The organism is Mycoplasmatota bacterium (assembly GCA_018394295.1).
GTDB lineage: Bacteria > Bacillota_I > Bacilli_A > Haloplasmatales > Haloplasmataceae > JAENYC01.
On sequence record CP074573.1, the window covers coordinates 922741 to 1038083 of the forward strand.

General features: G+C 29.3%; 105 protein-coding genes, 2 tRNA genes, 1 rRNA gene, 3 pseudogenes and 1 riboswitch (2 of these 112 only partly in view). Of the genes and pseudogenes, 86 read left to right on the top strand and 25 right to left on the bottom strand.

What is annotated here, in order from left to right:
- Positions 1-91, top strand: the final stretch of a protein-coding gene (locus tag KHQ81_04095; GenBank protein QVK18900.1) for an EAL domain-containing protein. The gene continues 1616 nt to the left of window position 1, outside the view; only the last 91 of its 1707 coding nucleotides appear in the window; its start codon lies off the left edge, out of view; its stop codon occupies positions 89-91.
- A 150-nt stretch (positions 92-241) separates the two neighbouring features.
- Here the strand turns inward: KHQ81_04095 and KHQ81_04100 are convergent, their stop codons facing one another.
- The gene (locus KHQ81_04100; GenBank protein QVK18901.1) at positions 242-952 is read right to left on the bottom strand and encodes a glycerophosphodiester phosphodiesterase; all 711 of its coding nucleotides are present in this window, start codon (positions 950-952) and stop codon (positions 242-244) included.
- A 29-nt stretch (positions 953-981) separates the two neighbouring features.
- A complete protein-coding gene (locus KHQ81_04105) occupies positions 982-1764 on the bottom strand; it encodes an MgtC/SapB family protein (protein ID QVK19548.1) in 783 nt (260 codons plus the stop codon).
- A 495-nt stretch (positions 1765-2259) separates the two neighbouring features.
- Here KHQ81_04105 and KHQ81_04110 point away from each other — a divergent pair, with 495 nt between their 5' ends.
- From KHQ81_04110 to KHQ81_04120, 3 genes are all read left to right on the top strand, one after another.
- Positions 2260-3858, top strand: coding sequence for a hypothetical protein (locus KHQ81_04110; GenBank protein ID QVK18902.1), 1599 nt, complete (start codon positions 2260-2262; stop codon positions 3856-3858).
- Between the two features lie 380 nt (positions 3859-4238).
- Positions 4239-5144 (top strand): tetratricopeptide repeat protein, encoded by a 906-nt coding sequence (locus KHQ81_04115; GenBank protein ID QVK18903.1) that lies wholly within the window; start codon positions 4239-4241, stop codon positions 5142-5144.
- 75 nt (positions 5145-5219) lie between these two features.
- On the top strand, positions 5220-5567 hold the full coding sequence (locus tag KHQ81_04120; GenBank protein ID QVK18904.1) for a LysM peptidoglycan-binding domain-containing protein: 348 nt from the start codon (positions 5220-5222) through the stop codon (positions 5565-5567).
- A 232-nt stretch (positions 5568-5799) separates the two neighbouring features.
- Here the strand turns inward: KHQ81_04120 and KHQ81_04125 are convergent, their stop codons facing one another.
- The 3 genes from KHQ81_04125 to KHQ81_04135 form a co-directional block, all read right to left on the bottom strand.
- Positions 5800-7401 carry a BCCT family transporter gene (locus tag KHQ81_04125; protein ID QVK18905.1) on the bottom strand — a complete coding sequence of 534 codons (1602 nt, stop codon included), beginning with the start codon at positions 7399-7401 and terminating at the stop codon, positions 5800-5802.
- Positions 7402-7949: 548 nt separating this feature from the next.
- Positions 7950-8171 (bottom strand): DUF2922 domain-containing protein, encoded by a 222-nt coding sequence (locus KHQ81_04130; protein ID QVK18906.1) that lies wholly within the window; start codon positions 8169-8171, stop codon positions 7950-7952.
- 36 nt (positions 8172-8207) lie between these two features.
- The gene (locus tag KHQ81_04135; protein QVK18907.1) at positions 8208-8429 is read right to left on the bottom strand and encodes a DUF1659 domain-containing protein; all 222 of its coding nucleotides are present in this window, start codon (positions 8427-8429) and stop codon (positions 8208-8210) included.
- 197 nt (positions 8430-8626) lie between these two features.
- On the opposite strand from KHQ81_04135, the gene trmFO reads away from it, so the two are divergent.
- From trmFO to frr, 7 genes are all read left to right on the top strand, one after another.
- Positions 8627-9934: a methylenetetrahydrofolate--tRNA-(uracil(54)-C(5))-methyltransferase (FADH(2)-oxidizing) TrmFO gene (gene trmFO / locus KHQ81_04140; protein QVK18908.1), complete on the top strand. Its 1308-nt coding sequence runs from the start codon at positions 8627-8629 to the stop codon at positions 9932-9934.
- A 14-nt stretch (positions 9935-9948) separates the two neighbouring features.
- Positions 9949-10848: a tyrosine recombinase XerC gene (gene xerC, locus KHQ81_04145; GenBank protein ID QVK18909.1), complete on the top strand. Its 900-nt coding sequence runs from the start codon at positions 9949-9951 to the stop codon at positions 10846-10848.
- Positions 10849-10854: 6 nt separating this feature from the next.
- Positions 10855-11304: a dUTP diphosphatase gene (locus KHQ81_04150; GenBank protein ID QVK18910.1), complete on the top strand. Its 450-nt coding sequence runs from the start codon at positions 10855-10857 to the stop codon at positions 11302-11304.
- A gap of 182 nt (positions 11305-11486) precedes the next feature.
- Positions 11487-12290, top strand: a complete 804-nt coding sequence (rpsB, locus tag KHQ81_04155; protein QVK18911.1) for a 30S ribosomal protein S2 — start codon at positions 11487-11489, stop codon at positions 12288-12290.
- 73 nt (positions 12291-12363) lie between these two features.
- Positions 12364-13269 (top strand): elongation factor Ts, encoded by a 906-nt coding sequence (locus KHQ81_04160; GenBank protein QVK18912.1) that lies wholly within the window; start codon positions 12364-12366, stop codon positions 13267-13269.
- Positions 13270-13321: 52 nt separating this feature from the next.
- Positions 13322-14044 carry a UMP kinase gene (gene pyrH, locus KHQ81_04165; GenBank protein QVK18913.1) on the top strand — a complete coding sequence of 241 codons (723 nt, stop codon included), beginning with the start codon at positions 13322-13324 and terminating at the stop codon, positions 14042-14044.
- A gap of 4 nt (positions 14045-14048) precedes the next feature.
- Complete coding sequence (gene frr, locus KHQ81_04170) at positions 14049-14606, top strand: ribosome recycling factor (GenBank protein QVK18914.1); 558 nt, start codon at positions 14049-14051, stop codon at positions 14604-14606.
- A 73-nt stretch (positions 14607-14679) separates the two neighbouring features.
- On the opposite strand, the pseudogene KHQ81_04175 reads toward frr, so the two are convergent.
- From KHQ81_04175 to KHQ81_04185, 3 genes and pseudogenes are all read right to left on the bottom strand, one after another.
- Positions 14680-15977 (bottom strand): annotated as a pseudogene (locus tag KHQ81_04175) (ISL3 family transposase).
- 174 nt (positions 15978-16151) lie between these two features.
- Entirely contained in the window at positions 16152-16997 is an 846-nt protein-coding gene (locus tag KHQ81_04180; GenBank protein QVK18915.1) for a hypothetical protein, read from the bottom strand.
- A gap of 94 nt (positions 16998-17091) precedes the next feature.
- The gene (locus KHQ81_04185; protein ID QVK18916.1) at positions 17092-17376 is read right to left on the bottom strand and encodes a hypothetical protein; all 285 of its coding nucleotides are present in this window, start codon (positions 17374-17376) and stop codon (positions 17092-17094) included.
- Between the two features lie 439 nt (positions 17377-17815).
- On the opposite strand from KHQ81_04185, the gene KHQ81_04190 reads away from it, so the two are divergent.
- From KHQ81_04190 to ltrA, 6 genes and pseudogenes are all read left to right on the top strand, one after another.
- Positions 17816-18571: an isoprenyl transferase gene (locus KHQ81_04190; protein QVK18917.1), complete on the top strand. Its 756-nt coding sequence runs from the start codon at positions 17816-17818 to the stop codon at positions 18569-18571.
- Positions 18572-18573: 2 nt separating this feature from the next.
- Positions 18574-19416, top strand: coding sequence for a phosphatidate cytidylyltransferase (locus tag KHQ81_04195; GenBank protein ID QVK18918.1), 843 nt, complete (start codon positions 18574-18576; stop codon positions 19414-19416).
- 9 nt (positions 19417-19425) lie between these two features.
- Complete coding sequence (dxr, locus tag KHQ81_04200; protein QVK18919.1) at positions 19426-20592, top strand: 1-deoxy-D-xylulose-5-phosphate reductoisomerase; 1167 nt, start codon at positions 19426-19428, stop codon at positions 20590-20592.
- A 3-nt stretch (positions 20593-20595) separates the two neighbouring features.
- Positions 20596-22212, top strand: coding sequence for an RIP metalloprotease RseP (rseP, locus tag KHQ81_04205; GenBank protein QVK18920.1), 1617 nt, complete (start codon positions 20596-20598; stop codon positions 22210-22212).
- Positions 22213-22221: 9 nt separating this feature from the next.
- Positions 22222-23475, top strand: a complete 1254-nt coding sequence (gene proS, locus KHQ81_04210) for a proline--tRNA ligase (GenBank protein QVK18921.1) — start codon at positions 22222-22224, stop codon at positions 23473-23475.
- A gap of 565 nt (positions 23476-24040) precedes the next feature.
- Positions 24041-25312: pseudogene (ltrA, locus tag KHQ81_04215) on the top strand (group II intron reverse transcriptase/maturase).
- A gap of 93 nt (positions 25313-25405) precedes the next feature.
- Here ltrA and KHQ81_04220 read toward each other — a convergent pair.
- On the bottom strand, positions 25406-28285 hold the full coding sequence (locus KHQ81_04220) for an ABC transporter permease (protein ID QVK18922.1): 2880 nt from the start codon (positions 28283-28285) through the stop codon (positions 25406-25408).
- 174 nt (positions 28286-28459) lie between these two features.
- Between KHQ81_04220 and KHQ81_04225 the strand changes: the two genes are divergently transcribed.
- The 4 genes from KHQ81_04225 (at position 28460) to metK (ending at position 34079) form a co-directional block, all read left to right on the top strand.
- Positions 28460-30127, top strand: a complete 1668-nt coding sequence (locus KHQ81_04225; protein QVK18923.1) for a hypothetical protein — start codon at positions 28460-28462, stop codon at positions 30125-30127.
- A gap of 105 nt (positions 30128-30232) precedes the next feature.
- Positions 30233-31465, top strand: a complete 1233-nt coding sequence (locus KHQ81_04230; GenBank protein ID QVK18924.1) for a hypothetical protein — start codon at positions 30233-30235, stop codon at positions 31463-31465.
- The gene (locus KHQ81_04235) at positions 31446-32633 is read left to right on the top strand and encodes a beta-lactamase family protein (GenBank protein ID QVK18925.1); all 1188 of its coding nucleotides are present in this window, start codon (positions 31446-31448) and stop codon (positions 32631-32633) included. Before KHQ81_04230 ends, KHQ81_04235 begins: the two co-directional genes overlap by 20 nt.
- Positions 32634-32678: 45 nt before the next feature.
- Positions 32679-32779, top strand: a riboswitch (SAM riboswitch).
- 106 nt (positions 32780-32885) lie between these two features.
- Positions 32886-34079, top strand: a complete 1194-nt coding sequence (metK, locus tag KHQ81_04240) for a methionine adenosyltransferase (GenBank protein ID QVK18926.1) — start codon at positions 32886-32888, stop codon at positions 34077-34079.
- Between the two features lie 92 nt (positions 34080-34171).
- On the opposite strand, the gene KHQ81_04245 is transcribed toward metK, so the two are convergent.
- Positions 34172-35863: a ribonuclease J gene (locus KHQ81_04245; protein QVK18927.1), complete on the bottom strand. Its 1692-nt coding sequence runs from the start codon at positions 35861-35863 to the stop codon at positions 34172-34174.
- A gap of 147 nt (positions 35864-36010) precedes the next feature.
- Between KHQ81_04245 and KHQ81_04250 the strand changes: the two genes are divergently transcribed.
- Genes KHQ81_04250 through KHQ81_04260 form a run of 3 tightly spaced genes read left to right on the top strand, consistent with a single transcriptional unit; the run spans position 36011 to position 38798 of the window.
- Positions 36011-36790 carry a Cof-type HAD-IIB family hydrolase gene (locus KHQ81_04250; protein ID QVK18928.1) on the top strand — a complete coding sequence of 260 codons (780 nt, stop codon included), beginning with the start codon at positions 36011-36013 and terminating at the stop codon, positions 36788-36790.
- A gap of 15 nt (positions 36791-36805) precedes the next feature.
- The gene (locus tag KHQ81_04255; GenBank protein ID QVK18929.1) at positions 36806-38170 is read left to right on the top strand and encodes a tetratricopeptide repeat protein; all 1365 of its coding nucleotides are present in this window, start codon (positions 36806-36808) and stop codon (positions 38168-38170) included.
- A 22-nt stretch (positions 38171-38192) separates the two neighbouring features.
- Positions 38193-38798 (top strand): histidine phosphatase family protein, encoded by a 606-nt coding sequence (locus KHQ81_04260; GenBank protein ID QVK18930.1) that lies wholly within the window; start codon positions 38193-38195, stop codon positions 38796-38798.
- 59 nt (positions 38799-38857) lie between these two features.
- On the opposite strand, the gene def is transcribed toward KHQ81_04260, so the two are convergent.
- From def to KHQ81_04285, 5 genes are all read right to left on the bottom strand, one after another.
- Positions 38858-39424, bottom strand: coding sequence for a peptide deformylase (def, locus tag KHQ81_04265; protein QVK18931.1), 567 nt, complete (start codon positions 39422-39424; stop codon positions 38858-38860).
- Positions 39425-39536: 112 nt separating this feature from the next.
- On the bottom strand, positions 39537-39677 hold the full coding sequence (locus KHQ81_04270; GenBank protein ID QVK18932.1) for a YjcZ family sporulation protein: 141 nt from the start codon (positions 39675-39677) through the stop codon (positions 39537-39539).
- Between the two features lie 115 nt (positions 39678-39792).
- Positions 39793-39930 (bottom strand): YjcZ family sporulation protein, encoded by a 138-nt coding sequence (locus tag KHQ81_04275; protein QVK18933.1) that lies wholly within the window; start codon positions 39928-39930, stop codon positions 39793-39795.
- 123 nt (positions 39931-40053) lie between these two features.
- Positions 40054-40218, bottom strand: coding sequence for a YjcZ family sporulation protein (locus KHQ81_04280; protein QVK18934.1), 165 nt, complete (start codon positions 40216-40218; stop codon positions 40054-40056).
- A gap of 91 nt (positions 40219-40309) precedes the next feature.
- Positions 40310-40435, bottom strand: a complete 126-nt coding sequence (locus tag KHQ81_04285; protein QVK18935.1) for a YjcZ family sporulation protein — start codon at positions 40433-40435, stop codon at positions 40310-40312.
- Positions 40436-40666: 231 nt separating this feature from the next.
- On the opposite strand from KHQ81_04285, the gene KHQ81_04290 reads away from it, so the two are divergent.
- Positions 40667-42136 (top strand): IS1182 family transposase, encoded by a 1470-nt coding sequence (locus KHQ81_04290; protein QVK18936.1) that lies wholly within the window; start codon positions 40667-40669, stop codon positions 42134-42136.
- Between the two features lie 349 nt (positions 42137-42485).
- On the opposite strand, the gene KHQ81_04295 is transcribed toward KHQ81_04290, so the two are convergent.
- Entirely contained in the window at positions 42486-43265 is a 780-nt protein-coding gene (locus tag KHQ81_04295) for a class I SAM-dependent methyltransferase (GenBank protein QVK18937.1), read from the bottom strand.
- Between the two features lie 300 nt (positions 43266-43565).
- Positions 43566-44198: a hypothetical protein gene (locus KHQ81_04300; protein QVK18938.1), complete on the bottom strand. Its 633-nt coding sequence runs from the start codon at positions 44196-44198 to the stop codon at positions 43566-43568.
- Positions 44199-44347: 149 nt separating this feature from the next.
- Between KHQ81_04300 and KHQ81_04305 the strand changes: the two genes are divergently transcribed.
- The 6 genes from KHQ81_04305 to KHQ81_04330 all read left to right on the top strand — a co-directional run bounded on the left by KHQ81_04305 (position 44348) and on the right by KHQ81_04330 (position 46278).
- Positions 44348-44731, top strand: a complete 384-nt coding sequence (locus KHQ81_04305) for a hypothetical protein (GenBank protein ID QVK18939.1) — start codon at positions 44348-44350, stop codon at positions 44729-44731.
- Positions 44724-44948 (top strand): hypothetical protein, encoded by a 225-nt coding sequence (locus KHQ81_04310; protein ID QVK18940.1) that lies wholly within the window; start codon positions 44724-44726, stop codon positions 44946-44948. The genes KHQ81_04305 and KHQ81_04310 overlap by 8 nt, the downstream gene beginning before the upstream one ends.
- A gap of 79 nt (positions 44949-45027) precedes the next feature.
- Entirely contained in the window at positions 45028-45417 is a 390-nt protein-coding gene (locus KHQ81_04315) for a YlbF family regulator (protein QVK18941.1), read from the top strand.
- A 3-nt stretch (positions 45418-45420) separates the two neighbouring features.
- Positions 45421-45651 (top strand): DUF2129 domain-containing protein, encoded by a 231-nt coding sequence (locus KHQ81_04320; GenBank protein QVK18942.1) that lies wholly within the window; start codon positions 45421-45423, stop codon positions 45649-45651.
- 109 nt (positions 45652-45760) lie between these two features.
- Entirely contained in the window at positions 45761-46030 is a 270-nt protein-coding gene (gene rpsP / locus KHQ81_04325) for a 30S ribosomal protein S16 (protein QVK18943.1), read from the top strand.
- Between the two features lie 2 nt (positions 46031-46032).
- A complete protein-coding gene (locus KHQ81_04330) occupies positions 46033-46278 on the top strand; it encodes a KH domain-containing protein (protein QVK18944.1) in 246 nt (81 codons plus the stop codon).
- Positions 46279-46302: 24 nt separating this feature from the next.
- Here the strand turns inward: KHQ81_04330 and KHQ81_04335 are convergent, their stop codons facing one another.
- Positions 46303-47406: an AI-2E family transporter gene (locus tag KHQ81_04335; GenBank protein ID QVK18945.1), complete on the bottom strand. Its 1104-nt coding sequence runs from the start codon at positions 47404-47406 to the stop codon at positions 46303-46305.
- A 117-nt stretch (positions 47407-47523) separates the two neighbouring features.
- Between KHQ81_04335 and rimM the strand changes: the two genes are divergently transcribed.
- The 5 genes from rimM to ylqF all read left to right on the top strand — a co-directional run bounded on the left by rimM (position 47524) and on the right by ylqF (position 51002).
- The gene (rimM, locus tag KHQ81_04340; GenBank protein ID QVK18946.1) at positions 47524-48042 is read left to right on the top strand and encodes a ribosome maturation factor RimM; all 519 of its coding nucleotides are present in this window, start codon (positions 47524-47526) and stop codon (positions 48040-48042) included.
- Entirely contained in the window at positions 48032-48775 is a 744-nt protein-coding gene (gene trmD, locus KHQ81_04345; protein QVK18947.1) for a tRNA (guanosine(37)-N1)-methyltransferase TrmD, read from the top strand. The genes rimM and trmD overlap by 11 nt, the downstream gene beginning before the upstream one ends.
- Positions 48776-48905: 130 nt before the next feature.
- A complete protein-coding gene (gene rplS / locus KHQ81_04350; protein QVK18948.1) occupies positions 48906-49253 on the top strand; it encodes a 50S ribosomal protein L19 in 348 nt (115 codons plus the stop codon).
- Between the two features lie 186 nt (positions 49254-49439).
- Positions 49440-50138, top strand: coding sequence for a signal peptidase I (lepB, locus tag KHQ81_04355; protein QVK18949.1), 699 nt, complete (start codon positions 49440-49442; stop codon positions 50136-50138).
- A 9-nt stretch (positions 50139-50147) separates the two neighbouring features.
- Positions 50148-51002 carry a ribosome biogenesis GTPase YlqF gene (gene ylqF / locus KHQ81_04360; protein QVK18950.1) on the top strand — a complete coding sequence of 285 codons (855 nt, stop codon included), beginning with the start codon at positions 50148-50150 and terminating at the stop codon, positions 51000-51002.
- Positions 51003-51047: 45 nt separating this feature from the next.
- On the opposite strand, the gene KHQ81_04365 is transcribed toward ylqF, so the two are convergent.
- Positions 51048-51542: a DUF1700 domain-containing protein gene (locus KHQ81_04365; GenBank protein ID QVK18951.1), complete on the bottom strand. Its 495-nt coding sequence runs from the start codon at positions 51540-51542 to the stop codon at positions 51048-51050.
- Entirely contained in the window at positions 51535-51858 is a 324-nt protein-coding gene (locus tag KHQ81_04370) for a helix-turn-helix transcriptional regulator (protein QVK18952.1), read from the bottom strand. The genes KHQ81_04365 and KHQ81_04370 overlap by 8 nt, the downstream gene beginning before the upstream one ends.
- Positions 51859-51982: 124 nt before the next feature.
- Here KHQ81_04370 and KHQ81_04375 point away from each other — a divergent pair, with 124 nt between their 5' ends.
- The 10 genes from KHQ81_04375 (at position 51983) to KHQ81_04420 (ending at position 66083) form a co-directional block, all read left to right on the top strand.
- Positions 51983-52714, top strand: a complete 732-nt coding sequence (locus KHQ81_04375; GenBank protein ID QVK18953.1) for a ribonuclease HII — start codon at positions 51983-51985, stop codon at positions 52712-52714.
- Positions 52715-52748: 34 nt separating this feature from the next.
- Positions 52749-53585, top strand: coding sequence for a DNA-processing protein DprA (gene dprA, locus KHQ81_04380; protein QVK18954.1), 837 nt, complete (start codon positions 52749-52751; stop codon positions 53583-53585).
- A 76-nt stretch (positions 53586-53661) separates the two neighbouring features.
- Complete coding sequence (gene topA, locus KHQ81_04385) at positions 53662-55746, top strand: type I DNA topoisomerase (GenBank protein ID QVK18955.1); 2085 nt, start codon at positions 53662-53664, stop codon at positions 55744-55746.
- A gap of 85 nt (positions 55747-55831) precedes the next feature.
- On the top strand, positions 55832-55981 hold the full coding sequence (locus KHQ81_04390; GenBank protein ID QVK18956.1) for a hypothetical protein: 150 nt from the start codon (positions 55832-55834) through the stop codon (positions 55979-55981).
- A gap of 4 nt (positions 55982-55985) precedes the next feature.
- Positions 55986-56336 carry a hypothetical protein gene (locus KHQ81_04395; protein QVK18957.1) on the top strand — a complete coding sequence of 117 codons (351 nt, stop codon included), beginning with the start codon at positions 55986-55988 and terminating at the stop codon, positions 56334-56336.
- Positions 56337-56448: 112 nt separating this feature from the next.
- The gene (locus tag KHQ81_04400) at positions 56449-58752 is read left to right on the top strand and encodes a DEAD/DEAH box helicase (protein QVK18958.1); all 2304 of its coding nucleotides are present in this window, start codon (positions 56449-56451) and stop codon (positions 58750-58752) included.
- Between the two features lie 90 nt (positions 58753-58842).
- Entirely contained in the window at positions 58843-63009 is a 4167-nt protein-coding gene (locus KHQ81_04405) for a DUF445 family protein (GenBank protein QVK18959.1), read from the top strand.
- 18 nt (positions 63010-63027) lie between these two features.
- Complete coding sequence (locus KHQ81_04410; protein ID QVK18960.1) at positions 63028-63726, top strand: hypothetical protein; 699 nt, start codon at positions 63028-63030, stop codon at positions 63724-63726.
- 116 nt (positions 63727-63842) lie between these two features.
- On the top strand, positions 63843-64928 hold the full coding sequence (locus KHQ81_04415) for a M42 family metallopeptidase (GenBank protein QVK18961.1): 1086 nt from the start codon (positions 63843-63845) through the stop codon (positions 64926-64928).
- Positions 64929-65045: 117 nt separating this feature from the next.
- A complete protein-coding gene (locus KHQ81_04420) occupies positions 65046-66083 on the top strand; it encodes a hypothetical protein (protein ID QVK18962.1) in 1038 nt (345 codons plus the stop codon).
- Between the two features lie 37 nt (positions 66084-66120).
- Here the strand turns inward: KHQ81_04420 and sspI are convergent, their stop codons facing one another.
- Positions 66121-66327 (bottom strand): small acid-soluble spore protein SspI, encoded by a 207-nt coding sequence (gene sspI / locus KHQ81_04425; protein QVK18963.1) that lies wholly within the window; start codon positions 66325-66327, stop codon positions 66121-66123.
- A gap of 63 nt (positions 66328-66390) precedes the next feature.
- Between sspI and KHQ81_04430 the strand changes: the two genes are divergently transcribed.
- The 15 genes from KHQ81_04430 (at position 66391) to KHQ81_04500 (ending at position 80352) form a co-directional block, all read left to right on the top strand.
- On the top strand, positions 66391-67059 hold the full coding sequence (locus KHQ81_04430; protein QVK18964.1) for a M48 family metallopeptidase: 669 nt from the start codon (positions 66391-66393) through the stop codon (positions 67057-67059).
- An 81-nt stretch (positions 67060-67140) separates the two neighbouring features.
- Positions 67141-67356 carry a spore coat protein CotH gene (locus KHQ81_04435; protein QVK18965.1) on the top strand — a complete coding sequence of 72 codons (216 nt, stop codon included), beginning with the start codon at positions 67141-67143 and terminating at the stop codon, positions 67354-67356.
- Between the two features lie 287 nt (positions 67357-67643).
- Complete coding sequence (pheS, locus tag KHQ81_04440) at positions 67644-68678, top strand: phenylalanine--tRNA ligase subunit alpha (protein QVK18966.1); 1035 nt, start codon at positions 67644-67646, stop codon at positions 68676-68678.
- A 13-nt stretch (positions 68679-68691) separates the two neighbouring features.
- Positions 68692-71094, top strand: a complete 2403-nt coding sequence (pheT, locus tag KHQ81_04445) for a phenylalanine--tRNA ligase subunit beta (protein ID QVK18967.1) — start codon at positions 68692-68694, stop codon at positions 71092-71094.
- Between the two features lie 196 nt (positions 71095-71290).
- Complete coding sequence (locus KHQ81_04450; protein ID QVK18968.1) at positions 71291-72586, top strand: helix-turn-helix transcriptional regulator; 1296 nt, start codon at positions 71291-71293, stop codon at positions 72584-72586.
- Positions 72587-72821: 235 nt separating this feature from the next.
- Positions 72822-73031, top strand: a complete 210-nt coding sequence (locus KHQ81_04455; protein ID QVK18969.1) for a hypothetical protein — start codon at positions 72822-72824, stop codon at positions 73029-73031.
- A gap of 146 nt (positions 73032-73177) precedes the next feature.
- A complete protein-coding gene (locus tag KHQ81_04460) occupies positions 73178-73435 on the top strand; it encodes a GNAT family N-acetyltransferase (protein QVK18970.1) in 258 nt (85 codons plus the stop codon).
- Between the two features lie 13 nt (positions 73436-73448).
- The gene (locus tag KHQ81_04465) at positions 73449-74183 is read left to right on the top strand and encodes an RNA methyltransferase (protein ID QVK18971.1); all 735 of its coding nucleotides are present in this window, start codon (positions 73449-73451) and stop codon (positions 74181-74183) included.
- 113 nt (positions 74184-74296) lie between these two features.
- The gene (gene rimP, locus KHQ81_04470; GenBank protein QVK18972.1) at positions 74297-74764 is read left to right on the top strand and encodes a ribosome maturation factor RimP; all 468 of its coding nucleotides are present in this window, start codon (positions 74297-74299) and stop codon (positions 74762-74764) included.
- Between the two features lie 19 nt (positions 74765-74783).
- Positions 74784-75842, top strand: a complete 1059-nt coding sequence (nusA, locus tag KHQ81_04475) for a transcription termination/antitermination protein NusA (GenBank protein QVK19549.1) — start codon at positions 74784-74786, stop codon at positions 75840-75842.
- 35 nt (positions 75843-75877) lie between these two features.
- The gene (locus KHQ81_04480) at positions 75878-76147 is read left to right on the top strand and encodes a YlxR family protein (protein QVK18973.1); all 270 of its coding nucleotides are present in this window, start codon (positions 75878-75880) and stop codon (positions 76145-76147) included.
- Between the two features lie 2 nt (positions 76148-76149).
- Positions 76150-76449, top strand: a complete 300-nt coding sequence (locus KHQ81_04485) for a ribosomal L7Ae/L30e/S12e/Gadd45 family protein (GenBank protein QVK18974.1) — start codon at positions 76150-76152, stop codon at positions 76447-76449.
- Between the two features lie 2 nt (positions 76450-76451).
- Positions 76452-78524 carry a translation initiation factor IF-2 gene (gene infB / locus KHQ81_04490; GenBank protein ID QVK18975.1) on the top strand — a complete coding sequence of 691 codons (2073 nt, stop codon included), beginning with the start codon at positions 76452-76454 and terminating at the stop codon, positions 78522-78524.
- A 19-nt stretch (positions 78525-78543) separates the two neighbouring features.
- Positions 78544-78888 (top strand): 30S ribosome-binding factor RbfA, encoded by a 345-nt coding sequence (rbfA, locus tag KHQ81_04495; protein QVK18976.1) that lies wholly within the window; start codon positions 78544-78546, stop codon positions 78886-78888.
- Positions 78889-79041: 153 nt separating this feature from the next.
- Complete coding sequence (locus tag KHQ81_04500; GenBank protein ID QVK18977.1) at positions 79042-80352, top strand: hypothetical protein; 1311 nt, start codon at positions 79042-79044, stop codon at positions 80350-80352.
- 165 nt (positions 80353-80517) lie between these two features.
- On the opposite strand, the gene KHQ81_04505 is transcribed toward KHQ81_04500, so the two are convergent.
- Positions 80518-81114: a DUF4375 domain-containing protein gene (locus KHQ81_04505; protein QVK18978.1), complete on the bottom strand. Its 597-nt coding sequence runs from the start codon at positions 81112-81114 to the stop codon at positions 80518-80520.
- A gap of 374 nt (positions 81115-81488) precedes the next feature.
- On the opposite strand from KHQ81_04505, the gene uvrC reads away from it, so the two are divergent.
- The 11 genes from uvrC to KHQ81_04560 all read left to right on the top strand — a co-directional run bounded on the left by uvrC (position 81489) and on the right by KHQ81_04560 (position 88605).
- Entirely contained in the window at positions 81489-83249 is a 1761-nt protein-coding gene (gene uvrC, locus KHQ81_04510; GenBank protein ID QVK18979.1) for an excinuclease ABC subunit UvrC, read from the top strand.
- Positions 83250-83337: 88 nt separating this feature from the next.
- Entirely contained in the window at positions 83338-83553 is a 216-nt protein-coding gene (locus tag KHQ81_04515) for a response regulator transcription factor (protein ID QVK18980.1), read from the top strand.
- Positions 83554-83648: 95 nt separating this feature from the next.
- Positions 83649-84539 carry a hypothetical protein gene (locus KHQ81_04520; protein ID QVK18981.1) on the top strand — a complete coding sequence of 297 codons (891 nt, stop codon included), beginning with the start codon at positions 83649-83651 and terminating at the stop codon, positions 84537-84539.
- Positions 84540-84560: 21 nt separating this feature from the next.
- Positions 84561-85322: an aspartate/glutamate racemase family protein gene (locus KHQ81_04525; GenBank protein ID QVK18982.1), complete on the top strand. Its 762-nt coding sequence runs from the start codon at positions 84561-84563 to the stop codon at positions 85320-85322.
- Between the two features lie 52 nt (positions 85323-85374).
- Positions 85375-86301: a GerMN domain-containing protein gene (locus KHQ81_04530; GenBank protein ID QVK18983.1), complete on the top strand. Its 927-nt coding sequence runs from the start codon at positions 85375-85377 to the stop codon at positions 86299-86301.
- A 58-nt stretch (positions 86302-86359) separates the two neighbouring features.
- Positions 86360-87076, top strand: coding sequence for a ribonuclease PH (gene rph / locus KHQ81_04535; GenBank protein ID QVK18984.1), 717 nt, complete (start codon positions 86360-86362; stop codon positions 87074-87076).
- 1 nt (position 87077) lies between these two features.
- The gene (locus tag KHQ81_04540; GenBank protein ID QVK18985.1) at positions 87078-87668 is read left to right on the top strand and encodes an XTP/dITP diphosphatase; all 591 of its coding nucleotides are present in this window, start codon (positions 87078-87080) and stop codon (positions 87666-87668) included.
- Positions 87661-88158, top strand: a complete 498-nt coding sequence (locus KHQ81_04545) for a metallophosphoesterase (GenBank protein QVK18986.1) — start codon at positions 87661-87663, stop codon at positions 88156-88158. Before KHQ81_04540 ends, KHQ81_04545 begins: the two co-directional genes overlap by 8 nt.
- Positions 88159-88276: 118 nt before the next feature.
- Positions 88277-88381, top strand: a 5S ribosomal RNA gene (gene rrf / locus KHQ81_04550).
- A 13-nt stretch (positions 88382-88394) separates the two neighbouring features.
- Positions 88395-88468: transfer RNA gene (locus tag KHQ81_04555), tRNA-Gly, on the top strand.
- Positions 88469-88514: 46 nt separating this feature from the next.
- A tRNA-Ser gene (locus tag KHQ81_04560) sits at positions 88515-88605 on the top strand.
- 158 nt (positions 88606-88763) lie between these two features.
- On the opposite strand, the gene KHQ81_04565 is transcribed toward KHQ81_04560, so the two are convergent.
- The gene (locus KHQ81_04565) at positions 88764-89423 is read right to left on the bottom strand and encodes a DUF2310 family Zn-ribbon-containing protein (GenBank protein ID QVK18987.1); all 660 of its coding nucleotides are present in this window, start codon (positions 89421-89423) and stop codon (positions 88764-88766) included.
- A gap of 354 nt (positions 89424-89777) precedes the next feature.
- On the opposite strand from KHQ81_04565, the gene KHQ81_04570 reads away from it, so the two are divergent.
- The 10 genes from KHQ81_04570 to KHQ81_04615 all read left to right on the top strand — a co-directional run bounded on the left by KHQ81_04570 (position 89778) and on the right by KHQ81_04615 (position 110217).
- The gene (locus KHQ81_04570; GenBank protein ID QVK18988.1) at positions 89778-90062 is read left to right on the top strand and encodes a hypothetical protein; all 285 of its coding nucleotides are present in this window, start codon (positions 89778-89780) and stop codon (positions 90060-90062) included.
- Between the two features lie 752 nt (positions 90063-90814).
- Positions 90815-91996, top strand: coding sequence for a hypothetical protein (locus tag KHQ81_04575; GenBank protein QVK18989.1), 1182 nt, complete (start codon positions 90815-90817; stop codon positions 91994-91996).
- 26 nt (positions 91997-92022) lie between these two features.
- Positions 92023-93384, top strand: coding sequence for an AAA family ATPase (locus KHQ81_04580; protein QVK18990.1), 1362 nt, complete (start codon positions 92023-92025; stop codon positions 93382-93384).
- A gap of 81 nt (positions 93385-93465) precedes the next feature.
- Positions 93466-95244 (top strand): DUF2357 domain-containing protein, encoded by a 1779-nt coding sequence (locus KHQ81_04585; GenBank protein QVK18991.1) that lies wholly within the window; start codon positions 93466-93468, stop codon positions 95242-95244.
- An 80-nt stretch (positions 95245-95324) separates the two neighbouring features.
- Positions 95325-96737 carry an AAA family ATPase gene (locus KHQ81_04590; protein QVK18992.1) on the top strand — a complete coding sequence of 471 codons (1413 nt, stop codon included), beginning with the start codon at positions 95325-95327 and terminating at the stop codon, positions 96735-96737.
- 38 nt (positions 96738-96775) lie between these two features.
- Positions 96776-101806 (top strand): transglutaminase domain-containing protein, encoded by a 5031-nt coding sequence (locus tag KHQ81_04595; protein ID QVK18993.1) that lies wholly within the window; start codon positions 96776-96778, stop codon positions 101804-101806.
- Positions 101807-101861: 55 nt separating this feature from the next.
- Complete coding sequence (locus KHQ81_04600; GenBank protein ID QVK18994.1) at positions 101862-109010, top strand: hypothetical protein; 7149 nt, start codon at positions 101862-101864, stop codon at positions 109008-109010.
- Between the two features lie 20 nt (positions 109011-109030).
- On the top strand, positions 109031-109417 hold the full coding sequence (locus KHQ81_04605; GenBank protein QVK18995.1) for a desulfoferrodoxin: 387 nt from the start codon (positions 109031-109033) through the stop codon (positions 109415-109417).
- A gap of 18 nt (positions 109418-109435) precedes the next feature.
- Positions 109436-109909 carry a hypothetical protein gene (locus KHQ81_04610; GenBank protein QVK18996.1) on the top strand — a complete coding sequence of 158 codons (474 nt, stop codon included), beginning with the start codon at positions 109436-109438 and terminating at the stop codon, positions 109907-109909.
- A gap of 80 nt (positions 109910-109989) precedes the next feature.
- Complete coding sequence (locus KHQ81_04615) at positions 109990-110217, top strand: rhodanese-like domain-containing protein (GenBank protein QVK18997.1); 228 nt, start codon at positions 109990-109992, stop codon at positions 110215-110217.
- A 531-nt stretch (positions 110218-110748) separates the two neighbouring features.
- Here KHQ81_04615 and KHQ81_04620 read toward each other — a convergent pair.
- Positions 110749-112047, bottom strand: a complete 1299-nt coding sequence (locus KHQ81_04620) for an ISL3 family transposase (GenBank protein ID QVK18998.1) — start codon at positions 112045-112047, stop codon at positions 110749-110751.
- A 140-nt stretch (positions 112048-112187) separates the two neighbouring features.
- On the opposite strand from KHQ81_04620, the gene KHQ81_04625 reads away from it, so the two are divergent.
- The 4 genes from KHQ81_04625 (at position 112188) to KHQ81_04640 (ending at position 114821) form a co-directional block, all read left to right on the top strand.
- The gene (locus tag KHQ81_04625) at positions 112188-112655 is read left to right on the top strand and encodes a hypothetical protein (protein QVK18999.1); all 468 of its coding nucleotides are present in this window, start codon (positions 112188-112190) and stop codon (positions 112653-112655) included.
- Between the two features lie 152 nt (positions 112656-112807).
- Positions 112808-113182: a hypothetical protein gene (locus KHQ81_04630; GenBank protein ID QVK19000.1), complete on the top strand. Its 375-nt coding sequence runs from the start codon at positions 112808-112810 to the stop codon at positions 113180-113182.
- A gap of 852 nt (positions 113183-114034) precedes the next feature.
- Entirely contained in the window at positions 114035-114211 is a 177-nt protein-coding gene (locus tag KHQ81_04635) for a hypothetical protein (GenBank protein QVK19001.1), read from the top strand.
- Between the two features lie 154 nt (positions 114212-114365).
- Positions 114366-114821 carry a DUF5071 domain-containing protein gene (locus tag KHQ81_04640; protein QVK19002.1) on the top strand — a complete coding sequence of 152 codons (456 nt, stop codon included), beginning with the start codon at positions 114366-114368 and terminating at the stop codon, positions 114819-114821.
- Positions 114822-115122: 301 nt separating this feature from the next.
- Here KHQ81_04640 and ileS read toward each other — a convergent pair.
- A pseudogene (gene ileS / locus KHQ81_04645) lies at positions 115123-115343 on the bottom strand (isoleucine--tRNA ligase) (it continues 2887 nt past the right edge of the window).

Below are 115343 nucleotides of genomic sequence, written 5' to 3' on the forward strand. Positions count from 1 at the left end.
ACAAGGATTTTATTTATCTAAACCGATTGACATTAAAGATTTTCTATCACTAATAAATAGAAGTGAAGAAGATATAATCCAATTAAGTTAGTATAATAATTTAGCATAAAGAAAACAGGTCATTAGTGATGACCTGTTTTTTATTATGAAAGTAGATAATAGAGATATTAATTAAATTACTTGATTACTAAGAAAAAGAGGTTAATTAGTCTATACATGCCAAATAGTCTTTTTAATGATTTTATTTAGCTAGTATATCAGGGTAATTTGAGATTATCGCATCCACACCCATTTTATCCATTGTAGTAGCAGTGTTTTTGTCATTAACCGTATAACATAATATCTTATAATTATTTTTATGCGCATTTAAAACAAAATCTTCATTCAAATATTCTTCAGCTGGATGAATACTGTATGCATCAATACCACATTTCTTAAAATACGTCCAAGGTTCAAGTAGGTATGAATAAATTAAGAAACCAATCTTGATATCCTTATTAATTTCCCTAACAGTCTTTAAACTTAAATGATCAAATGATGAAATAATAACATCATCCATACGATTATGTTTTAAAACTAAATCTACAACTTTTTGTTCAATATCTCTTCTTTCTTTTGCTAGATTCTTTATTTCGATATTCATTAAAATACCTGGTGGTACAATTTCGAAAACTTCTTCTAAAGTAGGTATTTTTTCACCAGTAAATTTTTTATCAAACCAAGAACCAGCGTCAAGTGTTTTAAGTTCAGATAGTGTTAAATCCTTAATATGTCCTGTGCCGTTTGTAGTTCTGTCTACCCTATAGTCATGACAAATAATGATTTCTTCATCCTTAGTCATTTGCACATCAAATTCTAATCCATCACATTTTTGTTCAAGTGCTAATTTAAATGCTGCCAATGTGTTTTCAGGAGCATAGCCTGAAGCTCCTCTGTGAGCAATAATTTTCATTAGATTATCCCCTTGCTTTTGTTAATTCTTTAAGTAATTATTAAGTTTTCACATACTTCTACATCGATAGAATCATCAAGTCGTTTTATTTCTTCGAGCATGAAATCTGTATTGACTGTATAAGGTACCATAAGTGTAAATGTTATTAAGATTTCCTCTTCATCTAAATCATTTTCATTTTCATTATATCTTTGAATCTCAATATTTGCTATTTTAATATTTAATCGTCCAAGTACATTCCCAATTTCTCCGATTTGACCAGATTTGTCCTTAGTTAATACATTTATTTTCATATTTGAATTCTTCATCATATGTCTTAATTCAAAGTTTCCTAAAGCAAACAAGGTAAAATAAACAATAATCGCTGCTGAAATACTTATCAAATACATCCCAGATCCAACAGTTAGACCTATACAAGCAACAACCCATAGGCTAGCTGCTGTCGTTAATCCTTTAACATTAATACCATTTCTAATAATAGTACCAGCGCCTAAAAATCCTATGCCACTAATTACTTGTGCTCCTAATCTTGCTGGATCAAAATTCCCAAGGTGATGGTATCTTTCGAAAATATCGAAAGAGGTAATCATTACGATACAAGCACCAACTGAAACTAAAGTATGTGTTCGTAAGCCAGCAGGTCTATTTTTATTTCCTCTCTCTAATCCAATTAATCCACCCAAAATTGCTGCTATAAGTATTTTGAAAACATTTTCAAGATAATCAGTGAAATTTATATTATTAATTCTTTCTCTTCCATTAGGAAACCATATAAAGATTGCTACAAATAATATTACGACACCGATTAACATGCCTATTAAAACAGGATCTTTTAATAACTCTAAATAAAAATTTCTTGTTTTTTTAAATTTTTTGCTCTTTTTTTCTTTACTCATCAAATGCTCCTCCCTTTTTCACATTTTGTTTACTTCTCAAATAATCAAATTTTTCTTTATAGTATTTAACAGTTTTGATAGTAAGCGCTTTCAATACCATTTATTGAAGATGGTGAAATATAATAAAGAAAGAACATAAAGATTCATCCTAAAAGAATATAGTTTGAATCGCATGTTCTTCATCTCTTTTTTACTTCTATATTAAGTTCTTGATTACCTTTGATACATGCTTTAATTATATTAATTCAATTTCAAAAAGTATATCATACACTACTCCTTAAGTCAAATATTATACATTTTAAATGAGACTTAGTGAAAGATAAAGCTCTTTTCAGATTTTTATTACTTTTATTAGTTTTTTATCAAATTTTTGTTATAATATAGTTGAAAAAACATGAAAGAGTGATTTATTTGTTAAGATTATTATCATTAAAAATTAAAGTAGAAGAAGAAAATTTGGAAAAGAAAATTTGCGAATTCCTGAAAATAAATCAACGTGATTTAATACACTATAATATCATAAAAAAGTCGATTGACGCTAGGAGAAAGGATCAAATATATTTTGTTTATGTACTAGATGTCTCTTTAAAAAATGAAAAGAAAGTGTTAAATAAGGTAAAAAAGAATTTAGTTAAATCACCACAAGTTAATTACTGCCTACCCCCTTATGGAAATAAACCACTTCATCATCGTCCAGTTATTATCGGATTTGGTCCTTCTGGAATGTTTGCAGGATTATTGCTTTCACAGATGGGATTAAAACCAATTATTTTTGAACGAGGAGAGGAAGTCAATTCAAGAATTAATACAATTCAAAATTTTTGGGAAAATAGAGTACTTAACCCTGAATCAAATATCCAATTTGGTGAGGGAGGAGCTGGAACTTTTTCTGATGGGAAATTAAACACGCGTGTCAAAGATTTAAGAAGTCAATACGTCTTACAAGCCTTTGTTGATCATGGTGCTAATCCTGATATATTAACTGCTTATAACCCGCATATAGGGACAGATGTATTAGTGGGGGTAGTTAAGAATATCCGAGAGAAGATCATTTCAAATGGTGGAGAAATCTATTTTAATTCAAAATTAAATGATATCTTAATAAAGAATGGAAAAATACAAGAGATTGTTGTTAATAATGAAACAATCAAAGTTAATGATCTAATTTTAGCGATTGGTCATAGTGCTCGAGATACTTTTTCGATGCTTTATCAAAAAGGAATTCATATCAAACAAAAAGCTTTTGCGGTAGGGGTACGTATTGAACATCCTCAATTATTAATTAATAAAGCCCAATATGGTAATAAATATTGTCAATATCCTAAATTAGGTGCTGCTGAATATAAATTAACATACCATGCTTCTAACAGGAAAAGTGTTTATACTTTCTGTATGTGTCCAGGTGGTATGGTTGTTCCAAGTAGTAGCGAGGAAAATACGGTTGTTGTTAATGGGATGAGTGAATACAAACGGGATCAAGTCAATGCGAATAGTGCATTAGTTTGCACAGTAGACTCAGAAGATTTTGAAGATGATCATCCACTTAGTGGGATGTATTTTCAGCAAAAGTTAGAAGAAAAGGCTTTTCATCTAGGTGGGAATGATTATAATGCACCGATACAACTTGTAGATGATTTTTTGAAAAACAGATCTTCAATTAAATTAGGTTTCGTTAAACCAAGTTATCCAATTGGGTATAAATTTAGTAATTTAAATACCTTATTTTCTGAAAACATTGCTTTTGCACTTCGAGAAGCAATTATTGAGTTAAATAAAAAATTACACGGTTTTTCTTTAGAAGATGCAGTACTAACAGGGGTTGAAACAAGAACTTCTTCACCAATTCGAATCCTTAGGGATGTCCATAATTTAGAAAGTATTAATGTTTCAGGATTATATCCAACTGGTGAAGGTGCTGGTTATGCTGGTGGGATAACATCAAGTGCAATAGACGGAATTAAAGTAGCTGAAAAAATAATTAGTAAATATCGATTAGATGATAAAAATTAATTTAATACCACTATTCATCTCAAAAAATGGTCACATTTTTTGCATAAAATCATTATTTGATTACTTGTATAGTAGACCAATCATTTTTTTATGCTAGTACGTTTAAAATGGTTGTTTTATTTCAAATGGTGTTTTATTATAGTGAGGGGTGGAGATGAAAATTCATCCAAGAGGGTATTTTATTATATATTTTAATTTATTATAAAAAAGCATAAATCAATGGATTTATGCCTTTTTTATATTCGAAAATTTTTATTTAAATACATAACTTTATCTTTATTTACTTAATATTATATATAAAGAAAAAAATAAATTTACGATATGTGTTATACTTTCTTGACAATAAATGTATTTCAGTTATGATTAAATGGGTGATACTTATGAATCTTCAAGAACTCCTTTTAAACGCTCAAAAAGCTTATAAAAATAAACAATTACATCTTGCTTTAAATTACTATTTAGAGGCGGAAAAGATTATTAATCATTCTCAAAGCTTACTAATTGATATCGCATTGATTTATGATGAACTAGGGGATTATGAAAATGCAAAGCGATATTATCATAAAGTGTTAGATTATGATGTAAATAATCCAATAGCTTATTATGGATTAGCAACCATATTTGATAATATGAAACAATTTGACGAAGCAATTGCTTATTATAAAGAAGCAATTCGACTTGATGAACATTATTACCAAGCACACTTCTTTCTAGCGAATCTTTATGATGAACAAAAAGAGACAATGCTAGCGATTTATCATTATCAAAATGTTATAGAACAAAATCCTACTTACTTTTATGCCTATTTAAATTTAGGTTCTTTATATGAAAGTTTAAATCAAGATGAATTAGCTCTATCCTTATTTAAAAAAGCAGAAACATTAAACACTGAAAATCATCTCCTATATTTCAATTTAGGGGTAGTTTATAGAAAACTTAATCAAATTGAATTAAGTGAAGAAAATTATTTAAAGTCAATCGAATTGTCTACTAAACATGCGTTTACTTATTTAAATTTAGCAATTCTATATAAAGACGATAAAAACGATTTAAAAGAAGCAGTTAAGGTCTATTCTATGGGAATACGTTCTCATCCAAAAGTAGCGGTATTGTATTATAATCGTGCATGTAGTTATGCTTTATTAGAAGAAAATAAAAAAGCGGTGGATGATTTAGTTCAAGCAATATCTTTGGATGCTTCCTTATATGATTATATGAAAAAAGATGAAGAATTAACTTATTTAAGAAAGACATCGATTTATCTTCAAACTTTTGTCAATAACTAATTTTAATGCCTAAGCGGATTTTTCGCTTAGGCATATTGTATTATAGAGAGATTGTAAAAGGGGATTGTATATGTAGTGAGTAGCTTATACAAAACAAAACCTGGTGATACTATTCACAAGATTATCGAAAAATACAATTCTTCATTTAAAGAATTTGAGCAACTAAATGATCTCAAAAAATTTAAGTTATTAAAAGGACAAAAGGTATTCATACCAACAACTAATAATAGTAGTATTAAACTCAAAGAACTAATGATAAAAAATAATGAAACCATTGATGTTTTTATTTCTAAGTATAAAATATCTTATGAAGAATTTAAATATTTTAATAATCTCTTACAGTTAATTCTTGAAAAAAATCAAGGGATTAACATTGTATATCAAGTTATATCACCAGTAGCGAATGAATTTGAAGATGAATAATATCATAATGTACGATTAAAAATAGGGCTATTGGCAAATGAAACACCTTAAAGCCCAATAATAAAAAAGAGGTTGTAAATCCATTAAAATGTTATTTTTGATGAATTTACAACCCTCTTTATATTCTAGAAGATAAGTTTCCCATAATGGATAACTCTTTTATAATTTATATTATAAAAACATAAATACCAATAAAGAATAAAAACTTATGAAATCAAGAGTTTCCTTATGATTAATCTGTATTTTTATTCTGAAACTTCAGTTTCGTTGTAATGAGTGATTGTTCTACTGGGTAATCTTCTCTTAGTTGTTTTACTAATGATATTAAGATTGTTACTATCATTATTGAGAAAGGTAAACCAGTTATAATAATGATTGATTGTAATGTGTTAAGTGCTTTACTACCACCCAAAACTAAAACAGCTGCAGCAATAAATCCTTCCATACACGCCCAAAATACTCGTTGGGTTTTTGGAGAATTCAGCTTACCTCCACTTGTTAAGTTATCAACAACTAAACTACCAGAATCACTTGAAGTAACAAAGAATAGAATGATTGCAAATAATGCAACTAAGCTTAATAAAGTGATTAAAAAATTATTTGTTGTTAAATTATTAATCATAACAAATAAACTAGTTGCTAAGTCATTGTTAATTGCTTCAGTCATAATACCATCTTTTATTTCATTTAAGTATAAACCAGATGAACCAAGAATTGTCATTACGAATGTAATTACTATAGTTGGAATAATAGTTACACCTAAAACAATTTCTCTAATAGATCGACCTCTAGAAATTCTAGCGATAAATAATCCCACAAAAGGACTCCAACTAAACCACCATGCCCAGTAAAATATTGTCCATCCACTTTGCCAAATAATATCTTGTGTATCTTTTGCAACATAAGTTCCTATTTTGAAAAATTCTAAAATATATGTCGTAAATGCAAAAATATAATCTTTTAAAATAAAACCTGTTGGACCAATTATTAAGATTATAAACAATAAAACTGCACTTAATCTTATATTAATTTCACTAAGTAACTTAATTCCCTTTGAAATACCACTAACAACAGATAATGTTGCAACAAATGTAATTATAATAATTAAGATTATCTGTACATTACTTGATATAGGAAGATTAAAAACGGAATTAAACCCAGCATTAATCTGTCTTGCACCAAGCCCTAGAGAAGTAGATAGTCCAAATAGGACACTTAATACTGCAATGGTATCAATAATATCTCCCCAAATACCATATATTTTTTCTTTTATTACTGGATAGAATAAACTTCTTATCGTTACAGGTAATCCTTTATTAAAACTAAAGTAACCAATACCAATTGCAACTAGTGAATAAATAGCCCAAGGATGGAATCCCCAATGTAAAAACATTACTTTTAAAGGATCATAATTTCCTGATTGAAGTCCCTTTGGAATATTTAAATGGTAAATTGGCTCAGCAATACCATAAAAGAATATACCAATACCAATCCCTGCACTAAATAACATTGCGTACCATGAAAAACGACTGAATTGAGGTTTATCACCTGGATAACCTATGATGATTTTTCCATATCTTGTAAATGTAAGAAATATTAATAATATCAATGTTGTATTCAACACCATAATAAACCATAGATTAAATTTGGTAGTAACCCACGTTTTCGCAATATCAAAACTATTAGCTGTAGATTCAGGGAACATCACTGTAATAAAAATAAAGGTAAATACTAACATAGCGGATATAACAGATACAAAAATATTCATATCTAATCCATATTTTTTAAAATTTCTCTCGTGTAATTTTTCAACTGCGTTTGTGATTTTTTTCAAATAATCAACTCCTTATGAAAATAAAAAGCACCCTAACTCTTTATGTAAAGAGTTAGAGTGCTTAAGTTTCGCATTAAAAATACTCACATTATATCACTAAAAGTAATATAGTTCATTACCTATTATTGATCCTGAACAAGCCCCAGTTCTTATAAAAACGATTTTCATTTCTGATTTCTCTATTAAGAGTAGACTTATATATCTCCGCATAATGCATAGATATACTCATATACCAGATACTCACAGATTTTACTTCTCTACCTTAATAATTATAACATATGTGAAAGTAAATAGCAAACTATCCTATTGAAGTACAGTCGTAGTTAACTAAAACATCCATTTTATAGTCATTATATATCAATAAATCATATTGTCTATTTCCACCAAAAATAACTGTTTTTATGTGGTATCTAGAAGGGAAGAGTGCATTGATCCACAAAAGTAATAGTAGATTGAATATAGGGAAAGCCAGCGTCTTAGGCGCTGGCCAGTAATAGAGGCTATAAGCAAATTTAAATTAGTTGTTTACCACAACCCTATTATTATAATTATGGTAAAGTAATTTCATCAACGGTTCTTGTTACAAAATAAGCACCTTTGATTGCGACTAAAGCACCATTTTTACTATTAATCACATCATTAGTGATGATAGTATTCATCGCTTGTTTTATGCTTAGTTCATCAATTGGTTCTTTTGGTTCATCAATGTTGAGTGTGAATGTTTTATTATTTTCAGCCATAAAAACTAATTGTAATTTTTTGTCTGTCATTTATTCTCACCTCCTATTCATTAATTAATTAAGAAATTAAATTGCAGCTAAAACGTAATCTTCATCAACACAAATGTTAGAAATAGGTTGTGAAAATAAAGGAGCTAAACTATTACCAACATCATATATTTGTTGTTCAGTTGCAGTCTCACGAATATTTTTGATTGATTTTCTTGAGTAGACTGGATTTCCTTTTCCATCAACACCATTATCTAGTACTAAGATTAATGTTTTGCCATCAAACTCTTTATTCATCATCTCCACCTCCCTTCATACTATAAATAAATCATTTTTCATAAAATGGGGAAAAAACTTTAAAAAATATTAGTAAATGATAAAATATGATTATAACTATACAAGTTAGTTTTGGTGATTTTCTTTAGGAAAAATTAGATTATGTTATAGTAAATTTGTGTTATAATAATAGATAGATTTATAAATTAGGAGATGTATATATGGACACAGTTGTAAATATCATTGGGGCAGGACTTGCTGGTAGTGAAGCCTGTTATCAGTTAGCTAAACGAGGTATAAAGGTACGTTTATATGAAATGAGACCTAAAAAGAAAACGGAGGCCCATCAAACAGGTTTTTTCGCAGAACTTGTATGTAGTAACTCCTTACGAGCAAATAGTTTAGAAAACGCTGTAGGCGTTTTAAAAGAAGAAATGCGTTTATTAGATTCTTTAATCATTCGAGTAGCAGATAAAACACAAATTCCTGCTGGGGGTGCATTAGCTGTTGATAGAGAATCATTTCCAAAAATGGTGACGGATATATTAAATGAATTCCCTAATGTTGAAGTTGTTTCAGAAGAAGTTGAAGACATTCCAAGTGGTTTAACGATTATCGCATCGGGTCCATTAACTAGTCCTAAACTGCATCATAAAATTCAAGAAATGTTAGGTAGTGAATACTTTTATTTTTACGATGCAGCAGCACCGATTGTTGATAAAGAATCCATTAATTTTGATAAAGTTTATTTGAAATCACGCTATGATAAAGGCGAAGCAGCTTACTTGAATTGTCCAATGACTGAGGATGAGTTCAATCGATTTTATGATGCTTTGGTGAGTGCTGAAGTTGTAAAACCAAAATCATTTGAAAAAGAAATCTTTTTTGAAGGCTGTATGCCAATTGAAGTCATGGCTTCAAGAGGAAGACAGACTCTGCTTTTTGGTCCTATGAAACCAGTCGGTTTAGAAGACCCTAAAACTGGTCAAATTCCTTATGCAGTTGTTCAATTACGTCAAGATAATGCAGCATCTACTATGTACAATTTAGTGGGGTTTCAGACACACTTAAAATTTCCTGAACAAAAAAGAGTATTTGGCATGATTCCAGGTTTAGAAGAAGCAGAATTTTTACGTTATGGTGTCATGCATCGAAATAGTTTTATTAATTCACCACTCTTTTTAAAACCGACTTATCAATATAAAGAAAATGAGGAGATTTTCTTTGCAGGGCAGATGACAGGTGTCGAAGGGTATGTGGAGAGTGCAGCATCTGGAATGGTTGCAGGTATTAATATGGCTCGGTTATTAGAAAATGAAGCATTTATTGAATTTCCAAATGAAACAATTATTGGTTCAATGAGCCAATACATTACAAATACGAACGCTTCAAATTTTCAACCTATGAATGCTAATTTTGGGATTGTTCCCCCATTGAACTTTAAACATAAGAAAAAAGAACGAAAATCATTATATGGGAAACGAGCCCTTGAGGAAATTAAGCGTATAAAAGAAAAATATCAATTATAAAGTGATGTGATAGGATGGAACACTATATTGTCATGTTTAAAAATTATTTAGCTCATGAAAGAAATTTTTCATATCATACCATAACAAACTATGAAATTGATTTACGTGATTTTTATGAATTTTTAGAAATAGATGGGATAGAAAAAGTTAGTGACATGACCTATCAGTTAGCGAGAAAGTATTTGGCATTTTTACATAAACGTCAATTATCGAAAGCAACATTAGCGAGAAAAATTTCTTCTCTTAGAACGTTTTATAAATATTTACAAAGCAAAAAATATGTTGAAGATAATCCGTTTTTGATGTTGTCTTTACCAAAAAAGGAAAAGAAAATACCCAAGTTTTTTTATCCCAAAGAAATTCAAGAACTTTATAACAGCATTGATCTAAATGATTTTTTAGGTGAACGAAATCTAGCAATCATCGAATTACTATATGGGTCAGGATTACGTGTTAGTGAATTATGTAATTTAGAATTATCACATATCCATTTTGACAACAAAGTGATATTAGTAAAGGGAAAAGGGAATAAAGAGCGGATAGTACCTATGAATGATTATTGCTTTGAAGCAGTTGTGAATTATATAAACAATAGTCGTAAGCGATTATTAATGAAATCTAAATCAAATACCTATGTATTATTTTTGAATCATCGAGGAACGAAACTTACCGTTCGAGGGGTACGAGATATTTTGAGTCGATTGATTAGTCATACTTCAAAAATTTCAAGTATTTCTCCGCATATGTTGCGTCATACATTTGCGACTCATTTACTCAATAATGGAGCTGATATAAGAAGTGTTCAAGAATTATTGGGTCATTCTCAATTATCAACAACACAAATCTATACCCATGTATCTAAAGAACAATTAAGAAAAGTTTATATGGAAGCACATCCTCATGCAAAGGAGTAGATTAGAATGAGAACAAGAGGTTTTGAAATTGTTAATGGATATGAAAATGAATCAATTACGATTCCTATGCGACAAACCCTATATTCAGCTGGTTATGATATCGAAGCTTGTGAAACAGTTGAAATCGCACCGAATGAAGTAAAACTAGTCAAAACAGGTTTAAAAGCATACATGTTAGAGGATGAATTATTAAAACTCTATATTCGTTCTAGTATGGCAATTAATAAAGGTGTTATGTTAGCTAACAATGTTGGAATTATTGATAGTGATTACTATAATAATGAAAAAAATAATGGACATATTATAATCCCTTTATACAATTTTTCTAATCAATTGCTCATAATATATAAAGGTGAGAAAATAGCTCAAGGTATCTTTGAAAAATATTTAGTGGTTGACAAGGATACTCCCAACCACCAAATAAGAAAAGGTGGATTTGGAAGTAGTAATCACTAAATATAAAAAAAACAAAAAAAACACATTAAGTAATTGAAAAAACATTATAAATGTGATATACTATAATGCGGCAAAAAATACACACACAAATGAGAATATCGTCGGGTGCTAGGTTTTAGTGGCGGTTTTCGTAGAAATTTGTGGAGGCCAAACAAAATAAAATTTAGGAGGAAATTATTTACATGGCAGTAGTTTCAATGAAACAATTATTAGAAGCTGGTGTTCATTTTGGACATCAAACACGTAGATGGAATCCAAAAATGGAAAAATACATCTATGCAAAACGTAATGGAATTTATATTATTGATTTACAAAAATCACAAGCTAAAATTGATGAAGGATACAAATTAATATTTGATATCGTCAAAGATGGTGGAAAAATATTATTTGTTGGGACAAAAAAACAAGCACAACACGCAGTAAGAGAAGAAGCGATTCGTGCAAATCAATATTATGTGAATCAACGTTGGCTTGGAGGAACTTTAACTAATTATGCAACACTTAAAACACGTATTAATCGTTTATTTGAGTTAGAAGCAATGGTTGAAGATGGTTCAATTTCAAATTACCCTAAAAAAGAACAAATTTTAATGAAAAAAGAATTAGAAAAATTGCAAAAATTCTTTAATGGAATTAAAGATATGAATCAATTACCAAGTGCGTTATTCGTTATCGATCCTAAAAAAGAAAAAAATGCGATTTTAGAAGCACGTAAGTTACATATTCCTGTATTTGGAATTGTTGATACAAACTGTGATCCTGACGATCTTGACTTTGTAATTCCAGCAAACGATGATGCTATTAGAGCTGTTAAATTAATATTAACAGTAATGGCAAACGCTGCTGTTGAAGCTCAAGGTGGCACTATAGTTCGTCTAAACGAAAGTAGAGACAGAGATCGTGACCGTAGAGAAGAAAGAAAAGATAGTCAAACTAAGCAAGTAGTTGAAGAGAAAAAGGAGACTACTGAGGAATCTGCAGAATAAAATTAATTCTTGTGGTGATAAAGTAACTCCTTTATCACCTTTTTTATAAATTATAAAATTAGGAGGAAATTATATGACTGTTACAGCAAAAATGGTAAAAGAGCTACGCGATAAAACTGGTGCAGGTATGATGGATTGTAAAAAAGCATTAGTGGCTTGTGAAGGAGATATGGGAGAAGCTATTGATTGGTTGCGAGAAAAAGGAATCGCAAAAGCAGCGAAGAAAGCAGGTAGAATTGCGGCAGAAGGTTTGTGTGAAGTCGTAATCGAAGGTAATACTGCATTTTTATTTGAATTAAATTCAGAAACAGATTTTGTTGCTAAAAATGATCAGTTTTTAAATTTACTTAGTAAATTAGGTAAAATTCTAATTGAAGCAAAGCCAGCTGATATAACTGAAGCTTTATCCATTGAAAAAGAAGGAAAAACTGTAGAAGCTCATGTTGTAGAAGCGAGTGCTAAAATTGGTGAAAAATTGACTTTACGTCGTGTAACTAAAGTAACTAAAACAGATACTCAAGTTTTTGGTACCTATAAACATATGGGTGGAAAAATTGCGGTTATTACTGTTTTAGAAGGAGATAATCCTGTAGCTGCTAAAGATATCGCAATGCATGTGGCCGCTATTAATCCAAGATACATTGATGAAACAGGTGTTAATGCAGCTGATGTTGAACATGAAAGAACAATGTTTACAAAAGAATTTGAAAATGAATTAGCGAATGAAACCAATGAAAAAGCTAAAGCAGCTAAAATGAAACGTATTCCACAAATTGTTGAGGGTAAAGTAAATAAATGGTTAAAAGAATCTTGTTTAGTTGAACAACCATTTGTTAAAAATCCAGATGTAACAGTTTTACAATATACAGAAAGCAATAATAGTAAAGTCGTTCAGTTCATCCGTTTTGAAGTTGGTGAAGGAATCGAGAAGAAAGTAGATAACTTTGCAGAAGAAGTAAGGGCTCAAGTTCGTGCATAAATATAAGGCACGCTTGTGCCTTATTCTTAAACTTTAAAAGGATGGTATTAAGATGGATAATAAACATTATAAACGGGTCATATTAAAATTAAGTGGCGAAGCTTTAAGTGGTGATAAAAAGGTTGGAATTGATCCAATTACTGTTAAAGAAATCGCTATGGAAATTAAAGATGCTTATTCTACTGGTGTTCAAATAGGAATTATTGTTGGTGGTGGCAATATTTGGCGTGGAAAATCAGCAAGTGAAATGGGTATGGAACGAGCGAGCGCTGATTATATGGGGATGTTAGCTACTGTTATGAATGCGTTAGCCTTACAAAACGCTTTAGAATCAATTGGTGTTGATACCCGTGCGATGACTTCAATTAGTATGGAAGCAGTTGCAGAACCATATATTCGTCGACGTGCGATTAGACATTTAGAAAAAGGCCGAATCGTTATTTTTGGCGGTGGAACTGGGAATCCTTATTTTTCTACCGATACAACTGCAGCACTTCGTGCTGCTGAAATTGACGCTGAAGCGATACTAATGGCAAAAAATCGCGTAGATGGCGTTTATGATAGTGACCCAGTTATTAATCCAAATGCAAAAAAATACGAAGTTCTTACTTTTTTAGAATTATTAAATCGTAATCTAGGTGTTATGGATTCAACAGCAGCATCATTATGTATGGATAATAATATTGATGTTGTTCTGTTTAATATGAATACAAAAGGAAATATCAAAAAGGCAGTTGAAGGCCAAAAAATAGGTACTACAGTGAAAGGGAGATGAAAAAATGCCAGATACAATTTTATTTGATGCTGAAGAGAGAATGGAAAAAGCAGTAGAATCATTTCGTCATGAATTATCAACTATCAGAACAGGGCGAGCTAGTGCTAGTGTTTTAGACCGTATTACCGTAGATTATTACGGTGCACCAACACCAATTAATCAAACCTCATCAGTGACAACTCCTGAGGCACGTTTATTGGTAGTTAAACCTTATGACAAATCTATGGTAAAAGCTGTTGAAAAAGCAATTTTATCATCTGATTTAGGTATTACACCATCAAATGACGGACAAGTAATTCGGATTTCTTTTCCGCAATTAACAGAAGAAAGACGTAAAGAACTTGCTAAACGTGTTCACAAATATGGTGAAGAAGCAAAAGTAGCTGTTCGTAATATTAGACGTGATGCTAATGATCAATTAAAGAAATTAGAAAAAAATAGCACCATTACAGAAGATGATTTAAAAGGTTACATTGAAGATGTGCAAACATTTACAAATGATTATACGAAAAAAATAGACGAATATGTAGAAGAAAAAGAAAAAGATATTCTAAATGTATAAAAATAAAAGGCTCTTTGTCAAGTAGTGTGGGTAGAGAATATCCAATAAACTGACATTAAATCAATTATGAGGATTAAGCTGAATGGCTTAGTCCTTTTTTCATTATTCCCATTCCATGAGAAATGAGAATTCGTAGTTTAAAATGATGATAGCTTCTATAACCAAAAGCTATACGCTTGATAACTTTTATTTTATTATTTATACCTTCAATTACACCATTTGTATAATTAGTAGACATTAGATTTAGAATATAGGATTTATTCTTACGAATAGATTTAACTGATGTTTTCATATAAGCTGATATGTTTGGGTATTCTTGTTCAATTTGATCAAGAGTAGTTGTAAAGAGTTCTGGATTTTTGTTTTTAATACTATGTAAAAGGTCCTGATATAGTTCATATGTATCTCTAAGTTCATTACTTTGATCTAGTAAATAATTTACAATATCTTCTTCACACATCATTTGTTTAAAACAATAAACTTTTCTATAATTTTTGATGTCTAATTTAGCCCGATCTTTCAATATAAGCTTCCAATAACGTTTAAACTTATTGTAGTTCTTTTTATCTTGATTCATAATTCTAACTCTAGTTTTATTTAATGAGCGAGAGATTAATTGAATAATATGGAATTTATCCATAACTATTTTAGCGTTAGGAAAGAGCATCTTTATAAGTTGAATGTAGGGCTTGTACATATCGATAACGATTAATTTTACACTTCTCCTTGCTTTTTTAGTGTATCGTTGGAAATATTTGATTAATGAATTTAAGCGTCTATCTTCAACGATATCAATTATGCTTCCATTATGAGCATCACAAAAAGAAAAGACATAGCCCCTACTGATGATTTAACTGATTTAAATTCATCAAAACAAAGTTGTTCAGGTAAATAATTATAATTAGGCTTATGCACTTCATAGAAACTGTTTATAACACGATTTACAGTGGAATGTGATACATTATGTTCTTTGGCTAAATCACATTCAGAAATCTTATTAGAAGCTGCAAGAGCAACAGCTACTTTAGTATTATTAGATATATAACAATGCTGATTAACAATAGATGTCTTGAGAGTAAAGGTACTATTACAATGATGACATTTATAACGTTGTTTTTTAAGTTTTAAATAAGCATTCATATTAGATACTTTAGGTAAAGTTATTGTAGATGTCTTAAAGCCATGCTTTTCAAACTGGTTATCAAATACACAACCACATGAATAACAATATTGAGGCTGATATGTGAGAGTTCCATAATAGATTTGTGATCTAACACCCTTAATAATTTCTTCTGAGTAAAAGTTTTCATTAAAAGAAATATTTTCATCTTTTAAATTTAGTACTTTTACGATACAATTGTATTGAGACATATTTCCAATCCTTTCATTAGTGATTTCGTCGTTATTAATTGTATCAGGATATTGGAAATCTGTCTCATTTTTTTATGCAAATTAAATGGTGTGAGTTTATTACCCACACCAAATATTATAGAACCAAATAAAAATGGTAGGAGATCCTACCATTTTTATTTTATCTATTAGATTTTATATGTCTGAAAGATGAAATAGTTCATCATTATCATCCATATCATCAGTATTATTTTTAAATGAATATCTTAAGTTATGATACTTAAGTCCTGTAAAGACAAATACGATATCTAAAAAAGAAAATAAAAATGAGATGAATTGTGAAATGATTAATAATACAATAAATAAAATCATTCTATCACTTGCAAAAGCATTCGCTTCTAAGCGATTAAAAATACTAGTTATACCACCAGCTAAAATGATTAGAATAATAGAGAATACTAAGTGTCCTTTAATACATCGTTTGGTTTTATTGAAAACCCCATCAGAGCCTTCTGTCATCGCAATATATGGAATAAATCGGTAGTATCCCATGTAATAAAACATGATAATTAATAAACCAATAGAGAGACCTATAACAAGAAGTAGACCTAAGGGTCCAAATGAAACAAATATACCAATAAAAATAAAGTAAATAATAAATCCAACAAACATAATTAGAAAGAAAACAATATACATTAAAAAATAATGTAAAAATTGAGTAATAATTGGTTTACGTATTTTATAAAGAATAATCTCTTTATAGGTTATTTTTGTAAGTAATCCATAGATTATTATAGATAAAGTAGTAGTTAATAATATAAGTAAAAAAATTTTTGGACCATATGCTTCTAATATTGCTTTTGAGTCTTTCATACGTTCTGGGTTAAGTAATACTGAATAAGTATTTTCAAATTTAAAGTACATTAGTAAAGCAAAAACTGATTGAATAATAAAAAGTAGTGTAATAATTAGTCCTTTTTTTCTAAAGACTTCAACCATGTTATGTAAAATATCTTCTACTTGAAAATTATAATTTTTCATAACTATATATCCCCCTTCGTTAACTTAAATCAATTGTAACATATTACCAATTATTAGTAAATGTAATATATCTTATATAAGTGAAAATGATAGGTTAACCTTCTTCATTTGTTTGATATAAATCTTCATTTAATTCACAATCTAATCCTGTAAAGACAAATGTAATATCAAAAAAGTGAAGGAAAAATGTGAGAAATGAAGAAATAATCCATAATCCAAAAAATAATTTCATATTATCAACTGTAATAGCTTTCAATTCAAGACGAGTAAAGAGTTTTGATAAACTAGTATTTAAAAGGATTAGAATGATTGAAAATTCTAGGTGTCCATTAATATATCGCTTAGATTTACTGAAAATCTCTTTAATACCTTCTACCATTGTAATATAAGGAATAAAGCGATGGTAACCCAGGAAATAAAATAACAAAAGTACTAGGATAGGAATTGTATAAATTGTTAAACCAATTGTTAAGAATATAAGAAGTCCAATTTTTATTATAAGATAAAAAAGGATATATATTAAAAAATATCTTAGTAATTGTTTTAAGATTGGTGTTTTTGTTTTAGTTAACATAATCTTTTGAAAGATTATTTTTGAGAGTAATCCATAAACTATTGTTGAAATAATAATAATAAATAACAAAGATAAAATGAAATTTTGAATTAAAAATAGTGTAAAATATTTAGTATAAAAAAAGACAGAATAATGTAGATATTTAGTCTAAATAAAAAAAATTTTAAAAGCAATCATTATTAAGTGGAAAAAAAACACAATATGTTATAAAATAAGAATATTGAAAAGTTATTGGAGGAAGATAATGTTATTTAAACGTTTTAATAAAAAATCAAATATTAAATTAGATATAAGTAGACTTCCGAAGCATATCGCATTTATTATGGATGGAAACGGTCGTTGGGCAAGACGAAGAGGGTTGCCGAGAACTGCTGGTCATAATGAAGGAGGTAAGTCACTTCTTAAAACATTAAAGGCATGTAATGATTTAGGAATTGAAGCAATGACAGTTTATGCTTTTAGTACTGAAAATTGGTCTCGACCTGAAGAAGAAGTCAATTATTTAATGGAATTACCTGGTCGTTATATTAAAAATTATTTACCAAAAATTAAAGAAGCGAATATTAAGATTAATTTCATTGGTTTTATAGATCAATTATCTGATAATCTTAAGCAAGAGGTTGATAAAGCCATAGACGAAACAAAAGATAATACAGGTTTGATATTTACAATTGCGTTAAACTATGGTTCACAAGATGAAATCGTACAAGCTACTAAAGAAATCGCATCAGCGTGTATGAATGGAGCTATTTCAGTTGATCAAATATCTAAAGAATATTTTTCTACTAAATTAATGACCTACGGGCTACCGGATATTGATTTGCTGGTTAGAACAAGTGGCGAAATTAGAATTAGTAACTACTTATTATGGCAAATTGCCTATAGTGAATTATATTTTACGAAAAAGTATTGGCCTGATTTTAATGAAGTAGATTTAAGAAAGGCTATATTTGAATATCAAAAAAGAAATCGTCGTTATGGAGGTTTAAAAGGAGAATAATTATGAAGCAAAGAGTTATTACAGGTATTGTTATTATATTGATTTTAATTCCCATATTTTTATCAAAGATGTTGTATGATATCAACCATTATATATATATTTTAGGTTTTATTTTAGCGATTATTGCGATGAATGAAATGATTTCTATGAAGGAATCAGAAAAGAATCTACCATTTGAAATTCATTTATTAGCTTATTTATCAGTAATTTATATTAGCTTTTATGAAAGTTTGGGCGATATATTTTCATTTCAAGTTAAAGAAAGCATCAATATCTTACCATATATTATTATTATCTTAACCATTGCAATGGTTTTAAGAAAGAAATTTAAAATAGTCGATGCAAGCTTTATGTTATTTGCGATTTTTTATATTGGATTAACCTTCCATAGCTTAGTTTACTATTTATTAGCTGAAAATGGTATGTATGTGTTACTATATCTTATATTAATTGCGATGTTTACAGATACTTTTGCTTATTTTTCTGGTACCCTATTTGGAAAACATAAATTATGTCCATCGATAAGTCCTAAAAAGACAATTGAAGGTTCTTTAGGTGGAACAATTATTGCGACGATTTTAGTTTCAATTTATGCAATATTCTCTCATAAAATTGATTTTTTATTTGATAATTCAATGATATATATTATTGGATTAACTTTTGTTTTATCAATTTTATCGCAATTTGGTGATTTAGCTGCCTCTGTTTTAAAACGACATTATAAAATAAAAGATTATGGGAATTTATTTCCAGGACATGGTGGCGTATTAGACAGATTAGATAGTATATTATTTGTTTCTTTAACTTATTATTATATTACAGAATTTCTTACACTGGTGTTTTAGGGGGATAATATGAAGAATATAATACTACTTGGAGCGACTGGTTCGATTGGTACTCAAACACTTGATGTAATTGCACATAATGAAGAAGATTATCAATTAATTAGTATTGCTTTAGGTAAAAATATTAAAAAAGCGATAGAAATCATCAAAAAATTTAGGCCACTATATGTTAGTGTAGAGAATGAATGTGATGCAAACTACTTAAAGAATCTATTCAAAGAAATTGAATTTGGGTATGGTGAAGAGGGGCTAATAAAAGCAGCCACCATTGATTCTAATAATTCTTATGAAACGGTTGTTGTTACTGCTGTAGTCGGCTCAGTTGGTTTACTACCGACAATAGAAGCAATAAAAAAAGGTTTCACAATTGCCCTTGCCAATAAAGAAACTTTAGTAACAGCTGGTCATATTGTATGTGATTTGGCCAATAAACATCAGGTTAATTTATTACCAGTTGATAGTGAACATTCGGCCATATTTCAATCATTAAATGGTGAAAACCCCAAAAATATAAAGCAATTAATTATTACGGCAAGTGGTGGGTCATTTAGAGATAAATCAAGGGAAGATTTGAAAAAAGTTACCTTAAAAGAAGCTTTAAACCACCCTAACTGGTCAATGGGGAGTAAGATTACGATTGACTCAGCTACCATGATGAATAAGGGATTTGAAGTAATTGAAGCGCATTATTTATTTCAATTACCTTATGAAAGAATTACAACTCTATTACATAAAGAAAGTGTTATTCATTCTATGGTTGAATTTGTTGATACTTCAATTATTGCCCAGTTAGGAACCCCGGATATGAGGATTCCAATACAGTATGCACTTTCTTACCCTGAGAGAATTGAATTAAAACAAGCGAAAAGACTTAAACTAGAAGAAATAGCCTTACTTCATTTTAATACAATGGATTTTAATCGATTTCCATGTTTGAAATATGCTTATGATGCTGGAAATACAGGCGGTAGTATGCCAACAGTTTTAAATGCAGCAAATGAAGCAGCAGTAAAACTATTCTTAGAAGGAAAAATAAGTTTTTTAGAAATTGAAAAAATTATCTATGAATCCTTAGAAAAACATAAAGTGATTAAGGAACCAGACCTAGAAACAATATTATTACTTGATAAAGATACAAAAAAAAGGATTTTATCCACTCATCTGAAAGGAGAATAACATATGAGCTTTTTATTATATTTCATCATTTTTATTTTTGTCTTAGGGATTATCGTCCTAATTCATGAGTTCGGACATTTTCTATTTGCGAGAAGAGCAGGGATATTATGTCATGAATTTTCAATTGGGATGGGACCTGCTTTGTACAAAATAAAACGTGGAGAAACAACTTATGCCATTCGAGCAATTCCTTTAGGAGGATATGTTTCGATGGCGGGAGAGGACCCAGAAACAGAAAAAATTAAAAAAGGTAAAGTTGTTTATTTAGAAATGGTAGGAAATGCGGTTAAAAATATTTATTTATATAAACCCCAAGATGTAAAAGTAACTTATGCTAAAGTGATTGATTTTGACTTATATGGTAAAGAAGGAAATAATTTATATATACACTATGAAGGTGAATCTGGTGAAACCCATTTTGTAACAGTTGCACGCGATGCCTATTATCAGTTAAATAAAGGGTTGGAAATGCAAATTGCTCCATATGACCGCTGTTTTGAGTCTAAATCATGGATTAATCGTTTTTTAACAGTTGTTGCTGGTGCGGGATTTAATTTTATTTTAGCAATCATTGTTTTTATTGTTGTTAATTTAACAACAGGCGTTGCTGTAACCCAACCTATCATTGGAAGTGTATCAGATAATTCACCAGCTGAACTAGTAGGTTTACAGGAAAATGATGAAATTGTTAAAATGGCAATTGATGATGAAGTTGCAATATCTATTGATAGTTGGGATGACATATCAACATTTATGAGAAATTACGAAAATGGTGTCATCAAAATTACCGTTAAAAGAGATGGAGAATTATTACCAGCTCCACTTGAAGTAAGACCAGAATTATTTATTGCGACGATTGGTATAAAGAGTACCAATAATTTATCAAATACGATTATTGGTGGTGTATCACTTAATTCAAATGCTGATAAAGAAGGCTTAAAATCTGGTGATGAAATCATTAAAATATCTGGTACTTTAAATGATGACAAAAATACTAAACAGGTTGAAAATACATTTATAGAAGCAAGTAAAGCAAATAATGACTTAAATAATTGGACAGATATCTCTAATGTATTAGAAAACTTCTATTTATCTGAAAAAATTAATATTACAGTTTTAAGAGATGGTACTACTCATACCTTTACTGTTCAATCAATAAAAGCACTAGAATCAGCAAATGTCACTCAAGCTATGGTTGGAATTACACATAAAACAGAATTTAATTTTTTCAAGTCTATCGGCTATGGGGTTAAAGATACCCTTAATGTAATTGGTTCTATATTTCAAACATTAGATATGCTTTTTAATAATAAAAATGTGAGTATTCGTGATTTATCTGGTCCTGTGGGAATATATGATATGACTAAAACATTTGCGATGGCAGGATTCATAGCGTTATTAAGTTGGGTCGGATTTATTAGTGCTAATATTGGTTTTGTTAACTTATTACCTTTACCAGCACTTGATGGTGGTCGATTACTTTTCTTATTGATAGAAGGAATTGTTAGAAGACCAATTAATCGAAAAATAGAAGGATATATCCATACAGTAGGTTTTATCTTATTTATGCTTTTATTTTTATTTATCACATTTAATGATATTATTAGAATTCGAGGATAGGAGATTAACATGAAACAAAGTTTATTATTTATACCAACCTTAAGAGACAATCCAAAAGAAGCAGAAATAATCTCTCATAAATATATGCTTCGAGCAGGGTATATTAAGCAAATTGCTGCTGGTATCTATACTTATTTACCCCTTGCCCTCCGTTCATTAAAAAAAGTAGAACAGATTATTCGTGAAGAATTAGACGCAATTGGAGCAGGAGAATTATTAATGCCAGCCTTACAACCATCTGAATTATGGATTGAATCTGGTAGATGGAATCAATATGGTGATACTTTAATGCGAATGAAAGATCGTCATGAAAGAGAATTTGCCTTAGGACCAACGCATGAAGAAGTTGTAACTTACATCATCAAAGATGTTTTAAATAGTTATAAAAAGCTACCAATTACCTTATATCAAATTCAAACAAAGTTTCGAGATGAGTTACGTCCACGCTTTGGTTTAATGCGAGGTAGAGAATTTATCATGAAGGATGCTTATTCGTTTCACTCTACTAAAACCTCATTAGATAAATCATATGAAGATTTCCGTCAAGCCTATATAAATATATTTAATCGATGCGGTTTAAAATTTAGAGCTGTTTCTGCTGACAGTGGAAATATTGGTGGAAGTGAGTCCTGTGAGTTCATGGTTTTAAGTGAAATAGGGGAAGATACCATTGTATATTCTGATAAGTCAGATTTTGCATCTAATATTGAAGTTCATGATTTACCTGTTGGTGCCCCTAGTCCTGACGGTAACGGAACCATTTTACATGCAAAAGGCATTGAAGTAGGGCATATCTTTAAGTTAGGAACAAAGTATTCAAATGCAATGAAGGCACAATTTACAAATGAAGAAGGTATACGTGAAGATATTTTAATGGGATGTTATGGCATTGGTGTAAGCCGTGTATTAATGGCTATTATCGAGCAAAATAATGATGATAAAGGGATTATATGGCCAAAAGCCTTAGCACCATTCGATGTCCATATGATTGTTATAGACCCTAAAAATGAAAATCAAATGGCACTTGCTAATCAATTAGAAAAAGATTTAATGCAAAAACAGTTAGAAGTCTTAGTTGATGATCGTAAAGAACGTCCAGGTGTTAAATTTACTGAGTCAGATTTAATTGGTATTCCAATTAGAATTACGATAGGAAAAAATATTGATAAGGGCTTTGTTGAAGTAAAATTCCGTAATAAAGAAGAAAAAATTGAAGTTAAAATAGAAGAAATTATCTCTTTTATAGAAAATCATAGTAGATAAAAATAAATATATATCAATAAAAAAACTCATAGAATCAATTTTTGATTCTGTGAGTTTTTTAAGTGTGCCAGGCATGTCTATTAACTAGGTGGTGAAAGTCCACTACACGGGAAGATGACTAAAGTGTTAGCCAAGTACAAGGGCGCCTATTGCGAAGTAGGGTCTGAAGGAAGTAGGAGGCAAAATTTTGGCTCGAGGAACACGAATCACATCAGGCGGGTATTATGGATGAGTTTGCTTAACAAAACAAAGTCCGTAGTCATCAAAGCAATAATACACGTAAATGTGGCGAGTATATGAAATGAAAGTGAATAGACTTACCCTGGGAGATCTCATGGACACGTCACGAGCGTGGTTGAAAAAGATTTATCGTGAGAAGTCAGCAGAGCCATAGTAGGGTCCAAACCGAAGGGCGAAACAGTATGTTTAATTGTAAATGTAAATTATAAGACTATATGAACAGTAGAAAATCAGGATTACCTACCTAACTTCGATGGTATCGTAAGGAACCTAGGAGCCTTTAGGACAAACAGTATGGTCTTAACAATGAAAGGAGCAATTACTAATGGAAAATCTTCTAGAATTAATCTTAAGTAACTACAATTTAAATGAAGCCATCGCTAGAGTAGTGAAGAATAAAGGTGCTGCTGGAATTGATGGGATGAATGTTGAACAAGGAAGATTACATTTTATGAAACATGGTGATGAAATTAAAAGAGCCATAAGAAATAGAAAGTATAAACCTAACCCCGTTAGGAGAGTAGAAATACCAAAACCTGATGGTGGGGTAAGACTACTAGGAATACCAACGGTTATAGATAGAATCATTCAACAAGCCATTAATCAAGTGCTATCACCAATATTTGAGAAACAATTTAGTGACTCTAGTTTTGGATTTAGACCAAATCGAGGTTGTCATATGGCAATTGAGAGAAGTTTAATGTATTTAAATGATGGTTACAAAGTAATAGTTGATACGGATTTAGAGAAATTCTTTGATAAGGTTAACCATGATAAACTCATGCAAATATTATCTTTAACAATTAAAGATAGTGATTTAATGAGTTTGATAAGGAAATATCTAGTTAGTGGTATCATGATAAATGGAGTCGTAATAGATAGTGAGGAAGGAACACCACAAGGAGGACCATTAAGTCCATTATTATCAAATATCATGCTTAATGAACTAGATAAAGAGTTAACTAAAAGAGGATTAAGATTTGTACGATATGCCGATGACTGTAATATATATGTAAAAAGTATACGTGCAGGACAAAGAGTAATGGAGAGTATAACTAACTTTATTGAAAAGAAGTTAAAACTCAAAGTTAATCAGAGTAAAAGCAAAGTAGATTACTGTAATAAAGGAATCAAATTTTTAGGCTTTGGCTTTTACTACAATCCCAGGCACAGACAAGTTAGAATCAAAGTACATCCAAAATCAATTAAAAGAATAAAAGAAAAGATTAAGAAATTAACATCTAGAAGATGGAGTATCAGTTTAGATTATCGGTTACTCAAAATAAAACAACTTATAACAGGTTGGGTTAATTAATATAAAGTAGCCGATATGAAATGGTTATTGATGAAATTAGATGAACAAATAAGATTTCGTGTAAGAATGTGTATTTGGAAAGCATGGAAAAAGATTGGGAAACGATTTAAATCCCTAAGGAAACTAGGCGCAAGTCGTCAAAAGGCTTGGGAATACGCAAACAGTAGAAAAAGCTATGCGCGAATCGCACATAGCTTTATCTTAACAACTACGATTACAAATAAAAGATTAGAACATCGTGGTCTAATATCAATGACCGAATATTATTTATCTGTTAGATAACATATTGAACCGCCGTATACCGAACGGTACGTACGGTGGTGTGAGAGGTCTGAAATGAATAGAAAACTATTTATTTCTTCCTACTCGATTCCTTTAAGATTTTTTTAACCAACTAGCTAAACCAATATGTTTAATTCTAAGTAGTGATAAATAAGAAGTTGTTATATAGATTATGAATAGCATGGATAAACTTAAAAATAGGTCTAGGTACTGGATATTTACAATTAAAGACTTATTCATCATTAGTCCAATATGATAAAATAATTGATGGCTTGCAAAATATCCTATTGGTACGGTAAAGAAGAACATGATAAATAGGTAGGGACTGTATGGACTCAGTAACATTGATCTAATTTCTTTATTTTGATAACCATATGCTTTTAATAATGCAATTTGTTGAACATTCTCTTTAATCGTTAATTCCATAATAAGTAACATAATGATGATACTGATGATAGAAATCAAGATGAAAGAAAAATTTGTTATTAAAACGATGGTATAAAAGAGATGGTTTAACTGACCGAAGATATCATTTATATCATAGGTAATTAAAATATTACGTGAAAAAATTGAATCAGATGAAAAATTAAGATATGAATCAGTGTAAACAGTATTAATATGTGTTTCGTGATCATTATCTCCATAGTACCAATTATTGAAAAGTTTTAAATTGCCATATACTACCATGTTGGTAAAATTATTAGTGATATGAACTATGTTTACTGTTTCAACTATGCAAGTTTCTTCAGAATCAAAAGGACAAGGTGCTGTATTATCAGACGATTCACTGATTATATGGGTTATAACAGATAGGGTATCATTTACTGATAATTTATATTTGTCTGCTAGAGGTTTTGATATGATGACATTATGGTCTTTTAGTAAATCTGTTTTAACGAATTTTAACATCGTCTTTGAATTTTCTTCATACCCACCAAAATAAATTTCATCAGGTACTTCTAAGATTTTAAATCTATAGGCAGCAATCCCTTCACAATTAAATTCTTGACAGTCATTTAAATCTTCTTTTGATAAATTTAAAAAATTGGGATATTCAATATAAGTTAAGTAGGTGTAATTTTCTTTTACGATTTGATGAAGATCTTGATAGATTCTTTTAGAATAAAAGATAAACAAAAGTAATAAGGAAGTCATGAAAATGGTAAGATTGAAACTAATAATTTTTTTGAAATTTCTAGTGCTTATTTTTTTTGCGATATTACGTAGAAAATTCGGTTTTCTGAAAAATAAATAATAACTAAAATATAACATCAAGTCAAAACAAAGGATATATATTAGTTCTTTTCTTTGGGTTAATAAGTAAATTAAAAGCGTAAAGATTGTCGTTAAAATGAGTATAAAAGGTATTAATTTTGTTTTCAAAGAATAATTGGATTTTTTTTGATAAATCATATCTGTTTGATTTAATAAAACAATGGTTTTTTTCTTTAATTTCATATGTAAAATAAGATAGGTAACAAACATTATTATGAGAATTTGAATGAGTAGACCAATTATAGTAAAAACATCTATATGAAATTGTTTATAAGGAAGTAAAAAAATTGTATAAAAGTAATTTGAAAGTAATTTACTTATAAATAAACCTAAAATAAAACCTAAAGTTGCCGCAAAAATTGTTAAAAGTAAATATTGAATTAAATAAGGATACATTATTTCTTTATTATGGTAACCCAGTGCTTTCAATAATCCAATTTGTTTTTGTTCCTGATTTATCTTACGAACTAAAAGATTTGACATGAACAATACTGCGATGAATAATATTGAAAAGGATAAGACATAAGATAAAAGATTTAAATTACTTAAATTAGTTTGAATGATTTGATCACTATAACTATATTGAGGGATTAATAAAATATTTTCATTTTGGAACTCACTTTTAAGTTCAGCTAATGCCTGATCAACTTTGTCATTCTTATTAAATTTGGCTGTATATACAATAGATTGAAAAGAAGTACTTGATAATGATTTGAAATTTTCCTCATTCATTAACACTAATGTATCTCTGTCAAACGCATAATAGAATTGATTACGACTTAAAATTGGATAAATGGTATCCGGTGTATAAATAAACGCTCTAATCATATAAGTTTCATCATTGATGAGAAGATTATCACCCAATTTAAGATTATTATTTAAAGCGAATTCTTGATAAATTGCGATTTCATGATCATTTAAAGATAATTCTATCTCATGATTTAGTGACTTAATAACATATGGACGATTAAACGATTTTTGTTTAGTTGTTAAAAAATAGTTGACTTCTTTATTATTAATGAAACTTGTCAATTTTTTAACAACTTTTTTTTCAATGGTTAGATCAAATCGATAAGCATAGGTACTTTTTAAATATTCATTGTGTTCATTTTTTTCTAGTAGACGATTATCTAAAGTATATTCAACAAATTTTAAATAATTTGTTTCATTCAAAGTGAGTAAAAACAATAGTTTAGTATAATATTTAGCTTGTGTTTCTGCAATCCGATTTTTATAATAATCGGATAGGCTAATATCTAATTGATCAAATATAATTTGTTTAATTGGATAATAAATGACTAATGAGGGTTTAGAAGATGATTTAATTCGTTGGATAAATTCATCATTAATATTTTCTTGTATAAAAGTAGCTTCATTTTCTGTTAAGTACTGATTATTTCCAATATTATTAATATTATCATAATTAAGCGCATAAGGGGTGTTACCATATACATTTTGATAGGTTTCAAATTCGAAAAAAGAAACAGAATCAATGAGCTGGTCAAGTTTATTATGATCAGGGACAATAACAAATTGATTCTTGTGTTGTTCTACTGAGAATGTATCATAGTTGTGTTTTAGTGATGAAGAGGTAACTCGGAGTGATACAAAAAATGTCGTTGAAATTAAAATAAGGATTGTGATTAATAGATATAAAATGATATCTTTTTTAAATGTTTTATAGGGTGTTATTATCACACGATTACCTCCACTCATTAGGATAATGTAATAGTATCATAATATTGATTATTTGAAAATAGAATGATTCATATAGAATAAATTAAAAATATTAAATAACTCTATTTGAAATCACTTTTTTTTGTATCTGTTTATGGTATAATTAGGTAAGAAATTATGAAGGAGAGGTTAAAAATGAAAAAATACGCACTAATTTCTATGATGCTCATTGTATCAATTATGATTGCTGGTTGTGATATGTTAAATGATACAAATGAAAAGTTTGTAGATGTGAATTATGAAGATATGGATACTGTATATAGTAAAACATATTACGATATGTTACCAAAAAGTTTACATAATGATACAGTAGTAAATGAATATCAAGAGACTAATATCATTGATTTAGTAAACAACGTGGTTGATGAAATCGATGAGGGTGACATAACAGGTGATTATGAAGATATGTTACCAGAAATGCCAAACATTGACTTTCTAGAGCCATCAGAAATGACATCATCTGAATTATCAGAGATTACCTTCGATACATTACATGATAATGTAGGCTCTATTGGACCGGTTGATATGGTATATTCAAATCTAGCAAGTGTTCAATATTTACTTCAATTACTTGAAAGAATGAATGAAGAATTTGAAAAGTATGGAGAGATTGAATTTGACGGAACTGAAATCACTATTCCATCATCAGAATTTCCTGAAGTAACAGATCCATTAACTGGTGAGAATTATCAATTTGATGATATTACTGCTAAATATACACAAAAAGATAAAGTTTCAAATATATTAGTTCATACTGTTAATGATTATTCTTATGAAGAAAATGAAGTTAAATTTAATGGTGAACTAGGATTATACTTAAAAGTTTCAATCTCAATGAATAAAGATCATGAAACGACTATTTCAATTGATTTCTATGTAACTTGTGATTTATCAGCTGAAGCGCAATTTACCAACCCTAATTCAAAAGATTCAGGTTCTATACAATATAAAATTGGTCAATCTGTAAAAGCAATTGAAAATAAATCAATTGTGGTTAATAGTGAAGTTCAAACCAATATTAATTTAGATTTAGTTGATAATGATGCGTTGAGTTATAATATTCCTGATATCAATGAATCTATTTCAATTAATACATCATTTGTATTAGAAAAAAATAAGGATGGTATAATTTCAGATTTTAAAGTCGTTACTAATATTTTTGATAATGCAGAATTTAATTATCATTTAGCTGCTGATGATAATGGTTCAACACTTTATTTTGATGGAAATATATCTGATGAAGATTTCTTTGGTGAAAATATTCCTGCTCAAGATTTTAAAGCTATATTTGTATATGATAGTAATAGTGAAATTTTATTCATTGGTGTAGATACTGCATTAAATATTCCTGAATATGATATTTGGGATAATTATACAGGAACAAGACCACTGAATTATGCTGGTTATGCATGGAATTTAAACGCTATGACTGGATGGACAGATGTTAAGAAGTCAACTGAACAAGCATATGAAGATTATTATATATTACTTAATGGTGACACAGTCGTATTACCTGCTGAAGAACAACAAGTAACGTTTGATAATGATGATTTAATTGAAGCAAAGGGAATTGTAGCTGGTGAGGCAACACTTGAAGATACTTCCTTAGGTTGTGTATTCTATCTTCATCTAAAACAAGGTGATTCGATCGATATTGATTTACCAGAAGGACTTACTTCAACAAATTATGAAGAAATAAATGATTTATTCTCTAATATGTCATCAATTAAGGATGAAATGATTATTGACTTTGATAACGAAAAATATCAAGTCCCTGAATTACAGAAAGATTTGTTTGAGTAAAATAGTCATAAAAGAATCTCAAAAATTTGAGATTCTTTTTTTTATAGTTTTCATTATAAGGTATATATGATAAAATAAAAGAAATTATGTGATGGATGTGATATGATGAATAAATTAATTATGAAATTATTTTCTTTAATATTAAAGTTTTTTTCATTAGAAGTAGATGGATTTGATATATTAAATTCAACTGAAGTATTACGAAGAAAAAATGTAATTGTTAATCGGTTATTACTGATAACTAATATATTAATTACAATATTTATCGCTACGTATTATGAATCAATAGGATTACCAAAAACATTATCTTTACTAATACCCACGATATTAATTAATGTATTAATAACTTATTTTGTTTCTAGTCAAAAAGATGATTATGAAAAACAAGTGATGGGGATGTATTTAGCGGTATTATCTGTTAGTTATATCGCTTTACGATTATTCTTTTTATATCCAGAACCATATACTTATATTTTTATATATATTGCTTTAGTGATTATTGCTTTATTTCAAAATAGACATGCAATTATTTTAGGTGATGTGCTCATTTTTTCAGTAGCAACTTTCATCCATATTAGTGAAGTGGGAAGTTCTAGTCAATCGTTAATCACCATGCAACATGATATTATGGTATATACCATGTTTTTAATTTTATTTATATTTGTAATTACTTCGATGGTATTTTTTAGTGAATATATGGATAAAGAACGAAAAAATGAATTGAAAAAAAGAGAAGAGTTAGAAAATGAATTTCAAAATGTATTGTGGGATGTGTTTGATACGATTGATGATTTCTCGCAAGTTAGAGAAAATGATGAATTAAGTAATGAATATGTTTCAGCACTAATGACAAAAAGATTTGGTTTTCTATTGAAATTCGATGAACAAAAGTGTGATGAGTTATTTAATTTCGCAATTGTTATTGGTGTTAACACAGATTTTGATTTACATTATAGTGAAGATGAGAAGAATGACTTATTAAAAGACTATAGTAAGATACGATATAAATTAGGTATCGGAAATATGCTATTAAGACGCACAAGAATTCGTATCAAAAGTGAAGCGATGGTTAGAAGTCGGTATGAATCATGGTTTGTTTCTGATAATTTCAAAAAAATTAAGGCTGAAGATTCTAGTGTTGAAAATCAAATGGTTTTATTATGTGAGATATATATTACATTACGTGAAAAACAAAGTTATAAAAAAGCATTGCCTCATAATAAAGCCATCAAAGAATTAACAGAAACATTTAATCATTTCTTTGATGAAGCATTATTAAATACATTTGTTGAAAATCATGTTGAGTTTGAGGTTATATATGAAAGAACAAGAGGTTAAGAATATGTACCAGCAACTAATCAATGACAATTTGATTTCTGGTGTCTCTACCACTGTTATTAAAAATAATCAAATTGTTGCTAGAATGAATGCAGGATTTCGTTTGATAGACGGGGGTAATCGCTTACCGATGACAAATGATACCTATTTAAGAGTTGCTTCTATTTCCAAATTCTTTACTGCCTTAGGTGTGATGAAACTATATGAAAATCAAAAGATTAGTTTAGATTATGATATTAGTGATTATTTAGGTTTTAGAGTAAGAAATCCATACTTTGATAATATTGTAATTACAACAAGAATGTTGTTGTCACATACCTCATCAATCAATGACAATAATGGATATTTAATTTCTCATGAAAATACAATTGAAGAATTTTTAAGTGATAAGTCTTTTAACCAAGAACCTTATAAGAAACCTGGTCAATATTTTACTTATAGTAATCTGAATTACCTTTTATTAGGAGCGATTATCGAGAATAGGGCTCAAAAAAGATTTGATTTATTTATAAAAGAATTATTTGAACCAATGAAATTAAATTTTAGTTTTAATATTCTTGATTTTAAACATCAGATAAAACGATTAGGTGTTTTATATGATATAAGAAATAATCATTTCGTTGCGTCAAAAGATAATTATTATACTGAAAAAATGGAAGCTAATATTAATTTAGATACCTATCGTTTAGGAGTAAATCCTGGTTTTTTTGGGCCACAAGGAAATTTAAGGATATCAAGTAATGAATTAGCTGAGGTAATGTTAATGCTTATGAATAATGGAATTTATCAAGGTAAAGAAATTATTTCTCAGTCAAGTTTAGATATGATGTTTAAATCTCATTGGCAATTTAATAAAACACTTAATAATGGTGAACTATATAATAACTTCATTTTAAGCTATGGATTAGGGACACAGCAAATAACCAATACATTATATTACGATCAACTATCCTCTAAAAAAGAGTTATATTATATAGGGCATCATGGAGATGCCTATGGTCTAATCAGTATGTTTTTCTTTGATTGGAAGAAAAAAGAAGGTTTTGTTAATTTAGTTAATGGTGTAGGTTTTGATTTAAGTGATAAAAACAATGTTAGTGATATTTCCTCTTTAAGTAAAGTGGAACAAAAAATTATCGATATTATTGGTGAAAATTATTTGATATGATTTGACAAAATTTGTTTTATAATATATAATGTCTACTATATATAGTCCTTATTCAGAGCGATGGAGGTAAGAACCCGATGAAATCGCAGCAACCCCCCTAAGTGGAAGGTGCTAGTTCTAGGAAGCGATAGCTTTATCAATAAGGGAATGGTAATTTAATCCGCCTTGTTGTGCGGATTTTTTTATTTCTATAATGATATGTATACAAAGGATTATATATTAAAAACTAATAATATATAGGAGGAACCAAAAATGAGCAAAGAAAGAAAATTATTTACATCTGAATCAGTTACAGAAGGACATCCTGATAAGATTTGTGATCAAATTAGTGATGCTGTTTTAGATGCGATATTAAAGGATGACCCTACAGCACGTGTTGCATGTGAAACAAGTGTCACAAATGGATTGGTTTTAGTCATGGGAGAAATATCAACTACCACACATATTGATATACAAAAGATTGTTCGTGATACTATTCGTGAGATAGGATATGATCGTGCGAAGTATGGTTTTGATGCAGAACATTGTGCGGTATTAGTGGCAATTAATGAGCAATCAGCTGATATAGCACAAGGCGTAAACGAAGCTTTAGAACATCGTGAACAAACAGATAGTTTTGATGATATAGAAGCTATTGGTGCAGGTGACCAAGGATTAATGTTTGGTTATGCGACAAATGAAACAGCTGAATTTATGCCCTTACCAATCGTTCTTGCCCATAAATTAACTAAAAAATTAGCTGATTTACGTAAAAATAAGACATTACCTTACTTAAGACCGGATGCAAAATCTCAAGTGACAGTAGAGTATGATGAAAATGATAGACCGGTTAGAATTGATACAGTTGTTATTTCAACGCAACATGCACCAGATGTATCATTAGAGAAAATTCAAGAAGATGTTAAAAAGTATATTATTCAAGCAGTTATACCGAATGAATTGATTGATGAGAATACAAAATACTTTATCAATCCGACAGGTCGCTTTGTTGTTGGTGGACCACAAGGGGATTCTGGATTAACGGGTCGTAAAATAATCGTAGATACCTATGGTGGTTATGCTCGTCATGGGGGTGGTGCTTTCTCAGGAAAAGATTATACAAAGGTTGACCGGAGTGCATGCTATGCAGCACGTTATGTGGCTAAAAACATTGTCGCAGCTAAATTAGCTGATAAATGTGAGATTCAATTATCTTACGCAATTGGTGTAGCACATCCTACAAGTGTTCGCGTAGATACATTTGATACAGGTAGAATTTCTGATAGTAAAATAACTGAAATTGTACGTAAACATTTTGATTTAAGACCTGCTGGAATCATAAAAATGTTAGATTTACGACGTCCTATTTATAAACAAACAGCTGCCTATGGTCACTTTGGACGTAATGATTTAGATTTACCATGGGAAAGACTAGATAAAGTAGAAGATTTAAAGAAATACTTATAATCTTAAAAACTGTAGAGAAATCTACAGTTTTTATTTATATATTTATAAAAAAAGAAACTATCACAAATTTGTCATAGTTTCTTATAATTAAATTAAGCCTCTTTACGTTTTACATTCATGATGACAGGAATAATCATTGGCTTACGTTGAATTTTATCATAAATGAAACTCGCTAAATAATCAGTTAAATCATTTTTTATTTGAACAATATTCTTTCTAGTTTTTAGTATTTTGTTGAAATAATCAATTGTCTGAGTTTCAATTTCTTTAACAAGTTCTTGAGAATCTTTTAGGTAAATAAATCCTCGAGAAATAATATTAGGTCTTCTTAAAACTTGTTTAGTATGTAAATCGACATTAATTACAACAGTTAATAATCCATCATTAGATAAGATTTTTCGGTCTCTAATGACAACATTACCAATATCTCCTATTCCACTACCATCAATAAAAATAGCGCCTGATTGTACTTCTCCAGCAATCCTTGGACCTTTATTTGAAAAAGCTAATACTTGTCCATTGTTTAAAACAAAAGTATTTTCTGGGGAAATCCCACATTGACCAGCTAATTCAGCATGTATCTTCTGCATTCTGTATTCACCATGAATTGGCATAAAGTATTTTGGTTTCATAAGTTGAATCATTAATTTTAATTCTTCTTGTCCAGCATGTCCTGATGTATGGGTATCTGTTAATGGATTATGAGTAATTACATCAGCACCAGCTCTAAATAATTTATTAATTGTATTTCCAACGCTCGTTGCGTTTCCTGGGATAGGAGATGATGAGAATATTACTGTATCTCCAGGAATGATAGAAATTTGGCGATGTGTACCGTCAGCTATTCTTGATAATGCTGCTAATGGTTCACCTTGGGAACCAGTACATAAAATGGTCACTTGTTGTTCATTCATAATTTTTAATTGTTCTCGACCAATAAAAGTATCTGCAGGACATTTAATATAACCTAATTCTAATCCAACTTTTAATGTAGATTCCATACTTCTTCCGAAAACAGCGATTTTTCGGTTTGAAGCAATACTTGCTTCGACAATTTGTTGAATACGGTGAATATTAGAGGCGAATGTAGCGACAATAACACGACCATTAATGCGTCTAAATATTTCTTTAATACTATCCCCAACACGTCTTTCACTCATTGATAATTCAGGTAATTCACTGTTGGTACTATCTGATAACAAACATAGAACACCTTTTTTACCTAATGTGGCCATTTTCGCAATATCAGCAATAGGACCAATTGGTGTAAAGTCGAATTTGAAGTCACCTGTATGACAAACCGTACCAACTGGTGTTTCAACTGCGATACCAAATGAATCAGGTATCGAATGATTCGTTCTAAAAAATGATATTCTTAAATGTTTAAATGTAAACACATCATTATCTTTATAGGTTACAAAATCAGTTGTTTTTAAAAGTCTATGTTCATCTAACTTATTTTTTATGATTCCCATAGCTAGATTACCAGAGTAGATTTTAGGTATTTTTACTTGCTTTAATAAAAAGGGAATTCCACCGATATGGTCTTCATGACCATGTGTGATAAATAAGCCTTTAATTTTATTTTGATTATCGATTAAATATTGATAATCAGGGATTACATAATCAATCCCTAGTAAATAACTTTCTGGAAATTTAATACCTGCATCTATAATAATAATTTCATCATTAAATTGTATACAATAGGTGTTTTTTCCAATTTCTCCAAGTCCGCCAAGCGCAAAAATACCCAGCTCATTTGGTTTAAATAGTTTATGATTCATAAATTATGTATCAATCCTTTCTTTGTAATGAAAAATAATAACTGTATATATTATAATCTTTTATTAATAAAATGTCTAAAATATTGGTAAAAAAATTAATTTTAATTTATAATAAAAATAGGCATATGAATGATTTGGAGGATGTACATGGCACAAAAAATTGTATTTATTGATATTGATGGAACACTATTTGATAATGATAATGATATCATTCATCCGTCTACGATAGACGCTATAGATAAACTAAAGCAAAATGGTGTCGCAGTATGTATTGCTTCAGGAAGATCTAAAGTTTTAGGAGATGAAGTTTTTTCTCGATATGATTTGGATTTTGATGGATATGTATTAATCAATGGACAGTTTGTTTTATATAAGGATGAAGTAATTTATAAAAATCCGATTGATAAAACTTTTATTCATGAATTTATAGAAGAGTGTAGAATACAAGATGTTGATTATGGTTTTCTAACAGAAGATGATACCTTTATTTCTAGTTATCGTCCACAGGTCTTAAAATCATTTTCTGATTTTAAGATGAAATTGCCAAGATTGATGACAGAAGAAGACATTCAGAAGGATATTTATCAAGGATTATTTTTTGATTTAAATTACATACCTTATTTTTCGCAAAAATTTGCACAATATGTGAGATTCATTTCTTGGTTACATAATGGAGCTGATATTATCCCTATAAATGCTTCAAAAGCTATTGGAATGGAAAAGATTTGTCAACACTTAGGGATTATGAGAGAAAATGTTATTGCATTTGGTGATTCTACAAATGATATTGAAATGCTTCAATATGCAAATATTGGTGTTGCGATGGGAAATGCTAAAAATTCAGTGAAAGAGATAGCAACTATCGTAACTGATGATATTGATAAAGATGGTTTATCAAAAGCATTGAAAAAATTACAATTAATATAAGAAAGTGGTGATTGTATGGATGAGGCTAAAATTGAAGAACTAAAAAAATTAATAGAAGATGAAGATAAACAGGCGATGGAAACGTTAATAGAATATTATGATGAAATAGATGATTTTGAATCATTAACAAAATTATATGAAATCGTTTTAAGAAAAAATCCAAGAGATTCTAAAGCGTTAAATAATCTAGCAGTCATTTATGCAGATTTCTACAAAGATTATGAGAAGGCAAAAGGTTATTATGAAAAAACATTAATGATTACTCCCGATGAAGCATCTGTTCATTATAATTATGGGGTATTACTAGAGTTTAATTTCCAGGAATATGAACAAGCAAAAGAACATTATTTAAAAGCGATAGAATTGGATTCAATCTATGTAGATGCGTATATTAATTTATCATGGTTGTATCTAGAACGACTTAATGATATTAATACTAGTTACATTGTGGTTACAGAAGCGCTAAAATATGTAGAAGATAGTGAAATTTATACACAAATTGCTTATATTGATTTGAAGAAGAATAAAGAATACCAAAAAGCAGAGGAAAATTTGCATAAAGCAATTGAACTTAATGATAAGAATGATTTAGCATTTACTTATTTAGGACAACTATATGTACTAGAAAAGAGATATGATGAAGCAAGGGATATTTTTAATCAAGCACTAGAGTTGGGAAACTTAAATGAATTACTAATTTATGAGTATGGAAAACTATTAATTACGCAATATAATGATTTAGATAAAACCATAGATTTGTTAAATAAAGCAATAGAGGTTTTCCCGGATGATGTGGTCTATTATGCTTATCTAGCAAATATTTATTTAGTTTTAGGTAATCATTCTGAGGCTAAGAAATATTTACATTCAGCAGAAGAATTTGAGATAACAAGTCAAGAAGTTTTATTAATGGTGGGTTATTTAAAAGTCATGCTTGATGAGGATAAGGATGAGGCGTTGATGTATTTTGAAAAAGTGATTGAACTAGACCCAAGTAATTTAAATGCTTTATCATTTATCGGGCTTTATAATTTAATGAATAACAAGCATATCGATACTGCGTTAAATTATTTCAAAAAAGTAGCTGAATTAAGTAAAGATCATTTTATTATTCATTTTATTATTGCACAAATATATCTAAAACATTATCATGATTCAACTAAAGCGTTAGAATATTTATTTAAGATAGAAACAAATTCCTTAAAAGAAACTGAGTTATCCCATTTATATTTAGTAATAGGAAATATCTATGAAAAATATGAAAATAATAATTATCAAGCTTTAGATTATTATGAGAAAGCATATCAAGCAAAACCAAGTAAATATTTAGAAGAAATCATTAACCAACTATATGAGAATGATAAAACAATCGTTAATTAATTATGAGTGAGGAGGATATATTGTGATTAGGTTATACCTAACACGACACGGTCAAACCGAATGGAATAAGTTAGGATTATTACAAGGTAGTAAAGATTCTGAATTGACAGATTTAGGGATTAAACAAGCCAAGCGTTTAAAAGAAAGATTGAAAGATGAAAAGATTGATATAATTTATTCTAGTCCTATGAAAAGAGCGGTTCAAACAGCTAAAATTATACATAATGATGTCAAAATTATTATCGATAATCACTTAAAAGAAATGCATTTTGGTGATTGGGAAGGTTTACCACATGAAGAAATTAGAAAATTATCTTCACAATATGATTTGTTTTGGACAAAACCACATTTATATCAATCTAGTAGTGGTGAAAGTTATGAAATCTTTAAGAAAAGAGTTTTAGGAAGTTTAAGAAATATTATTCATTATAATAACGATAAAAATGTCTTAATTGTTTCTCATGCAGTAGTAACGAAACAAATTTTAAATTATTTTGAAAATAGACCATTAGAAAAGTTTTGGGAACCACCTTTTATGGAGTCAACTTGTTTAAGTATCATAGAAATAGATGAAGATAATATTAATATTCAATTAAATTCGGATATATCCCATCTAAAAGCTATCTAGAATTAACTTAACTGAAATAAAAATATGAGACTTATGTCTCATTTTTTTTATTTTGATAATTAAAAGTCTATAGGTTTTATATCTTGGGGTACTAAAAAAGGATTTTCTTTATTAATACGTTCTGTAAATAAAACACCATTTAAATGATCTATTTCATGTTGAAAAACAATTGCGATATAACCTTTTAATCGTAAAGAAACTGGAGTAAGGTCACCATTTTCTTTTAATTGAAACCCCTTAACAGTAATTCGTTTAGGTCTAAAGACATAACCAGGTACCTCTCTGTCGACTGATAAACATCCTTCACCAGGCATAAGATAAGTTTGTTCAACTGAATGGCTAACAATTTTAGGGTTTACAAGCATATAGCTAAATAATTTATTATCTTCATTAGTGGAATGGATTGCGATCATTCTTTTTGAAACATTAATTTGTGGTGCAGCTAATCCAACCCCAGGTCTTAAATTATATTTCTGTGAAGTTTCTTCATCTTGTGAGAGTTTAACAAATTCCATCATAGAAAACAGAGTTTTTTTATCTATATCGGACATAGGAAGGCTTACTTCAGAAGCATTCTTTTGAAGTGTTGGATGACCTTCTCTGATGATATCCTTCATTGTTAACATTTTTATTACCTCCATTAATATTCTCTTCAATATTATAGCAAATAAACCATAAAAAGAAAAGGAAGTCTATTTGCTTTTAAAAAAAGCAAGTACTTCCTTTAAAGGTATTTTATTAATGGAATCCTGGACAGCAAGTACAGCCAATTATTACTAATAAAATAAATAATACAAGAATTAACGCATATCCATATTCACAACCGTAATTACAACAACATCCATATCCACTGCCATAGCCATAACCACCGTAATACATAAAATCCCTCCTATAAGTGATTTCACTTATAATATATGCATTAATCTAAATTATGAGTGTTTCATTAACCCAATTCAGATCTTAAGGAAGCAATTGCTCCCTTAAGTATAGGATATTATTTCATACAAGTACAACCGATAATAACTAATAAAATAAATAAGACTAAGATTAAAGCATACCCATATCCACCGTGAGGATTGCATCCTTGCATAGGTGGACAGCATCCATATCCTCCGTAACCTGCATCATACATAAATATCCCTCCTTAAAATCAAATCCATGTTAGTATATGGAAAATACCTATTTCGTGCGTGTACATATGTCACGAATATAAAAAAAGGGAAGCAATGCCTCCCAGAATAATTATAACTTAAGATTAACAACGTGGGAAACAACAAGTACAACCAATGATAACTAATAGGATAAATAATACTAAAATTAATGCATATCCATATCCGTATCCACCACGACAACAACAATAAGTTGGTTCACAGCAACCATATCCATAGCCATAACCATAACCTGCACCGCCGTAATTCATGAAAACCCCTCCTTAATGTATTCTATCACTATTAATATATGGGGTGTATTCCATTTAGAGTGTGTTTTTAACTATTTTATTTATATTCAATTTAATTTGTTTTACCTATAATAACAAGCAAAATAAACAATACTAATAGTAGGGCAAACAAATATCCTCTTCCATTATCCATATACCTTGGATTACAATTATAATAGTTAGGATAACAATAATTCATGCTAATTCCTCCTTATTAATTCTTTTTCTTCTATAATATATGTTTTAGCCTAGAAAAGGGTTATCTCTCAAGGAAAATTAGGGATTATATGGAGGCTGCTGAAAAAGTCTCATCAAATTGTGAATTGGGAAGAGTATATTAATTATTCTTCCTTTTTTCATATAAATACAACGAAAAGAAAGTGAAAAATGATATAATGAAGGTAGAAAATAATTTGAAATTGGTGATAGTATGCTACCTAATAAAGAACTTGTCTTAAGTCCATACAGTAAGTTGTATGATATTGTGGTTCCAAAGAATCATATATTAAGAAAATTTAAAGAATTAGTGGATTTTGAATTTGTTTATGAAGAATTAAAAGATAAATATACAAAGGATAATGGAGCGACAGCGAAATGTCCTATTTTTATGTTTAAATTATTATTATTATTAAAAGTAATGTATCCAATGTCTGACCGAGATTTAGTTGAACAAGCACAATTAAATATGGCATATAAGTATTTTTTAGAAATAGCTCCAGAAGAAACAGATATTATCCATCCAACAAGTTTAACAAAGTTTAGAAAGTTACGATTAAAAGATGGAGAATTATTAGATAAACTAATTTCAAAAACAGTAGAACTAGCACTAAACTTAGGATTAATAAAATCAAAACAACTAATAGTAGACTCAACACATACAAATAGTATGTTTAATTATAAATCACCACTTGAAATCTTAGAAGAGAAATCAAAAAATTTACGAAAAGTAGTATATAAGACTGATGAAAGTTATAAAGATAAGATGCCTGAAAAGCCAATATCAAAGAATATAGACGATCATATAAAATACTGTAATGAATTAGTTGAATTAATTAGAAATGATGAAAATTTACTAATCAGAGAAAATATTAGATTAAAAACAAACTTATTAGAAGAAATAGTAAATGATAATATTGAAGAAATAAATTCAATGGTAGAAAAGGATGCAAAAGTAGGACATAAATCAGCTGATACATCATTCTTTGGATATAAAACACATATCGCGATGGTGCCAGAACGAATTATAACAGCGGCAGTTGTGACAAGTGGAGATAAACACGATGGAAAGCAAGCAAGAGAATTATATGTGAAATCAAAAGAAACTGGAATTGAAGTTGATGCTTTTATAGGGGATGGAGCGTATTCAGAAAAAGAACTAATAGAATATGCGAAAAAAAATGAATTTAAATTAGTTTCAAAATTGAGTAAAACAGTATCTAAAGGAAATAAAAGAAAATGTGAGGATTTTGAATATAATAAAGATGCGAAAAGATATGTATGTAAAGCAGGTCATATGAGAGTTAGAGTTGCACTACATGGTAAAAAGAAACATGAGATAGAAGGAACTCCATTGCGAGAAACGCATTATTTTGATGTAGAAAAATGTAAAACGTGTCCATTTAAAGAAGAATGTGGATATAAAGAAGGACAAGATAGTAGATCTTATACAGTTACATTAAAGAAGGATAATGTTCATGCAGAACATGAAAAATTTCAAGAAAGTAAAGAATTCAAAGAATTAGCAAAAGAAAGGTATAAGATAGAAGCTAAAAATTCTGAATTGAAAAATAGTCATGGATATAAAAGATGTCAATCCCATGGCCTTTTAGGTATGCAGATACAATCAGCAATGACAATATTCGCAGTAAACTTGAAAAGAATTGTAACACTAATGGGATAGAATATATCTCATTCTTTAATAGAAACAATAAAAAAGTTAGAAAATGAAGTTAAATCATTTCTAACTTTTTTTATTTAATATTAGTTATCTGAAAATAGACTAGATTTTCAGCACCCTCATTATATGTACCTTTTTATTATTATTCTATATTTTATTAATAGAATAGTATAAGGGGGTATTATATGAGCAATTCAATTGAGGAATTTAATTGAGGAATTTAAAGAGAAGATAAACGCAAACAAATAAAAATCCCTACCTAATTAAAGGTGGGAAATTTTTGTTTGTCAATGTGCTGCATTTTACGCTTACATTTAAAAATCATTTTTAACTATTTAATAATTAAATTATTTTATTTTCTTAATCTTAAATTATATGCAATATTGCTTAGTTCTTGAGTATTAACTACTTTAAAACCAACTTTCTCAGCTAATTCAATAAAGTAATTCAAACTCTGTTCATTTTTTCCTACTCCGTATCCAGTAAGAACAGATTTGTTTGGTAATTGGATTTCTAAAAATATTGAATAAAAATCTTTTGTATTATTTTTCTTTGACATAACTGTATCCCATAGGACAAATTCACCATCCTGTTTTAAAACTCTATATATTTCTTCTAATACTTTTTGATGGTCTATACTTGGTATATACATTAGTGTGAAAAATGAAGTAACTGTATCAAAAGTATTATCTAAAAACATCAATTCTTTAGCATCCATAACTATTTTTAATGGTCCACCTTTTGCTTCTTCTAATTCATCTCTCCTTGAATCAATAGCAATAACATTATCACCCTTTAATTGTCCAATTATACCTTCACCTCCACCTCCAATATCAAGAATTTTCCCGTTTAACTTTACATCTGTTAAATTAATCCCTACAGCACCACCATATTGAACTAACTTATGAATCTCTACATTAACATATTTATCTATAAAGTGCTTTAATTCACATTGATTTGCATAAAAGTTCCCTTCAATTTTTATACCTCTAATTTCACCGTTAACTAACAGATGAAGTATATCTTCTTCACTAAATGTTTTATTAAATTTATCATTATCTTCAACTTCTTTTTTAAGAGATTCATGAATTTCTGACAAATTTAAGTAAGTAAGATTATTGACTTTTCTCATAATATTATCCTCCCAAAAAAATATTAACTGAACATCTAAATTGTATCATAAATTTCAAAATATTAAAATATTTATTTTGAATATTATATTTGATTTGTTTAACTATATGTTGGTTAATGTGTTCTAAATATGATTAGTGTTGCAGGTATCATTCCTTTAACTCTTTTTAAATTTTATAAATTAACAACATTTTAGGGTAATAGAGTTATCTCCTAAATTGTGTTGAAACTCAGGTTGAAAGAAAAAATTATGTGGAAGTATCAATGTATTTTTGTTTTTAAAAGAATGGTTTCTTTTATCTTATATAAGACAATAAGTTCTTATTTTTTCTTTATTCTTTTTTGATAAACTATAAATAAGCAATTCTTTATCAAAAGAATATGTATTAAATAAATCTATGATTTTATCTACTCTATCTTGATAATTTCTACTTAAATTCGTTTCTAATTGAACTTCTAATGGGACTACTGGAATAATGTAATTATCGAAATTTACGTATTTTTTATATTTCCATATTTCGGGTCCACCTTCCCAAATACCATCGGACTCTTTCTTATTACACAAATAATCTTCTGGTGGAATTATACTAGCACATTCAATTTTATAAGCTTCCATAAACCATCTACCAAATGTCCAGCAGTCCTTTGTTTTATCATATTCATCTTCTAAAGTTGGGTTCTTTTTAGTAGATTTCCAATTATCATTATAATGAACTGCTTCCTCATTACTTTCATTGATTGCATATTTATCCATTAACTTCGCTAATAAGTAGACATCTTTTTTGTTTTTCATAATGATATCCATATCATTCGGAATAATATTACATCCTTGCAATGCAGTTGCCATTGAACCCATTATCATCCAATTTGTTTCTTTTAATAAATCATAGTTTTCTAAAAGAAATTGTTTTAATATTTTTTTCCATAAAACCAATGTTTCTCTCCTCCTTATTAATTCTTTTACCTTCAATAATATATATATTAGCCTAAAAAAAGTCATCTCTCAAGGAAAATTAGGGATAATATGCACCTTTTTATTATTATTCTATATTTTATTAATAGAATAGTATAAGGGGGTATTATATGAGCAATTCAATTGAGGAATTTAAAGAATTTATCAGAAATTATCCTAAATTAAAAAATGAAGTAAGAGATGGAAAAAGATCATGGCAATCGATTTATGAAGAATGGACTTTATTAGGAGATGATGGTAGTTGGGATACCTATAAAGAAACAATGGAATCAGGTGTAAATTCTGATGAAGGACAAGAATTTTTACGTAGTGCACTACAATATGTCAAAAAAATAAATCCTGATGACATCACGAAAACAATTGGAACAATCCAAAAAGTACTTGGTATTGTTCAATCATTTAGTGGTGGAAAATCTAATCAAAGTCATATGAATTATGCACCACGAAGACGAGTAGATCCATTATTTAGACGTTTTGATGATTACGATGAATAAGTCAATAATGAGTGAAATATATAAAAATAATGAAATGTTATTTTATTTAAGAACCCATCCTGAGTGGTATAAAACTTTACATCGTCACCCTGATGTATATAAAGAGTACTTAAAAAATGCTAAAGAGGAATTAAAATTAACATTTAATCATAAAATAGATCGATTTAAAAATCAAGTCCAACTATTAAGTTTGATTAATGAGTATATGAAGCGATAATATTGTGAATTATTTCATTTTTTCTTTACTATACTCGTGAATTCATGTATACTATAATAGTATGAGTGTGGTGAATAAAATGAATTATACTGAGATTATTGAAAAAACTTATGCTTTAGTGGATACGATAAAGACAAGCAATCCTTATCTACTTTATATAGAGTATGAAAAAAAAGTTTTAGATGATAATGAATTGAAAAAACTATTGTCAGTATTTCAAGAAAATAAAGTAGCTTTTGAAGAAGTATATAAATATAAATCATATTACCCTAATTTTGATGAGATTAAAAAGCAATATCAACAATCAAAAATTGATTTAATGAACCATGAGCTGTTTAAAACTTATAAAAGATATGAAAAAGAGATTGATTTATATATAAATGAAATTGAATTTAAACTAAAAAGAATAGTAAATATTAAAGAGAAACATGAAAAAATTAATATGAATTTTAAAGTAGGTGGGGTGTAAATATTGGAAATTTCTAGAAAATTAATAATCGTTTATTATAATCACCAACATTGTTTAAGAAAAATCGGTAATTTTGGTAATTTAATTTATCATTCTAATAAGTTACGATATGCTTATTTATATGTTGATAATACAAGTGTGAAGTCTATTATTGAGAAGATTAAAAAAATTAATGGGGTAACAAAAGTAGAACTCTCGTTATCAGAAATGTCTGATTTCACGTTTAGCTTGTAAGAAGGATTTTAAATTCCTTCTTTTTTTTGTTGACAAAAAAGCATAACGTGTTATAATAATGGTGTCAAGTAAAATTACTTAACATCATAATCTTTAAGGAGGTAGAAAAATGGTAAAATTACGTATTCAACGTTTTGGTTCAAAAAAACGTCCATTTTATCGTATTGTTGCTGCTGACAGTCGTTTTCCACGTGATGGAAGATTTTTAGAAATAATTGGTACTTATAATCCAGTTACTCAACCTGCAGAAGTAAAAATTGATGAAGAAAAAGCACTTACATGGCTAACAAATGGCGCTCAACCAACAGATACTGTACGTTCATTATTTTCTCAACAAGGAATTATGGAAAAATTCCATAATCAAAAATTAGGTAAATAGTAATGGCTATTGAAAATTTAATTAAAACGTTGATTGAACCATTAGTTGATCATAAAGAAGATATTTATGTGAAACAATTTGAAGAAGACGCTGATGGCTATATTATTTATGAGATAATGGTCAATAAAGAAGATATCGGTCGAGTAATTGGAAGACACGGTAGTGTTATACAATCAATAAGAACCATTTGTTATGCAGCGGCAATGAAAAATAAAAAACGTATTCGCATTAATATTGATCACTTTTAATAATAGTAAAACCTATAAAATGAATCATTTTATAGGTTTTTTTATAAGCTTTATTTTTGTCTTGGGTTTTATAAAAATATAGATTTCTTTAAGTATAATAAAAATTGGTACTGATAATAGGAGTCCAATGATACCACCCACAGTACTTCCGATTATCATGACTATCATGATAATAAGTGGATGTATCTTAAGTTGGGATCCAAAGACAAGTGGTTGACCTAAATTACCATCTAACTGTTGCATAATAAATATGATAATTAAAGAGGCAAAGAGTAATTGTGGGGATTGAAAATAAGCGTAAATACATAAAGGAACGCCCCCTAAATATGGTCCTAAATAGGGAATGATATTTGTGATAGCGATGATGATTGAGAATATGAAGGCGTTTGGCATCCCTAATATCGCTAATGGGATGAACGTTCCTATAAACATATAACTCATAATTATTAATTGTCCCCTAATATAAGCCCCTAGTTTTGTATCAATGTTTTTTAGGAGTTGAATCCATTCACTTCTTTTATGACGAACTAAAAATAGAGAAAACCTTTCATAGATTAAAGAATAATCTTTCATCATAAGAAAAACTAATAAGGGAATCATAATAATTAGCCATAGAGATTTAAAGGAAAATACAACGGTTGATATGGTAAATGATACAAGATAATCACCAAGATTAAGGGTAAGTTTATCTTTATAAGCAATAATTGATTCAAATAGTTCAGTATTGTTTAATAGATGATATTTTGTTTGAATATTCTCAATTATTAATTCTATTTCTTCTATATATTTTGGTAATTCAGAGTAAATATCTATTATTTGTTGACTTAAAATGGGAAAGATAAATTCTATTAATACGATTAAAATAATTGCGTTTACAATTAGTAGTACGATGGTTGAAACCCAGGTTTTAATTGAAAACTGTTTTTCAAACCAATATAAGATAGGGTGAAAAATATAAACAATTATAAAGCTAATAGAAAAAGGAAAAATGATATTTATAACAGCTTCTTTTATTTCATTAAAAAAAGGATATTGCATTAATTGTTTACCTATAAAGAAAATAATAAAAATTAGGACTAATATTAGTAAATATGCTTGTATTCTTTTGATTTGTTTTCCGTTATCCATTTTTTCACCTACTTTAGATTAAATTATATCATAACTACTGTAAAACATTAATATAACAGATTGAAAAAAAACATTTTTTGTTGTATATTAATGAAGAATAAATTAAAGGAGTTATCTATGAGTGAATATTATGTAATTGGTACAATCGTATCAACTCATGCATTAAAAGGTGAAGTGAAAATATATTCAACAACAGATTTTAGAGTTGAGCGTTATCAAGTAGGAAATACTTTATATATTAAAAAAGACAACCAGATGATAGAAGTAATAATTAAATCTTATCGTCCGCATAAAGATTATGAACTGGTTTCATTTGAAAATTATAATGATATAAACACAGTATTGCCTCTTGTAAAATGTAAAATATATGTTGGTGGTGATAATGTTCAATCATTAGATGAAGATGAATATTATTATCGTGAACTATTTAATTGTTCAGTTTATCATGAAGATCAATTAATTGGAAAAGTAGTAGATGTTGTTAATTATGGCGCAAGTGATATACTTATTATTCAAGATGAAAAAAATAAAGAGGTTATGATTCCTTTTGTTAATGATTTTATCCTTGAAGTTGACACAGAAAAAAGAAAAATACAAATTGAAGTTATAGAAGGTTTATTACATCATGAGGATTGATATATTAACCTTATTTCCAGAATTGATACAATCTGTGATTAAAGAATCAATTATTGGTCGGGCGATAGACACAAAAAAAATTGACATAAATGTCATTAATTTCCGTGATTACTCAAATAATAAACATAATAAGGTTGATGATTATCCCTTCGGTGGTGGCGCTGGGATGCTTTTAGGTATTCAACCGATTTATGATGCTTTACAAGCGATTGAAAAGAAAAATAAAACAAAAGTTTTATTAACCAGTCCACAAGGAACTACATTCAATCAACTAAAAGCAGAAGCATTAAGTGAGGAAGAACATCTTATTATCATTTGTGGTCATTATGAAGGAATTGATGATCGTGTAAGGGAATATTTAGTTGACGAAGAAATATCAGTTGGAGATTATGTTTTAACAGGTGGTGAACTTGCTGCTTTAATTATTGTAGATGCTGTAAGTCGTTTAATACCAAATGTATTAAATGAAGCTTCTCATCAAGATGATTCTTTTTCTACTCGATTATTGGAATATCCGCAGTTTACAAGACCAGCTAGTTTTAAAGGAATGAATGTGCCTGATGTATTACTTTCTGGTAATCATCGATTGATTAAAAACTATCGATTAAAAGAATCACTAAGAAATACATATTTAAAAAGACCGGATTTACTTAATAAATATTCATTAAATAAAGAAGAAAAAAGACTTTTAGAAGAAATTGTTGTTGAAGAAAGTGAAAAAAGCAAAAAGTAGTTGATTATTCACTAAAAATATGGTAATATATTTTGCGTGTTAATAACTAATTTATTAACCATAATGACCATGTTCCGCTGGGATTTCAAAGTTATCTTAAGAACATTGGATAGATAAGGAGTGTTAGACGATGAGCCAACAATTATTGAATGAAATTACAAAGGATTATATGAAAAATGATATTCCTAAGTTTCGCGCTGGAGATAACGTAAAAGTTTACTTACGAATTAAAGAGGGTGAACGTGAACGTATCCAGGTGTTCGTAGGATTAGTAATTTCTCGAAGTGGTGGAGGTATTAGTGAAATGTTCACTGTACGTAAAATCTCTTATGGAGTTGGTGTAGAACGTACGTTCCCACTTCATTCACCATTTATTGAAAGAATTGAAGTTACACGTCGTGGTAAAGTACGTAGAGCTAAATTATTCTACATCCGTCACTTATCAGCTAAGGCTGCTCGTATTAAAGAGCTTAGATAGTTTATTAAAAAGAACTTGGAATAAAACAAGTTCTTTTTTCCTTTAAATAATATTAATATTAATTTATATCCATTAATAACCAAATTGTGATATAATATGATGTAATATTATTATTTTATTTGTAAATGAGTCTTTTATAAAATATTATGCCATAATAATTATAGCATATAGAAAGAGTTGATAAATATGTTAGAAAATAATGAGAAAGAAATCGATACCTTTAAAATAGTTGATACGACTGAAAAAGCAGAAGTCGAGATAGATGATAATGAATCAAATAATGAAAATAAAAACCCCAAAAAAGATAATGTATTTAAGGAATTACTAAATTATGTTATCTTAATAGCGGTAGCGTTTGGTTTAGCGCAAGTTATTCATCGCTACATTTTTACACCTGTTACAGTCGTTGGTCCATCGATGATGACCAAGATTCATGATGATGACAGAATATTTTTATCACGCTTAGGGAAAATAGAACGTTTTGATGTGGTGGTATTTAATGTCCCAACTAGTAAAGATCCTTATATAAAACGCGTGATTGGTTTACCGGGTGATGATGTAAAGATGGTAGATTATAAATTGTACATCAATGGTAATTTAGTTGAGGAACCTTATTTAAATCCAGATCCAATTTATACAGGTATTGACCATGCATATAGTGAACATGTTAGTTTTACATTAGAAACTATTTGTCGTATTACAAATACTAATTGTAATGTTGATGGCCATATTGAAATCCCTAAGGGTTATTACTTAGTATTAGGGGATAATAGAAACAATAGTACTGATAGTCGGATGATTGGTTTGATTTCTGAAGATAGAGTCATTGGGAAAGCAAAATTTATATTCTATCCCTTTAATCGATTTGGAAAAACATTTGAGTAGGTGAAATAAATGGTTATACAATGGTTTCCTGGTCATATGTCAAAAGCTTTAAGACAAGTAGAAGAAAAGTTAAAATATGTTGATATTATATTAGAATTACGTGATTGCAGAATCCCTTTTTCTTCTAGAAACCCTAAGATTGAAACAATTATTAAAAATAAACCACGGTTAATTTTATTAAATAAAGCTAATATGGCTGATAGAAAAAAAACAAATGAGTGGATTGCATATTATAAAGAAAAACAATTGACTGCACTCGCTATCGATTCCATTTCCAGTTATCATATGGATCAAATTATTCCCTACGCTAAAGATGTGTTAAAAGATCAGTTAAGAAGAGAAAAAGAAAAAGGGTTAAAAGCTCGTCCTGTTAAAGCAATGATTATCGGTATACCAAATGTTGGTAAATCAACCCTTATTAATACATTAGCCAAAAGAAAAGTAGCTCAAACAGGTGATAGACCAGGTGTAACAAAGAACTTACAATGGATTAATGTCAAAAACGAAATGATGCTTTTAGATACACCAGGTGTTTTATGGCCAAAGTTTGAAGATCAAACCGTTGGATTACGATTAGCTGTAACCGGTGCGATAAAAGATAAAATTTTACCATTAGATGATGTTGCTATTTATGCCTTGGACTTTTTAAAAACAAATTACCCACAACAACTAAAAGAACGTTATAAACTTGATGAATTAAGTGATAATAATCTTGAGATAATGGAAAAAATAGGTCGTAATAGAGGTTGTCTATTACCAGGCAATCGTGTCAATTATGATAAAGTAATAGATCTTATTTTATATGAAATTAGAAATGAAATGTTAGGGAAATTAACCCTTGAGATTCCAAGTGAAATAGAATAAAAAAGATAGAGTTATCGTTTGAACTCTATCTTTTTGTTTGAATTATTATTCTATTATTTCATAATCAGTATCATCAGTATCATCAGATTCAGTTGTGGTCTCATTTGTTTTATTGGTATTTTTAATGATATTTTTGACTTCATTAATTTTTTCTTCACCGAATTTTCTAGTTTCTTTAAACACATTTTTGGCGAAATGTCCTGTAGTTTTGGCAAATTCTGAAACAGATTCTTCAATTTTACTATATACAGTAGTTGACACATCAGCTAATTTTTCAACAAAATCATTTATTTCATCGATAACTTTTTCTTTGCCAATAAAAAGATTAATATACCTATCAGAAATTTTATAGCTTTTTAATATCTTTTTCGCTAGATCATTAACATTCCCTAATTGTTCTAGTGCTAATCCTTCTGATATTTCTTCATTTTGTTTTTGTTTAATATAATCTAAATATTCAACAACAATATCTTCAACTTCTTTAGGATCTAAAAGAGATAATCTTTTTCGTAATTCAATAATATATTTCTCTTTATTCATTTAACTCAAGTCCTTTCATTAATTGATAAATTTTATCCGAAATATCTAGATAAATAGAAGTATCCTTCTTTAATTTTATTATACCATCTTTTGTGATATGATAAAACTTTCTTGTGCCTAAATTTTCAATTATTTCGTTATTTACTTGTAATAAACCTTCATTTGTCAATTTTTTTACTACTGGATAAGTAATTCCTTCTTCTAAAGATAATAAATTATATATGTTTTGTGCTATGTCATAACCATATATTTCACCTTGAGCGGTGAGTAATAAAATGGTCATTTCAAGAATACTTAATTTGAATTCTTTATTCATAAATATCACCATTAATATTATATGATGAATTATTTTTTTATATCATGTATAAATTGAAATTTTGTTTTACACACAAGATACGATGTGATATAATGTGAAATATGTTTGTAGAAATGGTGATAAGATGATTCAGGAAAATGACTTAACATTAAATAAATTAATAGAAGAAATATTACAGAATAGTGATGATTCAAAAAACGAAAAAGAATATCTTCAATATAGTAAATACATCGATATGAGCGCATTTGAAAATGACTTAATTAATCGAAAAGTGAAAGTAATTGCTGGTATTGATGAAGCGGGTCGTGGACCGCTTGCAGGACCTGTTGTAGCTAGTAGTGTTGTTCTACCAAATGGGTTTTATTTACCAGGCTTAAATGATTCAAAAAAATTATCAGCTAAAAAAAGAGATTACTACTACGATGAAATTATAAACAATGCTATTAGTTATGGTGTTGGAATTGTTGATGTAAGTGATATAGATAAATTTAATATTTACAATAGCACAAAAATAGCGATGATTAAATCAATATTAAACCTTTCAGTTAAACCAAAACATTTATTAATTGATGCGATGAAGTTAGAAATTGATATTCCTCAAACGAGTATTATTAAAGGAGATCAAAAAAGTATTTCGATTGCTGCTGCAAGTGTTATTGCGAAAGTTACCCGTGATCGGCTCATGCAAGATTTAGATAAAGAATATCCAGGTTATAATTTTAAAAAAAATAAAGGTTATGGAACGAAAGAACATTTAAATGCCTTAAAAAAATATGGTGTAACACCAATACACCGTAAATCATTTGAACCGATAAAATCGATGATAAAAAATGAAACAAATTTATTTAATTGTTAATAACTAATCGTATATAAATAATGAGGTGAACCATATGAGTGATGTGAAAGATATTCTACTCAAACTTCATTATTTAGATTTAGAAATTAATGAAATCTATCAAATTTTAAAAAAAATGTATTTATCGAAAAAAATTGAAGATTCTATTTTAAAGAAAGTACTTCAGAAAAGGTATCTTCAATATAAACAATTAAACAGTGAATGTATTAAAAATGATTTGTTTTATCATAATATTGAATATGTAACAATATTAGATAGAAGTTATCCCAAAAAATTAGAAAATATCTTTATGCCGCCCTTAATTTTATTTTATCAAGGAGATTTATCTTTATTAAATACGAATGTTTTAGCGGTTATTGGTTCTAGAAAATATTCATCCTATGGTGAAAAAGTTACAAAGACAATTGTACCACAACTAGTAAAACATCAAATTCATATTATTAGCGGGTTAGCATATGGTATTGATAGTATTGCTCACAATAGCTGTATTGAGGCAAATGGTAAAACAATTGCGATTTTAGGGTCGGGGATTAAACAAGTGTATCCTAAATCACATCAAGGTTTAGCTAAGGAAATAGGGAAAAATCATTTATTGATAAGTGAATATTCGCCTAATGCGATAGCGACTAAGACGCATTTTCCGTTTAGAAATCGAATTGTGAGTGGTTTATCAGATGGTGTACTTGTTATTGAAGCAAAAGAAAAAAGTGGAACTTTGATTACTTGTGATTATGCTTTAGACCAAGGGAAAGATATATTTGTTATTCCAAACCACATTTTTGATGAAAATAGTGTTGGTACAAACAACTTAATTAAGCAAGGTGCGAATCTTGTCACAAATATTTTTGATATTTTAGAAAATATTAAGTAATAATTACTTGCAAATTTTAATGTTTTCTATCATAATATATAGATGAATAAATATTACAGAATACTAGGTGAAGTAAATGAGGAAGAAATTAGTAATTGTTGAATCGCCAGCGAAGGCAAATACAATCGAAAAATACTTAGGTGAATCCTATACTGTTTTATCAAGTGTTGGTCATATACGTGATTTAGCGAAATCAGGACCTGGTGGATTGGGTGTCGATGTTGAGAATGAATTCAAACCTAAATATACCGTTATTAAGGGCAAAAAAAAGGTTATTACACAATTAAAGAAAGCAGTAAAAGATGTGGACGAAATCTTTTTAGCGACCGACCCCGACCGCGAAGGAGAAGCAATCAGTTGGCATTTATTTGATGTTTTAAATTTAGATGAAGAAAATGATAAAAAAGTTTATCGAGTGGTTTTTAATGAGATTACAAAAAATGCGATTATTAAAGCGATTGAAAACCCTCGTCAAATTAATTATGACTTAGTTAAGTCACAAGAGTCACGAAGAATATTAGACCGTATTATTGGTTTTAAATTATCTAAACTACTTCAATCTAAGATTAAATCAAAATCAGCAGGACGTGTTCAATCGGTTGCCCTAAAGTTAATTGTCGATAGAGAAAAAGAAATTCAAAGTTTTGTGTCAGAAGAATATCACACAATTGATGCTGTTTTTGAAAAAGATAACCAATCATTTGATGGAAATTTATATGCTAAAGATAATGAAAATATTAAAATAGCTTCAAATGAAGAGGCACAAGCAATTTTAGAAGCTTTAGATGAAGATTATATCGTAACAAGTGTTGTAAAGAAAAAGAAATCAAAGAATCCAAAACAACCTTTTATAACGTCTACACTTCAACAAGAAGCATCAAATAAATTAAATTTTAATGCGAAGAGAACAATGAGTTTAGCACAGAAACTATATGAAGGAATTGAAATCAATGGAAATCCAGTTGGTTTGATTACATATATGCGTTCTGATTCAGTACGCTATTCAAAAGAATTTATTAGTGACACTAAAAACTATATTACAAGTACTTATGGAAGTGATTACTCCGTTAGTGAACCGAAATTTAAGAAAAATAAAAATGCTCAAGATGCGCATGAAGCGATTCGGCCAACCGTTATTAATAGAACACCTGCATCTATTAAAAAGTATTTAACTCCTGATTTATTTAAAATATACAAATTAATCTATTTAAGATCCTTAGCCTCATTGATGAAACCAGCCATGTTAAATCAAACAACAGTGATTATTAGTAATCATGGTTATCAATTTAAGTCAACTGGTCAAGAACTAGTATTTGATGGTTACTTAAAAGTATATAAAGAATATGAAGATACAAAAAATAATATATTACCAAGTTTAGAAAAAGATGAGTTAGTTAATTTAATTGAAATTAATGATAATCAACACTTTACTCAACCTCCAAGTCGTTTTACAGAAGCGAAATTAATTAAAGAGATGGAGGAACTTGGAATAGGAAGACCATCAACCTATGCCCAAACAATGGAAACATTAAAAGCTCGCAATTATGTCACTGCTCAAGATAAGAGATTTACTCCGACGGAACAAGGTGTCATTACAAGTGACAAACTTCAAGAATATTTCAATAAAATTATTAATGTAACTTACACAAAAGACATGGAAGAAAATCTTGATGATATTGCACAAGGTGAAAAAATCTGGCATGAGGAATTAAAACAATTTTATGATTTCTTTATACCAATGTTAGAATATGCCAATGAAAAAATGGAGAAACTACCACCAAAATATATTGATGAATTTTGCCCACAATGTGGGAAACAACTGCTTATCCGTAATGGAAGATATGGTCAATTTATTGGATGTAGTGGTTATCCTGAGTGTAAATATATTAAAAAAGAGAATGAAGAAGAAAATAATCTTATCTCCTTAGATATTGAATGTCCAAAATGTCATAAGGGTAATTTTGTGGAAAGAATAACCAAAAAAGGTAGATATAAAGGCAAAAAGTTTTACGCTTGTAGCAATTATCCAAAATGTAAAAATATCGTGGTTAATATGCCAATAGATGAAACTTGTCCAAAATGTGGTAATATTCTAACAAATAATGGTGAAGCTATTATTTGTGAAAATAAAGAATGTGATTATAAAAGAGATTTAGATTAACAAGCGCTTTTGCGCTTTTTTTTTATATAGATATTATAAGGAATAATTAATTTAATATCGATAAAAATAATATTAGGTGATGAAATTGATAGAACACTATTTATTAATAGGAACCTTGATTGGTTGTTTGTTATTTTACTTCATCGATAGAATTAAAAAAAATGATCAACAAGTAAAGAAATTATTATTTAAAAGATGTCAATTAATCAAATTCAAAAATAAAAATGAAAGGTGATTTTATGGGATATTATATTTTAGGAATTATTATTTTTTTGTTATTAATCGTATTTATTAGTGATTTATTAAGACAAGCACGAGATTCTGATACTCGAGAGAACTTTGATTCGGATGAATACTATGACCGTTTATCAAGTCAATATCCAGGTACTTATTCCTACCGAGAAGAGTTTTCAGAAGATTATATTGATAGAGAAATAGAAGTTGAAGAAGGTAAAACAAATGATATGGGTGTTGAACCTATCTATCAAAATGTAGAACAACAAGCTTTTGAACAACGAATAAATGAAGCTAATAATGAATTAAATGATGTATTGCCTGAAAACCAAGATCATGACAGACAAAGACGATAATGAATGGGTGGTTATAGTAACTTCTATAACCATTTTTCTTTTTTTAAGGTATTTATGAAAATTTTTATTTTTAATAAGCATTAGTTATGATAAGATAAGAATGGTGATTAAATTGAAAAAAGAAATAAATGCATCTGTTCATGATATTGTTGATTATGTTTATGCTCAAGGTGATATTATTTCTGTCATGGCACAAAAAAATAATATGCGTGATGGAACTTTAATTCATCTTGATGTTCAAAAACAATATCAATGTGATAAAGAAGTTTATGTAAAAATTGAAAGTGAGTTTGATGATTACCACTTTCATATACAAGGTCGTATCGATTTATTAGAAAAACAAGGGGATACTTATCATCTGATAGAAATTAAAAGCACACATACATTTGATAATTTAGAGGAAGATACGTATTTGGCGCATTTTGCTCAAGCTAAATTTTATGGATATATGCTTTTTCATCATTTTAATTTAGATAAAGACTTAGAACTTGCTATTTCAGTGATGTATGTCAATAAATATACCTATGAAAAAAAGTTTTTTACAAAAAATTATACTTTTGTTATGCTTGAAACTTTTTTTAATCATACCCTTAATGAATTTTTAAAATTTCAAAAAATACTAAATCATTATCATGAGATGAAACTAGATAGTATAAAAACATTAACATTTCCTTTTGATAATTATCGGCATGGGCAGCGTGAATTAATTGATAAAGTCAGTGAAGTCATCACTGAAAAGAAAAACTTATTTGTCTGTGCACCAACAGGAATTGGAAAAAGTCTAGGTACTATCTATCCTGCTATTCAATCAATCCATAAAAAAGATAATAAAATCTTTTATTTAACTTCAAAATCAATGATTAAAGATGTCGCAAGAAATGCGATTAATTTAATGCGAAAAAATAGTAACTTAAAATTAAAATCGCTTGTCATAACAGCTAAAGAGAAGATTTGTTTGAATGATTGTGTGAGATGTAATCCACAAGATTGTATTTATGCAAAAGATTTTTATAGTCGTATTAATGAGGCAGTTTTTGATATATTTCAAAATGAAGATGATTTTAATCTAGAAAGTATTGTTTCCTATGCCAAAAATCATAAAGTATGTCCTTTTGAATATCAACTGACACTTGCTTTATTTTCTGATTTAATCATTTGTGATTATAATTATGTTTTTGATGTTAGAGTTTACTTACGTCGATTTTTTGATTTTGATACAAGCAATTTTTTATTTTTAATTGATGAAGCACATAATATGTATGATCGAGTTTGTGGCATGTTTACTGCTAGTGTTAATTTTAAGATTATTCATGAGATATTAGATCTTGTAGGTGAAGAAAAAGAAATCATTAAGTCATCACAAGCCATTATCACTAAACTTAAACAATATCAAAATCATCTAAAAGCTTCCCATAAGAAAACCATGAAATTTCTTGATTTAGATGAGGTTTTATTAAATGATCTTTCTTCATTATTAAGTAAATTAGAAAAATACTTTGATAAAGCACGTGATAATGAAATTGAGATTGATGAAGATTTATTAAATTGTTATTTTGATTTGAATAACTTTTTAAAAATTTCTGAATTTTATAATGATGATTTTATGGTTTGGATTCGTAGTTCTTATGAAACATGTGATTATCAAATCACCTGTTTGAATCCACGAGATTTAATTAAATTACGAACTGATTCTGTTTTGGCAACCATCTTTTTTTCTGCTACATTACACCCAATTGATTATTACTTATCCTTATTAGGTGGCGACCAATTCAGTGAACAACTGATATTAGAAACGCCATTTAAACAAGAAAACTTACAACTTTATATTAATAATCATATATCAACCAAATATAATCAACGAGATGATACAAAATATCAAATTGCTTATCAAATACAATCGTTGATAGAAAATGGTGGAAAATATATGATTTATTTTTCGAGTTACCAATATTTAGAACTTGTATATGATATCTTTATCAAAATCAATGAATTTGATGCGGTTATATTAAAACAAAACCGGCATATGACTGAATATGAAAAAACAATATTTCTAGAACAATTTGATGAGAGTCAAAAAAATATCGTTGGTTTTGCAGTATTAGGTGGTATTTTTGCTGAAGGTATTGATTTAAAAGGAGAAAAATTAAATGGTGTTGGTGTCATAGGAGTTGGTTTACCAATGTTTGATGATTTTCGTAATGAGTTAAAAAATTACTTTAATGAAGTTTATCAAAAAGGTTATCAATATGCTTATATGTATCCAGGATTTAATAAAATATTACAAGCAGTTGGACGTGTGATACGTGATGAAAATGATAAGGGGATTGCCCTTTTAATCGATAGTCGATACTTAAATTATGAATATGTAAAATTGTTTCCTAAACATTGGTCTCATTATCAAAAATTAGATTGGTAAATAACGGTATTACAAGATTAGTTTGTTGAAAAAACACTAATTTTGTGATAAAATTTATTAAGTCATAAAAATTTTGGGGGGTGTCATCCCATGTTCGATTTACCAGTTCCAATCTTTATAATTATTATGGTATTAACAGGCGCATGGACAGGTTATATAACAAATGATGTAGCGATTAAAATGTTGTTTCGTGAGTATGGATTTGGAAGGTTTAAATTAGGTGGAGTAATCGTTAAAACACGTAAGGACCTAGAGAAGAACCTTTCTTTATTAGTTGAAAAAGAAATAATTAATCATAATACATTAAAAAGTCAATTTCATAAGAAAGAGCTAAAAGATGCTGTATCAAAGACAGTTGTCTCCTTTTTTAATGAGGCTATTTTTAAGAATATAAAAAATGTTAAATTGAATGACTTACCTGGTTTTGATAAATCAATTGATAATGTAATTGATTTTTTAAGAAAATATTTAGAAAATCATTTAACAAAAACCTTTATTGAAATGAGTAAAAGTATTGAACTGAATGATATTGTATCTAGTGAGCAAGCTTATAATTTATCAGTCTCTATTACAGACCAAATTTTAACCGTTGTTAAAGATCAACGTGTATTAGAAACAGTTATTAAAGATTTATATAAAAATTATCATGAAGTTTCATTAGATGAATTAATTGGTGAAGAAATCACTAATATCATTATTAATAATTTAAATGAATTACTAAATAATATCTTTGATGAAATGCGATATAAAAATGACCGAGATATACAAACGCTGATTAGTAAATTATATCGTGATTTAGATTTTGATACTTTTGTAGAAAAAATAGAAAAATATATCGGTGATAAGAAAATAAGTTATTTTATCTCAGAAAAGAGTTTAGAAAAACTATATGATTTATTTACTGAATACTTAAAAAATCCAAATTCAAAAGAATCTATTGAGGTATTTTGTGAAGGATTACTTATTGCTTTAAAGAAAATTGATAAACCAATCATTGAATTATTTACTGGTGATTTAAGAATTGAAGTTGAGAAATTTCTTGAAAATCAATTACCAGGTATAATTGACCGACTAATAGAAATTGTTCAAAGAAACAGTCATGAAATTGAAGAATTAATCGAATCTTCAATTGATCAAACGATATATGATCAACAAACGATAAAGCGATTGATATTATCAGCTATTAGAATGTTTTTAATTGAGAACTTTACGCAAAAATATGATATTATCAATAAAATTGTTGAATTGTTAAAAGGAATTGATATTAAAGATTTATCAAATACAGTATCAGAACAAGTAGTTGATTTACTTCACCAAAAAAGTATCGCTAGTATTATTAATGAATTAGAAAAAAATAATATTTTGACCGCGAATTTAATCGCTACTCAAGTTCATCGTATTTTAACCTTTTTATGTGAACGTTATTTATCAAAAGATATAGAACATGCTGATTTCTTAAATAAAACGATTAATGAGTTATTTAAATTAAACTTTAAGCCATTCGCTAATCATTTAACAGTTACCATTATTACAAAACAAATTATTTATAATGAAGATGTATTAGCGTTTGTTAAAACACAAATTAGTCAATCTTTAAAAGGAATTACAAAAATGCCAATTGATACTTTTATATTAGAATCTAAAGTATCAGATTATGCGCATTCATTTCAAGATGGAATTAGTAAACAATTAACTAAAAATCATGATGAAATTTTAGATATTGTTTACAAACATTTAAATAATTATTTTGTTAATCATGATTTGTCATCAGTCATTAAACAAAATAAAGAAGTTGTATTAAAAAGTGATGTTGTTATAGATGTTATCATGAAATCATTAAGAAATTTAATTGATGACAATAAAAACTATAAGGTTCATGATTTATTTAATCAAGTGAATTCAATTGATAACTTAAGTGAAAATGTTGTAAATGCAATTATGGATTACTTAGATAATGGATTAAGTAATGTTTTAGAAGGAAATATAGCAAAAGTCGTTGAAGATAATATTAAGAGCTTAAGTAATGAAGAAGTCCTTGAGATGATGCAAGAATTTATGGGTAGAGAATTAAAACCATTAACCATTGTGGGTGCCTTCTTAGGTGGATTTGTAGGATTATTTTTAGGCTATTATTTTGTTGAATTTAGAGGTTTTAGTAAAATTTTAGAATTTAGGGATGCAGTTGTTCTTTTATCAAGCATAGGATTATATGCTTTACTAGGGTATTTAACAAATGTCATCGCAATCTTCTTTATCTTTAGACCTTACAAGCCATTATTGGGGATTAAACGTCTACAAGGGATTATCCCAAAACAAATTCCTGTATTAGCACGAGCGATGGGAAATGTGGTCTCAAATAATTTATTATCTGAAGACAGTATTAACAATATGGTAATTCATAATGAAACTAAACTAAAAAGTGAATTTGTGAAAAATATTGAAAAAGATGATTATAAGGTATTAAAAACCTATTTAAATGAAAAAAGTTCGAAAATCGTTAAACAATCAACCATTTATATAATTAAGTATCTTAGAGATAATAATTCTATGTTAGCGACTAAATTTACTGATGAAGTATTAAAATTTAATTATAATAATATTGAAATAAGTATTTTTACTCAAGTATTCGCAAATATCTTTACTGAAAAGATTAACGAATCAAGTGATTCAATTAGTCATTATTTAGCTAATAAATTTAAATCTGGTAAGACAATTAAAGAATTATCAGAAGATTTAAATATTAATACGGTTGAAAATAAAATTAATAATTTAATTGAAAACGAAGTACTAAAATTTGTTGAAAAGTTTAGTAATAGTAATTTCTTAAGTAACATAACAGAAGGGTATAGCGATAAAATTAATAGCGTTATCAATAAAAAACTAGATGATGTATTACCAGAGACCACAAAACTGAGTGTTGAAAACTTTTTATATAATTTAGTTTCATCATATCTGTATTCTAGAGAAAAACAAAGATCATTATCAAATTATGTTATTACAGAAATAACAACTATATTAAATAATAATGATAGTATTGATGAATTATTTGGTGGACGTTTTATTGAATTAGTCAATTTTAATATGTCAACGATTTTAGAAAGAATTGATGAATCTGTTAAAATCTGGTTAATTAGTAATAGAGATGATATTAATGATTCAGTTACAAAACGTGTGATTGATGAATTAACTGTTGTCCAACAAGTTGGTTATAAAGCTATAAACGGGGATAAGCTAATTCGTGAAACAGTTTATCGAATTATTGAAAGTAGAATACCTGAATTTATTTCTCAGAAAATTGATACATTAAATAATGAATTTACTAATTTCTTTGATAATTTGGGAAAAATAAGATTAAAGGATGCTAAACTAGAATTAAGAAAAGAAGAGTTACAGTATTTCTTATCTGAAGTTTTCGAAAGTAAAGAAATTGAAATTAAAACAAGACGTTTTATTCATGTTGTCATGACTTATTTCTACGATTTTGAATCTGAGAAACTATATGATATTTTAGATATTCATAGTACACATGATATTATCACTAAATTTAATGATATCTTTGTTTTAGTTAATAATGGGACATATGAAACGCTAAATAATAGAAAAGATAAGATTGTTTTTGATGTATCATTATTGATAAATAAATTTATCACAAAAGAAATTTTATCAAATAAAGTAAGAAATCTAACACTTGGTATATCAGAAGATGAGATTAATCGTTTTGTTAATAAATTAATTGTCACATTAAATCAAAATGATTTCTTAAAACAAAATATTGTACAATTAATTGACCTTATGTTTAAGCATTTAGTGAATATTCCATTAGATCAATTATTAGATGGTTTGTTCTTAAAACAAGATATTAAAAAGTTAATTAAGAAATTAACGATTGACCGTCATTTTGAAGATGTGATAAATGATGAGTTATACAATTTATTTACCTTAACTGTTTCTGACTTTACTAGATTAGTTGATAATGATTTGAAGTTACAAATCCTAAATGATGTGATAAATTCTACTTATGATGTTGTTGAAGAGAATCTATTAGAATTATTACAAGCAGTTGATTTAAAAGAAGTAACTGTTCGTGAAATAAGTTCCATGGAACCAAAACAAATAAAAGTGCTGTTTGATAGTTTTGGTAGTAAATATTTCCGTAAACTAGAGATGTATGGAATATTTGGTGGAATCTTTGCGATAGAAGCGATTTCTGTTATTACCTTTTTATCGTATTTAACAAAATTTATTAAAAGAAAATAACCTAAAGGAGGTTGTATAATGATTAAATTAAAAGATTATAATTGGGTATTAGAAGGACTGTCTTCTTTAGTTTTATTAGTTGCATTCATCTTAATGATTGTTCATGGAACAAAAGAAGTAGGTTTATTAGTTATTCAGTTCACAGGTTTAGGTGTATTATTCTTTACTTTGATGAGAATTAAACCAATTCTTTCTTCACGAGATGAAAAGGATTATGTACTTGTGATGTTTGTTGAATTATTAATTGCGGTTATTGTAGGCGTAATACTACTGTTTTTCCCTGAGAGTGCTAAAGACAGTAAGTCAATTATTAGCTTTAGTCGTTTAATTGGACTTGTACTATTTGTTCGTGGTATTTGTCATTTTTGGACAACTGCGAAACGTTATGAATTACATGATATTATCTCATTTATTATGCATATTGTCTTTATTTCATTTGGATTCTTGTATTTATATACAAATAGTTTAAAACAAGGAAAAATTGTTATTGCTTTAATGATTCTTTCAATATTATTATCGATTTACTTTGGCTATCGATCATATAATGGATATAATCGTTACCGTATTCAAAAAGGAAATATACAAAAAATGGGTGACTATTTAGGAAAGAAAAATGAAAAAGTGATAGAAGACCCAAAAACAATAGAAGAAAAAATTAATCCTGAAATAATTGATGAACCAATTGATGACAATCGTCCTTCTGCTGATATAAATTAAAGATTAATGCATAAAATAAAGTCGAATATGATTCGGCTTTTATTTTTTATTCAAAAGGTTTGAAATTAGGCTTGCTTATCGGTATAATAATAATAGATTTATAAAGGAGGAATATTATGGGAAATTACGATGAAACGTTGACCATGTTAAAAGAAATAACAGATGCTAATGGCGTACCAGGTAATGAACGAGAAGCACGAGAAGTTATGAAAAAATATTTAGAGCCACATGCTGATGAAATTAATTATGATCATTTGGGCTCAATCATTGGTGTTTTAAATGGTGAAGAAAATGGACCAAAGGTTATGTTAACAGGACACCTTGATGAGATTGGATTTATGGTAACGAAAATTACTGATAAAGGATTTATTAAATTTCAAACATTAGGTGGCTGGTGGAATCAAGTGATGTTAGCTCAACAAGTTACCATTACTAATAGTAAAGGGGACACCTATCATGGCGTTATTGGTTCTAAACCTCCACATATATTATCAGCTGAAGAACGCAAAAAACCAGTTGATATAAAAAATATGTTTATTGATTTAGGTGTTAGTAGTAAGGAAGAAGTTGAAAAATTAGGAATTAAACCTGGAGATATGATTACTCCATACATTGATTTCAGAACATTGGCTAATGATAAATACTTATTAGCGAAGGCTTGGGATAATCGTATTGGTTGTGCGATTGCGATTGAAGTTTTAAAACAGCTTAAAAATGAAAAAATAGCTTCTACATTATACGCCGTAGGAACTGTTCAAGAAGAAGTAGGACTACGTGGTGCTAAAACTTCTGGATTTAAAGTTAACCCAGATATTTGTTTCGCAACTGATGTTGGAATCGCTGGAGATACACCAGGGATTGGTGAAGCAGCTGATGCTGAATTAGGTAAAGGGCCTCAAATTGTATTGTATGATGCTACAATGGTTGGACATAAAGGATTAAGAGAGTTTGTTTTAGATATCGCAAACGAATTAAATATTCCTTATCAGTTTGAATCAATGAGTGGAGGAGGATTAGATTCAGGTGCAGTTCATGTTTCACATGAAGGTGTACCATCATTAGGAATTTGTCTTCCAACACGTTATATCCATTCACATACTTCAATTATTCATAGAGATGATTATGAAAATGCGATTAAATTAATGGTTGAAGTGATTAAACGATTAAATAAAGATAATGTTCAACATATCTTATATGATTAATATTATATTTTATATGATAACATCATTAATGGCATAAAGATTTTTATGCCATTTTTTTATATTTATTTCAATTCATATATGGTATAATGAGAGTGAAAATTTTAATGGGGTGATAGAATGAAAATCCTTAAATCAATTTTTATTTTTTTATTAATTGTAATCTCTGTTATAATCTTTTTAGAAATTATACCGATAGCACCGAAATATCCTAATACAAATCCTTGGATAGTTGAGGAAGGTGAAAGACCATTAATTATACCTCATGGTGGCGCTAAACTATTATATCCAGAAAATACAATTTATTCTTTTGAACAATTAGATAATGATGGATATGATGTATTTGAAATTGATTTATGTCTCACAAAAGATGATATATTAATTTCGCATCATGACGTAACTTTTATTAATGATCAAGGAGAAGAAAAAACTATTAAAGATTTATCCTATCAAGAAATAATCCAAGAGAAACAAAATTTCGCTATCGATTTTGTAAATCTTGAAAATGAAAAACCATTTGAATCACCTAATTCTGAAATTTTACCAAAGTTAAAACCAGCAAAATTAATTGATTTATTTAATACTTATCCTGATAAGAAATATATTTTGGAATTAAAAGATACCGTTGAACATAGTGGAAAAGAGATATTTAAAGAAGCTGTAGATGCTCTGTTAACTTTAATTAAAGATAAGAAAATGGAAAATCAAGTCATTGTCTCTTCTTTTGATGATACCATAACAAAATTATTTCAAGAAAAATCAAATAATTCAGTTATGACTTCTACTGCTACTAAAGATTCTACAAATTTTGTATTATATTCTATTTTAAAAGTAGATTTCTTTTACCGTCCTAAAGATGGTGCTTTAATACTTCCTTATAAAGAGGTAATACCTGATTCACAACTTGATTTAGTAAAAAAATTACCAGGATTTATTAGAAAAAAATTAACAACATATGATAAAGAAAATGATATTTATTATACTAATATAGTTAAGCAATCAATTATAGATGATGCCCATCGACATAATATGTCAGTCTTTTATTGGACAGTAAATGACAAAGATGAAATGATCAAATTAATTAATATGGGTGTTGATGGAATAATTACTGATAGACCTGATTTATTAAAAGAAGTATATGAAGAACTCGGAATCTAAGAAAAAACCAACACATTTATTTGTGTTGGTTTTAGAATTATTGTAAACCTTGTACGAGTTTATTTAGGATATCTCGTTTACCAGTATCATCACTAGCTTTATATAATACTTCAAATAAAACACCTAATCCTGGCAACATTTTTTCTTCACCACTTGACATAGCATCGTCTACAGTTGCTTTTACATCATCAAATGTTGATTTATTCATGTTTTGTAAAACTGCCCGTCTAATATTTATATCCATATGTTTCAACCTCCTAAATATAGTTTTTAGGTTATTATATATTTTATACATTCGAGGTCTAAAATGAAAGAAAATAAAAATAAAGAAATTATAGATAATTATTCAATTGTGATTAATCGGAAAAACATAAAAAATACTTATATTCGCATTGACGAATCATTTAATATTGTTGTGAATACTAATCAATATACATCAAAAAAAGAGATTGATTATTTAATCTTAAAACATCATGATAAAATTGTGAAAATGATTCATAATAAGAAACGTCTATCTCTTTTACCTAATCAAATGCCATATTTAGGAAAAGTCTATGAAATTAAGACGGTTGAAAATAAAAATTTCTTTTATGAAATAAACAAAGATCAGATTATTTTTTATACCCCGTTTTCATTAAACGATTCCATTGATTTATTTTATAAAGAAGAAGCAAAAAAAATTTTACCGCTTCGTTTGAAACACTGTCATCAACATTTTAATGAGATTATTTCAATTCCTTATCCATCACTATCGATTCGGAAAATGAAAAGTAGATATGGAACTTGTTACTATACTAAAAATAAAATCAATTTAAATAGTTACATTATTAAATACAATATTGAGACAATTGATTATGTGATTAATCATGAACTATGTCATTTTATTCATCATAATCATTCTAAGAATTTTTATCAATTACTTGATACCATAAATCCTAATCATAGGATTATAAGAAAGAATTTAAATAAATATTAATAATGGGGCATTTGTTATAAGGAAGTTTAAATCAGTATCATAGTATAGTAGTGACTCGTATATCAGTAGGGGGTGACGTTAGTGTATTTTCAAAATCGTCCAATGGGATGTTGTCCTCAACCAGAACCAATGCCTCGTTGTAGGGTAATTCATCGCTGTTGCTATTGTGATGTACCACACATTTGTCGAAATCATACGCATATTGTAAATCATAAGATTTATCGCCATCATTATATCCCTCAATATACATGCTCACAAGAACATGTCTGTCAAGATATTCAATGTGGTAGTTGTTAGATATTGATTTTGTAAAAAGAATACAGTATAATAGTAACGAATAGACAAAATATTGATAAAGGATTAGTAATTAGATGCTGATTATTCAGGAAGAGTATACCCTAGATTGAAAGTATACTTATAATTTAGACTAATGAATTCGCCTTTTGAATGATGTTAATCGCATCCGGGAAATCCGTTATCATTATCGAGTGGTGAACTTTGTTCACAATTAGGGTGGTACCACGTTTGCAGACGTCCTTATATTTTAAGGGCGTTTTTATATTTTATAAAAGAAAGGTGATACAATGTTAGAGAAATTAAAAACTATTGGTATAGAAGCTTTAAAAGAAGTTGATAATTGCCAAGATGTAAAACAAATCAATAATATTAGAATAAAATATCTTGGTAAAAAAGGTCCTATTCAGGAAGCAATGAAATCTATGAAAGATTTAGAACCTGAAATGAGAAGAGAATTTGGACAAGTTTCTAATGAAACTAAAGCAAAAATTATAGAAGCAATTAATGAAAAGACAAAACATTTAGAAGCTATCATGATTGAGAAGAAGATGAAAGAAGAATTTATAGATGTAACACTACCTGCTCGTAAACAAAACATTGGAAACACGCATATAACCAACCAAATTATTGAAGAGATTGAAGATATATTTATTGGAATGGGATATTCTGTTGCTGAAGGACCTGAAGTAGAACATGATTACTATAATTTTGAAATGTTGAATTTACCAAAAGGTCATCCAGCAAGAGATATGCAAGATTCATTTTATATTACTGAAGAATTATTATTAAGAACACATACATCACCTGTACAAGCTAGAACGATGTTAAAATATAATGGTAAAGGACCAGTAAAAATTATTTGTCCTGGTAAAGTATATCGTCGTGATGATGATGATGCGACACATTCTCATCAATTTGTTCAAATTGAAGGATTAGTGATTGATGAAGATATTACCATGTCTGATTTAAAAGGAACATTAGAATTTTTTGTGAAGAAAATGTTTGGTGAAGATCGTGAAATTCGTTTCCGTCCATCTTTTTTTCCATTCACAGAACCAAGTGTAGAAGTTGATGTGACTTGTGCAAAATGTGGTGGTAAAGGATGTCCGATGTGTAAACATAGTGGTTATATAGAAATTTTAGGAGCTGGTATGGTTCATCCTAATGTTTTAAAAATGGGAGGTTTTGACCCAGAGAAATATCAAGGTTTTGCCTTTGGAATGGGCCCAGAAAGAATTGCGATTTTAAAATATGGAATTGATGATATTAGACAATTTTACACAAATGATTTACGTTTTAATCGTCAATTTAAGCTAAAATAATAAGGAGGCAAACATGTTATTATCATTAAAATGGTTAAAAAATTATGTTGACATAAGTGATATAAGCCCAGAAGAACTAGCTGAAAAAATAACTCTATCTGGGATTGAAGTTGAAAAAGTATATACATTATCTAGCGCAACAAATTGTGTTGTAGGTGAAGTTTTAGAAAAAATTAAACATCCTCAAGCTGATAAATTAAGTGTTTGTAGTGTTAATTTAGGCGATCAAGTGACGCAAATTGTGTGTGGTGCACCAAATGTTGATAAAGGTCAAAAAGTAATTGTTTCTAAAGTTGGGGCAACACTTCCTAATGGAATGAAAATAAAAAAAGCAAAATTACGTGGTGTTGAGTCAAATGGAATGATTTGCTCATTAAAAGAATTAGGAATTGAAAATAAACTTGTTCCTCAAGAATATCAAAATGGGATTATGGTTTTAGATGATGCTGCTGTTGTTGGAATAGATGCGATTAATTACTTAGGATTTGATGATACAATATTAGAATTAGGTTTAACACCTAATCGTTCAGACTGTTTATCTATGTTAGGGATTGCCTATGAAGTCGCAGCAATTTTAGATAAAGAAATTAAAAAACCGGTTGGTGAAAAAGTTCCATTCTCTAAAGATCCTCATTTTAAAGTAAAAATTGATTCACAAGACTGTTCATTGTATTATGCGAAAAAAATAAAAAATATTCAGATAAAAAAATCACCTAAATGGTTACAATCTTCTTTAATCGCTTGTGGAGTTAGACCAATAAATAATGTGGTTGATGTGACAAATTATGTGATGTTAGAATTAGGACAACCATTACATGCTTTTGATTTTAAGAAACTAAATAGTAATGAAATATTGGTTAGAAATGCGAAAAATAATGAATCAATTACAACCTTAGATGATATCAAGAGAGAATTAATGACAAGTGACTTAGTAATTACTGATGGAAAAAGACCAATAGCTCTTGGTGGAGTGATGGGTGGTCAAAACACTGAAATTGATAATGATACAACTGATATTTTATTGGAAAGTGCTGTCTTCAAGCCTTTAACAATAAGAAAGACATACACTCGATTAGGATTACGTAGTGAAGCAAGTATAAGATATGAAAAACAAGTTGATCCTAATAGAACACTTTACGCATTAAATAGAGCATGTCAGTTAATTGTTGAAATCGCTAATGGTAAAATTGATGATAAATTATCTGTAGCATCAAATTTAGTTGAAAATGAAAGATTAATTAAAATTACTTTAGATAAAATAAATCGTGTATTAGGAATTGATTTATCAAAAAATGATGTAGTAGATGTATTAAGACGTGTAAAATTTGATTTTGTTGTTTTAGATGGTTCATTTGTTGTAACAGTTCCAACTAGAAGACCAGATATAAGTATCCGAGAAGATTTAATTGAAGAAATTATTCGAATTCATGGATATCATCATCTGAATAAAACATTACCTAAAACTGACACATTTGGAGCTTTAACAGATAATCAAACTATGAAAAGAATGATCAAACATACATTATTAGCGAGTGGCTTAAATGAGGTCATGACCTACTCTTTAACTAATGAAAAATATATCTCTTGTTTTAATTATTTAAGTAAGAATATTCAACCAATTAAATTAGCAATGCCAATGAGTGAAGAACGTTCTATGATGAGAACAGGGTTAATTCATAGTTTAGTAGAAGTTATTAGTTATAATCATGCAAGAAATATTGATGATATGTTAATATTTGAGTTAGGGAAGAAATATGATTATAATCAAGAAAAACCACAAGAAACTTATTTATTAAGTGGTGCTTGTACTGGTGTTGTATCAGAAACAAAATGGCAAAAACAAAAAGAAATCGTTGACTTTTTCTATGTGAAAGGAATTTTGGAAAAAGTATTCGACAAATTAAATATTTTAAATAATATTTCATTTATACAAGAAACTAATCCAGGAAAAGAATTCCATCCAATGCGATCAGCTAGTATTTTATTAAAAAATGATGTGATTGGAATTATTGGGCAAATTCATCCAAATACACAAAAGGATTACGATATTAATGAAACTTATGTATTTGAGATTAATTTAGAGCCAATATTTGAAACAAAAACAGAAGAGGTTAAGTTTTCTTCTATATCTAAATACCCTACAGTAACACGTGATATCGCAATTGTGGTTAATGAAGAGATAAATGTTCAAGTATTACTAGATGCAATTCGAAGTAAAGGTAAAAGTATTTTGAAATCAGTTGAAGTATTTGATGTTTATCAAGGTGAACATGTAGAGGAAGATAAAAAATCTGTGGCTTTCTCGTTATTATTTGAGAATGTTGAAAAAACATTAACTGATGAAGAAGTAAATGCGGCTTATAATAGAATTGTTAAACATTTAGAAGGTAGTTTTGAGGCGATTTTGCGCAAATAAATTAATTTTTATGATAAAAGTTCACAAATTGTGAACTTTTTTTACTTTAAATGCTTAATTTTTTAGACAAAATGTAGACTATGTATATCATTTTTATACTTAAATATAATTTGTTAAATAATTATTATTTGCGCAAATGAAAAGATTTATAGTTATAGCTATATATTTGGTAAAATGAAGTAGGGTGAAATTGTTCATGAACATAAGAGTTTCTGAAAAGGCAGTGTTGTATCGAATCAATAAAATCAATAATCAGGAGAATAACACAACAATTGGAGCATGTATTAGAAAGGAAAGAATGGCACAAGGATTAAAACAAGAATCTGTATGCAAAGATATTTGTTCTGTGTCTTACTATAGCCGTATTGAAAGTAATAAAATCATTCCTTCTAATTGGTATATCAGTAAAATATTTAAAAAATTGAATAGACCTATACCAGAGAACTTAACGCATGAAGGGAATAAACATAATAAAGAAATCATTAATAATTTTTTGACAGCAATAGAATATAAAAATAATAAGTTAATTGAAGAAGAATATGAAAAAATAAAAAAACTACCAGATATATTTTTAGAATTATATGAATTCGTCTATTATATTAATCATAATAAAATTAATGAGTTAGAAACTATTATTCAAAAACTTCATGCACAACAAATTCATTTTGAAAATGAAGAGTTGTTATTGTACTTAGAGAACATAGGTATATATTATATTTTAATAAATGAAATTATAAAGGCAGAAAAATATTTAAGTTTATCTATGAAATTGCAAGATACTATGAATATCACAAAACCAAGTATCTTGTATAGATATGCTTGGGTCTTGGGTAAACTTAATAATGATTATCAATGTATTAACTATGCTGAAGAAGCAGATGGATTATTTCTTAGAAGTTATAATGTCTACCGTTCTATTCAATGTAAATTATTAATTGGGATTAAATTAAGCAAGTATTTTCCTGAAAGAGCAATTATGATTTATGAAGAATGTTTGAAGATTACGAGTAATTCAAATTTTGGTGTACTTAATAAAAATATAAAATTTAACTTAGCGTTAGTTTTCAAAAAAAATAAAGAATATGATAAGAGTGAGGATATTTTTTTAGAGTTAATTAGAAATCACAATAAAGATTCAGATTTTGTGTTTGAGTTATATGTTGAATTAATTGATTTACATATTTTAAATAATAAAATTGAACAAGCACGAAAATATTATAAAGTTATAAATAACTCTCATATGGAAAAAGAAAATAGATCTATATATTTAAAATATTTTCAATATAAATTATTTAATCATGACATAAATAAAACAGTTCAAATGTATAATATGACGTTCATTCCATATTTTACTAACATTAATAATATTGCAATGATTATTCGTTCTAGAAAAGAATTAGCTAATTTATATGAGGGTATTGGTGATTTAGAAAGATCAATAAATGAATATAAAAATCTTTATAATTTAATTAAAAAAGAAAAAATAATATAATTGAGGAGGAAAATAATGAAAAAATTAATAATGATCTTACTGTTTTGTATGATGTTAGTTGCTATGAAGTCTTCTATAATTAATAATGTTTGTGCAGATTTAGTTGATGGTGAAATTTACCCAGACCCATTTATTTCATTAGGTTAATTTTTACTATATAAATAATTGATTTAAAACATAATATGACATAATTGTATCATTCAAAGTGATATCATTTTATTAAGAGGTGGTAGAAATGATAAAGTTAAGAATAATATACAATTATGAAAAAAAAATATGGGAACTCTTCCATCAAGATTTAGTAGAAAAAATTGCATGTAATCATAATATATATGATTTAATTGTTACTGGTGATGCTATTGCGAAGTTAATTAAACCTGCTCAAATTATTTTTGTACCTCAAAATTTGATGAAAGAAATTATTATTAATGAATATATGGAATAAATGAGTGATTTTATTATCACTCATTTTTCCTTGTTTATTTTCTATACTCGATTTTTAGTTAATTTAGAATGATTGTGTTATAATAAGTGTAGTTAATGGGTTTTTATGTAAATAATATAAAACCTATTTAGAAATGAGATGATAATGTGTTTGAAATTACTGAAAATGATATTAATTTAATCGTTGATGATTCGAAAGTTGGTTATATTTTATATGAAGAAAAAGAAGATTGTTTAGTTGGCACTTATATTTATGTTATTCCTGAGGAAAGAGAAAAGGGTTATTCTAGCTTATTGATTGAACGGTTTGTTGAATTATCTAAAGAAAGAAATAAGCTTATTGTTCCAACATGTCCAGTAATTAAAGGCTATATAGAGGCAAAATATTCAGAAATATTAAAATAAAAGGTGATAGAATATGTTACTTACTTCTAGTAAGAATGAAAGAGTAAAATATTATACGAAGTTAATGAATAGTAAAAAAGAGAGAGATAAAGAGAGATTATTTATTGTTGAAGGTGAACATTTAGTAAAAGAAGCAGATATGGCGAATGTTGTGAAAGAGGTTATCATATCTGATAAAAAATATGATCAATATAACCGTTATCCTCATTATTATGTAACTGATGAAATAATGAATAAAATTTGTGATACAAAAACACCTCAAGGGATTATCGCTGTTTGTAAACAACAAGAAAATCAAACTTTTAATTCTTTAAACAGACTTTTATTGTTAGATAATATACAAGACCCAGGTAATTTAGGGACAATTATACGTACTTGTGATGCGTTTAATTTTGACGGGATTGTTATGAATCAACGAACAGTTGATGTTTATAATCCTAAAGTAGTCAGAGCGACTCAAGGGGCTATTTTTCGTGTTCCTATGATAAAAAGAGATTTAGTTAGTTATCTTTCGTACTTGAAAGAGAATGATGTTATAGTCTATGGAACCTCTCTTGAAGGTGAGGATTTAAGTCAAATTAAAAGAAGTCAAAATATGGCATTTATTATGGGTAATGAAGGAAATGGGGTTTCAGAAACTTTACTTCAACTGGCTCATAAAAACATATATATCGAGATGAATGGTAAAAGTGAATCTTTAAACGTAGGAATCGCTGCTGCTATTGTAATGTATAATTTCAGAAAATAATTACTTTTATATTGAATAATTTTCTCATATATGGTAAAATTATAAATGCAAAAAGACCGAAAAAGAGTGGGCAGTCCCACTCTTTTATCTTTAGAATTCGAGGTGTTAAAAAAGTGTCAATTGTGTTAGATGCATGTGCTGAAATAGGGAAACCAATTATTGAAGAAATGGGATACTCTTTTGTTGACGTTGAATATGTGAAAGAGGGAAGAAATTATGTTTTACGATACCTTGTTGATTCTGTTAATGGGATTGATATTGATGAATGTGCCATTATAAGTGAGAGAATCAGTCAGGTGTTGGATGTAGAAGATCCAATAAAACAAGAATATATGTTAGAAATTTCATCTCCAGGTGCTGAAAGGCCTTTGAAAACAAAAGAAGACGTTAAAAACGCTATTAATAAATATGTTAATGTAAAATTATACGCGCCTATTCTTAATTCAAAAGAATACAATGGAGATTTAATCGCATTTGATAATGATGTTTTGACACTTAGATATAAAGATAAAACAGTTGTCAAAACTATTGAAATTCAATATGAAAAAATTTCTAAGATACGTCTTGCGATAAAATTTTAAGGAGGGCTAAAAAAAAGTGATTAGCAAAAAATTTTTTGAAGCACTAGAAGAAATTGAGAGAGAAAAAGATATTCCTAAAGAAACAATTCTAGAAGCTTTCGAACAAGGGATTATCTCAGCTTATCGTAAAAGTTATGGAAAAGATACAGCTGAGGTACGTATTGATATAAAAGAAAAAACAAATAAAATAGTTGTATATGCAGTTAAAACAGTAGTAGAAGAAGTAACAAATTCATCAAACGAAATATCTTTAGAAGACGCTATAGCTACAAATAAAAATAAAAAAATAGGCGATATTGTTGAAATTGAAGTAACCCCTAAAAATTTTGGTAGAATTGCGATTCAATCTGCAAAACAACGTGTTCAGCAAGCTGTTATTGAAGCAGAAAGAGAAATTGTCTATAATCGATTTAAGGATAGAGAACTAGATTTAATTACTGGTTTAATGAATCGACGAGATGATAAAAATATTTATATTAATTTAGATCGTGTTGATGGGATTCTACCCATAAAAGAATTATTACCTAATGAAGAGTTTGTACCTAATGCAAGAATTAAAGTCATCATTAGTAAAATTGAGAAAACAACTAAGGGACCAATTATCTTTTTATCTCGAACAAGTCCACTTTTAATTAAACGTTTGTTTGAATTAGAAGTACCAGAAATATTTGACGGTATCGTTGAAATAAAAGCAGTCGCTAGAGATGCTGGTGATCGTTCTAAAGTTCTTGTGCATTCAAAAGATGAAAATGTGGATCCAATAGGTGCTTGTATTGGTTCCGCTCAATCAAGAATCAATAGTGTTATAAATGAAGTAAAAGGAGAAAAAATCGATTTAGCACTTTATAGTAGCGACCCAAAGGTACTAATCACAAATGCTTTATCTCCTGCAAAAGTCATTTCAGTAATTATTATTGATGAAAAAAATAAACAATCACAAGTTATTGTACCAGATGATCAATTATCACTAGCAATTGGTAAAAGAGGGCAAAATGCAAGACTTGCTCATCAATTAACAGGATGGAAAATTGATATAAAATCTGAAAGAGATGCAAAACGTTTAAATATTGAATATTAATTCACACTTGATTATCAATATTAGAGGTGATCTAGATGAAACAAAGAAAAATACCGATGCGTAAATGTGTTGTTACGAAAGAACAATTTCCTAAGAAAGAATTAATAAGAATTGTTAAAAACAAGGAAAATGAGATTTTTGTTGATTCAACCGGAAAGATAAATGGACGCGGAGCTTATATTCAACTCAATAAAAAAGTAATTGATAAGGCGAAAAAATCAAAAATATTAAATAAACATCTAGATATTGATGTTCCTGAGCATATTTATGAAGAATTATACTCATTATTAAATAAAGGTGATTAATTATGGATGATTGGTATAATTATGTAGGTTTAGCCCATAGAGCGGGTAAAGTTATTACTGGAGAAGATAATATTATAAATCATATTAGAAAAAACCAGGTATATTTAGTCGTGATTGCGAAGGATGCTTCAGCAAACACGAAAAAGAAATATAAAGATAAATGTGCTTATTATGATGTCTCATCTGTTGAATATGGAACGGTTAATGATCTTTCCCATGCGATAGGAAAAAGTAATCGAGTTGCTATTGGAATATGTGATAAAGGTTTTAGTAAGGGGTTGCTAACAAAAATAACAAAATAGAGGTGATTTTATTGCGTATACATGAATTTTCAAAGAAATATAATTTACACAATAAAGATGTTATTAATGCTTTAATTAATAAAGGATTTGAAATTAAAAATCATATGTCAGTATTGACAGATGAGGGAATTTCATTTTTACAAAAACATTTTGCTAAGGAAATTAAAAGTAATTTGAAAGACACTGAAAATGAATATTGGGAATCAGAATTTCAAAAAGATAATGTAAGAAGTAAAAAGAAAAAAGGATCAAATCAACATAAAACTAAAACAAATAAGGAAGATAGAATTTCTAATATTCCTGTTGTTCATGAAGAAGAAAATAAAAACGTAATATTTTATAATAGTAATATTACTGTCGGGATTGTTGCTGAGCAATTAAACAAAAATGCATCTGTAATTATAAAGGATTTAATGATGCTAGGTGTTATGGCGACAGTCAACCAAAAATTAGATCGTGATACCGTTGAATTATTAGCAAATGAAGCTGGATATGAATTAAAAGATGAGATTGTTACTGATGCAACTGAATTTGAAAAAATTGTTTTTGAAGATGATGAAAAAGACCTAGAAGGTAGACCTCCTGTTGTTACAATCATGGGACATGTTGACCATGGGAAAACGACTTTACTTGATGCAATTCGTCATAGTCGTGTGGTAAATACTGAAGCAGGTGGAATTACACAGCATATTGGTGCTTACCAAATTGAACAAAATGGAAAAACAATATCATTTATTGATACACCAGGACATGCAGCGTTTACTGAAATGAGAGCACGTGGTGCTCAAGTAACAGATATAACAATTTTAGTTGTAGCTGCTGATGATGGAGTTAAACCACAAACACGTGAGGCAATCGAACATGCCCGTGCAGCTAAATGTCCGATAATTGTAGCGGTAAATAAGATAGATAAACCAAATGCAAATCCTGAAAAAGTTATGCAACAATTATCAGAATTCGATTTACTTCCTGAGGCTTGGGGAGGAGAAACGATTTATTGTCAAATCTCAGCTTTAAAGGGTGATGGGATTGATGAGTTATTAGAAATGATTAATTTAGTCGCTGAAATGGCTGATTTAAAAGCGAATCCAAAACGTTTAGCATCAGGAACAGTTATTGAAGCCAAACTAGATAAAGGTAGAGGACCTGTAGCGACATTACTTGTTCAAAATGGGACCCTACGTACTCAAGACTCATTAGTTGTTGGTAATACTTTTGGTAAGATTCGTGCAATGAATGATGATTTAAATCAACCATTAACTGAAGCTTCACCATCAACACCAGTTGAGATTATTGGATTAAATGAAGTTCCAAAAGCTGGAGACAATTTTATGGTCTTCAGTGATGAAAAAGAAGCTCGAAAAATATCAGAAGCTCGTACTAAAAAATCAAAAGATGCAGAGTTAATAGGTACAAAACCAGTTTCTTTAGATGATATATTTGCCCAAATTCAAGAAGGGGAATTAAAAGAATTAAATCTGGTTATCAAAGCAGATGTCCAAGGTAGTTTGGAAGCTTTATCAGCATCACTTCTTAAATTAGATGTTGAAGGTGTTAAGATTAATATCATCCGTCAAGGGGTTGGTGCCATTACTGAAACTGATGTTAGTTTAGCAACTGCATCAGGTGCAATCATTATTGGATTTAACGTTCGACCAACAGGAAAAACACGTGAACTAGCAAAAGAAGAAAATGTTGAAATTCGTTTATATAATATTATCTATAATGTTATAGAAGAAATTGAAAAAGCAATGAAAGGATTATTAGATCCTGTCTTTGTAGAAAAAGTAACCGGTAATGCTGAGGTTAGAGAAACCTTTAAAGTGTCTAAAGTAGGTACGATTGCAGGTTGTATGGTTACAAATGGTCAAATTAAAAGAAATAGTGGTGTTCGTTTAATTCGTAATGGTGTTGTTATTTACGAAGGTAAATTATCAACTTTAAAACGTTTCAAAGATGATGTGAAAGAAGTTAATCAAGGTTATGAATGTGGACTTACGATTGAAAATTATAATGATATTAAACTAAATGATGTCATTGAGTGCTATATCATGGAAGAAACAGAAGTAAAATAATCACTATCGAGGTAATCTTATGGCAAACATAAAAATTCAAAAATTAGAAAAACAAATTGAAAGAGAGTTATCACGTATCTTTCTAAATGATGTAAAAGAAGATGTTGGCTTTATTACCATTACAGGTGTTGATTTAACTAATGATTTATCATTTGCGAAAATCTATTATTCTGTTTTAGGGAATCAAGAGAAAAGAATTGCTGTTGGTAAAAGGCTTGAAAAAGCAAAAGGGTTTATTAGAACAACCCTTGGATCAAAAGTTCAAATGCGTAAAATTCCTGAATTAATATTTACTTATGATGAATCAACTGATTATGGTAATAAAATTGACCAACTCATTCAAAAAATTAATGAAAAAGAATAAAGAGGGACTAACCTCTTTTTCTTTTGCCTTATAATTAGAATATTTTATCATTTACTGGAAAATTATGTATAAATGTAAATAATTAGGAAAAATTATAAATGGATATTTATTCCATATTTCTTAACTAAATTTATACGTAAGGGGGAAAGAAAAATGAGAAAAATTTTTTCTTTACTTGTATTATTTTCCATATTCATTAGTTTTTCAACTTTAAATGAAGTAAAAGCACAAGAGTCATGTACTGCAAAGCTAGTTGTTCATTATCATCGGTATAATGATGATTATGATAATTATGAATTATATACTTGGGATTATGATGCAACAGGTGGTAGTAAGACAATAGCACCTTCAAGTACTGATGCATTTGGTGGTGTATTCGAAATTAACATCTGTAGTGGTGCAAACGATCAAATTGGCGTTATCTTAAAAGAAAAAGATACATGGAATAAAGATGGAGTAGACGCTAATAAGGACAATGATATTGACAATAAATTTGTCAATGTATCGGACCTTAGAGGTACCTCAAATACCATGCATGTTTATGTGATGCAAGGTGCTGCTGATGTCTATTATCAAGATCCATTAAAAGCAACTTATTTTGGTAAACCAGGATTTGGAAATGTAGTAGTTGTTTATTATAATCCAGGAGGTAATGAAGGCTGGGATGATTTTTGGACCTGGGGAACTGGAACAGGGGCAAAATCAGATGACATTATCTATGATTATAATTTAGGTCTATCAGGTGGGATAGAACCTAATCTATTTAAAGTTGGTGTTATTAATATCGCAAATGATGCTGATGATCAAATTGGTTTTATTGCTAGAAAAGATAAATCTTGGGACACTAAAGATGATAATTGGGTAAATGAATTAGAGGCTGATGAAACAGATGAATTTGGTCATACTTATCAAAAAAGTGGTAACAGATTAATCAATGTAACGGATGTTAAGGGTTCTGGATTTAAGTTTATCTTTGTTATATATGGTAATAAAACTTTATATGAAGACTTTGATGCTTTTAAAGCAGAAGCTTTTAAATTAGAATTTACACAGGCTGAGTTTAGGTCTACTAAGGCTTTGAAAGTAACCTTAAATCAAGAAATATCTTATGGTGAAACCGGGCCAGATATCACTAGTTTTCAAATCGAAGACCAAGATGGTAATATTATACCAATAGATCGGATTACCTTTGATTCGTTAAAGACATCGGATAAAACCTTTAATATTATTATGCAAAATGATATCGAGCAAGGAAAAAATTATAAGGTTACTTATACCTTCGAACAATTTGGTGTTCAAAAAACAGCCCAAACCCAAGCAACCATTGCTGAAGGTGTATTTGCAGATGACCCTATTGAAGATGTAGTAACTGATGTTAATTATATGCCATATCTGATTACTGGTATTGTCTTAGTTGTCGCAATTGGTGCTGGAATTATATTCTTAAACAATCGCAAAAAATAATTATTAAAGTTCACTATAGGTGACTTCCATTTTTAGGGACAAATATTTTAAAATTGCTCTAAATCGTATAAAAAACCGATATTATTTGAAAATATCGGTTTTTTGTTTACAATTAATATAATTTCTATGTTATTTTTCGGACTCATTTAATAAGCTTAATAATATTTAATCGAATAAATGTATATTTTCTCTTACATATTTGACTAATAATTTTCTGATTTCTTCTACATAATTATAATATTTATTTGATAACTCATCAAATTTTTGATCATTTTCATTATTAGGGTATTGAAACAACTGTCTACTTATTTGTTTCTCTTTATAGTCATCCTTATTAAGATTATCTTTATTAACGAAGTCTATTGCCTCTTTTGTTATATTATAACCTTCTAAAGCACCAATCTCTTTTAAACAATCCAATACCTCAAAGGCAAAATAACCACTAGAATTATAAAAATATTGTCCAAACCCACCATTTTCAACTTCATAATTCATTAACTCTACCATATAAACACATTTTGTAGGTCTATTAATTTGATTTAAAATTTCTTCTTCATCATGACCTCTACTATTTCCTGTAAGTTCAACAACATAAGAGTATAGTTTATCAACTAATTTTTCATCAGGAATCTTGTTAACTGTTTCAGAATTTAACTCCTTAATTCCAGAAGAAAATGTTAATGTAATTAAAACATGTAATATAATAAAAAAACTAAATATACTGAAAAAAACCAAAAAAATAATTTTCAATAATTTCTTCATGTAGTAATCCCCCATTTTATTATTTATCTTAAAATAACTTTTAAAGTAATGTAAACCAAAAAATTATATAATTGTTCATCTACTTTATAAAAAATTCTTATTCTAGAAAACCTTTTGTAATAGTTCAAGGAAGATTATACTATTTTAATACTGTTTTATTAATTAATAATAATATTTTATCATTATACAAAGAAAAAATATACATATTTCATGTATGATTTTAGTTATTTTATATCGTTGAACTTAATTTTTAAGTGTTTAGCCTCTAAAATTGGGAGATCTTAGCTTACTGTGTAAGCTTCTTTAGTTTAAAGGACGTATTATTCGCAATTACAAATCCTTAAAAAAATGGTATAATATAATCAGGTGATACAATGAATGAGCTTATTATGAATAAATTAAATTTGGTTCCTTTTGAACCCGGTTGTTATTTAATGAAAGATAAGAATAATACGGTTATATATGTTGGAAAAGCTAAAAAACTACGTAATCGGCTACGTTCCTATTTTACTGGTAGCCATAATGGGAAAACAACCAGGTTAGTTAATGAGATTGTTGATTTTGAATATATTTTAACAAATAGTGAAATTGAAGCTTTAATATTAGAAATTAATTTAATAAAACAATACGATCCTAAATATAATATCATGTTGAAAGATGATAAGACCTATCCTTATATTCAATTCACAAAGGAAAAACATCCACGATTAATTATAACGAGAAATGTTAAAGAAAATAAAGGTGATTTTTTTGGTCCTTATCCTAATGTGACAGCCGCAAAAGAAACAAAAAATTTATTAGATAAATTATATCCTTTAAGAAAATGTCATCCCCTAGCGAAGAAATTATGCATATATTATCATATCAAGCAATGTTTAGGACCCTGTGAAAAAACCTATAATTTATCGATATATGATCAATATCGAAGTGAAATTACTAAAATATTAAAAGGAAATGCACAAGAGATTATTGAAGAATTGACAGTTAAAATGATGGAATATGCTGATAATCTACAATTTGAAAAAGCAAAAGAATATAAGGAGTTAATTGATTATCTTCATAAAACCGTTGAAAAACAAAAAATCGTGATGAAAGATTTTATTGACCGGGATATTTTTGGTTATTATTATAAAAATGGTTATTTAAGTGTTCAAGTATTTTATGTTAGAAATGGTAAAATTATTGAGCGTGATGCCTTTGTTACACCTTATTATGATGAACCTCATGAAGAATGTTTACGTTTTATTATTGGGTTTTATAAAAATGGGAATAATCTAAAACCAAAAGAAATTTACATTCCTGACACAATAGATGATGTCTTATTAGAAGAATATCTTAAAGTGAAAATCCATGTTCCTAAAAAAGGTGATAAACATAAATTAGTTCAATTAGCCAGTCAAAATGCTTTGGTTACATTAGAGAATAAATTGAAGTTGTTACTTCAGAATGAAGAAAAGACAACTGGGGCGTTAAAAAACTTAAGCCAAATATTAAATTTAGAAAAAATATCACGAATCGAAGCATTTGATAATTCTCATATATCAGGTACAGAAGCTATTTCAGCCATGGTATGCTATATTGATGGGAAGCCTAGTAAAAAGGATTACCGTAAATATAAAATCAAATATGCGCAAAATGGTGATGATTACGGATACATGAGAGAAGTTATTTATAGACGATATTTTCGTGTTTTAAAAGATGATTTACCAAAACCTGATTTAATTATTATAGATGGGGGAAAAGGTCAAGTCAATGTTTGTAAAGAGGTATTAGATGAATTACATCTACCGATTAAAATTATTGGTTTAATTAAGGATGATAAACATAAAACAAGTGATTTATTAGATGGGGATACTTTAGAAATAATTCCACTTAATAAACATACTAAAACATTTCAACTTCTAATGAATATTCAAGAAGAAGTTCATCGTTTTGCGATTACTTTTCATAGAAGTTTAAGAAGTAAAAAAATGACAAAATCATTCTTAGATGATATAGATGGAATCGGACCGAAACGAAAAAAATTATTATTAAACCATTTTGGTTCAATAAAGAAAATAAAAGAAGCAACGGAAGATGAATTGTTAGAAATTGGAATCCCCAAAAATATCATAGAAAAAATAATAATATCTTAAAAAACACATGATAATTATCACTCACAAATAAGACTGAATTTCATATGATAAAGTGAGAATGTAAACCTTCATGTAAGGAGGTAAACTTATGGAGGGGAATAAGCAACAATTTCTCACTAAACGTGAAAGAGAAATATTCGAATTACTTATCCAGAATAAGACGACTAAAATGATTGCTAGTGAGCTTTTCATTAGTGAAAAAACAGTACGGAATCACATATCAAATGTTATACAAAAGTTATCTGTTACAAGTCGTACACAGGCAATAGTGGAATTGATTAAAATGGATGAGATTAAATTGTAACCACCTAAATTAGGTGGTTTTTTCATGTTCACACTTGAATTTATTTCTAAACTAATGTTACAATATAATTTGTATATAACAGAAAGGTGATTACTATGAACCGGGAAATAAAAGGACAAATACATAAAGTATCAAAGGACTATAAATTAATTAGTATACAAATTAAAAATAAATTAGAATTTTTTTACTTACAACCTCGATTTGTGAGAGATTTTAGAAAATATTTATATCGAGGTGTTTTTGTTGTCTTTTCTTGTGATGAAAAGAAATTTAAAATGAAAAGAAGATTGGTTTCTCGGGTAATCGCATTTGAAAAAATTCTTGGAAATAGATATCATCGTAAATTTTCTTATTTTGATCAAAAGATATCTAGACAAAATATTTTGGATAAATTAAATCAATATGACTATCGTTTATTTCTTGATTTAGAAATGACACTTCAAAGGTCAAAATATGAAAGTGAAGAGATTATTCAAATTGGAGCTATTTTAGTTGATAAGAATGATCAAGAGGTATGGACATATAATCAGTTTATCAAACCAACTTTAATTAATATTGTATCAAATAGAACGATTAAATTTTTAAATATAGATGAAAATAAAATTTATAACGGCATTAATTATCAATCTTTTTATGATACGATTAAAATAATTCTCTTACGTTATAAACCATGTGTTGTTGTTTGGGGAAATAATGACAAGTTTGCGTTAGAGAAATCATATACTATTAATAAAGTATCTCCAATATTTTTTGATAATGACTTTATAAACATGCAATATGTACTTAAGAAGTATTATAATTTTAATAATGAATTAGGGTTATTTAACACAGCGAAAATTTATCAAATTGATTGTGGAGAACAACTTCATGATGCTTATGATGATGCACGCGTAACAAAATTAATATTCAATAAGTTTTATGACATTGCTTTTAATAGTTTAGATTTTGATTTTAAAAGTGCGATGAAAGAGCATCATTCTAAATAAAAGTTGAAAGTAGGTGAGTATTTGAAAGAACGAATTGCGATTATAGATTCTGGCATTGGTGGTTTGCCTATTTTTAATCAGTTTATTCGTCATATAACTTGCGTTACTTACTTGGCTGATAATAAGTTTTTTCCATATGGAACAAAAGATGATATAGAATTAATCAATATTCTTGATCGAATTATTTTTTATTTTCTTAATCATCGATATCAAAAAGTAGTATTAGCTTGTAATACTGCTTCTTATATTTATCATAAATATTTAAAATATAAATATAAGGATTGTGTTGTATCTATCATTGAAGATACCATTGATGATTTAAATGGTATTAATCATTTATGTAATGTTGGAATAGTAGCCACAAATCATGTTGTCAAAAGTAACATCTATTCAGATTTAATTAAAGAGAAGTATCCGGTTGAAACGATAACTTTACCAGCAAGTGAGCTTGTAAAGTTATGTGAAGAAAATGATAAAACAGGTATTGAAGATTTTATAAAGAATCATTTTCATGTTTTTAAAACGAAAAATATTGATGCATTGATTTTAGGATGTACGCATTTTAATCTAATTGAAAAAGAAATTTCCAATTTCTTTAATAATCAAATTCCGATTATTTGTTCTGGGTATTCTCTTATCAATCAATTCATACAAAATGATTTATGTTTAACATGTGGTAGAAACATGATTTATCTAACAGATTATCAAAAGAAATACATCGATAAAATCAAGTTTTTATTTAAAGACTTAAGAAATATTAAAATTCAGGCATTAAATATCTAAATAGTAAGTACACTTTATATGAAGTGTACTTATTTTTGATTAGGTGATAAATATGTTTAATAAATTTTATTTTAAGTTTTTTTTATTTTGTCTTATTTTATTGTTATGTGCATTAATTATTGATTCTAAAAGAAGTGGTTTAAAACTCCCCGTGTATTTAAAAGAAGAAGTTAAGTTAGAGAATACCTATCAAGATGTAGAGGATTATTTGATCTATGTTTCTGATTTAAATGATATGATATTTCCTTTAAATATCATCGCAAAAGAGAAGGATACATTCAAAATTAACTTCTATGATTCAATAATTACTAACACATTAGATAAACAAATTTATATGAGGTTTTCATTACTAACCAATTATAGTAACTATTTACCGATAGGGATTAAAACATTAATCCCTAAATCATCAAGATTAATGAGTTATCAATTAAATGATGAGTTATTAACCTTAAATGTATCTAAAGAATTTTTAAATTATAATAGAGAATTTGAAGAAGAAATACTTAAGATATTAACCTATACGTTTACCTCAATCCCAGGAATTAATGAAATAAGGTTAGTTTGTGATAATGAGGAAGTAAATTTTACAAAATTATATAAAGAGACATTTATAAAAGAAGATTTTATTTTAAATGTGTTCTTAAATACAGCAAACATAAATAATTCAATACAATATAATATCTATTATTTAACTAATGTTAATAATAGTTATTATTTAGTACCAACGACTATATTTGATGTAAGGAATGAATTAACACAACATGAAAATGTGAAAGTATTATTGACTAGGACATTTAATATTCCTTTAATCACTTTTATTGAAGCAAATAATTTGGAGAAAATCGCAAATACGACAATTTTTCAAGAAAATTTATCATATTATCAATATTATTTAACTTGTTTTGATAATAATATAATAGAAAAGGATTATTCGGTTGATATTAAAAATGTTAACTTTTATGAAATAGAATTTAACTAGATTATTTATTTAAACAATGGTATAATTTAGGAGAAATATTTAAGTAAGGATGATAAATATGCGTAACAATAATAGACAAAGTGATGAAAAAAGAGCAGTGACATTTGATTTAAATGTGAACATGCATGCTGAAGGGTCGGTACTTGTAAGTTTGGGAAACACAAAGGTTATTTGTACAGCGACAATAGATGAAAAAATCCCTCCATTTTTACGAGGTGAAAATAAAGGGTGGGTAACTGCTGAATATTCAATGCTTCCTAGAGCGACGAATGTGAGAAATGTGAGAGAGTCAGCTAGAGGGAAACTAACCGGTAGAACGATGGAAATTCAACGACTCGTTGGAAGAACCTTAAGAAGTATTGTTGATTTACACAAATTAGGTGAACGATCTATCACAATTGATTGTGATGTTATCCAAGCAGATGGGGGAACAAGAACAGCCTCAATTACCGGTGGTTTTATCGCCATGAAAATGGCAATCAATAAACTGCTTGAAGCAAAAGTTATTACTGAAGATCCTATTAAAGAATACCTTGCTGCTTTATCCGTAGGAATTTGTGAAGGGGAAGTTAGATTAGATTTAGAATATGAAGAAGATTCTAAAGCAGAAGTTGATATGAATATAGTGATGACTGAAAGTGGACAATTTGTTGAAATACAAGGAACGGGTGAAGAACACACTTTCAGTGAAGAACAGTTAATGGAAATGATAAAACTAGCAAAAAAAGGAATTAAAGAACTTATAAAATCACAGAAAGAAGCATTAGGAGAGTAATATGGAAACCGTTTATATCGCAACTAAAAATAAAGGGAAGATAAAAGAGTTTGAACATTTCTTTAATAAGAATAATATTAAGGTTAAATCACTATTAGATATAGATCAATCGATAGAAATTGAAGAAACAGGAAAAACGTTTGAAGAAAATGCTTTGATTAAAGCACATACAATATGTGATTTAATTCAAATACCAGTTTTAGCGGATGATTCAGGACTTGAAGTTGATATCTTAAATAATGAACCAGGTATTTATTCAGCAAGATATGCTGGCGTTCATGGGAATGATTTACAAAATAATATTAAATTATTAGAAAATCTAAAAGATATACCATATGAGAAAAGAACAGCACATTTTGTTTGTGCCTTAGCACTTGTTTATCCTTCTGGTAAAGAAATTGTCGTCCGTGGAACATGCGAAGGATATATCATAGAAAAGATGCGTGGTGAGAATGGATTTGGATATGATCCATTATTCTTTATTCCTTCTTTAAATAAAACCTATGCAGAGTTAACAAAGAATGAAAAAATGTATATTAGTCATAGGGGAAACGCCTTAGAAAAATTAGAGAAGGTGTTTATTAATGACTAAAATTGTTGTTGTGAGTGATAGCCACGGATTAATTAAAGAATTAGAGGATATTTATTTTCGTTTCAAAGATGAAACCAATTATTTTATTCATTGTGGAGATAGTGAAATGGATGAGAATCATCCTATTTTAAATCATTATAAATCAGTTAATGGTAATTGTGATGATCATATGTTTCCTAATGAATATATATTTACAGTAGAAAATAAAAAAATACTTGTTGTACATGGACACTACCATAGTGTGAAATATAATCTTAATAGTTTATATTTTTACGCTTTAGAAAAAGGTGCGGATGTTGTTTTATATGGACACACGCATTTTCCATCTGTTTATCAATATGAAGACATCACTTTTATTAACCCAGGTAGTATCTTAGGTAATCGAGGGATTAGAGGTAGAAGTTATGCAGTACTAGAAATCAAAAATGGTAAATTAGATGTGAAGCATTATAATGCCTTAAATAATAAGTCTTATGATATATCTAAATAAATTATTTTTTCTTTGTTTAGATAATATATACTTTATTAAATAAAATAAAATAATTTGCATAAAATATAAAAAAGGTCTTTACAAAATTTCATTTTTTGTTTATAATAATTTATGCAAGTTTGGTGATTATATCAAGAAGGACACACCTGTTCCCATACCGAACACAGAAGTTAAGCTTCTTAGAGCCGATGATAGTTCACGCGAAAGTAGGACGTCGCCAAGCTTGCTTATAACATGCGAGCGTAGTTTAATGGTAGAACCTCAGCCTTCCAAGCTGACTGTGAGGGTTCGATTCCCTTCGCTCGCTCCATTTTTATAAACCTAAGCTCATTAAATTGAGTTTTTTTATTTTAATTGGAGGAATACCCAAGTGGCTGAAGGGGTCGGCTTGGAAAGCTGATAGATCATTAACGTGATGCAGGAGTTCGAATCTCCTTTCCTCCGCCATGTAAATTTAAATAATCAAAGTCGCCAAAAAGTGCTTTTTATGGCTTTATTTAGCTGTTTACAGTGCTTTTATTAAGCGACTTTTTTTTGTTTACATTATGTGGTTTTGTGAAGTTACAAAAAACGCTTCTAATGACCGGATTTGAAATGAACATCCTTTAAACTAACAATACATCTCGTATCTGTGGATGATTTTTGCTATAATTATATCTAAAGGGTGATGACAAATGTATAAGATTGCAAGACTGAAAATTAGTGTTAAAGATCAAAATGAAAATAACCAACTGAATTAGTTGAAGAGCTATTAGCAATGTTATATAAAAATGGGCAAATTCTATATAATTACATTGTTGAAAAACACGATGATTTTTATATACAGGCAATAAAAAGTATACAGGCTTTCCAATTTTATTTTCCAGTTCACGACATATCTCTACTCCTCTTTTGGATAATTGTGAGTCGTGATATGTAAGTTGTCGCTTAGTAAATCTGTCAGATAACGAACTCATCCATACATTTTCAACGCTATTATACATTCTCTGATAACTTAAAATTGTAAAATGCTCATCCTCTTTAAATACATAAGGTACTTTAGTTAATGCTATTTCCTTGCCACAGTCTCCACATAATATCGGGCTAGTATCCTCTGTATAGTATGTTCCAAGAACATAAAAACTGTGCTCTTCACAGTGACATGAGTCTGTAGCAAATGCATCATCAGAAATTAATTCGTATGTAAATTCGACCTTTTCTAGAATTTTGTTAATATACTTATTATAGTATTTCGATTCCAGAGAATCATTATCAGTGGTTGTCACAGATATAGATCAAAAGTTTGCTAAGAATACTGTTCAGCAAGTATATTTTTTATTGAATAAAATGAATTAACCATTATACTCCTAATGAAATATTTTGAGTTTATCACGATTTTTATTACAGAAAACAAATAATGATGATGAAAATAGATCTTAGTTAAATTCTTCTTGAACAATTAAATCAATTGTTACCAGCATATGAATTTATCATTGAGAAAAGCATTGTTATTGATAAGGTTTTGTTAGTGGATAATGCTAAAAGAATTAATTATATAGAACACTTTGTAAATATTTACAATTTGTCCTATAAATGATAATATGAAATTATTCTTTAATAAAACAAGGGGGGCATAGCACATGAAAAAGAAAATAATTATATTTAGCCTAGTAATTTCAATAGTAGGGGCATCAATAGGAGGATATTTGTTAGGGAAAAAATCCACGACAATTTCCAAGACAGAATCAGAGGAATCATATGTATATTATTGTATATTGGACGGACCCGGTGTATTGGGTAGCGTCTGGGTTGATCCAGAATATAATGATTATCCTAAATATTATACTGCTAAAACATATTCAGATGAATATAATTATACGCTAGAACCAGACTGGATAAGTTGCGAAAAGGTTTATCAACATTAAAAATACTTAAAGGGCTTCTAAAAGAGGTCTTTTTTTATTAAACCAGTATCTTATTTGGTCAATCTTTCTTATCAATTTGATCGTAATCTAATGATATTCTGACTTTTAATTTAGCTATTTGATTTCATTTTGTATCATCTTGATTAGTTCAATAGTTCTAACTTGATTAATTAACTAAACTTTTGTTTTAACTAAGAAATGACAATATAGATGAAAATTATGATTATGATAGGTATATGGAGGAACTAGAGGTTTTGACAAGAGAGTAACAGAAAAATACACTTTAAAACGTGAAATGAAGGAACTGAGATCCTAAAAATCAACTATGTAGTTGACGGTGTATCTGGAGTTATTAGAACTGTTGAAACAGTAAACGAAGATGGAAAAGCAGAATATGACTCTGAAGACGAATACTAAGAAGAGAAAGAAGAAGAGCATAATAATGCTATGAACAACTACAACTAAAAAATGAAAAAAAGACTGAGATTGAACTGAAAAATCCTAGTCTTTTTTGTATCACAATTAGGCGATGATTTTTAAAATGTTTAATGAAAATAAAAACTTTGTAGATATCCTGATTTACGAATGGAAAAAAATGCATTTAATTGTCGTCTGATCCATAAAATTAGTTAAAAAAATTGGTCTAATATGGTAAAATAGATATACAGTTAATATAAGATTTTACATATTTTTTTTATAAAAAACAAAATTTCAAAAATACAACACACAATGGACGGAGGATTGCTTTATATATGAAATCTAAGAAAGAAAAAAAACCTAAAAAAAGAGGGTTCTTCAAAAGTATATTTGGTAAGTCAAAATCAAAAGTGGAACTAAACTTAGATGCTCAATTAGATGAATCAGCAGTGGATCAATCGGTAACAGAAGAAGAATTGATGCAAAAAGAGATGGATGCAGACGAAGAGGAAGCAAATTTACAGAAACCAAAGAGTGTTATTTCTCGAGAACACATTTTTGTAAAAGACGTGGATCCTAAAAAATATTGCGATGATTTATATTCTTATTTACAAGATAATGGATTATCAGTAAACATGAACAACGTACGAGAAATGTTTGCTTCTATGGCTGCAACAAAATTGATAATCGTTAAAAGCGAAGATCCAATACTTTCACAAAGATTTGTGGAGTTGTTTTCTGATTTCATTGGGGCTTACTATACAAAAGACAAAGTAAAACCGAATCTGGAATTATTTGATGATTTGTATTTAGATAATTATCGTTTTAAAAAATTCATTTTAAAGGCGAATCATGATCCAAACAAAATCAATATCATGTCTTTAAGAGATGTAAAACTAGACACATTGGAACAGTGTTTTGATAAAGTGTTGGAATATGCTTGGAATCCTTTGCTAGCATGTAACATCGAAAGCAGTATCTTCAGTTTCGTAAAAGAAATGCCGATAAATACATGGTTTATGGTGATACCAAAAGACAGTAATGATACATTTATGTCAGAAACATTAGGGAATAGTGCCATAACACTTGAACTAAACGCGAAAACAATAGAACCAAAAGAAGAAGTATACGAAAACGAGAAAAAACTTTCGTATGAATTTATGACGAACCTGTTATTGGAAGGATACGAGAAATTCTATATCAAAGAAGCTGCTTGGAAAAAAGTTGATAAAGTGGAAGAGTATTTAAAAGAGTACAGTACATTTACATTAGATAACCGTATGTTTCGCCAACTAGAACGATATACTTCAACTTATCTTATGTTTGGTGGAGACGAATATGAGGCAATGGATAGTGTACTTTATGCAAAACTATTAAGAGTAATATCAATTTTGAAAATCAATATAGATCAAGATAGTGAAAAAGGATTGTTCCAACTATTCGAGAAATTATATGGATTAGAAAATTTGACAAGATCAAAAACGATATTAAAAGAAATACAAGAAATGAACCGATAATAAAGTTTGTTTAGGAGACGATAACTATGGAGAACATTCGAAATGCTTTACTAGAACTAAAACTCCTTCTAAGATTTAGAGAAACCATAAACTGGATTTGGACCATTCTAACAAGTAACATCGCAATTATCATTTATATCATTCTTCTATTATTGTTGCTACTTGTAACAATCTTATTGATGATATCAAATGAAATGAGACGTACCGAACAAAATGAAGATCCAACATTTGAACAAGATATAAACATTACTCTAGAGCAAGATGGAGAATCACAACAAACGCAATTTGAAAACGAAGAGTCTACAGACGAGTCTCGATTTTTCATGTTACGTCAAATAGACAAAGAAGCAAAAGCAGCTAACAATCATTTGTACGACAACGAGATTACATTTGAAGAACTGTGTAACGAATTCCGCTACTTTGCAGCGGGAACATTAGGACTATATTACGATATCAAAGACATTAGACGCTTTGTCGGAGGTCTCGCAGTAAGTCATATTATGATCCTACAAGGGATGTCAGGTACCGGTAAAACATCACTAGCATATGCATTTGGAGAGTATCTAAGCAATTCATCGGTTGTGGTACCAATCCAACCAATGTGGAAAGAACGAACCGATTTGATTGGATATTATAACGAATTCACCAAAAAGTTTAATGAGACAACACTCCTACAAAAACTGTATGGAGCAAGTCACGACGAACAAATGTATATTACAATATTAGACGAAATGAACATCGCACGTGTGGAATACTATTTCGCCGAATTTCTATCACTACTTGAAATCCCAGACCACAACAAACGATACCTAGACGTTATCTCAGATGTGTGGGATACCGATCCAGAGTTACTACAAGATGGAAAACTAATTTTACCAAACAACATGTGGTTTATTGGAACCGCAAACAACGATGATTCGACGTTTGCGATATCAGACAAAGTATACGATAGAGCGATGGTAATTAACCTCGATAAAAAAGCACAAGCATTTATCGCAAAACCAATCAGAGGGCGAAAAGTATCGGCTACCAAGTTTGAAGAATTAATCGCAAGAGCGAGAAAAGAATATGCAATATCAAATCGTAACTTAAGAAGATTAAAAGAGTTAGACAAATACATGATTAAACAATTCCATATCTCATTTGGGAACCGTATCATGGGACAGATTATCAATTATACCCCAGTCATTGTGGCTTGTGGTGGAACCGAGTTGCAAGCACTAGATGATATTATGTCAAAAAAAGTACTACGAAAACTAGAAACCAAAAACATGGTGTACGTAAAAAGCGAAGCACCAGGATTAATCGCATACATTGAAGAACTATTTGGCGAAGGCGAAATGGAACAATGTATCGAATATATCAGAAACATTGAAATTAACGCGTAATACAAAGTTATATGTTTCGAAAATTATTAAAGTTCAGAACAGGAATTACATTATAAAACTTAGAGAAAGGATGATTCGAATATGAAGTTAATGGAATTATATATTCAGGCTTTTAGAGCGTTAAGAAAACATACCAAAGACGACGAAAATAGTAAAAAACTACGTAATGCAATTATATATTCGAATCATGAGAACGAAGTTTTTACTACGATCAAATACGATTGTAAAATCAATGTTGAATGGGTGGAAAACATCGAAGAAGGATTAAAGTTTGTCGAAAACGCAATTAACGAAGACAGACAGTTCATCCGAACTGAAGGAGAAGTCGTTCCAATCGAAAAAGTGAAGCGTATATCTAAATCATCCATCGAACACTTATCGAGACACAGTAATTTCATTACTCGACTTCCAAAAGACAACACCGCAGACATTATTCCAGAAAAACTATATATCGTTGAAAAACTGAGTGATTACTTGGTGTATGAAAACAGATTTTTGTACTTGCTTTTATGTTATGTAAAAGACTTTATTGAAATCCGTTTAAACAAAATCAAAGACAAAACCACCACCTATCAATCACAAATGAGTTTTGATAAAGACATTGAAGAAACAAGTCGTAACATTAAATACAAGCTAGAATACTCTGATATTTACAAGAACGATCCATACTTAATTGAGCAGTTTAGCGAAATACCTCTTGTAAATAGAGTAGAGACAAGTTACGCAGTTGCAGTTGCGTTACTGAATACACCGTTAATGAAGGCTTGTGCCAAAGCACCTTTAATCAAACCACCAATTACCAAAACGAATGTACTTCGTATGAATCAAAACTTTAAAGCTGCGCTAAAACTATACGATTACATTACTGCATACAACCAAGAAGGTTATGAAATCATTGAACGAAAAACCACGATGCAACCATTCACACCTGAAATGGATGACGAAATTGCCGAGACAGTTGAGTTAACATCAGTAATAGGATATATCACAGGTAACGAACTTCGAGAAACGTTTGAAAACAAAATTCTACAAAAGGAAAAGCAAAAACAAGAAGCGGAAACCAAGAAAAAAGTAGAAGAAATCAAACGACTCAAAAAACGTATTGTTGAGATGAATGAAGATCCAGCGGAATACATTTTAATGTTAGAGAAACGAAACGCTAAGTTGGAAAGAACAAGTCTCGAACTAATTAAAGAAAAAGAATTAAACAGTGAGTTAAACATCAAAATCAATGAACTAAAAGACCAACAATTGGATTTGGAAAAATCGATCAATTGCTTAAACAATACCATTTCTGATTACAGTGACAAAATCGATGAGATGAATCAAAAATACTTTGACGACATGGTAGAAGCAGAAAACATTCATCAACAAGAAATAGAAAGCTTAAAGAAACATCATACCAAAGTAATCAAAGAACTTAACGAAGAACGATACAAGCAAATGCAAGATCTACAAGAAGTATTTATCAGAGAACGCAAAGACCTACAAAAAACGCACGAAAACGAGATAAAAAATCTGAACGACAAACAAGAATTGCGTGCTTTCATGTCAGATATAAAAATCATCAAGTTAGAAAAAGATATCGTAGCCCTTGAAGCGGAAATTGAACTACATAAATCATCGCTAAATCAGCTTGAAACAGAAGCAAAACGATTGGATGAAGAAAAGAACTACACCAAAGCTCAGTATTTGGCTTTAAGAACACAACAAGGATTACTAACCGAAGAAGACGATTATTCTTCAAAAGAAAAATTCATACAAATGGAACTTGAAATGAAAGCTTACAAAAAATTGTTTAGAGAAGAATGGAAACGCACTAAAAAGCGTATACGTGAACAAGTAAAAGTAGAATCATGAATGTATTCCAAAACAAACGAAGAACAAAACAATAGCGACATAAATTAATAGACAAAATAAAGAATGATTGGGAGAGTACTATGAAAAATTCCTATGTGAAAAAATTAGTGGCCTTGTACTTTTCAATCTTCATTGTTGGGATGTTATTGGTATTATCATTAATTGGCAAAGAAAGCATTGTGGACCGATCAATCGTGATTGGACCAAGTGAGCAAATATTTGTCCTAATGGCATCTTTAATTGTGATTGTGGCACTTATATCTATTACGATTAATATGTACAAGCATCGTAAGAAATTGATTTCTTTAGAACCTCCCACAATCCAAGTAGAGGAACTAAATGTTTCACATTCAATGGAGTTTGTAGGAACGAAACAGACCGAATCATATTTTAAAAACGAAGAGTCTACAGACGAGTCTCGATTTTTCATGTTACGTCAAATAGACAAAGAAGCAAAAGCAGCTAACAATCATTTGTACGACAACGAGATTACATTTGAAGAACTGTGTAACGAATTTCGCTACTTTGCAGCGGGAACATTAGGACTATATTACGATATCAAAGACATTAGACGCTTTGTCGGAGGTCTCGCAGTAAGTCATATTATGATCCTACAAGGGATGTCAGGTACCGGTAAAACTTCACTAGCATATGCATTTGGAGAGTATCTAAACAATTCATCGGTTGTGGTACCAATCCAACCAATGTGGAAAGAACGAACCGATTTGATTGGATATTATAACGAATTCACCAAAAAGTTTAATGAGACAACACTCCTACAAAAACTGTATGGAGCAAGTCACGACGAACAAATGTATATTACAATATTAGACGAAATGAACATCGCACGAGTGGAATACTATTTCGCCGAATTCCTATCACTACTCGAAATCCCAGACCACAACAAACGATACCTAGACGTTATCTCAGATGTGTGGGATACCGATCCAGAGTTACTACAAGATGGAAAACTAATTTTACCAAACAACATGTGGTTTATTGGAACCGCAAACAACGATGATTCGACGTTTGCGATATCAGACAAAGTATACGATAGAGCGATGGTAATTAACCTCGATAAAAAAGCACAAGCATTTATCGCAAAACCAATCAGAGGGCGAAATGTATCGGCTACCAAGTTTGAAGAATTAATCGCAAGAGCGAGAAAAGAATATGCAATATCAAATCGTAACTTAAGAAGATTAAAAGAGTTAGACAAATACATGATTAAACAATTCCATATCTCATTTGGGAACCGTATCATGGGACAGATTATCAATTATACCCCAGTCATTGTGGCTTGTGGTGGAACCGAGTTGCAAGCACTAGATGATATTATGTCAAAAAAAGTACTACGAAAACTAGAAACCAAAAACATGGTGTACGTAAAAAGCGAAGCACCAGGATTAATTGCATACATTGAAGAACTATTTGGCGAAGGTGAAATGGAACAATGTATCGAATATATTAGAAACATCGAAATTAACGTGTAAATGTATAGAACACTAGAGAATAAAAAGGATGTGATTATATGAAGAATAAAGGATTGATTATCAGTAGTGGTATAGCTGTTGTTACCATTCTTTTTGTTATCGCATATTCACTGTTCAATGTGTTCGGAGTAACCCAATCAAGAGTCGTTCGAAACGAACTCACCATTGTAACAGGAAGTTCAGACAAACTGTATGATGGTACCTCACTGTCGAATGACGAATGGTACATTGAAAGTGGAAGCTTGTATGAAGGAGATACGCTTGAAACCGTGATGGGAACTTCAATAACAAACCCTTCATCTGTCGATAACGAAATCGGTGTAACAATTTTAGACAGCAAAGGGAAAAACGTAACCATCAACTATAAAATACACTATAAGCTAGGAACCTTAACTGTTCGTCCAATCGAACTTACTATACAAACCGAAGGTAGTAGCAAATACTTTGATGGTAGTCCTTTAACGCATCAAGTCTGGAGAATGCAATTTGGAGAGTTGTTTGATGGACACCGACTTGAGTATGCAATGAACTCGACAATTACTGCTCCAGGTACGATAGACAACGAAATAGATATTACGATATTGGACGAAAATGATGATGTAGTAAATCATATTTATGATATTACATATAATTTAGGAAACTTAACGGTATACGGAAGAGATATCACCATTTCAACAGATACCTATGAAAAAGGATATGACGGAGATCCTCTTTTAGGAGGATCTGTAACACAAACTGGAGAAATAGCCTTCTCGAATACGATTGTCTTTGGACCAGAGCAAAAACTCACCAATCCTGGAACCGTGTCAAACGAAAGAAGTGTTATCATTTATGATTCAGAGGGAAATGATATTACCGAGTTTTATAATATAACCTATGACTTTGGAACGTTAACTGTTCATCCTATTGAATTGTTTATTAGATCCGACAGCGCAACAAAAGTTTATGACGGAACACCTTTGTCAAACGATCAGTGGGAATTGGTACATGGACAAGTCTTAGATGGACATGAACTGGTAGTAGATGTAGACAACGAAATCACTGAAGTGGGAATCATTGACAATACCATTCTTGCGACTATCCTTGATGGATCAGGTGCAGATGTTAGCTATATTTACAACATCGAATACATCACTGGTACATTAGAAGTAATTGGTAGAGATTTAATTATCTCAACTGTTAGTGATAGTAAATTGTTTGATGGAACCCCATTAACATCCGATGGATATACCATTGAAATAGGACAATTATGCAACAATCATCGTATCGAATATCTCATGGCATCTTCTATCACCAACCCAGGTGACAAAGATAATAAGATTACGTTGACTATATTAAACGAAAACGATGAAATTGTGACAAGTGATTACAACATCGAGTATATGTTAGGTACATTAACGGTACTTGCGAAAGAAATCACAATTTCTACAGAAACACTAGACAAAGGATATGACGGTACCCCTCTTTTAGGTGGAACCGGAACATTAATATTTGGAGAATTAAACGAAGGCCATACAATAGAGTATGGACCAGAAGACAGCATTGTAGACCCTGGAAACAAATCAAATGAAATTGAGGCAATCATATACGATTCAGATGGAACCGACATGACTATCGGGTATGACATCACATATGAATATGGTACCTTAACCATACATGCTATTTCTCTAATTATTAAATCACCAGATGATAGTAAAACATACGATGGAACTCCTTTATCAAACAATACTTGGGAGTTAATCAATGGAACCTTATTAGAAGGTCATGAGCTAATTGTTGATGTAGACAATTCCATCACATACGTGGGTTCCATTAAAAATGTAATGAACCCTTACGTAATTGACGATACCGGAAATGACGTAAGTGACATGTATGATATTGAACAACTTACAGGAACATTAATCGTACATGGAATTGAAATAACCATTACCACAGAAACATTAGAAAAAGGATACGATGGTACCCCTCTTTTAGGTGGTTCTGGAACACTACAATTTGGTTCATTGCTAAACGGGCATTATATCGAATACGGTCTAGAACAAAGTATTACCAATCCTGGTTCTATTACCAATACCGTAGATGTTAGAGTATTTGACAGTGAAGGAACAGATGTTACCCAAGGTTATGCAATAACACATGATTATGGTACGTTAACCATTTCTCCTGTTTCTATTATTGTCAAATCACCTGATGATACCAAAATATATGATGGAACTCCATTATCAAACAACACATGGGAATTGTTTAGTGGAACGTTATTAGATAATCATACTTTAGTAGTTGATGTGGACAATGAAATCACCGATTCAGGTAGTGTTCGAAATACCATGGCTGCGTATGTTACTGATGAATTAGGTAACGATGTCAGTGATATGTATGATATCGAACACATTACTGGTAGACTAACTGTAACAAAAAGAGATATAACTATTCAAACAGATGATTATAATAAACCATATGATGGAACACCGTTATTGGGTGGAACTGGAACGATTGTTGCTGGAACACTTGTTGACAATCATATAGTCCAATATGGAACTGAACAAAGTATCACGAATCCAGGTACCATTGAGAATGGAATCGGTGTTACGATTTACGATGGATATGGGAATGATGTTACAACAAACTACAACATCATTGATGATTTTGGAACATTAACCATCCATCCAATTACACTGATTTTAACTTCAGATGATGACAGCAAAACGTATGATGGAACACCATTAACCAACAAAAACTGGGACTTATTAAGTGGTACATTATTGCCAGGTCATACTTTAGTAGTAGATGTAAGCAATCAAATCACGAACCCAGGAACCATAGAAAACACAATCGTTGCCTACGTTGTGGATGGATCGGATAATGACGTAAGTGAAAGTTATGATCTTCAGTACGTACCTGGAGACTTAACCATTAATCCAATCAATATAACAATTTCAACAGCAACGTCAGAAAAAGCATACGACGGGACACCTCTATTTGGAGGGAATGGAACATTGACAGCAGGTTCGTTAGTCCCTACACATAGCATTTCATATGGACCAGAACAAAGTATTACCAATCCTGGTGCTGTGGAAAACTCAATTGATATCACTGTTTTTGATGGAAGCGGAAATGATGTGACAATTGGGTACAATATTACCGAGAATTTTGGAACCTTAACAATAGAAAAAATTACGATAATTTTGAAATCACCTGATGCAACCAAGATATACGATGGTACTCCATTATCAGCGAATACTTATCAAGTATTAAATGGATCTGTTTTGGCAGGACATACACTATATGTTGATGTAGACAATGAAATCACCGATGTTGGTTCAATCGATAATACAATGTTTGCCTACGTTCTTGATGGTTCAGGAAATAGTGTAACGCATTATTATAGTTTCCTATACAATGAGGGTACATTAACCGTATTATCAAGTGCTTATTCATCAAGTGAAATAGCAACAGAAAGTTTTGATATACCACAACAAGATGTATTTAGAGTGTATGCTAGTTTATCAGGACGAGTATATTTTACAGATAGATCACATGGTGATTATAATCACACAGGTTGGACAGCTGGTGTCGAACAAAACACCAGTATCACCAACAATCCACTCAGTTTCCCATCTACCGCTTTAGCAGAATCGGGACGAACATCTACACAGATTAGTGTGGAATATTTAAGAGATCAAGTTCCATATTTAACCCCATATTATACTGTAGATACAATTAGTGGATTAAATGATATTCATATCACAGGAGATACTTCAATTACAAACAATATCAATATAATTATGTACGATTTTGATGAAACAGATGGTATTACCATTCAAGATGTTCTACTATCTAGTGAAGAACAAACTTACCGTACTTATGTATATGCAAACTATTTAGATATTCCAGCAGACACTTTAGCAGAAATGCTTCTAATAGCGCAAGCAAACGGCTTATCAGCTGCAAGCCCAACAATTATAGCAGATGTACAAAACTACATCCAAAATGCAGCAACCTACAATCTTGATTTTGCTTCAATACCAGAAGGAGAAGACGTTGCTGTTTACTTCTTAAACGTATCAAAAGAGGGAATCTGTCAACACTTTGCGACTGCAGCTACTTTAATGTACCGTGCCCTTGGAGTTCCTGCGAGATACGTCACAGGATTCGTTGGAAATCTAGACGCGAATCAGTGGACAACTGTTGATTCGAAACAAGCCCATGCATGGGTTGAAGTATACATAGATGGTTTAGGTTGGGTACCTGTTGAAGTAACAGGAACTGGTTCTGCAGTAGAACCAATCGATCCAATCGAAATCACAGTGATCCTGAATACTGTTAGAGAATTATACGAAGAAGGAAAAACAATTACAGCTTCTTCATTAACCATTTTAGGATACACCGATTTCTTCAAAGATGGGTATACCTATCAAGCAACATACGGAGGATCATTATCAACAATTGGTACAGCAAGTAGTACCGTCTCTTCTATGACAATTTACGATTCAGAAGGGAAAGATGTTACCAACCAATTTGCGATTACATTCATGGAAGGTGTCCTTCAACTATACGGTTATGAAATAGAACTTGTAACAAGCAACGACACCAAAATATATGATGGAACACCTCTAACCAATACTACTTACATTATTAATGGTAGTTTGGCAACAAATCACCACGTTGAATCGGTAGACTTTACAGGTTCACAAACCAATTTAGGTCTATCAGAAAATACCGCTACGATCATTATTCATGATGAAAATGATAACGATGTTACATCACTATATAGCATAGATTATACATATGGTGACTTAACCATTACTCCAAGATCCATCACAATAGAATCAGCTGATGCTACAAAAGCATTTGATGGAACACCATTAACCAGCGACTCTTATTTAGTTACTTCAGGATCATTGGCTTCTACAGATACCATTGAAATCGATATTACTGGTAGCCAAACAACGATTGGAAAGAGTATGAACACCATCAGTTCGATTACAATATTAAGCAACGGTAACGATGTAACAAGTAACTACATTATTGTCACTGTAGAAGGAGAACTAGTCGTTACTCCATATTAATAAACAAAAATAGACGATAGAGGAGGAAGCAATCCGTACGGGATTGTGAGTTCTTATGTTATATGAAAGATACGAACAAAGAGTTAGAAGAAAAGTTTTAATCCTAAGACAGATATACAAGTATCGATTCCTATTAATAACACTAGCATCGATTGCTTTCCTTTCTTTGTCTGGAATTGCAATTACAAAAGGGACGATATACGATGTATCTGTCCCTAGTTCATATGTTTACAGCGAGGATGTAGATTTTTCATCAAAAGCAATGTTTTCATCGGTAACATATAGTTACCGTCATATTGGAGAAACAACATGGGTTAACGAAAAGCCTACGACCGCTGGAGAATACGAAGTTGAAATAAAAACAAAACAATTTTTTGGTGGAGAAAACACCAAAGTTGTTGGCTTTACAATTGAACCAAAAAATATAACGCTAGACATCCAAGCATCCAGTGTTGTTTTTGGTGAGAATCCGATTATTGAAGCCGAACTAGCGGAAGGAAATTACATTGATGATGTACAGTTTTCTTATGAGAATTTATCTCAGACAGAAAGTGTTGCAAAAGTAGAATCGATTACAATAAAAGACAGTCTTGGAAATGACGTAACAAAATCGTATGACTTTAAGAACGCCTCATTTGCGATTCAGTTTACACCAAGACCAGTTACCGTTTCATTACTTGATATAACCGATATTTACAAAGGTGTTGTGCTAACTTCAAATGATATTGAAATCACAGAAGGATCTCTCGTAGAAGGAGATATCATTGAAATCATATCATCCGGTAGCCAACTTGAAGTTGGTAGTAGTCTTAATACCATCTTAACTGCTACAATATTGGATAACGGTGTAGATGTAACATCAAATTATGATATTACCTTTGAAGATGGTTCATTAGAGGTTACCACCAGACCAATTACCATTCAAACGAATAGCGACACAACAACATACGATGGAACACCTTTTTCGAGTCTTAATTTCGAAATCATTGAAGGATCCATCGTTGACACTCATAGTATTAACGTAATTAGTAACACAAGTATTACAAATGTAGGTACAACTGATAATATCTTATCAGTAGAAATCCTTGACGGAAGCGGACAAAATGTAACAAGTAACTATGACATTACCTATGTATATGGTGAGTTAGAAGTCACCACCAGACAAATTACAATTGCATCAACAAGTGATACTAAAATCTACGATGGTACTCCGTTATTCAATTCCGACTATACAGTTACGGAAGGCTCTTTAGGAGATGGACACACAATAAACGTAACCAGCAATGTTGACATTACTACTGTAGGTACGCTTGATAACGAAATAACTGTACAAATCCTTGATTCAAACGATAATGATGTTTCAAGTAATTATGAGCTAACCTATGTATATGGACAACTAGATGTAACCAAAAGACCAATCACCATCCAAACGAATAGTGATACCAAAGTATACGATGGTAACATATTATCCAATCAAAATTATGTTGTTTCAGAAGGTACGTTAGTAACAGGAGATGTTATCAATATTACAGATTACACAGATATCACAAATGTCGGTGTTGTTGATAATGTCTTAATTGCGGAAATCTTTGATTCTAATTCAAGTAGTGTTACAGATAATTATGACATAACGTATGAATATGGATTGTTTGAAATCACTGCAAGACCAATTACAATTCAAACAGATTCCGATAGCAAAGTATATGATGGAACAGCGTTGACAAACGAAAACTATACCATCACATTAGGAACATTGGTTGCAGGAGATATCATAAATGTTACTGGCAATACCGATATTGCAAATGTCGGTGTAGTTGATAATGTATTAACTCTCGATATTTTAGATTCTGAACTGATTGATGTAACCTCAAACTATGATATTACATATGAGGATGGTTCACTGGAGGTAACGGTAAGACCAATTACAATCAAACCAGAATATGCGACCAAAGTGTATGACGGAACAGAACTTACTTCAGATGTTGCAGGGGTAACTTCTGGACTTTTAGTGAATGGACATATGATAACGATAACCACATTAGGAAGCCAAACGAATGTCGGAACAAGCACGAATTCTATATTAACAGTAACCATTGACGATGGAGGAAATGATGTAACCTCAAACTATGATATTACATATGAGGATGGTTCACTGGAGGTAATGGTAAGACCAATTACAATCAAAACAGAAGATGCGACCAAAGTATATGATGGAACAGAACTTACTTCAGATGTCGCAGAGGTAACTTCTGGATCTTTAGTGAATGGACATACGATAACAATAACCACATCAGGAAGCCAAACGAATGTCGGAACAAGCACGAATTCTATTTTAACAGTAACCATTGATGATGGAGGAACTGACGTAACGTCAAACTATGATATTACGTTCACAGATGGATCGTTAGAGGTAACACCGCGACCAATCTCTGTTCAAACAAACTCCGATACCAAAGTATATGATGGAACAGCATTGACAAACGAAAATTACACCATCACAGCGGGTACTTTGGTTGCAGGAGATACCATCAATGTCACAGACAATACAGACATTTCAAATGTCAGTGTTGTGGATAATGTATTAACTTTCGAGATTTTAGATTCTGAACTAATTGATGTAACAAGTAACTATAATATTACATATGATAATGGAACATTAGAAGTGACACCAAGACCAATCACAATCAAACCAGAAGATGTGACCAAAGTGTATGACGGAACAGAACTTACTTCAGGTGTCGCAGAGGTAACTTCTGGATCTTTAGTGAATGGACATACGATAACGATAACCACATCAGGAAGCCAAACGAATGTCGGAACAAGCAAGAATTCCATCTTAACAGTAACCATTGATGATGGAGGAACTGACGTAACTTCAAACTATGATATTACATATGAGGATGGTTCACTGGAGGTAACGGTAAGACCAATTACAATCAAACCAGAAGATGCGACCAAAGTGTATAATGGAACAGAACTTACTTCAGATGTCGCAGAGGTAACTTCTGGATCTTTAGTGAATGGACATACGATAACGATAACCACATCAGGAAGCCAAACGAATGTCGGAACAAGCACGAATTCCATTTTAACAGTAACCATCGATGATGGAGGAACTGACGTAACCTCAAACTATGATATTACATATGAAGATGGTTCACTGGAGGTAATGGTAAGACCAATCACAATCAAACCAGAAGATGCGACCAAAGTATATGATGGAACAGAACTAACCTTAGACGTCACAGAGGTAATTTCTGGATCTTTAGTGAATGGACATATGATAAATATTACTACTTCAGGAAGTCAGCTAAACGTCGGAACAAGCACGAATTCTATTTTAACAGTAACCATTGATGATGGAGGAACTGACGTAACCTCAAACTATGATATTACATATGAGGAAGGTTCACTGGAGGTAACGGTAAGACCAATTACAATCAAACCAGAAGATGCGACCAAAGTATATGATGGAACAGAACTTACTTCAGATGTCGCAGAGGTAACTTCTGGATCTTTAGTGAATGGACATACGATAACAATAACCACATCAGGAAACCAAACGAATGTCGGAACAAGCACGAATTCTATTTTAACAGTAACCATTGATGATGGAGGAACTGACGTAACGTCAAACTATGATATTACGTTCACAGATGGATCGTTAGAGGTAACACCGCGACCAATCTCTGTTCAAACAAACTCCGATACCAAAGTGTATGATGGAACAGCTTTAACAAATGGAAATTACACCATCACATCAGGAACTTTGGTTGCCGGAGATGCCATAAATGTTACAGCGAATACTGATATCACAAATGTTGGAACTGTAAATAATGTTTTAACTCTAGAAATCTTAGATTCCGGATTAATTGATGTAACGTCAAACTATAACATTACATTTGATAATGGAACATTAGAAGTAACAGCAAGACCAATCTCTGTTCAAACAAATTCTGATACCAAAGTATATGATGGAACAGCCTTATTCGACGAAAATTATACCATCACATCAGGAACATTGGTTACAGGAGATACGATCAATGTTACAGCAAATACTGATATCACAAATGTTGGAACTGTAAATAATGTTTTAACTCTAGAAATCTTAGATTCCGGATTAATCGATGTAACGTCAAACTATAACATTACATTTGATAATGGAACATTAGAAGTAACAGCAAGACCAATCTCTGTTCAAACAAATTCTGATACCAAAGTATATGATGGAACAGCCTTATTCAACGAAAATTATACCATCACATCAGGAACATTGGTTGCTAGAGATACCATCAATGTCACAGACAATACAGACATAACAAATGTTGGTGTAGTTGATAATGTATTAACTCTAGAAATTCTTGATTCCGGATTAATTGATATAACAAGTAACTATAATATTACATATAATAATGGAACATTAGAAGTGACACCAAGACCAATTACAATCAAACCAGAATATGCGACAAAAGTATACGATGGAACGGAACTTACTTCAGATGTCGCAGAGGTAACTTCTGGATCTTTAGTGAATGGACATACGATAGATATTATTACTTCAGGAAGTCAGCTAAATGTAGGAACAAGTACAAATTCCATTCTTACAGCAACAGTCTTAGATGGAGCAATTGACGTTTCTGCAAATTATAATATTACCTATCAAGATGGTTCATTAGAAGTAACCCCAAGACCAATCACCATTCAAACAGATAATGATTCAAAAATTTACGATGGAACAGCTTTATCAAACGAAAATTACACTATCACTTTTGGGACATTGGTTGCTGGAGATGTGATCAATGTTGTTACGAATGCGGAACTAACCATCGTAGATGTTGTGGACAATGTATTATCAGTAGAAATCGAAACAGCAACAGCTACTGATGTAACTAGTAATTATGCAATAACCTACGAATATGGATTCTTAGAAGTAACTCCTAGAACACTTGTTATTTCAACTCCAGGAGCCACCAAAGTATACGATGGTACACCATTAACAAATGATAACTGGGAGTTAACTGAAGGTAGTGTCGTACTTGATCATGAGTTGACTGTAACCGTAACGGGTACGATTACTGAAGTTGGACTAACAAGAAATGACTTCACTTATGAAATAAAAGATTCTAGTTTAAATGACGTTTCTATGTACTATATCGTTGTAGAAAACACTGGTATTTTAGAAGTAGAAAGAGAAAAAACACTTCTTGTAATACAATCCAATAGTGATTCGAAATTGTATGATGGAACACCACTAACAAATAACGAATGGATATTATTTGAAGGAGAATTATTACCAAATCATACTTTAGATATTGTCATGACAGGAACCATTACCAATGTAGGTACCACTGACAATACATTTACCTATGTTGTCTTGGACGAAAATGATGTTGATGTTACAACAGACTTCTACGATGTCCAAGTATCGTATGGTGAATTAACGATTCTAGAAAACAATGACAATGGAGCAAACAACGAAGACTCAACTTCCATTAGTAACGAAGGAAGTCTTGATGATGGTCCAGCTCAAACAGTCTTAGAAATCTACACTGAAACAGACGACATAGTATATTTAAGAGACAAATCATATGGTGATTACAACAAACAAGGATGGGCTACACCAACAGTATACGTATCACCATATAACGTTACACCATTATTGTTCCCATCAATCACAATCAACAATACGTTAAATACGTATGAACTTCAAGTTAGAGCGCTTCAAACAGGATTATCTTATTACTTGCCATATTATTCATCAAATGGATTCTACAGCAATTATAACGATGTATATGTGAACCATACGTATGGTAGTACTTATTCTGTGGATTACACTCCAATTACCGACGTAGATTACAATACTCTATCAATCAGTGATCCTACAAATCAAGCGTATGAAACAGAATACCAAACATTTGTTTATCAAAATTACTTGCAAATACCAAGAGAAACAAGAGAAGCATTATTACGAATAGCTTCTGAAAATGGATTGGATCCATCTAGTCCGACAATTATCGAAGATGTTCAAAACTATATTAAAAATGCAGGAGTTTACAACAAAGCATATAACCCTATCCCAAATAATGTAGATGTGGCATTATACTTCCTTGAAGAATCACGTGAAGGTATTTGTCAACACTTCGCAACTGCCGGTGTTGTAATGTACCGTGCAATGGGTATACCAGCGCGATATGTAACAGGTTTTGTTGCACAATCAAGCGCAGATAATTGGGTAGGAATAACCTCAAATCAAGCCCACGCTTGGGTTGAAATCTATATTGATGGATTTGGATGGGTACCTATTGAAGTTACTGCTCCAGATCTTGGAGATGGTTCGGATGACGGATTCGGATCAGAACCTGGTACTGATACAGGAAGTACTAGTGGAGGTTGGACATCAAGTAATCTAATCCAACTCAACATCATTTCTGGAAATGATTCAAAAGTATACGATGGAACACCACTAACGAACCCATTCTATTATTCTATTGGTTCTTTACAAACAGGACATACTTTAACTGTGAATGTGACTGGTACCATTACCTTAGTGGGAGAAACACAAAATACATTTACCTATACGATTGAAGATCAAAATGGTAATGATGTTAGTGATCAATACAACGTAAATTCAATATATGGATCACTCGTCGTTGTTCCAAGCAATGATCTAGAAATTATTGAGTTCCAAGTATACGATGTAACAACCGTATACAACGGACAGGCAATAGAACACAGTGACACAGATTACTGGATACCTTCTCAAAACCTTCCGGCAAATTACACCGTTATATTAGACATTGTTGGAAGTATTACAGATGTAGGTAAAAAAGTTACCTACATTAATCCAGCATCTGTTGTGATACTTGACGAAAATCAAATCGACGTAACGAGTAATTATAATATTGTCACATACGAAGGATCTATTACCGTTCAAGAACGTAGTATAAGTGTAACCTCGTTCTCAGCTAGAAAAGATTACGATGGACAACCACTAACCTCAGATATCTACTATATTTCACAAGGTTCACTTGCAGCAGGAGATGAAATCACAGTGAACATTACCGGTTCTATAACTGATCCAGGACTTGCCGCAAACACCATTGAATCAATCACCATTGTGAATGCCAATGGAGACGACGTTACTAGTAATTATGACATTGATGAAATCGAAGGCTCACTAATCGTAGATGCAGTTGGAAGTTAACTTAACGAAAGGATGATTATATGAAATTTTATAGATGTACCGAGTGCGATCAAATACACATAAAGCTAATTGATCAAAATAATGATGTGACATGTTGTGATACACCAACAGTAGAACTTGTTGAAAACAATTCTCCTGATGAAGCACAAAATCATGTCCCAAAAATCAGAAAAATCGGAAATTTCGTTACAATAACAATCGACAACAATCATCCAATGGTTGATATCCACCACATAGAATTTATTTGTATGGAAACAAATCAAGGTTTCCAGTACAAAAAACTAAACATAAATCAAGAACCAAAAGTGCAGTTTATCCTGGCAAATGATGAAGTAATCACAAACATATACCTTTACTGTAACCTGCACTCATTATGGAGTTTACACTTAACAAGTGAATCAAAATAAATGGATTGGAGATAAATTATGAGTAAGTTAGAATTTGAGTATTTTGAAATTGAAGATATGGATTTTTGTGGGGATGAAGTTGAAATTTTCTTTCCGGAAATTGACAATATAGACTTTGGCTCTTTATGGGGAGGAGTAATGCAAAACACCGATACTGCAAATATGAAAGTTACAGACTTTACAATCGGTTTTGAAGACTATACGAATATGACAAAAGAAAACCAAACATTTGTCTACAAAGCACTTGCTCCTGCTAAACTTTACCAAGGTACACCATCAGTAAAACTAACATTAAAAAAAGGAAAATACATTAAGTTCAAAAGTCTGTTTAAGGACCACGGACCTGCATTCTTCCAAAAAATGTACAAATTTATGGAAGACGAAAAAATACCATTTGAAGGTGGATATGACTTTGAACTAATGTATGGTGATTTTATCCCAGAAGATGAAAATGCATATTGCTATGTATGTTTAAAAATCAAAGAAGACTAATACAATTACATTTTCAAAAGACCGATTCAATCGGTCTTTTTTTCTGAGAGTGTTTAATCAACATGTGGATAATGGTATAATTGTTTTGGATTGAAACAGGTCATATTCCGAGTGCAATATTATTATCACTTGGAACGATTGAAGATGATCATGAAGAAGTATTTGATTCATTTGATCAAGTAATAATTGTTTATTGTAGAAGTGGAAATAGAAGTCAAGCAGCAATGAAGACCTTGAATAATCTTGGATATGAAAATGTATATGATTTAGGTGGAATAACAACAGATTGGCCTTATGATGTTGAGTAGAAAAAAAGTAGAATTATGTTATAATACATATCGATATTTTATTTAACATCATTCTGAGGAAAAGTATGTGGGAATAGTTGAACTAGTATTAATAACAATTGGTAAAGGTATAAGTATGAAGAAAATTAATGCAAGCACTAATAATTGCTCTTAGTTTTGGATTTTTACAAGCTGTTAAAGTATGAGTGAACATGATATTTACGTCTGAAATAATTAAAATATAAGTATGAAAATTAACTAGTATTTGATTTTTGTAAACCTGAAAAAAATTCTTTGTATAAAAAATCGTGCACTAATAAAACTTCGACTGACATTATGTAATTAAAATATAACTATAGAAATCCTAAAGGTTTTGTTTTATAATAAAAACAAAGCCTTTTTGGATTTAATTATATAAGTATAGATAGATTAATAAGGTAGGGGATTATATGGATAACGAAGGATATATTAAAAAATTTAATAATTCGGCTCTTTGTCAAGTAGTGTGGGTAGAGAATATCCAATAAACTGACATTAAATCAATTACGAGGATTAAGCTGAATGACTTAGTCCTCTTTTCATTGTTCCCATTCCATGAGAAATGAGAATTCGTAGTTTAAAATGATGATAGCTTCTATAACCAAAAGCTATACGCTTGATAACTTTAATTTTATTATTTATACCTTCAATTACACCATTTGTATAATTAGTAGACATTAGATTTAGAATATAGGATTTATTCTTACGAATAGATTTAACTGATGTTTTCATATAAGCTGATATGTTTGGGTATTCTTGTTCAATTTGATCAAGAGTAGTTGTAAAGAGTTCTGGATTTTTGTTTTTAATACTATGTAAAAGGTCCTGATATAGTTCATATGTATCTCTAAGTTCATTACTTTGATCTAGTAAATAATTTACAATATCTTCTTCACACATCATTTGTTTAAAACAATAAACTTTTCTATAATTTTTGATGTCTAATTTAGCCCGATCTTTCAATATAAGCTTCCAATAACGTTTAAACTTATTGTAGTTCTTTTTATCTTGATTCATAATTCTAACTCTAGTTTTATTTAATGAGCGAGAGATTAATTGAATAATATGGAATTTATCCATAACTATTTTAGCGTTAGGAAAGAGCATCTTTATAAGTTGAATGTAGGGCTTGTACATGTCGATAACGATTAATTTTACACTTCTCCTTGCTTTTTTAGTGTATCGTTGGAAATATTTGATTAATGAATTTAAGCGTCTATGTTCAACGATATCAATTATGCTTCCATTATGAGCATCACAAAAAAGAAAAGACATAGCCCCTACTGATGATTTAACTGATTTAAATTCATCAAAACAAAGTTGTTCAGGTAAATAATTATAATTAGGCTTATGCACTTCATAGAAACTGTTTATAACACGATTTACAGTGGAATGTGATACATTATGTTCTTTGGCTAAATCACATTCAGAAATCTTATTAGAAGCTGCAAGAGCAACAGCTACTTTAGTATTATTAGATATATAACAATGCTGATTAACAATAGATGTCTTGAGAGTAAAGGTACTATTACAATGATGACATTTATAACGTTGTTTTTTAAGTTTTAAATAAGCATTCATATTAGATACTTTAGGTAAAGTTATTGTAGATGTCTTAAAGCCATGCTTTTCAAACTGGTTATCAAATACACAACCACATGAATAACAATATTGAGGCTGATATGTGAGAGTTCCATAATAGATTTGTGATCTAACACCCTTAATAATTTCTTCTGAGTAAAAGTTTTCATTAAAAGAAATATTTTCATCTTTTAAATTTAGTACTTTTACGATACAATTGTATTGAGACATATTTCCAATCCTTTCATTAGTGATTTCGTCGTTATTAATTGTATCAGGATATTGGAAATCTGTCTCATTTTTTTATGCAAATTAAATGGTGTGAGTTTATTACCCACACCAAATATTATAGAACCAATAATTCTTATAAGATGAAAATATCAAGTAATTGTAAATTTTTAGCAAGAACAAGTGATACATCAGTATATGTTCATGATACAGTAAGTTTTGAACAAATTGCGATATTTAAAGATATTAAACATGCTAATCAAATTATGTTTTCATATGACGATAAGTTGTTGGCTGTAAAAAGTGCTGAACGTAAAATTGTTGTTTATGATCTAGAAAGTCTAAAATTAATTAATAAAATATATGTTAGAAAAACTAGTCAACCACAGGATGGTGGTTTTTGTTTCTCGAAGAACAATAAATACATATATAATACAGTTTATAATAATAACTTATTAGGATATATTTCAAAAATAAACATTGATAACGGTGAAACTGAAATCATTTATCACCCAGATAACTGTGTTTTTCATGGAGTTAAATATATTAAAGAAAAAAATATTTATTTAATGGATTTGAACGTACAAATAATAAAAATAAATATTTTATAATTGAGTATAATGAAGAATTCAATGATTTTTAAAGAATAGATATTGATTCTAATATTTATAAATTTATATATCATAAATTTTCTAATCAATTTATTGTAAATAGTTTAGCAAGTAAGAAGATAAGAATTATTTCGAATAATTATAAAAGTATTTTGCACGAATTAAGTCCTCTTTCATCTGTAACTACTAAATCTAGTTTTTTTGGTGTTATTGAATCTTCTAAGTACTTAAAAGAAAAATTAAGACAAGATGAAGAAAAATATGTGATTTTAAAAAAAGTATCTGAAAAAAATGCAATTGATGTATCAGTAGATGGTAGAATTAGTCACTTTAATATCTCTAATAATGGTAAATATTTAGCAGTAGCAATGACAAATATTGTTAAAATATATGATTATGAAACTCTAGGTTTTATAGATGAAATTAAAAATAAATGTTGTTGTTATGTTTCCTTTAGTCCTGATGATTCTTTGATATTAATAGGGACATGGAATCATGGATTTATATATCCATTTAATATAAAATAAGAAAGGGTAAATATGAATAAAAAAGATAATAAAGTATTTTAGAGATAAGTGGAGATCTAATTTTTCAATGATGATGAAACAATTAATCAAAAGAGAAAAGAAATTAATATCCAAATATATATAAGGATATATTAAAATTAAAAAATGATTTAAAGATGATATTAGGTCAAGTAACAGAAGACTTTTATAATAAATTACAGGATAACTTAGAAATTAATAATTCAGTTATTAAATATATTAGAAGATTTTTTAGGTTTCTCGAAACATTATAGAAAAGATTCAAAAAAATACACAAAAAGTAGTCAACTAGAGTATATAAAGTTAAAACAAATGAAGGAGGATATGCAATAGTACCTGCTAGATACTGCAAGTGCATATATTAAGTTTTATATTATCATCAGCTTAAAACAACTAAATAAAAAGAATATGCTACAAAAACTATTATTAAATCTTTGGGGTATTTTTTAAATTTAAATTAATTAAAGTAATAAAAATTATGATATACTTGAATATATAAGTTTTTATTTAATGATTTAGAGGATATATAAGAGACAAAATACTAAAAAATAATGTTTTAAAAATAAAATCAAACCAGGGATGAATATTTAGAAATAACTAAATATTTCTTTATTCATATAAATCTAATTTGAAAGATCTTTAAAGCATAGTAGGTGATACATATGAAGAAAAAATTTTGTTTAATACTTTTATTCTCAATATTTCTACTTACATCATGCTCAACTCCTTCTAAAATAGATATTTAGACCTAATTCATGAATAGATGACAATATATTGTACGATTAACTTGAAATAGTAGATGGTAATAAAATTATACTCACATTTATATTTTCTTTGGATGAAGAGATTAAAATTGAAGATTTTACACATTTTTATTCAATAGAAATTAATTGTCAAGATAAAGGATTCGGTTTTGGTCCTTCTTTTGCTGATAATTTAGAACGTGGTATTGAATATGATATTATATTGAATGATGTTGTATTAGATGAGGTAGACATAATTATAATTTGAGTTATTCTTTTTATGTAGAAGAATTTAATACTGAAGTTGATATAAGCGAGATTAAAAAGGTAAGTGTAATTATCATCTTTAATCTTGTAAAATACATGTTTATGAATGATTATAGTATGTAATATATACCTTAACATAAGGAAGGAGAATTCTTTTGTTAAATGAAAATATTAATAAATTATTATTACAGCTTAGCTGGAATAATCCAAAGGAAATACAAGAAAAAGCAGTTAATGAATTAGTAGAAATGGAGGATTTAGATCTTACATTATTATTGCTTCCTTTAGAACCATTCGGTAAATGTTGCTGGGAGAATGCTGCTAAAGTGCTATACAGAAAAGAGTATCCTAAGGTCAAGGATATAATTCCACAACTATTTGAATGGTTACAATTCATGAATTGGCCTGGTGCATATATTATAGTTGAATTATTAAAAACTATACCAAAACATATCTTAATGCTTTCTATTGAATCAACAGTAAAAGTTGCTATAAGTGAGGAAGACGAAGATTGGTTATTAAGTTTGAATGAATTAATTAATGAAATGAAAATAAATCCATCAGAATTTGAATCAAATGAAGTTGTTTGTATATTAAGTGAGACTAAATAAAATTGAATTTATAAATTACAAAATGAAGAAGAAAATTCATTTATATTTCATTTGACTGCAAATTTCCATCTCAATTATTAAATATCCTTTTTAGAATGGTTGATAATTTATTTAATAATAAGATGGAATATGAAGGACTAAATTTACATGGTGTTAATTCTTACACTAGTAATTCATTTCCCTAAAACAACAATAATGTTATAATATAACGCAAAAAGAGAACTCAATTTTGGGCTCTCTTTTTGTTTAAAAGCTGTTTTTGGTTAAATATTTACCAACTGCTCCCTAGTTTAAATAAACTTTATTTATATACTTTTTTTAATGCTATATATAAACTTTCATCATTGATAATGGTTTTTATGTAAGTTTCATTTAAATTATAAAATATTTCTAAAGTAAGTGTTTCTTTTTTAATAATATCTTCATGTTTCTTTAGAATCTTTTCAAGATAAACATTTTTAGCAACATATATGTTTATTTTATCAGTTAACTCTAAATTTGAATCTTTACGCATATTTTGAA

Coding starts and splice junctions, on each gene's coding strand:
- trmD (QVK18947.1), top strand. CDS start 48,032: ATGAGGATTGATATATTAACCTTATTTCCAGAATTGATACAATCTGTG.
- KHQ81_04275 (QVK18933.1), bottom strand. CDS start 39,930: ATGTATGATGCAGGTTACGGAGGATATGGATGCTGTCCACCTATGCAA.
- rplS (QVK18948.1), top strand. CDS start 48,906: ATGAGCCAACAATTATTGAATGAAATTACAAAGGATTATATGAAAAAT.
- proS (QVK18921.1), top strand. CDS start 22,222: ATGAAACAAAGTTTATTATTTATACCAACCTTAAGAGACAATCCAAAA.
- KHQ81_04185 (QVK18916.1), bottom strand. CDS start 17,376: ATGGTAGAAGGTATTAAAGAGATTTTCAGTAAATCTAAGCGATATATT.
- KHQ81_04480 (QVK18973.1), top strand. CDS start 75,878: ATGAAACAAAGAAAAATACCGATGCGTAAATGTGTTGTTACGAAAGAA.
- KHQ81_04465 (QVK18971.1), top strand. CDS start 73,449: ATGTTACTTACTTCTAGTAAGAATGAAAGAGTAAAATATTATACGAAG.
- trmFO (QVK18908.1), top strand. CDS start 8,627: ATGGACACAGTTGTAAATATCATTGGGGCAGGACTTGCTGGTAGTGAA.
- KHQ81_04405 (QVK18959.1), top strand. CDS start 58,843: ATGTTCGATTTACCAGTTCCAATCTTTATAATTATTATGGTATTAACA.
- KHQ81_04530 (QVK18983.1), top strand. CDS start 85,375: ATGTTTAATAAATTTTATTTTAAGTTTTTTTTATTTTGTCTTATTTTA.
- dprA (QVK18954.1), top strand. CDS start 52,749: ATGAGTGATGTGAAAGATATTCTACTCAAACTTCATTATTTAGATTTA.
- metK (QVK18926.1), top strand. CDS start 32,886: ATGAGCAAAGAAAGAAAATTATTTACATCTGAATCAGTTACAGAAGGA.
- KHQ81_04305 (QVK18939.1), top strand. CDS start 44,348: ATGAGCAATTCAATTGAGGAATTTAAAGAATTTATCAGAAATTATCCT.
- KHQ81_04610 (QVK18996.1), top strand. CDS start 109,436: ATGAGTAAGTTAGAATTTGAGTATTTTGAAATTGAAGATATGGATTTT.
- KHQ81_04415 (QVK18961.1), top strand. CDS start 63,843: ATGGGAAATTACGATGAAACGTTGACCATGTTAAAAGAAATAACAGAT.
- lepB (QVK18949.1), top strand. CDS start 49,440: ATGTTAGAAAATAATGAGAAAGAAATCGATACCTTTAAAATAGTTGAT.
- frr (QVK18914.1), top strand. CDS start 14,049: ATGCCAGATACAATTTTATTTGATGCTGAAGAGAGAATGGAAAAAGCA.
- KHQ81_04190 (QVK18917.1), top strand. CDS start 17,816: ATGTTATTTAAACGTTTTAATAAAAAATCAAATATTAAATTAGATATA.
- KHQ81_04280 (QVK18934.1), bottom strand. CDS start 40,218: ATGAATTACGGCGGTGCAGGTTATGGTTATGGCTATGGATATGGTTGC.
- rpsP (QVK18943.1), top strand. CDS start 45,761: ATGGTAAAATTACGTATTCAACGTTTTGGTTCAAAAAAACGTCCATTT.
- KHQ81_04235 (QVK18925.1), top strand. CDS start 31,446: ATGAAAGAACAAGAGGTTAAGAATATGTACCAGCAACTAATCAATGAC.
- KHQ81_04270 (QVK18932.1), bottom strand. CDS start 39,677: ATGTATTACGGTGGTTATGGCTATGGCAGTGGATATGGATGTTGTTGT.
- rph (QVK18984.1), top strand. CDS start 86,360: ATGCGTAACAATAATAGACAAAGTGATGAAAAAAGAGCAGTGACATTT.
- KHQ81_04285 (QVK18935.1), bottom strand. CDS start 40,435: ATGAATTATTGTTATCCTAACTATTATAATTGTAATCCAAGGTATATG.
- KHQ81_04595 (QVK18993.1), top strand. CDS start 96,776: ATGAAGAATAAAGGATTGATTATCAGTAGTGGTATAGCTGTTGTTACC.
- topA (QVK18955.1), top strand. CDS start 53,662: ATGAGGAAGAAATTAGTAATTGTTGAATCGCCAGCGAAGGCAAATACA.
- sspI (QVK18963.1), bottom strand. CDS start 66,327: ATGGATATAAATATTAGACGGGCAGTTTTACAAAACATGAATAAATCA.
- KHQ81_04410 (QVK18960.1), top strand. CDS start 63,028: ATGATTAAATTAAAAGATTATAATTGGGTATTAGAAGGACTGTCTTCT.
- KHQ81_04625 (QVK18999.1), top strand. CDS start 112,188: ATGAAAATATCAAGTAATTGTAAATTTTTAGCAAGAACAAGTGATACA.
- KHQ81_04570 (QVK18988.1), top strand. CDS start 89,778: ATGAAAAAGAAAATAATTATATTTAGCCTAGTAATTTCAATAGTAGGG.
- rpsB (QVK18911.1), top strand. CDS start 11,487: ATGGCAGTAGTTTCAATGAAACAATTATTAGAAGCTGGTGTTCATTTT.
- KHQ81_04375 (QVK18953.1), top strand. CDS start 51,983: ATGATTCAGGAAAATGACTTAACATTAAATAAATTAATAGAAGAAATA.
- rseP (QVK18920.1), top strand. CDS start 20,596: ATGAGCTTTTTATTATATTTCATCATTTTTATTTTTGTCTTAGGGATT.
- KHQ81_04255 (QVK18929.1), top strand. CDS start 36,806: ATGGATGAGGCTAAAATTGAAGAACTAAAAAAATTAATAGAAGATGAA.
- KHQ81_04135 (QVK18907.1), bottom strand. CDS start 8,429: ATGATGAATAAAGAGTTTGATGGCAAAACATTAATCTTAGTACTAGAT.
- KHQ81_04605 (QVK18995.1), top strand. CDS start 109,031: ATGAAATTTTATAGATGTACCGAGTGCGATCAAATACACATAAAGCTA.
- KHQ81_04180 (QVK18915.1), bottom strand. CDS start 16,997: ATGAAAAATTATAATTTTCAAGTAGAAGATATTTTACATAACATGGTT.
- def (QVK18931.1), bottom strand. CDS start 39,424: ATGTTAACAATGAAGGATATCATCAGAGAAGGTCATCCAACACTTCAA.
- KHQ81_04100 (QVK18901.1), bottom strand. CDS start 952: ATGAAAATTATTGCTCACAGAGGAGCTTCAGGCTATGCTCCTGAAAAC.
- KHQ81_04500 (QVK18977.1), top strand. CDS start 79,042: ATGAGAAAAATTTTTTCTTTACTTGTATTATTTTCCATATTCATTAGT.
- KHQ81_04225 (QVK18923.1), top strand. CDS start 28,460: ATGAAAAAATACGCACTAATTTCTATGATGCTCATTGTATCAATTATG.
- xerC (QVK18909.1), top strand. CDS start 9,949: ATGGAACACTATATTGTCATGTTTAAAAATTATTTAGCTCATGAAAGA.
- KHQ81_04485 (QVK18974.1), top strand. CDS start 76,150: ATGGATGATTGGTATAATTATGTAGGTTTAGCCCATAGAGCGGGTAAA.
- KHQ81_04620 (QVK18998.1), bottom strand. CDS start 112,047: ATGTCTCAATACAATTGTATCGTAAAAGTACTAAATTTAAAAGATGAA.
- rbfA (QVK18976.1), top strand. CDS start 78,544: ATGGCAAACATAAAAATTCAAAAATTAGAAAAACAAATTGAAAGAGAG.
- KHQ81_04245 (QVK18927.1), bottom strand. CDS start 35,863: ATGAATCATAAACTATTTAAACCAAATGAGCTGGGTATTTTTGCGCTT.
- KHQ81_04295 (QVK18937.1), bottom strand. CDS start 43,265: ATGAGAAAAGTCAATAATCTTACTTACTTAAATTTGTCAGAAATTCAT.
- KHQ81_04540 (QVK18985.1), top strand. CDS start 87,078: ATGGAAACCGTTTATATCGCAACTAAAAATAAAGGGAAGATAAAAGAG.
- KHQ81_04370 (QVK18952.1), bottom strand. CDS start 51,858: ATGAATAAAGAATTCAAATTAAGTATTCTTGAAATGACCATTTTATTA.
- KHQ81_04230 (QVK18924.1), top strand. CDS start 30,233: ATGAATAAATTAATTATGAAATTATTTTCTTTAATATTAAAGTTTTTT.
- KHQ81_04330 (QVK18944.1), top strand. CDS start 46,033: ATGGCTATTGAAAATTTAATTAAAACGTTGATTGAACCATTAGTTGAT.
- KHQ81_04250 (QVK18928.1), top strand. CDS start 36,011: ATGGCACAAAAAATTGTATTTATTGATATTGATGGAACACTATTTGAT.
- ylqF (QVK18950.1), top strand. CDS start 50,148: ATGGTTATACAATGGTTTCCTGGTCATATGTCAAAAGCTTTAAGACAA.
- KHQ81_04195 (QVK18918.1), top strand. CDS start 18,574: ATGAAGCAAAGAGTTATTACAGGTATTGTTATTATATTGATTTTAATT.
- KHQ81_04395 (QVK18957.1), top strand. CDS start 55,986: ATGGGATATTATATTTTAGGAATTATTATTTTTTTGTTATTAATCGTA.
- rimM (QVK18946.1), top strand. CDS start 47,524: ATGAGTGAATATTATGTAATTGGTACAATCGTATCAACTCATGCATTA.
- KHQ81_04580 (QVK18990.1), top strand. CDS start 92,023: ATGGAGAACATTCGAAATGCTTTACTAGAACTAAAACTCCTTCTAAGA.
- KHQ81_04575 (QVK18989.1), top strand. CDS start 90,815: ATGAAATCTAAGAAAGAAAAAAAACCTAAAAAAAGAGGGTTCTTCAAA.
- pheS (QVK18966.1), top strand. CDS start 67,644: ATGTTAGAGAAATTAAAAACTATTGGTATAGAAGCTTTAAAAGAAGTT.
- KHQ81_04115 (QVK18903.1), top strand. CDS start 4,239: ATGAATCTTCAAGAACTCCTTTTAAACGCTCAAAAAGCTTATAAAAAT.
- KHQ81_04520 (QVK18981.1), top strand. CDS start 83,649: ATGAACCGGGAAATAAAAGGACAAATACATAAAGTATCAAAGGACTAT.
- KHQ81_04505 (QVK18978.1), bottom strand. CDS start 81,114: ATGAAGAAATTATTGAAAATTATTTTTTTGGTTTTTTTCAGTATATTT.
- KHQ81_04105 (QVK19548.1), bottom strand. CDS start 1,764: ATGTTAATCGGTGTCGTAATATTATTTGTAGCAATCTTTATATGGTTT.
- KHQ81_04515 (QVK18980.1), top strand. CDS start 83,338: ATGGAGGGGAATAAGCAACAATTTCTCACTAAACGTGAAAGAGAAATA.
- KHQ81_04420 (QVK18962.1), top strand. CDS start 65,046: ATGAAAATCCTTAAATCAATTTTTATTTTTTTATTAATTGTAATCTCT.
- KHQ81_04150 (QVK18910.1), top strand. CDS start 10,855: ATGAGAACAAGAGGTTTTGAAATTGTTAATGGATATGAAAATGAATCA.
- KHQ81_04335 (QVK18945.1), bottom strand. CDS start 47,406: ATGGATAACGGAAAACAAATCAAAAGAATACAAGCATATTTACTAATA.
- KHQ81_04315 (QVK18941.1), top strand. CDS start 45,028: ATGAATTATACTGAGATTATTGAAAAAACTTATGCTTTAGTGGATACG.
- pyrH (QVK18913.1), top strand. CDS start 13,322: ATGGATAATAAACATTATAAACGGGTCATATTAAAATTAAGTGGCGAA.
- pheT (QVK18967.1), top strand. CDS start 68,692: ATGTTATTATCATTAAAATGGTTAAAAAATTATGTTGACATAAGTGAT.
- KHQ81_04585 (QVK18991.1), top strand. CDS start 93,466: ATGAAGTTAATGGAATTATATATTCAGGCTTTTAGAGCGTTAAGAAAA.
- KHQ81_04310 (QVK18940.1), top strand. CDS start 44,724: ATGAATAAGTCAATAATGAGTGAAATATATAAAAATAATGAAATGTTA.
- KHQ81_04545 (QVK18986.1), top strand. CDS start 87,661: ATGACTAAAATTGTTGTTGTGAGTGATAGCCACGGATTAATTAAAGAA.
- KHQ81_04290 (QVK18936.1), top strand. CDS start 40,667: ATGCTACCTAATAAAGAACTTGTCTTAAGTCCATACAGTAAGTTGTAT.
- KHQ81_04160 (QVK18912.1), top strand. CDS start 12,364: ATGACTGTTACAGCAAAAATGGTAAAAGAGCTACGCGATAAAACTGGT.
- uvrC (QVK18979.1), top strand. CDS start 81,489: ATGAATGAGCTTATTATGAATAAATTAAATTTGGTTCCTTTTGAACCC.
- KHQ81_04450 (QVK18968.1), top strand. CDS start 71,291: ATGAACATAAGAGTTTCTGAAAAGGCAGTGTTGTATCGAATCAATAAA.
- KHQ81_04365 (QVK18951.1), bottom strand. CDS start 51,542: ATGAATAAAGAGAAATATATTATTGAATTACGAAAAAGATTATCTCTT.
- KHQ81_04590 (QVK18992.1), top strand. CDS start 95,325: ATGAAAAATTCCTATGTGAAAAAATTAGTGGCCTTGTACTTTTCAATC.
- KHQ81_04130 (QVK18906.1), bottom strand. CDS start 8,171: ATGACAGACAAAAAATTACAATTAGTTTTTATGGCTGAAAATAATAAA.
- KHQ81_04430 (QVK18964.1), top strand. CDS start 66,391: ATGAAAGAAAATAAAAATAAAGAAATTATAGATAATTATTCAATTGTG.
- KHQ81_04455 (QVK18969.1), top strand. CDS start 72,822: ATGATAAAGTTAAGAATAATATACAATTATGAAAAAAAAATATGGGAA.
- dxr (QVK18919.1), top strand. CDS start 19,426: ATGAAGAATATAATACTACTTGGAGCGACTGGTTCGATTGGTACTCAA.
- KHQ81_04600 (QVK18994.1), top strand. CDS start 101,862: ATGTTATATGAAAGATACGAACAAAGAGTTAGAAGAAAAGTTTTAATC.